Here is a 115,343-nt window from a genome sequence, read left to right as displayed (position 1 = left end):
TTTCTAAGCAGCAGAATTGGAAAATTGCCCAAGAATATCTAGAAGCTCACTACTCGACGCATACCAATGCTGAGTTGGTCGTATGCCAATGCAGTTACCCCTATTTTTCGTTACTCACTAGTTATATCAGCAACAGTGGTCAGCCCGTTACTTCGTGGCAATCGCTCACTTGTCTAGTTGAAGGTAAAGGGCAAGATATCCAAACCTGCCCCAACTGTAATGCATCCTTAGTTCGAGTTGATGAATCGGAGGATGATGATGATGATTTTGATTTTGATGATGAAGTTAGCCGACCAATAGCTTGCATCGGTTGCGCTAATTATCATGGAGTTGAGTATGGGGACAACGTGCTAGTCTGCGGAATACACCCGAATGGATGGGATAGCGAGAATTGCCCAGATTATCATCCGTGATATTTAAAATGGTAAAAAATTGACCCGCTCTCTAGTATGCTCTTCTCAAAAAAACACTACCCAGATCAGGTTAGGCATTGTCATTGCCGCTATTAACTGCTATATCAAAATGCAATACGTCTTCGCGCTTGCCCAGCTTTGTATAAAGTTTAATGGCTGGATCGTCACCAATATCCGCCTGGACGAAAATGACATAAGCTCCACATGCTGCTGCTACTTCTTTCAGCTTTTGAATTAATGCCGTTGCGATTCCCTGCCGTCGGTGTGCGGCAGCAACAGCTAGATCGTAGATGTAAATCTCGCTGCGCTCCTGCTCGAATTTTTTAAGCTCGTAGGCAGTAAGACCACCAACGACCTCACCTTGTTTCAATGCAGCGATCGCAATGAAGTAGTCACTATCAAGCAGTTGCCGCAGGTAGTCTGCACTAGGGGGATTTCTATATGTCTCCACCTGATCGAACGCCTCACCAAAGGTCGCTAATAGAGCTTCCATTAATGCAACGTCCTCCGGCACAATCTGTTGAATGCTTAAGTTCATTGGTATTTCCTAAGCTATATTCCTGCTGAACGGCTAAATCCTGCTCGTTCATACAATATCAGACGAAAGGGCTAAACCCAAAAATCATACGCTTTTCTAACTAGGGCGTGGTCTACAGCGAAAATAAATTAATCGATGTCAAGCGTTCGCTGAAGAGATTGTGGATATCGGCAACCTCTGCCGTAGGAATCGCACTTATACTAATATTTTCTCAATTTCTTTTAGGATCTCAGCTAAAAAAGGAGCATCTGATTTAACGATATTATCTTCACCACCATCATGTTTATGATGAGGAAAGGTAGTCAGATTTAATTTTCGGTGATGTTCAGTATTGTCATAGCGGAAAATTAGATTATTCTCTGAGTTCATATATTGATAACTATACATTTTTCTATCTGGGGATATTTCAACATAAATAAATTCCCTTAGATGCAGCAACGAATTATCTTTAAATTCGAGCTTGGCTCTGAGAAAACCTTCATATATTCCTCTTTTTTCAGTTTCCAAATTAAATATCTTAACTATTTCTGAGGATTCGATTAAAATCCGAATTTGCTGAAAATAATCTTCAATCAACAAAATCAATCTCCTCTATCGACTCTTTTGTTTGTTGTAAATGTACCAACATTCGAGCTTCTCCAATCCACTCATCATAGTCAAAATTATGGGATAATTCATCATTATTAAACTGAGTGAGAAATTCCTCAGTCGATAATTGATATTTGGTTTCAAAATCCTGAATCCGTTCTTCTGTTCTTTTGATTCCTGCTGTCACACTCTGTAATCTTTCTGACAAAGCACTTTGAATAATGCGTCTGAGGGAATCTGGATCTTTTGACCGGAGTTTGAGTTCAGCCATTATTTTTTCTCTCTTGCTACTGTTAAAATCACAAAATATTCCTTGAATGAGCAGTTGTTATTGTATATGGAAATAGAAAATAATCTGTGAGCAATAGTACTTTTTTGATTTCAAAAGTTAAGCTATCACTTAAAACAGTTATCAGTTATCAGTTAAAACCCAAGGATTTTACGACTTTACTGATAACTGATAATTATTCAGTGTTAAAAACCATCGCTCATCCAAAACAAATTTTTCAATAGAAGCCTTGTACTATCATTTCTTAGCTGCTTGCACACGCCCTTTTGTCCCTTGTGTTACCTTCGATTTTTCTTCCTTGCTGGAATTAACCATTTTCATCAAGTGCTGATTTAGATAACTCTGCGCCGAGATATACAAACTTTCCCAAATCTCTTGATTGCGGCTGATTTTTGTACCGACTGTATTTCCGGCTGTTTTCTCCGACACCAAGTATTTACGGAAGTAGTTATTCCACAAGTGTTGCAGGAAATCTTCAGCGAATTCGTTAAACGGCAGAATCCATTTATAGTCTTTGTCCAGAAATACCCGATATGATGCAATTATTGGTAATGCCAAGTCAGTTGGCGCACCAAACCCGAATGAATACTTGCTGTCCGGCAACAACGTCGTTTTACGTATATCAATTGATGCTAGGTCGTTAGCACCCTTTCTTCTGGGGTTGCTGATATAGTCTTGGATTATTTCGTAGAGTCTTTGCTCTATCCACAAAGCATGAGTCAACAGAGGCAGTAAAGCGGTTAATCTTTCCCTTTCTGCGTCTGTGATGTTACTTGGAAGACTCATCCCTGCTGGGTGTTTGGTTCGTTTATTGCCGTCGGGGTTGTATTTATTTCTGTCGAGGCAGTAAAGGAGCTTGAGCAAATGGGTTACATTACACTGGGCATTTCTGGGAGCGCCGCTTTGGTTTTGGTAATAAGCGATGCGGAATTTTCTATCTTCTTTCTGTTCTAACTGAGCTAAATACTGCTTGATAAATTTGTAATCACCTCTGGCGTTGACTTTGGAGCGAGAATCTACTGGCGTTGTAGTGTTGGAGGCTAGGGCTATATCTTTAGCTGATTCTTCAGTCAGCCCGATGTGAATCGTAACTTTTACTCTGGCTTCGGTTAGGTCGTATTTGTAATTTTTAGCTTGCTCAAAAGCTAAAACCGTATGCCCTCCGTTGATAATCCCATCGCTACCGCCCTCGTTTGCTTCTAAAATTTCTAGCTCCAGTTCAGTTTTGTTCTTGACAGGTTTAGCAATATTAGCTGACAGAACGATTCCACTGTGGCGAGAGAAGAATTTTTCGGGTTCGGTTGTCAGTGAGTCGAAGACTTGTCTGTAGGTCGCGCTTTTGCGGTTCGGTTCGCGGATGTTCGGTTCTAGGGGGAGGTCTATCGGGAAGCTGTCTACATGGGCGGTGGCAATGATGCAGTTTGGGTTCGCTTGAAAATAGTTATCTATTTTTAGATTCCAAGTCTTGGGCATAGTTGATTTGCAATGTCAGGGGAATTTCCATGTTAACTAAAACCCGTATCTAATATCCCGTTTCTCGCTAATGCCAAGTACAGAATTATGTTGCGTCGTCTTGTTCTCTAAAGATTTACTTTATAAATAGTCTCTAATGATGCTTCCTTTATTGAAACGATGGAAGAACTCTATTAGCAAGTGAAAACCAAAAATCAGAACTTGATTTAAATTCTTATATACTAAGTACAGCAAGAGTACAGCAAGATGGCGATCGCTCCTTCCGTGCAAATCCTTGTAACTCTCTCCTGTTTAGAAAGCAGTTATGCTGGAGGCTCAGTTGGCAGAAGGGAACCCACGTTTAAAAACGTGGGATTGAAGTAAGGAGCATCAGTGTCTCGTGGCACTTGCCGCCGACGCTATCGACACAAATTTTTTTATACTAGTGGACAATAACCCACAACTAAAGTTTTTATTAATACTTCTTTCATTCTGCTTTCTGCCCTCTGCCTTTCTTTGTAAGCTTTCATGATTCGTGGATAAGTCTATTTGACGTATTTCCACCTAATCACCCGTATTGGATGATTAGGCAGAAAGTTTCCTTTTAAACAGTTGTTGTGCAGCAGTATTCAGCATTCTTGATGCGTAGTGGTAAGAAGACATGATTAAAAAGACAAAATCAAAGCAGGAAGTGCTTGAACTAGCCCACAAGCATAACTTGACTATCCGAGAAGACTCACTGCAATTTAATGAATCGGGTCTTGATTTTCAGGTTGTGTTAGCAAGGGACACTGATGGAAAACGCTGGATTTTGCGTCTTCCTCGGCGGGAGGATGTTCTACCGTCGGTAGATAAGGAAAAACGCACGCTGGAACTGATTGCCCCTCTTCTGAATGTGGAAGTGCCACAATGGACTATTTGCACAGATGAACTCATTGTTTACCGGGCATTAAACGGTGTGCCAACAGGCACAATTGACTCTCAAGCAAAAGCTTATGTGTGGGAAATTGATCCAGCAAATCCACCCGACCAGTTTCATAAATCGCTAGCTAAGGGGATTGCCTCTCTTCATCAAGTTAGCATTGAGGAAGCACGCGCAATTGGTCTTCCCATTGAAACCGCTGAAGAAGTGCGTGCGGCGATGAAACAGAAGATGGATGCAGTGAAGAATGAGTTTGGTGTTGGTGAAGAGTTGTGGAACCGTTGGCAATCTTGGCTCCAAAAGGATGAGGTTTGGACGAAAGAAACAGTGTTAACTCATGGTGATTTACACGCTGGGCATATTTTGATTGATGCCCAAGTACAGGTAACTGGCTTCATTGACTGGACTGAGGCAGCCGTCACTGACCCAGCCCGTGATTTTGTCGCCCATTACCGCACTTTTGGTGAAGACGCTTTGAATAAGCTGATATCAGCATACGCCTCATCGGGTGGACGTATTTGGTCGAAGATGGCAGAACAAGTGATTGAACTGGCTGCTTCTTATCCCATAGCCATCGCAGAATTTGCGCTCAAGTCAGGCTTAGATGAATATAAACAGATGGCTAGACAATCACTTGGCGTAGGCTAAATCAATATTTTTAGGTAATCACCGTTACTTTTGAACAAAATGAATGTTTATGGCGGTTAGATTACCAAGCATCAAAATAGAACACTGAAACGGCTTTCTTCGCTGGTAAGCCTGTAGACTATGTATTGTTGGCATTTCCAGTATTAAATAGGGAAAATGTGACAATTTGAGCGCCTGCGTGGAATCGGAGGAAACAATATGTCTAATCTAAATATTGCAAAAGGTAGTTGCCTGTGTGGAGCAGTAAGCCTTTCTACAACTAGCATGAGTAAAAATGTGGGAGCGTGTCATTGTGGTATGTGCCGCAATTGGGGCGGAGGGCCTCTGTTAGTTGTTGATTGTGAAAGTGATGTTAACTTCTCTGGTGAAGAAAATATTGGGGTTTATCAATCGTCACAGTGGGCAGAACGTGGATTCTGTAAGCAATGTGGGAGCCATCTCTTTTATAAATTGAAACAAAATAACCAGTATTTCATCCCCGTTGGACTATTCCAGAACTGTGAAGGTCTTGTTTTAGATCATCAGGTATTCATTGATGAAAAACCCAAATATTACTGTTTTGCCAATGAAACTAAGAACCTGACAGGGGCCGAGGTCTTTGCACAGTTTGCACCTCCTGAATGACCTTTTTTGAATTCAAAATTCAAAATTAAAAATGCAAAATGAAGAAGAAATAAAATTTTGGAATTGATTAATTCATTAATTCTGAGTACAAGCCCCCGCGACAATGTTTGATTTGGCGGTTAACAAGAGAGTGGTGAGTTCAGAGCTAACAATAATTGTCTTTAATTTTGAATTAATAATTTTGAATTTTGAATTGTTTTGACTCCTAAACATTAGAGTTACTTTTTACCAGTTTGAGTTAGGTTGGGCGAATGAGCGCACTGCTTCATTCACATGCCATCGCTCAAAACCCTGAGACAACAAATCATCCTAGCCGACTTTCATCACTCTTATAGTTCATCGCTCTGGGTTTCCTCTTGCCTATAGGGACTACTTTCGATTGCTTGGGAGGTTGAGGTGGACGACATTTTTCACAGTAGAGCGGTCGGACACCAAAGGTTTCTCGTTGTGTGGGCTGTTCGCACTGCTTACATGCGAAGTTGAAAACGCGAGTGTGAATTTCCCGTTTGTGCGCTCTGACGGTGTACTCTCGGACTTGGATTTCTTTGCTTGCCATTGCCTATTGCAATTAGTGACTTTTTGGATCTTAGCCTTTGCTAAGAAGATTTCAATGCTCTGGGTAAACATAATCACCCGTTTTGTGAATGGGAATTTTCATGGCTACGCCAAGACAAAAGTGAGAGTTGCAACGACCAAACCCAACTGCAACGCCTCACTACATTGAAAAATCACAAACCTTTGGAGTTAATCATGGATATCCAAGCTACTCTCACTCTGACGATCCAAGCAGTCGTTATCAGCTTTGTTGTGCTGATGGTTTTCGATTTCATAGATGGTTTGTGGGTTGTACCCTTGCCGCCAATCGAATGGGAGCCATCGGTTATTGAACAGCCCACAGTTTCCGCAACAGCATCACAACCTACTCCAAGGGCGATCGCATTTGAGAAGATTCCTGACCCTTGGACTCTAGAACCACAATCCCCTCACCATTCTGTTCTCACACCAGCAGTTATAATCCCTTTCCCCAGACTCCGACTACTCCCACCTGCCAAAGTGCAACCGATCAAACCCAAGCGGACTAAAGCAAAATCGTCCACGTCTAAGAAATCCGCCTCAACTAGTACTAAGCGCCAGTCCACCAAGCCACGCAAGATAACTGGAAAGTACCAAAAAAATATAGTTAACCCGTCCTTAGCTCAAACGGCTACGCCAAAGCGAAAGTGATGTATTCATATAATAGATATGGTCAGCCTTATAGCCACGCAAGGAACTCTGTTTGACCTAGAAACAGTTCTGGATTATGGGCAATCAATCCTCAACGTTGCTCAAGAACTCACCAAATCACTGATTGAGCAACGGACTATCTCCACCAGGACAATCCAAGCCCAGATGAATCGCTACTTTCTAGGCACTGCTGCGTCCGGTGCGTGGCAGTGGAAAGACGCTTACGAAGCTATTGAAGTGGCGCAAATATTATATCTGCGTCAAAAAGGTTACAAGCTTTTATTAGAGTCGCCGCTAACAGTATTATTGGAATTGGAGAAGTTAGTAGCCCTCTGCCCAACGCAAACACGGCGCAGTGAAGAGTCGGTACAGCTTCAGCAATTCTCCACCCCTCTGCCGCTTGCTTATCTGGTAGCAAAAGCAGGATTTATACAAGCTACTGATTTGATTTTGGAGCCAAGTGCCGGAACTGGTTTGTTAGCACAAATGGCTAAACTGCACAGTGCAAGTCTGATGCTCAACGAGCTTGCACCCGATAGAAGTAAGATTCTGCGGCGATTATTCCCTGGTACACCATTATTCTCAGTAAACGCGGAACAAATTAACGACTATCTGATTGGCAAGACTCAGCCCTCAGTTGTGCTGATGAATCCGCCTTTCTCCGCATCTCCCAAAATTAACAGTCGCAATCCCGACGCAACAAAGAGGCATATCAACTCGGCATTGCAAAGACTGGCTGACGGTGGACGGCTGGTAACAATCACAGCCAACTGGTTCTCTCCGGCTAACCCAAGCTGGCGTGAGACTTTTGTTAGGTGGCACTCGGAAGCACGAGTTTTAATGTCAGTCGGGGTTAACGGCAAGGTTTACTCAAAACATGGGACAACTATCGACACTCGGATTACAGTGATCGACAAAGTTCCGGCTGATAATCAAAGGCAAATCCCCTGTATTCCCGAAACCTTGGACTTGCCCGAACTGCTGGCGTTGATTGAGCAGTTGCCACAGCGATCTTCGTGGGAACGCTCAGATATCAAAGCTACTGCGGCGAAGGCAATTGTTGTTCAATTGCCAAAACGCTCTGTGGTAGCTCAAGCAGAAACACTTTCTTCAATTCCAGATGTAGTTATTCTGGAATACGAAGTCGTCGAATGGTCTGCTACAGAAGGACTCAAAGATACTTTATATGAAACCTATCGCCCACAACGAATCAGAATTAAAGATGCTTTACCTCATCCCTCGCTGCTTTGCGAAAGTGCAGCCCTAGCGCTTGTCTCGCCACCACCACCCACTTACAAACCGCATCTCCCGCGAAACATTGTCTCACAAGGATTGTTATCTGAAGCACAACTTGAAAGCGTTATTTACGCAGGTCAGGCGCACGGTGAATTTCTTTCTGGGTCTTATATTGTGGATGATTCATGGGATAATGTGACTGTAGCGGCAACTGGCGAAGAAAATGCCGTAAAATTTCGGCGTGGCTGGTTTCTTGGCGATGGGACGGGAGCGGGTAAGGGTAGACAATGTGCAGGAATCATCCTCGACAACTGGTGTCAGGAACGAAGAAAAGCAATCTGGGTATCAAAGAGTTCTGCCCTAATTGAGGATGCCCGTAGAGACTGGTGTGCGCTCGAAGGTAGTGAAAAAGACATTATCGACCTGAGCAACATCAAACTTGGCGACCCCATCCCTTTCACCCAAGGCATTCTGTTCTGCACCTACTCGACTCTGCGCTCTCAAAAGAACGGCAAAAGTCGGCTTAAGCAAATCGTTGAGTGGGCAGGCAAGGACTTTGAGGGAGCGATCGCTTTCGACGAGTGCCACAGCATGGGCAATGCAATGGCACAAGAGGGCAAACTTGGTATGGTTGCAGCATCCCAGCAAGGTATTGTTGGGCTGCGGTTGCAAAACGCACTGCCATCAGCACGGGTTATCTATGTTTCTGCAACTGGTGCAACTAAAGTCTCAAATCTCTCATACGCCAATCGTCTGGGACTTTGGCAGACGGGCGACTTTCCGTTTACCTCCCGTGAGGATTTTGTGGAATCCATTGAGGGCGGTGGTATTGCAGCGATGGAAGTGGTCGCCAGGGATCTCAAGGCTTTGGGGCTGTATCTGGCGCGGAGCCTTTCATTCGAGGGAGTTGAGTATCAAACTCTCTACATTGATTTAACGCCGAGGCAGGAACGGAGCTATAACAGCTATTCCGATGCTTTTCAAGTTATTCACCATAATTTAGACAAAGCCCTGGAAGCTTGTAATATCTCTGGTGACAAAACTTACAACCGTGCTGCAAAGATGTCTGCTAAGTCGCAGTTTGAAAGCCATAAACAGAGATTCTTCAATCATCTGCTGACCGGGATGAAATGCCCAGTCCTAATCAAAGCGATTGAGCAGGATTTAGTCCAAGGTCTTGCTGTTGTCATTCAAATAGTTTCGACTAATGAAGAACTTTTGAAACGACGACTTGATGAAGTTACGGCTTCCGAATGGAAGGATCTCAATCTTGACTTGACCCCACGGGAATACGTTATGGATTACCTGATGAGTGCTTTCCCCATTCATCTGCATTCCATTCATTCTGGCGAGGATGGAGAAGAAAGATCCGAGCCAGTCTTTGACGCTGATGGCTCTCCAGTTATTTCTATTGAAGCTGTAGCCTTGAGAGATGCGTTAGTCGATAAGTTAGCAAGCCTTGATCCCATCCCCGGCGCATTAGAACAATTGCTGTGGCATTTTGGTCACAAGCAAGTGGCTGAAGTAACTGGTCGCAGTAAGCGAGTTCTCAAAGATGAATCTGGACGTTTGTTTGTTGATTCACGCGGTGCTGGCGCGAATATTGCTGAAACTGCTGCGTTTATGCAGGGTGACAAACAAATTCTCATCTTCAGTGACGCTGGTGGCACAGGCAGAAGTTATCATGCCGATCTAAATGCTGCGAATCGTCGGCGGCGATCGCATTATTTGTTGGAAGCTGGATGGAGGGCAGACAATGCAATTCAAGGGCTTGGGCGATCGCATCGCACAAACCAAGCATCAGCACCCGTGTTCAGACCTGTAACCACTAACGTCATCGGTGAACGCCGCTTTATCTCAACCATTGCCCGAAGGCTGGATAGCTTGGGCGCTCTTACTCGTGGTCAACGGCAAACAGGTGGCAATGGGATATTTGAAGCTAAGGATAATCTGGAGTCAAATTATGCAGAACACGCCCTGTATGAGTTATTCAGGCAAATATACCAAGGTCGATTTTATGAAGTGCCTTTAGGAAAGTTCGAGCAAATGACTGGACTTAGCTTAACCTCTCACGAAGGCGGGATGAAAATCGACTTGCCTCCCTTGCGGCAATTCCTCAATCGCCTGTTGGCTTTACGCATCGATATGCAAAACATCATTTTCGAGCGTTTTGAGTTATTGCTAAGTCAGCAGATTGAAGCAGCGATCGCAGCAGGGGTCTACGAGATGGGTGTAGAGACACTCCGGGCTGAGAAATTCACCATCGAAGGCCAAGAACCAGTATATACTCACCCTGGTACTGGTAGTATAACGAATTACCTCAAGGTAGAGCGACTCCAGAAAAACAACATCAAAACTGCTGACGAGATGATTGAGCTTGTCAGTATGCACCAGGGAAAACTCATGATAAATGAGAAGTCTAGAAATGCGGCAGTGGCAATCCCAACTCACAGCACGTTCGACTCTGACGGTGGCGTTATTTCGAGGATGTTGCTCATTCGCCCACAGAAAGAAACCCGTGTGCCAGTCAAAGATTTTGAATCGTCCACTTGGCGGCAGGTTTCGGCTGATACCTTTGTTGCGGCATGGTCTACTGAAGTAGACACACTGCCCAAGTTCACCACCGATTACCTGCATTTAGTGACTGGTATTTTATTGCCTATCTGGAAAATACTACCACAGCAGAATAGTCGAGTATTCCGACTACAAACCAGCGATGGACAAAAGATTCTCGGTCGTGTGGTCAATGCTAATGATATTCAAACCGTGCGCGAACAACTTGGACTCAGGAACCAGCTGCTTTCTCCAGAAGAACTTGTGAAGCTGGTACTCAACGAGAGATATACACAGCAGTTGCCGGGTGGTGTAACCTTGCGAGGTTCTTTCATTGCTAATGAACCTCGCATAGAACTAGTTAATGCTGTCTCACTGGCAGAGCGACTTTTAGCTGTGGGATGCTTCACCGAGATCATCAACTGGCAAAAGCGGGTATTCATTCCGGTTTCAGACAAAGCCCCAGCTATTCTAGCGGCTGTGATTGAAATCTTGGGATAAGTCAAAAGCTGATGTATTTAGTAGATACATCAGCTTATTTTTCGCTCAAACAAGAGGGTGATGGTTTCACATTTTGTACCAAAAAAGGGGCAGATATAGCGTAGCTGACACCAGGGGCAAAATAGTACAAATTTACCTAAAACCGAGGTTTGTAGTATGCCAATGACAAAGCTAAAGCCCTTATTCTTTTGTTACAGCTTTCACTTGGATAATTTATCTAAAAACAATAGCTAAAAAGCTTATACACTAATGCTTTCCGCCTATCTTCCCCCTAGTGTCAGCTACGTCAAACTTTTCGGTCTACTGAAATTTGTACAACTTATTTTTACATGATGGGTTAATCAAATAAATACTCTTGCATGTCGTTTTGTCGATGGCGGAGAATGCTTATAGCTTTGACCTGGATTTGACGAATCCTTTCTCGGCTAAGGTTTAGCTGTTGGCCAATCTGAGCGAGATTGAAATGCTGATCATTCTCTAGCCCAAAGCTTAAAGTCAACACTTGACGCTGTATAGGTGTCAATGGTTCTAAGAATTTAGCTACGTCTTGCGATAGAAGTTCTTGGGTGAGCAGTTTTTCTGGCGAAGCGCCAACGTCTGCTAAAATTTCGCCCAATTCTGTCTCTTTCTCGTCTCCGACTTGTTTATTCAAAGAGATGGCTGTGCGAGAAGCACTGAGATATTCTCGAAGCTTACCTGGGCTGATGTTTAATGATGCAGCCACTTCTTCAGCACTAGCATGACGACCAAGTTTTTGAAAGCTTTCTCGCTGCACTTTTTTAATTTTATTAAGTATTTCAGTCAGGTGAACAGGCAATCTAATAGTGCGCGATTGTTCTGCTATTGCTCTGGTTATAGCTTGACTAATCCACCAGTAGGCGTAGGTTGATAGCTTATAGCCCCGGTTGGGATCAAACTTTTCTATACCCCGTTGTAAACCGATCGCTCCTTCTTGGATCAAATCTAGAAATTCCAAATTGCGGTTCTGGTATTTCTTGGCAACAGATACTACCAATCGCAGGTTAGCTGTTACCATTTTTTGTTTGGCTTTTTGTCCAAGGTGTAGTGCTGCTCGGACTTGTGCTTCGGTTTTTTCGACAGCATTAGCTAATTGAGTCAAAGTTGGTTCACGGTCTAGCTGTTGGGTGAGTTCATTTTTAGATTGCTCAATGGCAATCATTTCTTGTACCTGTCTACCATAAGCAATTTCTTCCTCTGGCTTTAATAAAGGATACTGACCAATTTCCTGCAAATAGATGCGAACCATATCGGAACTCAGGCTGGACATACAAACTCAACACTTTTTTAAACCAAGGAATTTAAAAGTATAAATCAAATAGCTCAATAAAGTTTTCTATTTTTAATAATCAAAATTCATCACCAATGCAGTCCTGGGTGAAGTAACCTCTGCTGTAACCGTGTGTACCTTTGTTGGTCATCAGTAGAGCGCACTGCTAGAGATATCGCTTTTTTTGCGCCAACTACGATCGCTAACTTCTTGGCACGAGTTATACCAGTGTAAAACAGGTTTCGGGTTAACATCATATAGTGCTGCATATAGATTGGCAGAACTATCACCGGATATTCTGAGCCTTGGCTTTTATAAATAGAAATGCTCCAGGCAAGGGCAATTTCATTCAGGTCAGCGTAATCGTAAACCACAGTCCGCTCACCATACAGTACTGTAACTTCCTGCTCGACAGTATCAATGGTGAGGATTATTCCCAAGTCGCCGTTGAAAACTTCGCGGTTGTAGTCGTTGGTTAGCTGGATGATGCGATCGCCCTCGCGTAATAAATTTCCACCTCTGTTAATCTCCACCTTGTTGGGGCTGAGTGGATTAATCAACTGCTGCAACACGGTATTAAGATTGCGAGTCCCTACCAAGCCCCGCGACATTGGACAAAGTACTTGCACATCAGTAGCAGGATTAAAACCCAGCCGTGGAATCAAATCGGTAATCAACTCGCAGATTGCCTGTACACCATGTTCGGGCTGATGTCCGCCGCCGTGCCAAATACAGTCGGACACAGGATTGTCGGAGATTGGCTCGATTGTGAGATAAATTCCTCGATTAATCTGGTGGGCGGCGGTGATAATTGCGCTCTGTTGAGCTTGGCGAAATACCTGGGTTAACCGCACTACTGGCACACGACCAGAATTAATCAAATCAGCAAGTATTTGACCTGGGCCCACAGATGGTAGCTGGTCAATGTCACCCACCAACAACAGTAGAGCGCCAGCTAATACTGCTTTAACCAAGGAGTGAGCCAGAAACAAATCAAGCATCGAAGCTTCGTCAGCGATAATTGCCGTGTGGGGTAAAGGATTTTCGCTATCGCGCTTGAAACCCCTTGAGCGGGGGTCAAATTCTAACAAGCGATGTATGGTTTTGGCTTCTAGCCCAGTCATTTCACCCAAACGTTGAGCAGCCCGTCCAGTGGGTGCAGCAAGAGCAATAGATTTACCCATTGCTTTCCATAGACTAACTATTGTATGGGTAGTGAAAGTTTTCCCCACGCCAGGGCCACCAGTGAGGATCATGATTTTGGAGTAGGCTGCTGTCTCTACAGCTTGGCGTTGCTGTTCTGAAAGCTGAATTTTCCGGCTAACAGTAAAGCGGTCAATCCAATCACGCACGCGCTCAATGTCAGTATCAACAGGCTTTTCTAAGCGTTGGCGTATCAGTTGAGCTAAATTCTGTTCCGTATGGAAGTAAGTTGGCTTGTAGCAAAGTAGTGTTTTCTGTTCATCCCGCTCTCTAATCAGGTCATCTGCGAGAGCCATATCTTTAATAATCATCGCAACCGCTTCTTCTGTGGGCTGATGAGATTCGGTTGTCACCAGTTTGATTACCGACTCAATTAGTTCGCTTTGTGGCAGGTAACAGTGGCCATCTTCGGCAGCTTCACTTAGGCAATGGATAATCCCCGCACGGTAACGAAATTCTGAGTCTGGTACAATTCCTATATTTATCGCAATCTTGTCAGCAGTCAGAAAGCCAATACCGTAGATGTCGGCTGCTAACCGGTACGGATTTTTGGTAACAGTGGCAATTGCCTCATCTTTATACTGCTTATAAATTTTGACTGCATAAGTGGTAGAAACGCCATGTCCTTAGAGAAACACCATCACTTCTTTAATAGCTTTCTGAGTTGACCAAGCGTTTTTGATGAGAGTGATCCGCTTTTTGGCAATACCCTGGACTTCAATCAGTCGTTCAATCTGGTTTTCGATGATGTCCAGGGTTTCAAGTCCAAAGTGAGCTACGATGCGCTTGGCTGTGACTGGCCCAACACCTTTAATTAGTCCACTACCGAGATATTTCTCAATTCCGGTGAGAGTGGCTGGTTTGGTTTCTTGGTAATTGATGACTTGGAACTGTGGCCCAAACTGAGGATGGTCACGCCAAAAACCCGTAAGCTGTAGAGTTTGACCAGGTTGAATATTAGCAAAGCTGCCAACAATTGTTGTGAGTTCGGTGCTACGGGGACGGGTCAGCCTTGCCACAGTGTAACCCGATTCAGCAGAGTAAAAAGTTAGGCGTTCTACGACTCCGGTGATTGTCTCGTGTTGAGGAAAGGCGCTTACTTGTTGAGGGGAAAGATTAGGGGGAGTGGACATTGCTTATGATCAGATGCCGCACATCATTATAATACTGGGAGTGGAGCTATCGTAGTACATAAATACTATATAGCATCCCCAACATTAGTGTCATCGACAACTCACCCTAATTTCCCTTCATCACTCCTACCTATATGTCATAGCTCTAGGTTTCCTTTTCTTAAATGAGATTACTGAATATTTGGGTGCTTGAAGAGGGCAGTAGCTTTCGCAGTAAAGCAATCCTGCTTATATCTATTATCAACGAGGTGAGCAAAAACGTTTAGAACAAAGTAGATGACACCTTGAATTGGTAACTCACTTTGTCAGGGATAACTATATTACAAAAACTGCTTACTACATCAGAGTTTTAATCTCATCGAGCTTTTCTTGAAGGACTTGGCGTAGTTTAATAAGTCGTGTCTGTTCCAATATTTTTAAATTTATTGACTGGATATCCTTAATAGTTTTGTCCATCTGTTTGTTCTGCTTGGCTTTAGAATTAGAAGTACTATACTGCTCTAGAGTTTGCTTAACTAGTGTTTTAGTTTGGCTCAATGATAGTTTTTCTTCGATGACTCGATTAGTTACCTGAGTACGAATCATCAAAGCTTTAGATTCATCAATCTTCATCTGTTCAGAGGATAATTTATTGAGTTCTCTTACTTTGCTGGTTTCTAACCCTTCAGAGCGAATGACATTTTTGAGGTCTTCCGGCACTTTAAGAAGAGGAAAGATATTGTTATTAATCGATACCGGATTGAGTTGTAGTCCTAACAAAACTGAGACAATCTCATGTTCCTCATGTTCCTTGAAATCAGATGTTTCTAGCCATTCTTGCTGTGTCATCAAATCAGAATCTTTAATCAGTGCGAGATATTGAAGCTTCTTGCTGCGGATTAGTCGGTTAATGAAAGCATTCAAAAACTTTGGAATCTCGTCTTCTCGTCCGCTCAGATCGGGATACTTATAAATAATTAATCGAATAAGAGCAGTTGCTAAGTCAAGGTCATGAAGTTTTTGGGAGTGAATACTACTTACTAGTTGACCCTCAAAAACTACGACTTCATCTGAAGTTTCTTCTTTAGGTAGAAAGACAGCTTTCAGTTTTGTCATTCCAGCAAATGGAGCTGACCTCCATCTGAGTTCTCCATCAAATATTTTGTAGCGTCCATCAAGTTGTGGAATAAGCACTATTGGGTTTTGCTGACCTTGCCGACGCAGACTTTCTGCTCGTTCTTGGATTACTAATTGAGGAAACGTTTGTCTCGGTTGAGCCGGATCGGGATCTATAAGATTTACTGCAATTTCATGTATCCCTCCTTGAGTAGCCAGTTGATTAGTGAGTTGCTCAATTTGTTCCTCTAATGTAGTTTTTTCTTCTGAACTAAATACATTTGTTCGCAACTGTATAATTTCTACTTCGAGTTTCTCTATCTGACTTTTAAGTTGGTGAATTTGCTGAGACTGACCTGCTTGGCCAAACAGTTGACTAATTTCTACAGGTTTTTTACTTGGCATTACAGTTCCTCTGTCATCAATTTAATTAAGCTAGTTACAATAGGTTTAAAGTCTTCACTAGCATCATAACCAGGTCGATATAAATTTAAGGGTAATCCAGAGCCGCTAGCTTTAAGGTAGTAATTAGATTCTCGAATGTAGGGAAAGCATCGGATTCCCATCTGTTTAATTAGAAAGGGAAGAGTTCTCTCAGGCTCAATATCAGTTCTGAGGTTGCCTTTTTTGTCTAAACCTAAAATATCTCGATGTGCCCCAACGCCATATAAATCTACTCGTGTAGGTACAAACCCTAATATTTCAGGTTGAGGTTTCAATCTCAAATCGTCTACTTTACTATAGAACCAATCTAAAAAACCTGCGAAAGCTCCTGTATCTTTATATTCTGGTTTGATAGGAACAAGCACATGTGTAGAAGCTGCTAGTGCAATCAGACCCATAGGCTCTAAGGAAGCAGGAGTATCAAAAATAATCAAATCGCTATTTAAGGGAAAATCTTCTAATCTATCTTTCAGTGTGTAGTGACGGCGATTATAGTTATATATTTCTGCAATGCTTTCTTCGAGAAATTTTCCTCCTTGAATAGCCGTCACCGTGGGAAGATGTTCTGTCCAAAGTGGAACAAGTGGGTAGTCACCTGTAAATGTTTTTTTGAAGACAGCAGCTAGAGACTGCTCCATTGATGCTGGTGCAAGCCTTGCAAAAATACATAGTGAGCCGTTTTGATCGAGTTCTATTAGGGTAACTTTGTAGCCTTTGGCACCTACAGCATATGCTAAATGGGTTGCTACCGTGGTTTTACCTGACCCGCCTGCATTACTAGCAATTGTTAGCCGGATCTGCTTTTTAACTGTTTTCTTTTTCATTACAATGTCTTTTAAAACTCAAATCTTTATAGTGGCAACTTGAGACATAATATACGGGTCGGTTATGAAACTAACATTAGTTTCATAACCTTGTATATGGCTAAGGTTAATTTCTTCTGCTCTAAGATTCGCTAATTACTACTGTTCTAGCACCTACCAGTAGCCCACCAATAACATCTTTGAGGTGTAACTGTGGGAAGATATCAGAAAAAAAGGAACATAGCATTGGACTAGCCAATTACAAAGGTTAAACTTTTCCACTCCCATTTGTAGATCAGTTGCCCCTTATTGAGTCAAATCCAGCAGTTATAGGTTATTCCAGCAATATTTTTTAGCTACTCCAACCTTCCCTTCTTTACGCACTGCACCCCTGCGAATGTCTCGGATGATGCAGGTTTAATTGAGATATTAACTCTCAACATCGCTTATTTCCAGTCAGAACCCGTCGCTACTCCCAAAATCACGATCCTGCTAGACCACGCTTATCACCCTGAACATCTTATAGAGGCATTGAAGTATAAATCAAACAGCCAACCATCTAATTTAATTTCTGCTACGTTGATAAAAAAGATTTCAAAAAATCCTATTGGGGGTTACATGGGGGCTATATATACCCCAACAGTATTTCGGGACTTTAATGGTATTTTGACTCCTATATAGGGCACATATAGGTGCTAAATGGGGTACATTTAACTATCTAAGATTTTGTACCCCACTTAGCCCCCAACGGGTTATGATAAGCTCTTGAGTCTGGATCAAAAAGGGGTAGTTCTTTTATTCTTCTCTCCCCTGCTCCCCCAAATTACCTGAACAGATAATTTTCAAAAATTAAAGTGTATTACTTGGAGCCTATGTCAAACATTCACACCTTACAAAAAATTTTTCCTGCGGGTTTCGATAACGGTTATGGAAGTCTCAAACTTTTAGTCGAAGGCTTTGAAGTAGTTCGTGTCCCCAGCTATATTTCTACAGCAGAAATGGAAGATGTACCAGGGCGCGTAGTTTTTAACGGTACTGCTTATACAGTGGGAGAATCAGCTTACCGTACAGGAAATTATTTTGACCGCAACACAGACAATAATGAAAACAAAGTCAACAACGCATTATTGACTTTATTGGGTGCATTGGCACATCTCCCACACCGTAAGGCTTGGCACTTAAAGTTAGTTGTCAGTTTACATGATGTCGGTCTGGCTGAAGAATTACAAAAAGTACTCAATGGAGAATATCAGCCAATACTTGCTGGCAAGCAATCAGACGTGAAAGTAGAAGTGCTAAAAGTTGTACTAGAGGGTATGGGTGCATTATTTGGGCATCCACTACCCAAAAAATTAACCATTTTAGACTTTGGTAATGGTACGACTTTGTATTCTCGTTACAACCGGGGTCAGCGAGAAGTTCACACTGCTTACCCCATCGGTGTAGAAGTTCTCATCGATGATATCTCCCAAAAAATGAAACATTTGAATGGCGGAAAAATCGGAGATCCTTCCATTATCCGATTTTGTTTAGAAATGGGGCATACCCGATACAGCCGTGACATCGATATCAAAGATGTTTACAGTACTTGTTTGAAAGATTGGTATGAAAAATACTTAAAGAAAGCGGTGAATCTGACATTTGATGCCAAACACCAGGGGGATGAAATCTGGGCGATTGGTGGAGGCTGCCTTTTACCAGGGTTCAAGAAGCTTTTAGAGAAAAACGGTTTCAAAATTTTGGACAATCCGGTGGAAGCTAATGTCTTTGGGCTTCTAGAAATGGCGAAAACCATTAGCAGCAAAAATCTAACGGGCACATCTCTTAAGTGAATATAACTATGGCAGATAAAAAAGACTTAGCACCGGAAAAAGTTCGCCTTAAAGATAATTACCGAGAGCGCATATTTGCAGAATCGCAAAAACTAGATAAAAGTTACCTGGACACGCTTTACTTTATAGTTGATTGCTCTTTTGTTTTCATCAAGGCTGGATTACCTGCACAACTTTTACCTAACTCACCTTTTAATACTGAATCAAACCAACTTACGTCTTGGACTCAAACTCCATTTGCAGACGAGAAAGAAGAGGATTCTGATGGAGAAACATTCAGCCTTGACTTTGATTTGTAGCCAACATGTAGGATTTATGTCTGATTTCTGAACAAGCGATCGCACGATAGCGTCATCGCTTTCTTTTGCATAAAGAAGATAATTCTAGCACCTCTGTTTGCTAAAGTAATTCTAAGGCGCGTGAATTTTCTAACAATCCAGAGGCATTATAACTATGAGAATACTTCATGGCACCTGGATACCAAACGAGGAAACTGACTTTATTCAGTCAGGGTCTTTTTACTTGTGGGTAGAAACTCAATTATCTCAAAAAAGTTACACCAATACTCAACAAATTCATCCTGGACATTTGGTTAAATCCGAATTAATCGCCTTTTTAGTACAGGAATTGGGAATTAAAGAAGACAATACTGAATTTGTCCAACGCATAGCTCCTAAATACTTTGCCTTACCAACCACCAACAATCAGCCCCTACCCTCACCAGAATTAACCAAGTATTTAGAAATTGAGTTGACTGATAGCTATGAAGAATTCCAATATTGGCAGATTGATTGTTATGAAACGGTAGTGTCTACCAAAAATGGAACCGCACTTAATATTATTAAACTACTTAAAGATATCCATTTTTTAGCAATATATAATGTGGAGAAGTTTCAAATTGGCTCAGATTTATTATTTTGGTATCATTACACTCAAAGTTTTAAACAAGTAATTCTCAAAGACCAATTTATTCCCGCCCTAAAATATCGACAGTTATCATCGGAAAATCCGAAGAAAAAAGGCAAAAGCAAGACTGATAAAGCAGCATTTGAAATTTATGCCACCTGGGAAATTATTTCGGAACAATATGAAGCAAATATTCTTAAATATATTGACTATATGCCACTAATATGTGTGGCAGGTAAAGCAACAGTTAGTTATCCTATTGAGTTTTTTGATCGAGAAACACTATTGCGTCACTTTTCCGAATATGTACTTGACGATTTAGTGACTCACACCCCATCTACAGCCGCTTTTGACAAACAAATTGCTGATTCTCTAATTGAGTCTTGCTTTTCTCCTCGTCAGCATAACCCACTAACAACAAATACTGCCCTCGAGGAATATCAGCAATGGTTGGTGTGGAAAACCAAAATTACTCGTACTCAATCTGATTCACCTTTTCATCTGTGCTTCCAGTTACATTCTCCTTCATCGTCACAAATAGACAATTGGCAAATTCAATTTCTAGTAGCGAGTAAACAAGATCCATCCTTGAAGTTAGCGTTAGCAGACTACTGGACAATGAATCAATTTACTAAAACTGGTGTACATAAAGATTTTGGTAAAGATTTTGAAACAAATTTACTGCTGAATCTGGGGTATGCAGCCAGGATGTATCCCAAACTATGGCTTGGGTTGGAAACAGCGAGTCCAATCGCAATGCAACTTACTTTAGATGAAGCATTTGACTTCCTTACTGAAAGTGCTTGGGTTTTAGAAGACTCAGGATTCAAAGTAATTGTACCTGCTTGGTATACTCCCACAGGTCGTCGCCGCGCCAAAATTCGCCTCAAAGCATCGGGTAGCAAACTTGCTGCAACGAAAGGGGAAACAAAAAGCTATTTTGGCTTAGACTCACTAGTGGAGTATCAATATGAGTTAGCGATTGGGAAGCAAACTGTCACACCTATTGAATGGGAACAACTGATTAATGCTAAAACTCCCCTAGTGCATTTTCGCGGTCAATGGATGGAATTAGACCGAGATAAAATGCAGCAGTTACTCGAATTTTGGCAGTCCCACGGTAACGAACAACCCCAGATGACCTTACTGGAGTTTCTACAACGCAGTGCTGAATTGGGGTCAGAATGGGAAATTGAACATGATGAAGCTTTGTCAGAGATGATAGCAAAGCTACAAGATAAAAGTCGCCTAGAACCAATTTCTGAACTTGATAATCTGCAAGGCACCCTCCGAGAATATCAAAAGCGTGGTGTTTCCTGGCTACAATATCTGGAAAATTTGGGATTAAATGGCTGTTTGGCAGACGATATGGGTTTAGGTAAATCCGTGCAGGTGATTGCCCGATTAGTGCAAGAGAAGGAGTTACATTCAGCTCTGAAAATAGGAGAAAAAATTACTTCTTTATCTGCCCTGCCCACACTTTTAATTGCTCCGACTTCTGTTGTTGGCAACTGGCAGAAGGAAATTGCCAAATTTGCACCTCATTTAAAAACTATGGTGCATCATGGTAGCACTAGGCTGCAAAATCTAGCTGATTTCAAAGCTGCTTGTAAACAAAACGATGTGATAATTAGCTCCTTTACTTTAGTCCGCAAAGATGAAAAGTTATTGAGCGGCATCGAGTGGCAACGAATAATCATAGATGAGGCACAAAATATTAAAAATCCGAAAGCTGCCCAAACTAAAGCTATTTTAAAACTAAGAGCTAAACATCGGCTGGCATTAACAGGCACTCCTGTAGAAAACCGCTTACTGGATTTATGGTCAATTTTTAATTTTCTCAATCCTGGTTACTTGGGTAAAGAAGCCCAGTTTCGGAAAATCTTCGAGATTCCGATTCAAAAAGACAATGACCGCGTGAAATCTGCTACCTTGAAAAAACTGGTAGAACCTCTAATTCTGCGAAGGTTAAAAACTGACCAATCTATTATTAATGACTTGCCAGATAAAGTGGAACAAAAACTCTACACCAACCTGACCAAAGAGCAAGCATCGCTTTATGAAGTGGTGGTACTAGATGTAGAAAAACAATTGCAATCAGCAGAGGGAATTCAGCGCAAAGGATTGATTCTTTCAACTCTGATGAAATTGAAGCAGATTTGTAATCATCCAGCCCAATTTCTGCAAGATGGGAGTGATTTTTCACCACTACGTTCCCACAAACTCAGTCGGTTAGCAGAGATGGTTGAGGAGGCAGTTGATGAAGGAGAAAGTTTACTCATTTTTAGTCAATTTACGGAAGTGGGTGAGAAGATTGAAAAACATCTCAAACACAGTCTGCATTGCAATACTTACTATTTGCATGGTGGTACTAGTCGCCCACGTCGAGAACAAATGATTACCGAATTTCAAGACCCAAATACAGAACCATCGGTTTTTATCCTTTCCTTGAAAGCAGGGGGTGTAGGTATCACCCTCACGAAAGCCAACCATGTCTTTCACTTTGACCGTTGGTGGAACCCAGCAGTTGAAGACCAAGCAACTGACCGTGCTTTCCGTATTGGTCAGAAAAAGAATGTCTTTGTGCATAAATTTGTTGCTATTGGAACTCTAGAAGAGAGAATTGACCAAATGATTGAAGATAAGAAAAAACTTTCTAATGCTGTTGTTGGTAGCGATGAATCTTGGCTCACCGAATTAGATAATGAAGCCTTTAAGCGGTTGATTTCATTGAACAAGAGTGCAATTTTGGAGTAGATATTATGGCTAAATTTAGTCGAACTTGGTGGGGAGATCGCTTTATTCAAGCACTAGAAGCTTTTACAGATGATAACCGACTCAAAAGAGGACGGTCTTATGCTAGCGGTGGTAAAGTCAAAAGCTTTGAGATTGACTTAAATAACATTACTGCCAAAGTCCGAGGCTCAGTTAATCCCTATTTTGGAGTCTACAAAGAACCAACTTATAATATAGAGATTCAGATTACACCTATTGCTAAAACCCGTTGGAATGAAGCTATCCAAAAGCTTTCTTCTAAAGCCAGCATCATTTCTCGATTGCTGCTAAATGAAGTCCCGGAAAATATTGAAGATACTTTCTCTCATTTGGGACTACATTTATTGCCCCATAGTAGTAAGGATTTCAAAACTAAATGCTCTTGCCCTGATTATGCCAATCCCTGTAAGCACATTGCTGGAGTTTACTATTTAGTAGCTTCTCAATTAGATAATAATCCCTGGTTGTTATTTGAATTACGGGGATTATCGAAAGCAGAACTTCAAGCCAAACTAGCTGATTCTCCTTTGGGAAAAGCTCTCTCTGAGGAATTAAATACTAAAGAAATTCCTTTAGAACTTTCTAATTCGCTGTACACTCAGCTAGAAAAACAATCTCTTAACCAAATGCCAAATGCCAGAGAATTTTGGTTAGGTACAAAACGATTACCACAAACTATTGAAGTGGCGACTCCAGGTAGTATCTGTGCAATTTTGATTAATAAACAAGGGGATTTTCCTGATTTCTGGCACAATGATGCTTCCTTTATTGAAACAATGGAAGAACTGTATCAGCGAGTCAAAACCAAAAATCATCAGTTCTGATTTCAGGGCTGTTGAAGAAGAATTCAGCTATTCTGAATTAAGACGCTCTCTACGAAACGCTAAAAGCGTAGCTTGCAACTCTTACAGAGTACGTAGACTCGCTTTCCGCTTCGCTTACAGTCGGGGATTCAGATCCGCAACTTTCTTGTTGACCAGTTAACTCAGAAAAATTATGCAAAAAATTCATATTTATGCACAGCAGGGAGATATTGCAGGAGTCGCACGTAAAATAGCCAATGGGGTTGATATTGAGCGCCTAGACGAGTATTCCCAGCAAACACCATTAATGTGTGCGGTTAGTAGCCCCAATGCAGGTATTGATATGATTCGCCTCCTCTTGGAACATGGCGCGAATGTGAATGCTGTTCAACAAGAATCTCAAAATACCGTACTTGGGTTGGCTGTGCAGTCAGGAAATCTAGATAAAATCCAATTGATTCTGGATGCTGGAGCAGATATTAACTATCAAAGCCCAAATGGATATGATGTCTTAATCAATGCTATGTATAGTCGAGATATCTTGCAAGATCAAAACTTAATATCAACTTTGAATTTACTCATTTCTAGAGGTGCTGCTGTCAATGGCATCAGTAGCTATGGTGAGTCTGCAATCAAAGTAGCTGCTCATCTTGGGAGATTTGATGCTGTCAAATTATTATTGAACGCGGGTGCTAACCCAGAGCAACTGGGATGGACTCAATTAATGCACGCTATAGTTTTTGGGAGCTTAGAGCAAGTATTGTTATTGCTAGAGCAAGGAGCAGATCGAGATGTGCGTGATTGTTGGCATAGAACCCCTTGGTTATTGAGTATTCAGGTGGGTGAACTACCTAAAGCCAAATTACTCCTAGCTGCAAGAGCAAATCACAACGATGTGGGAAACTGCGGAAAAACACCCTTAATGTTTGCAATAGAAAATAATAGGCCCGAAGTCCTACAGTGGCTAATTGCAGAGGGATTTGATATTGAAGCCACTGATGACTTTAGTAACACTGCGTTAATAATCGCAGCAGAGCATGGTGCTACTGATTGCGTCAAAATTTTACTAGAAGCTGGCGCAAACCCTAGCAGAATCAATCATTGCGATGAAAAAGCCATCAAGATAGCTACAAACAAGGAAATTGTTAGAATGTTAATTGCAGTTGGCGAAGATGTGAGCGATATTAACGATGATATGCGGCGATCGCTGATCGGCATTGCTAACAGCAAATTCTCATTATCACAACTATCGCCAAAAGAGTATTTTGCTGGCAAACATCCGCGCTTTGGTAAAGCTAATCCAGAATTGATGAAAATCCCTTTTTGGCAGGCGATGGTTTGTGAGGGTTGTTCTGCTTATACAGCCAAAAATCTTTTTAACGATAGAGAGAATTGGCAAGAAAAAGCATGGTGCTATAATCGATTTGGCAGAACAATTACAGAATTACCAGATGGCAGAATTGTTGAAATTGCTGGTGAGCATGAAGACTACTACGATCCTGATTTTTGTATATATAACGATGTTGTAGTTTATCAAGGTGATGGTAATTTTCAGATTTTCGGTTATCCCAAAGATATTTTTCCGCCAACTGATTTTCATTCCGCTACATTAGTTGGAAAATACATATATATTATTGGTAATTTAGGATATGCCGATGCAAGAATCTATAATGAAATTCCAGTTTATAGATTAGATTGGCATACCTTTAAAATAGAAAAATTATCAACAACTGGTAATAAACCAGGATGGATTAGTCATCACAAAGCTTACTACAAAGAACAAGATAAAATTTATATTACTGGCGGTAAATTGTGTGTAATGGGTAATGAAAAATCAGAAGATTATATAGAGAACTCGGATGATTACGTTTTAGATTTAGTTAACTTAACTTGGAGTCGCGCTACTATTTAAATATGAATCTATCTCTGACTACTGGAATTCTTTTAATTTGGTGATATAAAGGTTTCCAGAGAAGGAATTATCATTGCCTCAAACCTTCCAGATGTTGGGTAGGTATTTGCTATCATCTAAGACTTTCACACTTTCCTACATTCTTAACGCTTTTAAAGTCCCAATTGATTAGCTCTTTGTTCACTAGCTCGATCAACTCGCTGCCACAGTTCACGGTCTTCTCGATAAATAGCCAACGCTGCAATCGCATCTTTTGCATCAATGTCTTTTCCTTGAGCCACTAGTGAAATTAGGAAATCTATTGCTTTATCTTGTCGCAACATCCCAATTGCTAGTAATAATGTGCGCCGAAGTTCTACATTCCTTGTTTGCTCCCAGCAATTTCTGAGATGATCGAATGCTTCCTCTAATCGTGATTCACCCAACGTCAATGCTGCTAACTCACAGATTTGCTCCTTCGGATCAAAAAGAAAACCAGCAACTATTGCAAGTGAATCAGCCGGAGCCAGTTGTAACAAACCACTGAAGCACTCTGAAATCACCTGTGGTGCTCGATCGCCTATGCGGGTTTTCAAACGAAGTAAAGGTACACCTTGGGGATTTCCTGTGTAGGCGATCGCTTTTGCAGCAGCAACTCTTGCTTCTGGTTTGGGATCAGCTAGTAAATCGGCTAATTCATTCATTACATCTGAGTAGTTCATTCTCACCAGACCTAAAGCACATATACCCCGAAGATGGGCAGCAGTATCTTCAACTCCTCCCCATACTGGCTCCATCTGAATATGTCGAATCCCTTGCAGAAAAAGGTTTTCATCGCTGTATTCTAAGTGATACAGTGCTTGTGCTACCTCTTTCTTGGCAAGACAATTTTGGTCTACTTGTGCGGGTTTGACCATCATTCGAGCAAAAGCTTCTACAAGATCGTCAACTAACTCAGTAATAGTGGATTCGCCGACTATCTTGGCTGCTTGAGCAACAGCTATAGAATATTTACTCTTAAGGCCTTGACGTAAAATTATGATCCCTTCTTCACTTGTCGGATGCCGTCGAATTCAGGCAAGAATAGATAAAGTTTCTTCTAGCTTTTGTGATTTTGGCATATACCATCCTACAACTAGGCGCTCTGTTTTGAATTAGAATTTGCCAAAGCGCATTCCTCACTTTTTAACTACGAATTATTAATAAATATTACTGCCCTAAATAACCACAAAGCTCTTGATAGTTCGCTTGTACTATAATACCATTAACCATTTCATTTTTTAACAAAGTTTGAGGGTTTAACTTCCCTGCTTCTATCAAGCAGCTCGTTTTGATGCTTAAGCTAAATCCCCGTTACTTTCACATAATTGCAAATTGTTTTAATGTCCTTGTGAATGGATGATTCAATGAGAGGGCAAATGCTTAGGTCTTAGCTGATAAACTAATGGATTATTCAATTGCGATTACAACTCTCAAGCATTCAGATCCTATCTTGGCAAGGCTAATAGAAATTATTGGAGATTGCAAACTCTATCAAGTACAACAAACTGGAGACTTGCTCTTTTCCCTATCTCGGTCAATTCTTTACCAGCAAATTTCCGGCAAGGCTGCTGGGAGCATTCATAGCAAATTTTTGCAATTTTATCCTCATAGCCCTTTCCCAACAGCTTTAGATATCCTCAACACCCCAGATGACGTTTTGCGAAAAGCAGGTATTTCACGACCCAAAGTTTTGTATTTGAAAGACCTTGCCCAAAAAGTTCTAGATGGATTGCCTACACTAAATCAATTGCAGGCAATGGAAGATGAATCAATTATCGAAGCTTTAACGCCAATAAAAGGCGTTGGGCGTTGGACGGTGCAGATGCTGCTTATGTTTCGTTTACATCGGCTTGATATTCTACCTGTTGATGACTTAGGTATTCGTGCAGGGATTCGTAGAGTTTATAATTTAGCAGAGCTTCCTAATAAAAAGACTGTAGAAGATTTAGGACAAATGTGGAAACCCTATCGTTCTATTGCCTGTTGGTATCTGTGGCAAGGTTTAGAGATAAAAAATAACTAAAATAGCAACAATAATCCACTGTTCCACAGATTTCCTCGCTCAACGTCCCTACTAAGCATAAAATTAAATTGTCAAGGGTTAAGAATTATGGGGTTGTACTCGCGAGTTATCTTTCCACGTCTTCTCGACTGGAGTTTGTCAGTTCCAAACTTAGCTAAATATCGTCAGGAGTTGTTAGCTGATGTAACAGGAGAAGTTCTGGAAATTGGTTTTGGAACTGGATTAAATTTGCCTTACTATCCTTGTGGAATTCGCAAAATCACTACAGTTGACGTGAATCCTGGAATGAATGCTTTGGCAAGAAAGCGCATCAGTGACTCTGGCATTACAGTTGAACAACTCCTGCTATCAAGTGAAAATCTCCCGATGTCAGACAATACATTTGATAGTGTAGTCAGCACTTGGACTTTGTGCAGTATTGCAAATGTACAGCAAGCACTCCAAGAGGTTTATCGAGTACTAAAACCGGGTGGTAGGTTCTTTTTCGTGGAACATGGGTTGAGTGATAAGCCTAGCGTACAGGTTTGGCAGCATCGCCTCACACCAATTCAAAAAGTCGTAGCCGATGGATGTCACCTGAATCGAGATATTCAAAAATTGATAGAACAGCATTTTGACCATGTAGAGCTAAAGCAGTTCACACCTGAAAATTTTTCAGATTTGATAGCTCATCTCTACTTTGGATGTGCAACTAAGAAAGCATTGTAAATTTTTAACAGTTAGGCAATATCTAATAATTAGTTATGAAAGCCATTAATGCAATCCTATTATTTCTGTAACTTCGCGCCAGATTTTCCATCAACACTGTACTCCAATAGCCCACATCAGCAGGGCTTTCGCCAATAAGAGAGAGAATCGATTGCTCTTAGACGATGGACTAAGTTTCGCTTTTAGAGCGAACGTACAGTAACGAGGCTACGATACAGGAGTATCGCTCTAGTTGTAGCTCCGTAAGATTAGAATTACTAGATAAATAAATTGACAACTTTGAGATGGGGCAAACCTAATCGAGTCACTGTATCTGTTATGAGAAAAATTTCCGTTGCAAAGGTTGGAATTATTGCTGCCACAAGCTTTTTATTAGGCGCATGCGCCCAAGCTGCCGATAGCAAAGATCAAAGCCAATTTGAGCAAATCGTCAGCGAAGTGATTCGACCCATTATGGAGGAGAACAATGTTCCGGGGATGGCTGTGGCGGTCACGGTTCAGGGAAAGCGATATTTCTTTAATTACGGTGTCGCCTCAAAGGAGAGCGCACAAAAAGTCACCCAGGATACGATTTTCGAGATCGGCTCGGTCAGCAAAACATTCACCGCAACCCTCGCGTCCTACGCGCAAGTAAGTGGAACTCTATCCCTGTTGGATAACGCAAGCAAATATCTGCCTGCACTCGCCGACAGCAGTTTCAACAAAATCAGCCTTCTTAATCTTGGCACCTATACGGCGGGTGGTTTACCCCTACAGTTCCCGGATAATGTCAATAATCAACAGGAGATGATTGCCTATTATAAAGGCTGGCGACCGAGCTATGCGGTTGGTAACCATCGGCTTTATTCAAACCCGAGTATCGGCTTGTTTGGCTATCTGACCGCCAGAAGCATGGGCAAGCCTTTCGATGAGCTAATGGAAAAGAAGCTTCTCCCGAAGCTTGGCTTGACGCGTACTTATCTTCGGGTTCCGCAAAACCAGATGGATAAATACGCTTATGGCTACTCGAAAGATAACAAGCCGATCCGAGTCACTCCTGGTGTTTTAGATTCGGAAGCCTATGGCTTGAAGACAACTGCTTCCGACATGATCCAGTTCATTGAGGCAAATATGAACGGCATGGAGTTGGACGAAACTCTCCAACGCGCGATTGCCGGAACTCATATCGGATACTTCAAGGTCGGCGACATGACGCAGGGACTGGGATGGGAGATGTATACCTATCCAATAAATCTCGACCGACTGCTTGCGGGGAACTCGTCGCAAATGAGCCTCAAGGTCAACGAGGTGACCAGACTTGCTTTGCCGATGTCACCCCAGCAGAATGTGTTGATCAACAAAACCGGTTCGACGAATGGGTTCGGTGCCTATGTTGCCTTTGTTCCCGTCAAGGGCATCGGTATCGTGATGATGGGGAACAAAAACTATCCCATCCCGGCTCGTGTGAAGGCTGCCTACCAGATATTGATGGCGCTGGAGGCTTTTGGGTACAAGGTGTAGTAAATGTTTAATGCGGAAAAGAATTGTGCTTTCTTAATATTGTGACAACAGAGCTAGCAATATGAAGCCATTGTGGAGAACTCCCATAATCTTAACTGCGTAGTTTACCGCCGCAGGCATCGCTGGAGCTACCATAATCGCTATCTTGATTTTCCAAAGAACTAACCAGCCATCTATCGCACTTACCGAAGAATGGACAGCTACACAAGTGATAGATGCAGACAGCATCACAGTCCGCCAAACTGATGGCAGCCAAATCGAAGTTGAGCTTTGTGGAATTGATGCCCCAGAAATGAAACAAGGTGAAGTGTCAGCACAACCATTGAGCAATGAAGCAAAACAGAAACGAACTCTTGCTAATTGCTGCCGATAAGCAACTGTTGATTATTCCAGTGGCAAAAGACAGCGATGGGCGCACTGTTGCTGAAGTCATGGTTCGCGGACAGGGTGAGGCTGAGATTAGTTTTCAGGAAGAATTACTCAAGAGTGGTTTGGCTAAAACGCGGCTTGGTGGGGTAGAATGCCCGAATCAAATAGCTTTCGAGAATGCTCAGGGATTAGCGAAAGCTTCTAAAACTGGAGTGTGGAGTCAGGTCAAATAAAATCAGCTTTCAAATTTCAAATTGAGTGCTAAGAAGATTTTTTCACATCAGCTAATATAAGAGCGAGCGCAACTTCTAAAAAATGGCGATCGCGAATGGCTATTAAAACTCCATTAATGAGTATTTGAGACTTGTGAACTCACCTATTGCAGATAAAAAATCCTGGATAAATGCCAACTCTATCGAGATTGCAATTTATCCAGGGTTGTAAAGTATCTATTTATGTCTTGTAAAAACGTAAGCTTAGTATTCCCAAAAATTTTCACATTATTCTTCCCGTATTTTACTTAAACTAACAGAGCGATCGCCTAACAAGCATTAATAATCAAAAAATAAGAAAAAGTGCGCTCGCATCTTTAATGGCTGAGACTGCGGGCTATGCTGATGGATCTCATGGCTGGGGTTGAGAGCAAAATTGATCGGAGTTTCAGCTTGCTAGAGGAAAAGTTGCTGCTAACATCCATCCAAAGAATAAGGCATTACCAATGGCATAGCTCCAATATTCGTTAAGTAAGCTAGAAGTAAATGAAAAAATAGCCACGAGTATAGGGAACAAGGGCAGCAAAAGATAAATAAACCCAAGATTTGGTAGCAAGTAAAGTACTAAAATAAAACCTCCGATTAAAGCTGTACTTTGTCCTAGCCACCACAAAATACGTTTTTCAAACAAGATATTTTGTTGGGCTATACCTGATGCTAAAAACCAAGGAAAACTAATAAGTGCAAGTATAGGAAACAATTGCAAACGTATCCCAGTTAGCCACCACTGTAACCACACTACTTGAGCCATCGCTCCGAAACCAATCCATAACACTATGAATAGAACAATGCCTATTCCTAAACCTCTAACTGTAGGTCGTTGCATTCGTGACATAATCACAAGCCAAGTTAATCCTGCTGCACCAAACCAAATACTTACTGCTGTGCCTACTAAAACTCCACCTAAGTTATCAATATCACCGAGTCGATTACCTACTAAAAGCGTACCACTTGCGATAAAAGGCGCTATGAACAAACCTGCCCAGCTTTTTAGCTGTTCTACCTTACTAGGGAGGAAAGAAGTACTTAAAACCGGAGCAATTGCTCCTAGTATTACTAACCACGCTAATAAGTGTAAAACGTACCAAATCATTCGATAATCAACATAGTTGCTTTGACCCTGGATTCCAAAAGTAGCATCAAGCCAATTTCTAGCTGCTTGGTGGCTTTGATTACGGAACAAAATTGTAATATGTTCTGCATTAGGAATAATTACTAGTTCTCTTCCCTTGCCCGGAAATAAATTTTTATTTTCTCCACCTGCGGTTTTAAGTAACCGCTTTGCATTGGCAATAAATCTGCCTTCCCAGCTTCCTGCTTGCAATTGCAGATTAGGGGGAGCTTTTGGTGTAACTGAAGCACTTGTAGGAGAAATAGCTACGGTTGCCGCATAACGATTGACATTATTGATAGCAGCAGACATTACTGCACCGCTACCCATTGAGTGACCTAAAGTAGCTAAACGCAATTTATCTACCTCTGGTTGTTTTACAAGTGCTTCATAAGCAACATCAAGATTTTGCTGAAGTGAATTTTTTCCCAACGGTTTAGTATTAGCTGCATGACTATCAAAGTCCCACACCATTACTGCGTAACCTGCATCTGCTAACGTGTAGGCGTACCCAAGCATTAACTGCTTAGAACCTGCATACCCATGTGCTATTAAAACGCCCGGTACCTTTTTCGCATTCTTTGGGACTACGTATAATAGTGGCACACCATTAGAGACCATTTGCTTTACTGTAAGAGGCGCTTGTACCGTTATTACCCTCCACCAAGAAATAGCAATTACTAATAGTGCCAAAATGAACGTCAGTAAACGCTTATTATTCATAGGCTTCTAGTTCATAGAATTCTGGCAAATTATTTTATGTATGTAATACCAATTCTATGTGAAGCTGCATAGAATTAATATTACTCGGATAAGTTTGCTTAATTGGTAATAGACGCGCCCTATTGAGTTAATTATTTTCTATTTCTTCAGCAGTTCGACAAATTAATTACCAAGCCTGTTTTACGTGTATTTTATCTGTAGTTGCTTGTCCAATTGACATTCTTAAAGTTAATTTTTGCTCTAACTTGGTGGAAGTAAGATAGATTTTACCTAAAGAGTTGATAATGTTAATGATTTTTTCGTTAATTGCATCACCTAATTTATGGCGAAAACATACCAAATTTAATGGGGGATTCACAACTAGCTCAAAACGAGGATGAGATTTTACACATTCAGCAAATTCTTGTGCTAAGGCAATATGCTTACGAATATAATACTGTAAGCCTTCTAGACCATAGTGCCGAATTACAAACTACAGTTTGAGACTTCTAAATCTACGTCCTAAAGAAATCTGCCAATCTCGATAGTCAATAACTTTACCAGACGTGCTAGCTTGATTTTTGAGAAATTCAGGCATGATAGATAGTGCATGAATTAGTTTAGCTCGATCTTTGACATAAAAACAGGTACAATCAAAATTAGTTAGCATCCATTTATGAGGATTAAAACAATAGCTGTCTGCTAGTTCTAATCCTTGATGAATCCACTGATATTCAGGACATATAGCTGCTGTACCACTCATTGCGCCATCAACATGGAGCCAAATGTTATGTACTTGAGCGAGCGCACCTATTTCTGTTAATGGATCTATGGCATGAGATGAGGTTGTCCCCACAGTAGCAGCAATATAAAAAGGGATTAACCCAGATTTAATATCTGCAATAATTTGCTGTTGTAGTAATTTTGGACACATTCTATAATGAGCATCAACTTCAATTAAATGGAAATTTTCTCGCTTGATTCCCGCTACTCTGGCAGCTTTCTCAATTGACGAGTGTGCTTGAGTAGAAGTGTAGACAACCAGTTGATTAATATCTGCTTTTAACTGTTCTTTAGCTGCTATCAAAGCTACTAAAGAAGCACTACTGGCTGAGTCTTGAATTACTCCTCCTCCTGTGGTTGAAGATTTAAACTGCGAAGGAAGTGACAACATATCTATTAACCAGTCTAGAACATGAGTTTCTAACTCAGTACAAGCTGGAGAAGTTGCCCATAACATTCCTTGAACTCCAAGTCCTGCACTGACTAATTCTCCTAAAATTGATGGTGCAGAAATACCTGTAGGAAAGAAAGCAAAAAAGTTTGGAGACTGCCAATTAGTCAATCCTGGGACGATGATTTTATCTAAATCTTGTAAAATATCTGCAAAAGACTCTCCTTTTACTGGGGCTGTTTCTGGTAATTTAGCTCTAATGTCTCCAGGTTCTAATTGGGATAAAACAGGCATTTGCTCTACTGTTTCTAAATAATTAGCTATCCAATCAATAGTTTGATATCCCCAATGACGAAATTCATCTGATGACATGTGGTATTTTTTATTGTTTTCCATATTGTTCTACCTTTTAAAATTTGTTATTTGACACAATATATTTTATATCTTATCTGAAGCTTTAATATGTACCAAAGCTAATGTCTCATATCGTATAATGCTGTCTTAATCTCCGAAATTAAGGCTAGTCATACCTATTACAAAAGAAAAATTTTTAGAAGAATCCAGAAGCCAGAATGGGCTAAACGCCCCGCTATCCATGTACAGGAATCAAAACAAGAAAATGGTGGATTCAGACCCGCCACTAATTATAGACCGCTAAATTTTTTATGTTTAGGAGGTATTAAACCCATTTATTCAAACGCCAGTCATACAGAATTCAGGATGGATTCTGACCATGCCAGTTTTCAAATATTCTTTTGGAGTAATGCAATCCACAACCTCAGAATGATATTTCTCTCATTGAATTAAGCCATGTTTACTTTGGGACTTATTAGCAAACATTTAGTGCATTTAGCTGTTAAAAGTTTGCCCCTACTCGACCGATTAATCCTACTGTTGTCGCTCGTGGCAATAAGATTCCTTAACAAGTAAAGGAAACACCAAGTATGTCATCTCAAGCTGAAGAATTTACTATTGGTGTCGAAGAGGAGTATCAAATTATCAATCCGACGACGTGGGAACTGAGGAGAGCGTGTGGAACACGTTCTCCCAAAAGCCCAGAAAGCCCTTGGCTTGAAGGTACAGCCAGAAGCCCAGCGATCGCAGATAGAAATTGGTACGCCCATCTGTAGAACACTTGCAGATGTGCGCTTGGAGCTTGTTCGTTTGCGTCGTGAAGTGATAACGGCGGCGGCCACGGATGGTAATCAAATTGCCGCCGCCGGTACACACCCGTTTTCACACTGGGATCAACAGCAGCTCACACCCAAAGAACGTTATCAAACGTTGATGGAAGATTATCAACAACTTACCCGTGAGCTAGTCATCTTTGGCTGTCATGTACATGTGGGAATTAGCGATCGCTGTAGAGCTATCAGCGTCATGAACCGTTCCCGTGTGTGGCTGTCCCCGCTTTTAGCATTGGCAGCATCTTCACCTTTCTGGCTAGGTAAGGATACAGGTTATGCAAGCTATCGTACCGAGATTTGGGGACGATGGCCCCTATCTGGAGTACCACTGATTTTCGAGTCTTTAGCCGACTACGAAGCACTTGTACAAGTTTTAGTCGAGACAAAAAGTCTCGCGGAGGCGACAAAGATTTATTGGGATGTGCGTTTGTCTGAGCGCTTCCCGACAATCGAGTTTCGAGTAACAGATGTCTGTCAGACGGTAGACGAAGCGGTAATGGTAGCAGGGCTTGTACGTGCCTTGGCGCGAACTTGCTACCAACAAGCCATGAGTGATAAACCGTTTCCCGCAGCCCGTCACGAACTTGTACGTGTTGCTCACTGGCGTGCCGCACGTTATGGATTAGATGAGGATTTAATCGACTTTACCACGACGAGAGCCGTCCCAGCACGGGAGTTGGTTGAGAACTTTCTCACTTTCGTGCGTCCATCGCTTGAGGAATACGGAGAATGGGATGAAGTTTCCTCTCTTGTACAGCAAACAATGCAGTTCGGGAATGGCGCAACACGGCAGCGTGACGTTTACAAGCGAACCGGGCACTTGGAAGATGTCGTTGATTTAATTGTCCAAGACACAGCAAAAGGGATAGCGTCAGTATAGGAGAGAGGACTTTATCCTAGTTCACATTATTGCTGATTTTGAAAGATTTTTCATCTTAGGGATTGACACTGATATGTGTGTGTTGAAAATAGCGATGAATTTTTTCGATATTGGCATTGAACCCATCGTATTAACTGATTGCTGCGCTAGTACAGCAGGTTTACAAGCACATCTGGCAGGTTTGGCGGTACTCAGTCGGAATTTGGGGCTTTTCGTCTGCGTGAGGCAGGTTTCTCTAAGGGTTTCCTAGCTGCACCACTAGACAAAAATAGAGAAAATAAATTCTCAGAAATTGTACGTTTTTAATTTAATGTTCGGTATAAAACAGGATCGTCTTTTTTGCTGCTTGCAAAACGCGATCGCGTAACTCTAATGGCTCAATTACCTCCATTTGTGCGCCAAACCCCAGCACATAAGCACAAGCCGCTTCTTCTATATCAAATGTCAGCCATACGGAAGTCCAGCCATCGACATCGGGCGAGTCAATCTTTTCTATTCGGGCAAAGTATCCGGCATAGCGTAACCGAGGCATAACCTTTGGAGCAACACGCACCGTTACGCCATAGTAAGGCAAATTGGCTTTGAACTCAACCATCGATTGTTGCCAATAGTCGGCTAAGTTGAATTCAACCGGACGAATACAGGCGTAATCTGTAAGTATGGCATTCCGCACTCGTGAAATCCGGTAGGAGCGTACCCCTGAATCTACCGAGGCAACGAAATACCAGACACTGCCTTTAGCAACCAGTCCGAGTGGATTGACCAATCGTTCCACACACTTACCATCACTGCGTTCATAGCTCAGATGTACTTGCCGCTCTTGCCAAATAGCTGTTTGCAAGATTGGAAATGCCGACATTTCGTCGTCCCACCGATGCCAGCCTGTTGGATCGACATGAATCCGCTGACTAACCATTTCTGCTTGCTGACGATTTGCGGCAGGCATTGCTGCCAAAAGTTTGAGCAGAGCGGCTTCAAATGCTTGACTCCAGCCTAAATCGGCTAGCAAGTGTGCGGGCTTTGGCAAAAACAGCGCCTGAATCTCTGCCAAGTTAAGCCCTGTCAGCGTAGTTTGATAGCTGTCGAGTAAACTCCAACCACCCCCTTTACCGCGTTCTGCCATCACCGGAACTCCGGCACTGCTGAGGGCATCCATGTCACGATGAATGGTGCGCTCAGATACCTCCAATCGTTCTGCTAAATCCCGCGCCGTTAGTTGGCGATAAACCTGCAATAACATCAGGATGGAGAGGAGGCGATCGGCACGCATAACTATCCCAAGACCAATCGAAACTACTTTTTACTTTACTGCCTAAATATGACAAGGGATGTCAGGAAGTTCAGCTTATGCTGCATAAAGATGGTTTGAAGTCATCGATTTCTTTAAGCTACCTTGCAGGATTTAAGGAGGTCAATTATGCAACTATTGAAGAATAAAATTGCGCTTGTAGTTGGGGCAACACGCGGTGCAGGTCGTGGCATTGCTGTGGAACTTGGTGCAGCAGGGGCAACCGTTTATGTCACCGGACGCACTACTCTTACTGTGCGTTCGGAATACAACCGCCCTGAAACGATCCAAGAAACGGCAAAATTGGTAAACCAGGCAGGTGGAAAAGGAATCGCGGTTGTAGTCGATCATTTAGACCCAAAACAAGTGCAGGCGCTTGTTGCTCGTGTTGAGCAGGAGCAGGGTCGTCTGGATGTTCTGGTCAACGATATTGGTGCAGAATATCTGGTGGAGTTCAACAAACCCGTATGGGAGCTTTCTTTGGAGCGAGGATTACGGATGCTGAGACTGGCGATCGACACCCACCTGATCGCTAGCCACTTCGCATTACCCTTGTTGATCCAGAAACCCGGTGGATTGGTAGTCGAAATTACCGATGGGACTGCCGAATACAACAGCAAAAACTATCGGCTGTCGCTGTTCTATGACCTTGCTAAAACCTCGGTAATTCGCATGGCGTGGGGATTGGCGCAAGAACTTAAACCGCATCAATGTACTGCCGTAGCGCTGACTCCGGGCTGGTTGCGCTCGGAACTCATGCTCGATCATTTTGGAGTGAGTGAAGCCAACTGGCAGGACGCAACGGCAAAAGAACCGCACTTCATCATTTCTGAAACGCCCTACTATGTCGGGCGTGCAGTTGCTTATCTCGTTGGCGATCCACAAGTAGTGCGCTGGAATGGCCAATCGCTTTCCAGTGGGCAACTAGCACAGGTTTATGGCTTTACTGATCTTGATGGCTCTCAACCCGATGCGTGGCGCTACATTCATGAAGTGCAGGAGGCGGGTAAACCTGCTGATGCGACCGGATATAGGTAATGCTCAAGTCACAAAACATCGCATTTTCAACCTCGCTTTATTGCGCTTGGCTCCATGTAAATAATTTCCCAAATATGACGGTTTAACTCAGCAAACCCATGTCCGTACATAAAACTGTGGTCTTGTGGTTCATTCTAGGTTGCTCCACCGGCAGCAAGTGCAGGGAGCAACCATGCATCAACTTTTTCTCTGCTCGATGAAGATAAACATACAAACCTCATTCATCCCTAGTAAGAGAGACTCAAGCTTTCGCCAAAAACTCATCTAGGCAGTCAAAAGTCGAGTTCCACCCTTCGATCACACCCATCTGTTCATGCTTACGCCGATCCTCAATAGACTCATGCATAATCTGGAGCGTGAGTTTGGTATTGCTATCTAAATCCTCGAAAATGGCTGTTACAACCATTCCCTTTGGTAAATCAGCATTTACGACTTTTTCAAAGCCTTCATCAAATTCATCACTGGTAACAATCCTCTCAAAGGGTACAATTTCGCGAAAAACACCTTTGGCCGGGTACTCCCTGCCGTCTGGGCCAGTCATCACGTAGCGCCATTTCCCGCCTGGACGCAGATCCATCTCAATCACACGGGTTGTGAAACCTTTGGGCCCCCACCACTGCGCTATGTGTTTCGGATCGGTCCATGCCTGGAACACAAGGGAGCGCGGCGCCTTCAAGATGCGGACGATCGCGATCTCACGTTGAGATTGAGCATCAGTGTCATCCTCAATGTTGCTCATTTTGTTTCTCCTGAGTTTGTAATTCGTGCAGGTAATCATCAAGCCGATCAAGCCTCTGTTCCCACAATTGACGATATTGCTCAATCCAATCCGCCGCTTCTTTGAGCGGCTGTGCTTGAATCTGGCATGGTCGCCATTGAGCTTCGCGACCCCGCACAATCAGTCCGGCACGCTCTAGTACCTTTATATGTTTGGAGATTGCAGGAAGACTCATCTTAAAAGGCTTGGCTAACTCACTTACCGATGCCTCACCTTTGGCGAGGTGAGCCAGAATTGCACGTCGTGTAGGATCGGCTAGGGCAGCAAAGGTAAGGCTCAGTTGTTCGTTAGACATTTTTATTTAACCTAATGGTTAATTAACTACTAGGTTAAATGTACTATTGAATCATGTCAAGCCCCCACTTAAGGGAAATCCAAAAAATAAAATGCCCATTTGGGCAATATATACAGGACAACATCTTGGAGTACGGTATCGTAACGGGAGCAACACCTAATGCCGCAGTTGTTCTGTTTGGCGCATTACACAAAAGACTAGGGCTTTCAAAATCTAGCTAAGTATTACTGCTGCAATTGATGACACAGACACCCATAAGTTGACAGCGCATTAAATGTTACCTGATGGGGCAGTTATAGCACTCAAGACTGGTACATCCCGCAAGGTGGACGGGGTGACGGCAGCAACAACTGTCACTATCTTTCCCAACTTCTTAGAGCTGATTCGTAAAGAAAATCTTAAGGATACTCAACTCATTGCTAGGTCTGAGTTTCAGCGAATAAGTGCTGTATTGACTTAAATTACTGAAACCCTTATTAGACAAGTACTTTACTTTAGTTTACAAATTAGCTCTTAAGCTAGAGTTAAAAAACTTTAATATTTGTAATATTTAAAATTAAAAGTTATCTTGCTTTGGTTGTCAAATCACTCCAGCGAAAGAACAACAGAGATTGTAGAAGAGGTTAGATGTAATTTGATAACCATCTTTTAAACCTTAGTTTATGCAGCATAATTTTTTGATCTCAGCCGAGGAAAAGGAAAAAATATTTCATACAGAATTAGTCAAATACGGTGTGGAGTATGAACAAGCTCGAAAAGCAGCACAAATTTTAGCTTGCAGTCAAGCAGATGAGCTTTTATCACAACAAGACAGACAAACAGTTACACAAGCATGTAACAAATGGTCAGCACAGCGTAAACGCTACAAACGAATCATTACATCTGTTGTAGATGAAAGAAGGTATTAAGCAGATACCGTATAGAAATTTCAATTAATCACATACACAAACCAACGACTTATTATTCGCTGATTCAACATTTCTGCAAGCATTCTTAATACAAGGTAGAACATCAGATGGAATCCACGCAAGACAAATGGGCATTAGTCACAGGTGGGAACCGAGGGATTGGGTTTGCCATCGCTCAAGGTCTACTAGCAAAAGGTTACTCGATAATTATCACTTCGCGTTCGCTTGATAACGCTCTCCTTGCGGTCCAGAAGCTTCAATCAAAGGTAATTCCTGTCGAATTGGATGTCACTGATGATCGCTCTATCGATGAAGCAGTAAAAACCCTGCACCAGAAAATTGCTCGGTTAGACGTTTTGATCAATAATGCTGGCGTCTATCCAGACAATCATGTAAATATTCTTACCATTGACCGTGAGTTACTTGATTCCACAATGAATGCCAACACCTTTGGCGCAATTCGGATGGTGCAGGCATTTTTACCCCTATTGGAAAAATCCCCCGATGCCAGAGTTGTCAACGTTTCAAGCGGATATGGAGCATTAGAAGGCTTGTCTTACGATGTTCCAAGTTACTGCCTATCAAAGCTGGCATTAAATGGTGCAACAATTATGCTGGCACAAGCTCTACAATCTTTTGGAATTGTTGTCAATTCCATTTGTCCGGGGTGGGTTAAAACAGATATGGGTGGGTCATCAGCACCGCGCACGCCAGCAGAAGGAGCCGACACTGCAATTTGGCTCGCTACTGATGCTCCACGCAATATAAACGGTAAATTTTTGCGAGATCGTAAAGTAATTTCTTTTTAGATGTTAATTGTCATTATAATTTTTTACCTTGAAAAAGCATACATCTTTTATGGCTATGGCGACAATTGACTCTCTAGAAAGCCAATTAAATGCATCATTTTCCACTGCCCAAACTGGTTCTCTGAATCAAGATATTGCGGTGCATAAATGTTATCACATTCATTGTGTTCAGTCCATACAATAATACTCGCTCGTAATTGTGGAAAAACATCTGTTGTTAGCCACAGACAATGCCTGAGCCTGGACGCAAAAAAGCCTGCGTGTTCACCAGTACGACTTGCTATGACAAAACGCTAACTTCCCAATCCCAAATTAAAACTGTATCTGAAATTCACATAAGTGATTTCTTGGTGAAGTTTTTGATTATACGTAAATACCTTAAAAAACTTATGTTTATAATAGTATGACCGCAAGGCAAGTATGAATCGAGTTAATAATTGTTATTTATCAACCATTGCTAGAGTGCAATGTCCGTTTAATTTATCAACTTTTAAAAATCCGAACAAGTTATGAATAAAAAATGGGCTATCAAACGAATCACGATAAATCTCGCATCAACTGAGAGTGAAAAGCTTGAACGCTATTGTGCAATCACAGGCAGACCAGCAACTGATGTCATTCGAGAGTTGATTCGCTCTCTTGAAGTAACTCATCTTCAAGAGAGCAAACATCCTGCACCCATGAAGCCTAGCTCTGTTACTCATGAACCACAGCCAGTTGGTATAGGTTAGAGATAGAGCAATGTTTTTGAGATTCTAAATTAAGTTTTGATTTTTGGCTTTGACTCGTTGAAAAGCCTATAAATACGTATTTTTATTGAAGGAGGCAGGAGGCAGAAGGTCAACAACAGAGGATTCTGGCAATAACAGTAATTGTAGACTGCTAAATCGTAGATTTAGCGGGGATCTTAAACCCAAGTTACCAAGGCAAAAAGGCAAAATTCAAAACTTATTCTTTCCTCCAGCAAGAACTGCCCTCTGCCTTTTGCCTTGCCGGAGGCAGATAAACCTATTTTTGGAAATCTATTTGTTGTGTTTGAGATTTAGCTAATATTTTATCAATTTGAGTATTAGCATCCTCAAAAGTTTGCAATATCTGTGGAGTTAGTTTATTAGTCTGCACTCTCCCTGATTGCAAGTTGAAAATTACCTCTCCATTTTTCTGCGAAATAGTTAAATCCCTCTGCTGGGTATTGAAAGCCAAGTCATAATTTTTCCCTTGGACTTTAGTACCATTTTCATCAGATTTACCCCAGGTCATGCCAATCCTTTGAGCAATTTGAGTCAGCCGACTGATGGCAACAAGCTCAAATGTATCTTGATTCATTACTGTCAACGCTTGGGCTGATAATTGCTCACCAGCTTTAAACCCATAAGCCACTTCTACAATGCGTTTTTTGTAATTCTCCGACTTCCCTAACTTATCTGCGGCATTGTACCAATTTCTCAAATCATCAATAGTAACTGATTGAGGTTGGATTTCTTGGTTGGGTGCGGCTCTATTTTGTGGTTCAGGAAACTGGACTATAAAACCCTCCACATAATCCCCCAAGGGTTCAAAATGTAGTCCCCAGACCTGCCCTTTGCCTGTGAACAGTTCTGGTAATGCCTTGGGTGAGTGCTTTTCCATATCAGCCCACTGCTGTTGATAAACGGGGTCAGCAATCATATCAGGTGTGATTTGATACTGCTTACCGACTCGAAAGGCGACTTGCTTATCAATGCCTGTCGCCAGAGCAATATCCCCTTCCTTAAACCCATACTGTTTGTATGGTTGATAAGCTCTGGTGGTATGAGTTCGACCATATCCTCTCATCGCATCAATACAAGTGTTTACAGGTAGTGGGTTCGGCTCACCATGCATCATTAAAGGGTAGTTCATCGGAATCGGTTTGCCTTTGATGTCAGAAAGGGCGACATTTTGAATATCTTGGTTTGGGTGGAATTGAGCGCTTTGTTGAGGCAAAGACAATGCAGATTGAGATAGAGGTTTTAGAAATTGTGGTCGTGTGGCGAGGGAGCTAACTTTTTGCTGATACTCAAGAGTAGACTCAATAATTGCCCCAAATTTCTTGGTCATGTTCTCCAAAGTTTTGGGGAGAATTGAACTACTGACTAAGTTAAATACCGCTAGACCTTTTTGAGTTTCCCTGATAACATCTTCTATTGGTACTTGCTGCCATTCAACTTTTTGAGCAGTTAACCATTTTGTCACAGTCTCAGTTTTCTGGTTGTCAACAGCCAAGCCCATGACTCCAAGTTTTTTGTTTGATTCTGTCGAAAATAAAAAAGTAGGACGCTCTTTAATATTATGTAGAGTTTTCGCACTACTCTCAATCATCTCTTGTTGTTCAGAATTAACTGATTGAGTCCCAAAAGCCTGAAATTCCTTCGTCCATTTCTGGGGATATTCAACGGTATTAGGGTCAATTTGAGCGCAAATAACAGAAAAATTACTTTGAATAATAGCGGGCGCAGGTGTAAGTTGTCCAGTTTTGAGTAGTCCAAGCTGTCTGAGCGCGTCTTTGTCTTTTTTGAAGTGCAATACTCCCAGTGGTTCAGCATTCAAAAATACGGCATCTCTAGTTTTAGAAGCTGAGGTTTCGATAGTCAGTTTTCGGTAATCTTGATCATTGAATGTCTGACCAAAAAAATCATAAAAGTTAATTTTATTAATTTTCAGGAGATTCCCATTAGGAGACTCACCTAGCACAAAAGCTTGATCTCCAGTTTCGGAGATAGAAGTAAGTTTTAACTTTAGAGGATTACCATTTTTAAGATAATTAACTTCTTTCAACTGTTGGACAGAATCGCTGTCTAACTCACCCAAAGTTTTGCCATCAAGTTTGATTTTTACTGTTTTGTCAGCCATCGGCACAGTGCCAAATTCTAAGTTGACCGATTCGGCATTAAAAACAAGTCCTGCATAAGAGAAGTTCTTGAGTTCACGAATAGTAATTTCAATCGGCTCGTTTCCTGGCAGTCCAATAGTTGCTGATGCTGTGGCAGGTTCTACCCCAACCATACAAGAGAGCGCTTTCGTTCCAATGGGAAGCTGTGCAGTTCTGGTTTCGAGCATGGCGAATTCCTTATATTCGCCGTCACTATCCTGGACAAACATTAGCCTGGAAACATGGCGTTCATGCCCCGGTGGGTGGTGGCTGGCTCTAATTTCTATCGGGTGCAAATCATCCTTGTTCCAGTCTCGACCCAAAAATTGATTCGCTTCATTATTCAGTGTGACTAACTTCGGTTCAGTAAATTGCAATTTATCTAAGCGAGAGATAATCTCATTGGGGAAAGCAGCGAAGGCGAAATTAGAAACTTTTTTAGCGATCGCTTGGGGGTTTGCGTTTTCTTTTCTTGCAACTTCAAGTTCATCCTGGCGAGATGCACAGATGTTCCAAGCGGCGGCGGATAGAGCAAGTTTTTCTGACTCTGGGATCTTCGCATAAAATGCGAGAGCCGCCTCTTGTGCCTTGTCGAAAAGTAATTTAGTTTGGCTTCTAGTAAGTTCTGGTTTTAGTTCTAGGAGTTTAGCTCCCTGCATGGTCGTCCCCGCCTTGAGATTGTAGTCAGTCACAGATTGTTGGCTAACTGTCCCCAGGTTGCGGTAAGCGGGTTTTCCATCTTTCCCAACCTCGCCATCTATCTGTGCAACTGCTAGTAATTTGTGGGGGCGTTCTTTAGTTCGCCATTTCTCTGGTATTTCGTTTAGGCGAATGTTCAACGTTTGGGCTTTCCAAATCAGAGGATGTTCGTAATGGGTGAGATTGGTAATTTCGAGTTGGCAAGACTGTGGAGTTTGGATGATTGCTGATGGCCCTTTCTCGGTTTCTCGCCGCCTTGAGGCACGAACCGCAGCGTTGAACTTCAGATCAAACTCGTGCTTGGCGGCGATCGCTGCAAATTTTTGCTGTGGTGTAAATTCTACTCCTTGAAACAAGTCTTTAAACTGGACAATGGGACGCGATTCTAACTGTGATTCTTGGAAATATTTATTAGTTTGGCTAATCAATAATTCTACTGGTGAGTAGCCCTTTGGTGTTATCCCCTTGTTTAAATAAACTGAACGCGACTTTTTATCTTTAATATAATTAACATCACGATACAAGTAGCGGCTGTTTTCCCTGATTTTATCCATCTCAGGTTTTTTAGCACTTTTGAATAAATCAACCGCTATTTGGTTTTGATAACATCCCTCACCAATCATTTCCCGGTACATCAGGCGGTTAACATCCATCGCCTGCTGAATAATTTCTGGCGTTCTGTTAGGATTCTCTGCTAGAGCTACAACAGATTGCATGAAAGGCTTGTACTCTGCTCTAATTGGTTTGGCCTTCTCGCTATATTCCTGTTCAAATAAACTTTGGTAATGGCTAGATACTTGCTCTAAATATTCTAATTTTTGTTCTAAAGTACCATAAGTGTTTAGTACCTCAATTTCCGATTCTAATGCCTCCAGTGCTGTCACTTGATTGTTGATTATGCCCACGCTGATGCTATCACTCATGTGAATAGCAATTTTTTCAAAAGGGGGCTGGGTTCCATCGCTGGGATCATAAAATGACTGTTTTTTGAGCTTAACCGTGGGCGAATAGGCGTTTTGGGGAAGATTTCTTCGCTCTGCCTCTGCTGTTAAATTAGGATATAAGCTAGCTCTTGCCACACCAATGCAGTCACCATCGTAGTCTCGTGCTTGGCGTTCTGATTCTGTTTCTGCTGGGTCTATTTCTTCAACATCAATCCCTTGCGTTTCTAACTGTGCAATCCTTTGCTGTATGCGCTTGTGGTCTTCGTCATTGACTACAATTATACCTTTGAGGTCTTTACCATCTGGCCCGAGTCGATCTTTAACGTGCTTGTTAGCAGACACACACAATCCGTTAGAATTCAGAAAAGGAGAACGGAAGTTAAGAATTTTCTCTTCATTCTTTTCCCATGAAACACAGATTTCACCATTTTTTAAATCTTTGGATGGGATAATCATCCCTCTGTCAAAAGTAAGCGTTTTCCCTAAAGCGATATCTCGCCATTGGCTCTGTACAAACCGACTCAATTCCTGTTTAACTTTTTCCGTTTCTAATAACTGCTGATGACCCAACAAGTCAGCTTTGATGAGCTTGTACATGAACAAGTCATCTTTAGTACTCTCGTCATCTAATTCCTCATCTGCATCTAAGTCATTATTTGTCCCTAAGTTTTTAACATCTGCTTCAAGGCTAGTAAGTTCTCCTATTTTTAATTTACTTTGGTTCAATGATTCTTTGCGTTTTTCGTATTTTTCACAATAGTCAGCAGCAACAATTCTAGGGTCATCTTGAATAGAGGCTAGTTTCTCAGCTTGTAGCTCTAATTTTTCGGCAAAATCTTTAATTCCTTGGGGGAAAGATGCCAATAGTTGAGAAATAGACATCTGACCATGCTGAGATTGTCCTTTTTCAGCCAACCAAATATTTTGCTGATATAATCCTGGCTTAATTTGAGGTTTAGTCGCCCCTGCTGGTCTATCCTTATCTGTTCCCTTAAAACTACTTATGGGAAGAATTATATCGATTTTGGGTTCATTGTTCGGGTCTACATATTTTATATCATCTAGTTTGTATGGTCGGAGTGTTCCTTTGCCAAAACGATATTTAGCGGCATCTTCCCCAGCTCCATCCACCCAACCAAATCGATGCTGAATTACACGATAGCTTTTATCTGCTTGGAATTCTCTTAAGGTTACTTTGTCATAAAGTTGTGTTGAAATCTGCCCATAACAGTCACCAACTAATTTATATGCCAAATCATTTGATAATATTCCTCCATTCTCACCTCTGTTATCAGTAGAATCATCTACTACCAGAATGTTTAGCTTTTCGTGAATTGCATTTTTACAAGCCCCAAGGAAGATGGAACCATAAGCCCCACGGTCTTTACTATCTGGACAAATTTTTTGAATCGTTTCTAAACATTCCTTTTCTCCATAAAGTAAGCGAGTTTTTGAAGATAATAGTAAGATATGTCCATCTGGATGATTTTTTAAGTCTTCCTCTGTACTGTATTCATCCGAATGTCCAAAGGATAATTTTTTATCAGGAAAGTAAAATTCTAGTAAAGTATTACTGAGCTTTTCAGTTAAAATAGTTTGGCGATCATCTGTATAAATCCATTGATTGAGCCTGGGATCAAAATGCTTTAGTTCCAGAGTCATGATTTTAATAAAATGATTAAATTTGATTAATTTTTGGGGAGGTTTTTATGTCAAGAATAAAACGTTGGATAAATATGCATAAGGAAGAATTCAATGCAGATGGAACTTTAAAAGATGAAGCTCGACAAAAAATGTTATCTCTTGGTGAACATCCAGGAGCAATTGATAGTTATGCTCGTAGGTTAAAAGCAACATACGACGAATGGAAGCACCTGGATGAGACTGATCCAGAACCGTGGCCAATCTACACAGCTTACGATTTCTTCACTGAACAAGAAAAAAAGGAATTTAACCCTGATGGTTCTCTCAAACCTGAATATTTAGAATACGCTCGAAAAATTGGGATCAGTGAAGGTGCGCTGGAACAGCTTGAGTGGCGTAAGAAAAACGAAGTCGAGAATTATAATGCTGTGTCTGCCGATCATGCAGAACAAGGTATTAACTTTGGTGAAGAACGGATGAAAGAAAGGATTGAAGACAGCAGAACCTACGTTCAGCGCCGCCGCCAAATGGAACAGGACTTGCGGAGCTTTGAGCCGGAAGATAGCTTGCCTTTTGATAAAAACACCTCCTATTAAAGTAGGTGAGGTTACGCCATAACTCCGTTTTATCCATCAAATACAGTGATTTTATCTGAATATATGAAAAAAAGCGATCGCCAACGACAGACACGAAAGTAAATATTCATAAACTGCCTTTTTAGTTCGGTCAGTAATTGCAGTGCGGTCGAGAAATATACCGCACTGTAACTGTGTTTATCTATGATGTTTTTTACTGTGTGGTGGGGTGGTTTTTAATAATTGTTTGCCAAGATATAATTCCGACAAAGAATTACTAGATATTATTGATGAAGTAGCTATTTTATACATGGCAAAACAGCAGGAAATAGCGACTAGAGAGATTAAGGTAGCCTGACCAATTATTTGCCAGGAGTTGAAAGTCATTTTAGAATGAACTCGCCTAAAGAAAACAGACTCCAACTTCTGGTGAGTCGTGCAATTTTTCAAATACTCCAAAACTTGCAGACATTCAGATATGTCCTCGCCTTTGTGTACTTTTTGGCACAGCAGAATTTCTAAGCGTTCAATGCGACGTTCTGGAGTAGACAAATTAATATCGTCCCAATCATCCCAAAGTTTGATTTGTTGTTGTTCGGACATAATATAATTCAGATGTTGTAATTAGAGAAATTTCTCAATGCTTACTTACTAAATTAGTGACGGTGGTGATGAGGTTTATTTTTAGAGCGTTCGTACTCTATCAATAATTGCTTTGCTTGTTCAGGGAGAATCACCTGTTTTTTGTCAATCCGCAATTGGTAACAGTAGCTTTTCTTATCAGGACAAGGGATAGTATTGGGGGTATTAATTCCAATCATCACAGAACCAAGAGCAACTGCGGAAATGGTAATCGAATAAGTAACAATCCCAGAGCGACCGGAACCGACCCAGCCACCAAACCAAAAAAGAAATCCTTTGATTTGTTCAAAACCTTCTTGTCGAAGTTTTATCCATGCTTGGGACTTCTTCAACTTTTCAACAGCTTTAGTATTGGATACTTTTTCAATTTGGATATCAATGGTAGACTTGACACTGTTTATTTCTTGTTCTAATCGGTACTCGTTCCATTCTCGGACACGTTGGGCGATAGCATCGGCGTGGGCGAAGAAAGCGGAAAATCCCTCATCGGATAGTGATTCGCCATTAGAGTTTTCAATGGGGACTTTCCCTCAATGCGCTCCAATATACGTTGTTCTAATCCAGAATAGAAATTCTTAATATCCTGTTTGTTTTCCGAAAGTGCGCGGAGTACATTCTTAAGATACATTTGGTTGACTAGCCCTGGAATATTTTGAGCGCGTTTTCGGGTAATACTATCCACTAAATTGACCAATTCCTCTTCAGAAACAGATGCTTCTTCACCAAAAAACTCAGCAATTAACTGGCTCTCATCTTGGGGTTGGACTATACCAAAGTGAGTAGCTACATCAAAATATGTTTTATTTTGCTCCTTAATTAGGTCGCAAGCTTCGAGAAAGCGCTCACACTCCAACTGACGATATTCCTTCTGATTTGGAGATAGTCCACAAGCGCTGATAATCTCAATTGCTTCAGTTAGTTCTAGCTCAATGCCGTACTCTGATTTGATGTGAGTTAACATCTCTAGGATGTTCATTGGTGGAAATTCAGTTTTATCAGCACGTTTTTTCGATTGTCGTTGGAAGTGTGCTGCCGCTTGCTTATAGGTTTTACCCTGTTGAATTGACGCTCGGATCACATCAAAACGGGACTGAATTTCTTCATCACTGTAATCAGCTTGGTCAATAGGTAAATTACTTGCTGTCAACGTGGCATCAACGTCTTCTACAGAGAGTGAATATGTTTGTTGTAGCAGTTCTTTGGTATAAGGCATAAATTTATTCCTAGTTAAAGGCATTTTCTAGTAAACAATCATCATCTTCGTGAGTAGGTGAAGATCCTAAATGTGTATCAACTTTGTCGGTAGGGGTTGCAACGATTAGATGATTTTCCAGTTCTTGCTCCAAGTTAAAAGTTTGAGCTAAATAAATAATTTGTTGTTGCAGTTGGTAAATTGAAATTCTTGCCTTTGATTTTAAATCTGATTCTGAGAACCCTCCTAACCACCGACAAGCTATCGGGTGCCAAAAGGCAGCGATTGCCCAGATAATCATGTTTTGTCTCGGAAATTCAAGAGTTTTATTTTTGGGACTCAGATATTTTAAGAGGGGAAGATAAGGAGATGAAGTACTGAACTGAAAACGAAAATCAACTTGTTCAGGCATGATTTACGACCTGTTGAGAATTTTTACAAAGATAGGAGAAAAAACCGTAGTTATCAGTTAAGCGAAAGGATAAATCTGATTTAGGTCTGTCAGATAAAAATTCTTGCTGTACTAAATATTCCAAGGCATCACAGGAAATTTTTTCAGGACGTGGAAATAATCGATTCAATTCACTCTTGAAATAGTGGGCAGTTCCACCAGCAAAGATAATCTCATCAATATCTGATGGAATATAACGATGCAAATAACTTGAAAGCACTCCCCAATATTCTTCACGAGCAATATTGATTGCTGATTTAATTGATTGAATTTCTAATTCTTGTAGCAAAGTATCTTCGACTCGAACTAAAGGTAATAAGGCTTTGAGATTTATTTTGGAACCAGCAGCACTAATCGCAGCCGCAAGAGTCAGAGATTTCTGTCCAGCTACCCGACGCTGTACTGATGATACTAACTTCTGAAACCCTAAATCTTCTGTAACTCCATTTGTCATCGCACCCTTATCCATAATCAAAATAGAGGCATTGCGATAGCCAATCATCACTACCGCTATTTTGCGTGAACGCAAGTTATGAGTAGTTGTACGTCCTCGTGAGAGTAATCCAAATCCTTCAGGGCGGCAAACAAACTCCACTAGCTTGAAAGAGCGTTTTTCACCTCTCCATTTAAAGTTGAGCAGAGCGCCTGTAATCGATATCTCAAATAATTTACGATCCGAGTATTCTCCGTAAGGAAACAAGATGCCCAGACGAATACTTGCACCGTTGGCTAACGACTTCTTTTGGGCGATCGCACCTACAACAGCCAAGGTTTTATAAATCGCTAGCTCAAATTTTGGCTGCTCTAACTTCAAATCTGCAAAAAACCTCTGACAAATTAATCCTACACCCCAGCATTGCTGATTGTATTCAATCCAAGCTGAATTCTCTGGAGAAGATACACCAATCGCATCCTCCTCATAACTTAAAAGGCTTTGTTTCGGGATTAATGCTGTGTAGGGTTCCATCAAAAGCAACTCCGGCTTACTTGAATCTAGAGTAAAAAAAACTCTACTCAACGATGCTCCCGGATCGAATGAGATTATTAAATCTGCCATCTACTTTCAACAAAAATTACTCAACCATTTCATCAAATCATAAGTCGTTAATAGCGCAATTATGGCAAATTTATGGAATTTGATAAAAACAGGCTCAAACTCATATAAATCCGGCACAACTCTGGCACAATTCTAGCATAAATCTGAAATCTTAAATAGTATTTATCAACAATTTAATTTTATTGATAATCAAGTACTTTTTTCTCAAAAAAATGGCACAACTCTGGCACAACTTTGGCGTAATCCCTCTAAATACAACCGTTTCCGAAATATATACTATTACAATGATATTATTCTTTCGACAAAGCAATAATAGCAAAACCTTACGCACAGTACGCCAAATTTGGCAGAAAGTTTTAGACGATAATTTGCTATATTTAAGTGCATGAGAGTTGGTGAATAAAAAATTTGTTGCAGTCAAAGTCTCATCAAAAATTTGTAACTCGGCATCAAACCAAAGTGAGTTTGATGACGGTGATCAGCAATGACTTCAATATTTTTTGGGAGTTGTCCAATAGGAGTCGAGTTAAGTTATGTAAATCTCATCGCAGAGGTGAGCGATGCTAACATCTGCTAACGTGTCATCAGAAATGGCAGTGAACTACTTCATCAAGAACTACTATCACCAAGGCAAGTCTCGCTGGAGTGGTAAGGGTGCTGAGAAATTGGGTTTATCAGGGGCAGTTGAAAATCAGCAAGCTTTTAAAAATGTAATCTCTGGGCGATCGCCCGATGGTCGTGAGCAGCTTAATGCTAAGGTACTGAAGCCCAATGAACGCAGGGCAGCGTTAGACTGTACATTCTCTGCGCCTAAGAGTGTGAGCCTAATGGCGTTGGTAGGTGGAGATGAGAGATTAATTGCCGCGCATCATCAGGCATTAAAAAAAGTATTAACGTTGATGGAACAACGTTATGCCATAACGAGAGTGACACAAGGAGATTCTCGCCACAGGGTAAACACAGCTAACTTGGTGGTTGCAGAGTTCGACCACATTGAGAGCCGTTCTTTAGATCCACATCTGCATACCCACTGCTTAGTCATGAACACAACTGAGGCTTCAGGCAAGTGGATGAGTTTGGTCAATAGTGAGATATTCGCCAACAAGAAATTCCTGGGCATGGCATACCAAAGTTATCTGGCAACAGAAGTGCAGAAACTAGGGTATGAAGTCGAGCCACGTCAACATGGACAATTTGAGATCAAAGGGTTCAAGGAACAGGATTTGGAGGCGTTCTCAAAACGGCGACAGCAAATCATTGCGACGGCGGGTGCATCAACTACATGGGCAGAACGCGAAAAAGTCTGGGATACTACTCGGCAGCGCAAGCAAAAGGTAACAGAATCGGAACTCAAGTCACTGTGGCATGAAGAAGCTGCGGCGCTAGGCATTAGTTTTGTTCAACCTTCTGAGCCAAATAGTTTTGTACAAGATTCTTTTTCACAACAAACTCTAGAAGATGCTCTAGATAATGCAATCGCACATTGTAGTGAGAGGAATGTAGCCTTCAAGCAGGAGGATTTAGAGAAATTCATTCTAAGAGAAAGACTTTTTACTGATGTGACTGCAATTGAGCCATTGATCAAGCAACATCAAGAGTTAATTGCTCTGCCTGGAATGCAGCTGCAATACACAACATGGGCGGCAGTAAAGCGAGAACTAGCAACGATTGAATTGATGCAGTCGGGACAAAGTAAAGTAAACCCTATCTGCTCAAAGGAAGTAATTGAAAGGCAGTTAGAGAAAACCTCACTAAACCTTGGGCAGAGGCAAGCAGTTAGTCTAGCTGCAACCACAACAGACCAATTCATTGCCTGGCAAGGGGTAGCCGGGGCGGGTAAGACTTTTGCCCTCAAAGAATTAAACGCGATCGCACTCTTCCAAGGCTATACAGTCAAAGCTTTTGCCCCTTCATCAATGGCAGCAAAGGTACTGAGTGAGGAACTGGACATACATTCTGAGACTGTAGCCAGCTTATTGGTAGGAGAACCAGCTAAAGTTGTAGAAGCAAACCAGATTTGGATTGTAGATGAGGCAGGTTTACTTAGTGCCAAAGATGCTCATGCCCTCTTAGAAAGAGCTACACTTCTTGGAGCAAGACTATTACTAGTTGGCGATACCAAGCAATTATCAGCTGTAGAAGCGGGAAACCCGTTCAAATCTCTGCAACAAGCTGGCATTCAGACCGCGCACTTAACACAGTCGAACAGGCAGCGAAACCCAGAGTTAAAGATCGCAGTAGACCTTTTGGCAGACGGGAGAGTAGAAGCGGGATTTAAGCAGTTAGAGACAATTGGGAGTATTTTAGAGGTATCACCTGATACGAAGTTAGAGACAATTGCTGCTGACTATATAGCATTAGCGAAAGAACAACGAGCACGAACGCTAGTACTCGCTGGCACAAATGTTGAAAAATTAGCACTTACCCAGGCAATTCGAGGCAAGTTAAAAGAGGAAGGAAGTTTAGGGGCGACTGCAAACATCAGCCAGTTACAAGCAAAAAATCTCACTTTAGTTCAGATGCGCTACACCCATAACTTTGAACTGGGTGATGTGGTGATGCCGACGCGCAACTATAAGCGCCGGGGTTTAGAGAAAGGTCAAATCTATGAAGTCGTCAACAAGGATCTTGACCGACTAACATTAAGAACCTCTGCGGGGACACATTTAGAAGTAGATACCAATTTTGACAAAGCGGTTTACCAGTGTGATGAAATTGAGATTGCTGTAGGCGATCGCTTGCAATGGAAGAAAAATGACCGCCAATTACAAAGGCGCAATGGTCAAGAATTTGTAGTCACGGCGATTGAGGGAGACTCTGCCCAAATTGAGTACAAAGACACCAAAATTACTGAGACTATCAACCTCAAACAGGCGCAAAACTTAGACTATGCGCTTGTCAGCACAATCTACAGCAGCCAAGGGAAAACTACTGATTTAGCGTTGATTGCAGCAGATTACACAATTGGACAAGAAAGTTTTTATGTGGCAATTAGCCGAGCTAGGCATAACGTCAAGCTGTATACCAAAGATAAATTAGAATTACTAGAACTGGCGCAAGAGTCTAAAGCCAAAGATAACGCCTTAGAATTGCTGATGAATTCCTTAAAAGTGGAACTACAGCAAAAATCACAATCAGAAGCGATAACTGCCTCGGTCAGTCCAAGAGCTAATCAGCCAGTAGTAAAACTTGAAGTAGCAATAGCAGAGCCTGTACTGAAAGCTCAACCGCCAGTCACAGAACAAGTCTCCTTACCAGTTAGTCGGCCAGTTCCATTAGTTACAACGAGTTTAGAAACTGTAGCCAAACCCACTCTCAAAGAGAAACATAGAGATGATAGAAAGTCTCCTGTTTTTGAAAAACCAGTATTAAAGACTGCTGCCCCAACAGAAGCATTTTGGATACCTCAAAAATCAGAAGAAGTACCCAATTTTATTGAGCCAAAGCACTGGCAAGAGTTTGAAAATAGCGCCATTCACCCGGACATTGCGGCAAAAAACTTTGAAAGTCTTCAGTTCAACTATGCAGGTGGTGAGCATGAGGCTTGGGAAAGACTCATGGTTAGTGAAAAACTTAATCGTACAAATACCGGGAGGTTAACGGAGGGATTAATTAGAGCATATTCTCATCTTGATGCTGGCGGTTGGTGGTGTGATGCTGGAGTTGATGCGCGTTCATTTGCTGATTTAACACCAGGTGATAAACCTGCGATTAAAAGATGGGGATGTTACAAGCCGAACACACCTAGACCCAAAAAAGATGAGTCTGGGCAAATAATTGAAGGGAAATTCATTAAATATGAGCATCCCCCAAAAGTTGAATTAAGTATCTTCTTGCTAGATGTCCCTGACGATATTGCCGAACGCATTTACTCCAAACACAAGGTGAACCCCAGTGATAGCGATCGCCAATCAGGATTTTGGTACTGTGTCTGGAAACATAATATCCCCTGTGCTCTAGCAGAAGGCGCGAAAAAAGCAGCTAGTCTGTTGAGTCAGGGTCATGCTGCCATTGGTCTACCTGGGATTTCGGCGGGATACCGAACTCCCAAAGATGAGTTTGGCAAGAAAATTGGCAAGTCTTACCTGCATGAAGAGTTAGCAGTTTTCGCCACACCTTCTCGAGAAATCAAATTCTGCTTTGACTATGAAACCAAGCCCGAAACAAAACTCCATATCGAACGAGATATTTCCGTAACTGGAAGATTGTTACAAAAATCAGGAGCCAAAGTCAAAGTTGTCAGGTTGCCAGGGCCTTCTAAAGGTGTTGATGATTTCATAGTCGCAACTGGGCCACTAGCTTACGAGAAATTGAGTCATGAAGCAAAGCGTTTAAGAGACTGGCAACAGCAGAATCAACGCTTCTTGAGTGCGGCTTTTCCACCACTGCCTCATCTGACACCAGAACAACGTTCTATACAACTTGAGGGAACAGGCAACAGGGAACGGGCAACAGGGAATGACAAATTGGATCTCTTACCAACACACAGGGAAGAGGAAATAGAAAAAACTGTTGCCTGTTCCCCATTGCCTGTTCCCTATCTTTTACAAAATAAACCACAGGTACAAACCCATGACTTTAACCAACGACAACAACCCAACACGGGCTAACAGAACAAATTTCTCAATCTCATCAACAACTTGTCATTGCTAAAAGTACATTCAATGAGTTTGAAACAGCATTGACGGCTGAGTTACAATCTCATGCAGAAAATAAAGCTATTCTGTCAATCTCTGATTATGTTGAGCAATCAGCTATCGAGTCTGCTTTAAACCAAGCAGTATTAGAATTGACAGAACAACTTTCTCAATACAAAGAGCAACTCGTTGCTGCTAAAAGTACATTTAATAACTTGGAAACAGCATTGACGGCTGAGTTACAATCTCATGCAGAGAAAAAAGCTATTTTGTCAATTTTTGATTATATTGAGCAATCAAGTATTGAATCTGCTTTAGCCCAAACAGTATTAGGATTAACAGAGCAATTTTCTCGATCTCATCAGCAGTTAGTTAAAGATCAAACTGCATTTAATGACTTTGAGGAAGTATTGACGGCTGAGTTGCAATCCCATGCAGAAAAGAGGGCTATTTTATCAATCTCTGATTATATTGAGCAATCAGTTATCGAGTCTGCTTTAAACCAAGCAGTATTAGGATTGACAGAGCAACTTTCTCAATCTCATCAACAACTTGTTATTGCTAAAAGTACATTCAATGACTTTGAAACAGCCTTGACTCAAGAGTTAAAACCTCATGCAGAAAAAGGAGCTATTTTATCAATCTCTGATTATGTTGAGCAATCAGCTATCGAGTCTGCTTTAACCCAAACAGTATTAGGGCTAACAGAACAAATTTCTCAATCTCATCAACAACTTGTTATTGCTAAAAGTACATTCAATGAGTTTGAAACAGCATTGACGGCTGAGTTGCAATCTCATGCAGAAAATAAAGCTATTCTGTCAATCTCTGATTATGTTGAGCAATCAGCTATCGAGTCTGCTTTAACCCAAGCAGTATTAAAATTGACAGAACAACTTTCTCAATCTCATCAGCAGTTAGTTGAAGATCAAACTGCATTTAATGACTTGGAAACAGCCTTGACGGCTGAGTTGCAATCTCATGTAGAGAAGAGAGCTATTTTGTCCACCTCTAACTCTGTTGAGCAATCAACTACTGAGTCAACCTTAGCTAAAACATTACTAGCAGAATTAAAGTTGCATCTCAAACAGATAATTCAGGGTTTAGATATTGAAAAATTGGCAGAAGTAGTTATGGAAGTAGGAAAATATGTCAAAGGTGAAAAGGTAACAGGAGCAAAGGTCAGCGAGTTATTTACGAGTTTTACAACTGATGCCAAAGCTTTGAATTTTGAGCAGAAAATGAACATCGTTAGGCAACTGATTAAAGATGACAAACCATCGATTATGAAAAGATTGGGAATCAACTCGCCATCGCCAGATGACAACGAGGAGCATCTAAGGTTCCGGCGCTAACTTATCAGTTATCAGTGAATAGTGAATAGTGAACAACTAACCCATCAATGAATTGATGGGAATATCAGATATCTGATACCTGATAATTGATAATTGATAATTGATAATTGATAACTGTTCACTGATAACTGTTCACTGACTTAACTGGTATTGTTATCCCTATTATCTTCAACTGCTCACCTAAAACAAAATTTACCAGTTTCTGACCGCTCACTAAGATTATTTTGTCGGAGCGACGAATCAACTGTTTTGATAACTGTCCAGTTATGCCAGTATGCACGAAGAATCCACCACTAGCTCTTTCACTTTCAATACAGGACAGGAAATCTTTGATGTGTTCTGGGCTAATGTAATCAGCGTAACGCTTAACCTGGATTACATAAAGCTTTCCCAAAATCAACACGCGACCATCTATCCCGCCGTCACCGGTGTACCGAAAGTTGCGTTGAATTTGCCAGCCCTGTTTTTTGCAGCAAGTGAGTACCAATTCCTCAAAAACGTAGGGTGATATCCTACGCAGTGTGGCGATTACTACTGGCAATTTGGCTATAGGAATTATGCTACGAAGCTCAAGTAATACTTGACTAGCGTACTCAATATTATTCAAGTGTTTCTTAAGATTTTTAGATAATCTAACCCTTGGTGTTCGCGCTGGGCTTGGTAGTAATTGCTTCTTAAAATTTTTAGCTAAGAAAGCCTTTTGCGTTGGTGCTGGGCTTCGTCGTACAAAATTTTGAGGTGAAATGTCAGACGATTTCGTACTCTTAGGTGGTAATGGCGATTGCTTAAAACCTTGGGAGCGATACTTTGGCTTTAGCATTGAAGGTGGAAATAACACAAACAGCCAAGCTAGAAAAATTATTCCACCCACTGCAAACAACAAACCAATGGTTAGGATTAGTATCATTTTTACGCTCCCTCTGCTTTATCTGTGCATACTTCTAAATTGTGATTCTTGTTGAGAATCCTGCTGAATTTGATGATGCATATCAACAGCAGATTGAACCTTATCAAGTGCCTGTAACTGTTTCTCACTTACGTTAGGTGATAAAACTCCATCAGCGAATACAGCCTCACCGTTTTTAGCACGGACAATTACATTATCGCCAAGACGTTCAAAATCAAAATTTGTACTTTTAAAACTCTTAGAACCATCAGGGTTATCTTTGCCCAAAATGTTAAGCAGGGCTTTAACACTTTGCTCGATAGCTTGGCCCTTGGCATCCTCAACAGCAGCCCGCAGTTCAGTTCGAGTATTGTCAATGGCTGACTTAACACCCATAAGGCTTTCATCAACCGTGTTTTTAACACCGTCTACCTGTGTACGCAACTCTTGAGTTAAGTTATCAACTTGTTGATTGATTTCATTCCTGACGCTATCTGTGTTTTCTCTGACTTCATCTAGTCGGTTAGTAACTTGTTGCTCTATGTGAGCTTTCATCTGTGCAATTTCTTTCCTTAGCTTCGTGACTTCAGGGGTCAGAGCATCCTTAAGACGCTCAAATGCATTTCTAGCTGTTTTCTTTACCTGACGTTCAACTGAACCAACCCAGTTTTGAAGAACCGTATTTTGAACTTGTGGCAAAAATCCTTCATTTGCCTGGGACAATGCTTTTTGGGTATTCTCAATTAACTGTTGCTGCTTCTCCAAGGATTTACTCATTTCGGCAACTTGAGCAGCTAGTTGTGACAAAGATTCAGGTGAATTCTGGTTTGATTTAATGCTATCAACAAGTTTTTGCTGTTCACTAAGTTTCTTCTGCAACACTTGCACTTGCTTTTGTAAAGATTCTACGCTGTAGGTTCGTTGTTGCGGTGCTTTCTTCTGTTTTGCAATTGCCGGATCAACTAGTCCTAAACTGTCGAGCAATACTTCTCCATTCTTACTATGAAAGACTTTCTCGTTATCAATCTTGATTAGGATAGTACCGTTAAAGCTTTGAGGATCAGAGAGCGATTTATTTAAAATCTCCGTATTTTGAGAATCTAAATAATTAACAGATGGTTGTTCTCCTCTGTCAGCTTCGTAAACCTTTTTACCTGATATGTATACTGATAAATGCTCCTTTGGGCGTGGACGAAGTGAATTACTTTGTTCTGGAGTATTGTTTTTCTCTTTATCCTTGTTATTTTTCTGCTTAAAAATGTATTCAAGTATGTCTAGATAATCACGTTTAACTTCCTTAGCATCTCCATCATTAATCATCATTTTTACCCGTTATTATTGTTTGAAGTAATTCGGTTATATTAGTATTGATTTTTGGAAGAATAGCACCGCCAATATGATTAATTATCTCTCTGCCTTCAATTTCAATGTAAGCAAAGTCTCCATCAACTACTACGGTTACAGACGAGGGATTGGCTTCGGTTGGGCAAGGTATATAACCAACTAAAACATTATCTGTGATAGAAATTACGGCATCTTCAATCTCAGCAGTATAAACTTCGATAGTCCGAGGGATATATCCTTCAGGAAAAGGTTTTTCGTCCCAACTATCAGAAATATTTACTAGTTCTGAAGGATATCTATCGGCTAAGGCTGCTATATCAGAAGGAAGCCTTAAAATTCTTTTTCTGTCTGTTTCTGAGATGCGGTAAGAATTATCTGCCATAGTTTCTCTCCCTGATTTATTTAATAGTAACTTGAGTGAACTATCTGATTTTAAATCAAACTAGCATATTCTGATAACTGCTCTTGGTTTTCTATTAAAGGCAATAATTCCAAAGCAGCTTGCCGACGAATTTTCATTTCTTGATCTGCTGGAGGTTTCAAAATTGATTTAGATGCCGATGACTTTTGAAACTTGTACCAAGCTCCCACACTCGTTGCCTCTGAGTCAATTTCATGTTGAGGAATATGAATATTTTGTAATATTGGTATACTTATCTGTCCACGAGAACGAAACCCTGGACTAATAATTACGGCTTTTCCTTCTGGTAATGTATTAAATTGATTAATATCAAATAACTTGCGAGTACTGTTTTGGTCGGAGTTGGAAATACTTGCACCACCCTTTCCGCCTGATGAGCGGGAACGCTGTTTATACTTAATCTCTTCATCACCTAAAAACTTACTAAAACGTTCTGCCGCTACATCATCTTGGGGATTAAAGAATGCTTTGGTAGCGCATCCCCCAAATATGGCATTCGTTGTATTTTCTCCATAAGCCTCAATCAGCATTGAGAGATTTTGTAAACCTAATATTGAAATTAGCCCATCTTCCCGATTTTGGTTTAACCAATCCACCAGGGCTGGTAAATATAATGTCGGTAATTCATCAATCCCAAGCACCAGAGGACAAGTGCGTTTATAGGCGACATTTCTGCTTATTATTAAATGCAGGATGGAGACAAGCAGCGGTGCAATTACATCACGCTTTTCTTTGTTCATCCCAAATATCACCATCTGTCGCCCTTTCAAGTCCAGTGGAATATTGGTTTTTCCGCAGAAAGCTGCCAATGCTGCCGGAACCATGAATCGGCTGAACAATCCACTAGCTGTACCCACGATGCTAGCCGCTGTTTCTGGGCTACCAGCAACAGATACAAACTGTGCGAAAGCTTCCCTAACCATGAAATTAAGATTTTCTGCTTGTTCCATGCGCTTAACTAGCTTTGGCAATCCCAATAGGGCTTGGCACATCATGATATCTGGGTATTGTGTTCCCTTCGCCAACATGAAAACAGCTTGTACTAGCTGATCTCCGGCATTCGTGAAGAAGCTGTTTCCTGAATCTTTTTCACCTAGTTGAAAGTTGCGGTTGAGAGTGATCGCAAGCTGCCGCGCCATTTCCGAGTCTTCATTATTGCGAAGAAAGTCTATTGGATTAGCAACTGCCGATTCTGCAAAACCTGGGGCTAAGACGGTGACTTGATAACCACGTAAGAGTGCATATCCTGCTAGTACTGGCGCTTGTCCTTTAGATGGAGAATAAGCTGATTCTTGCTCTGCGTACTTGAAATCGTAAAGTGCTAAGGGGAACCCCTGATCTATTGCTGAACGCAGCAGAGGGTTGGTTGAGTCGATGGGGGATATTATTCCCCGCACCTCTCAGTTAGATCCGTGCGTACCCATTTCTGTGTACACGGCTCCCGATGTTCTCAGCTTTTGCTTTTGCTCATGTGCTTGTAATCGTGGCAACTCTCGTGAATCGCTTCAAGATTATTTTTCTTCCAGTTGGCGTGATTTCCGTCGATGTGGTGTAGGTGAATCCGTTCCTCATCGATGAGTTTCAAACCGCAGGAAGCACATCTATAGTTTTGCTTCTTGAGAGCTTTAGAGGTTTCGCCGTCATAGAGTTTACTGTTACGTTCGCTCCAATAGGCTGTATCTCCGTCATAGGGGGATTTTGTACCCTTAACCATGACGTGTTTATTTTCGGAGTAAGGAACCTTTGGGAATGCCTTCTTTATGAGATTTTCGCTCGAATAGCGATTCTGCTTTGTTTCCTTGTTAAATACCGCGTATGCTCTGTGATTTAAGAACCAAAGCGAGTGCTTTGAGCCAGTCATATCACAGAACTTGTGGTAGTTTTTCCAGCCTCTAACTATCGGGGCTAGTTTTTCTGCCTTCACGATAGAACCATAATTCGAGTTGTTGACGATGTGTTTTACTTTCTTACTGAACGCTTTAAAGTTATCCACTGAGGGAGTACTTCTAAACTTTCCGTTTTTCTGGACTTTAAAGTTCCATCCGAGGAAATCAAACCCATCTGTCGCGGCGGTAACTTTGGTTTTCTTTTGGCTAACATTCATTCCGCGAATACGGAGAAATTCGGAGATTCTTTCAAGTATTTCAGTCGCGTCATCTTGGGAACGTAGTATAATAACCATGTCATCCGCATAGCGTATTGATGGTTCGCTGATATCGTTTTGGGGTGTTTTCTCAGTTACTTTGAGTTGAGTTTTATTTTTACCACCCGACTGTCTATGATATCTGTGGATACTTTCAATCCCGTTAAGTGCGATATTAGCTAGTAATGGACTAACTACTCCCCCTTGCGGGGTTCCTTGTTTAGGGAATTGTGGGTTAACTCCTGCCTTGAGGCATCGGAAAATTCCGAGTTTTAAGCCTTTGGGGGCAATGAGTTCATCCATAATTGTTGAGTGATTAATCCTGTCGAAGCATTTTTCGATATCGAGTTCTATTACTCGTTTTTCTGTTCCATTCTTACCTGAGTTTAGGTTAGTGAAGATGTACTTTTGTGCATCATGGGCGGAGCGCCCAGTTCTAAATCCGTAACTCCTGGCGTGGAAAGTTGCTTCGTGTGCGGCTTCCAGGGCATATTTCGCTAGGCATTGCCAAGCTCTATCCGCTATGGTAGGTATCTTAAGCATTCTGATAGTACTGTCCTTTTTAGGGATGGGTATTTCTCGTAAGCCTTGATGTTTCCAATCTCCGCTATTAACTCTTAACCATTCTTCTAAATTGAAGCGTTCGCTAAAAGTTAGGGATTTTTTACCATCGATACCAGCCGTCTTTTTACCAGCGTTTAGCTGAGATACTTGTCTTATTGCAAGAAATCGAGCCGAGGTTGATTTTAGAATGAGCTTTTGGAGTGACCTAGCTTTCCGCTTGTCTCCAACTTGAACAGCTTTGTACACTCGCTTTTGAAGGCGGAATAGATTTCGGCGGAATTTCTTCCACGGTAGAGCTTTCCAAGATTCACTAGTTTTGTAACTGTGCCTAATCATTTTCTCTTCTCTAGTTCATGTATTCTGAACACCTCAGACCAATTACGGTCTGTCCTACCCGACTTATGAGAGTTCCGTATCCCGTCTTACCTACCTGGGGTTCGACTTCCCCAAGACTCACAAATCGTTTTTATTCGTTCCCTCGGTGAGATTGATTGTTCCGTTAGATGTAGCCAATTCAACTGCTAGATTCCCTGGACTCTTGCCGATACTACGATTTTGTTCGGCGGGGTTAGCTCTAGCGAAGTCAGGGGTTTTATGTTACGCCCTGCTCAAAACTAAGTTGCTTTTCTAGGCTCTGTTTCATCATGGGAACTCCCTATTAGAGCCAGTGTCAGCCCGTAACGGCTGTCTGATTGCTCCCTGTTCCCAGCTTCACTCTACAAGAAACGAGCTTGTTCGGTGTGGGCAGGTAAGGAGTCAATTCTGAGTCTGAATGGTAGGACTTACACCTACATCAAGCCGAGAGTTCAACCTGTAATGACAGTTATCTGCTGTCAGGTTGGACTAGTTATGTACGGACTTACACCGTGATTCACTAGTCAACGAATCGCACAATCATTGAAAATGACTTTCCACAACCAGGCCCACCACAAACGAAAATCCCCCGTTGCGCATCTGGTAAGTACAGTGTTTTAGAATCTGAAGGAATTTTTGTTTTTCTGATTCCACCCACAACTTCACTGCTTGTATTCTTGGGAGTGCTAACGTACAGCGACACACGATTATGTTTACGTTTATTGATTTGTTTACAAGCAAGTTTACGAGCTGCTGTCTTCTCTGCTGCTCCACCCCATCTTGCAGTCGCCAATTTAGCAATACCTGCTTTTGCATCAATATATTTAGCCACTACAATTACTGCACCACAGGCGAGTAATCCAAGTCCTGCCGGAGAAATTAGCACTGACTCAATACCTGATGGCAGCAATTGATTTGGGTTAACTGATTGAGAATTTGTTGGTGTCATTGACCAGTCCCCACAATTACTAAATTATTCTCCTTCACCCCAATCCACGGCACTGGGCCAATAAAGTAGGGCGTACAGGTCTTGGGCATAAAGGGGGGACGGGCACAGATTCTAAAGAATAAACCAAAGTCTGCTGTACCTGTTGACTCATTAACTCCGGTCAATGCAACCTTGAAGCCACTGCCATAAACCAATCGTCCTGTTGGTTCAAGACCTCCGTTTACCGCAGCCAAGAAACCGTAACCACCTTTGACCTGCTGCGATGAACCAGATGCCCAACGCTTTCCATATAACGCACCTTTTGAACCTGCAAAATCTCCTAATTCCAGATAAGAGCATTCTTTACCTGATGAACAGGCTACTGGTGTGGTGGTATCACCGCGCTTCACACTTCCAGAGATAAAGTAGTTTGCTCCCACTCTTGCCTCTCCATGTTCTGATGAACCAAAAACTGTTGATGCCACACCAACCACACTAAGATCCGAATCAATCGGCTGGGGCATTTTGCTAAAAGGAACTTGATTGAGTCCTGGTACTTGAGAAATATAACTCTGCTGCCACGATTTGAACTTATTCAATGGAGTTTTTGTTAATTCTGGTACAGATTCAATTGCATACTTGCTTAAATCAAGCTTACCCAAAGCCAAATTTGCCGCTTGAGGATTCGACCGTAAAATTTGAGAAATTCTTTGCCTACTCTGTACCCCATTTCTAGACAATAATGCAGCTATTGGTGGGACTTGCTTAACACTGAGATTTCCTAAATTAGGAATAGCTTTGACTAATGATGCTGGAGTCTGCCATTGCATTAATCCAAAATCTTTCAATGTGAGTTCTTTGGTCGGTACTACGAGCGCACTTATCGATTTTAGGCTAAAATTAGACATTTTGAATGCATCATCTGCATCCCCTAGCATGACAACAGAATCTACCTTTTGACCTGCTGACCATGAGCGTGAAGGATCGTATCCAAATACTGAGAGCAGATTCTCTGGAATGCTTAAATATCCTGCCTGTTGTAAAGGTGGGAGATTCCCCCAAGTGATACGTGACCAATCAGGAGCTTGGGTTTTATATTTACCTTGCGAATAGGTGATGGTAGGAGTATCAGCAGAAGATGGAGCAGATAAGGTAAATGGAATTAAAGCTGTAGCTATTAACAAATATTTGAGAAATTTCATCTAACTTACCTTCCAATTAACTATTACTTTTGCCCTTTTCTATATGATTCATGCCTATACTTGTTCATTATCTCTGTCCCCACTCGATTAACTGATTAAAAATTTCTTCTGAAATACCAGAGTGGGAGATAGCTATTTCTCTACTCTTACCAAGTCGGAGCAATTTAATTGCATCTTGAACTTTATTCCATGTCGCATCTCCAGGCTTGATCTGACCATTGCGCCCAGCGTTCGCTAATCCGTAAACAAGGGCATTAGCATCATTTCTTGCTTGGGAAGTACCAGGGGATATTGTAGAGTTTATAGTTTTTACAGGTGTAACAGCAGCCACTCTTTCTTGCGGTGGCGCTGTAGTTGTCACAGGCATTTTGTTTTCTCTAACTGTTGGCACGATTTGCGGTTTAGTTCTGATTACCGGCAGTGGTCTCAGAACGTCCGGCTTAATCACCAAACTGGTATATGATGGTTGCCCTGTTGCAGGAATTAATTTAAACTGATATTGTTTCTGCCCATCCGAACCACTAGTAATCACGGTAATTTGGGTACTGCCATCAATGCTATTGGTGATATTGGGGAAACTTATTGGTTTGATTTGACGTAGAAAAATAACTGTTGCATTGGCTTGACCACAGTTAGAAGTCGAATCATTTGACGAAGAATTATCAGTTTTTTGGCATAAGCTTCCATTTGAAGTAAAAGAGATACGAGTGGGATCTCCAATCCAGACTTGTTTAATCGTTTCACCAGTCGGAATGAAGTTAATTGTTAAGCCATATCCACGCCAAACTTTCAACTCAATTCCTGCCGAATTAATCCCTTGGGCTTCTCTTTGATAAACTATTCTAGCTCCACTACCAGCTAAAACTTGAATCGGACTCAGAACTAATAAATTGAGAAGGCAGAAGGCAGGAGGCAGAAGGCAGAAGGGAAACCCCATAAATAAATTTAGGGGATTCAATAGGGACGTAGTATTTCTTCTCCCAAGGGGAGACGCAAAACGCGATGCGCTGCGCCACTCGTTATACATCTTTTTTTTTACTGGGCAATAACCCAGAACTAAAGTTTTTTATTTCTATACCCCACACCCTACACCCCACACCCTTTTCTTTGTAAGTGCAAGCTACTTTTCATAGAGAAATCGTTTGATTTACGAATATTTGAACAGTTGTCTGGGCTGGCACTACAAACACTTTGCTATCTGACTGTAAAGATTGTATTTGTTGAGTATTTGATGACTGGATTGATTGTAGTACTTGGCTAAAACTTCCTTGAGCAAACCCAGCTAATAAATTTTTATTGTCATTACTCACGGTACTAGTCGAAAATCCAGATGAACTTATAGTAGTTTGGCTGTTGGGATTATTTTCTACTTCAGCAGCTTTCGATACCCCCGCGATTAATGCTGTCATGAAATCGCTACCCAAACTACTGCCTTGACGTGATTGCCCCCTGAGAGTTTCTCCATTCTTATTGAGAATAATAATGGAATTCTCCGGTATAGTCTTTTCTAATGTCTGACCATCAACATTAATTAAAGCTGCGATGGCAGACATTTGAATATATTCGCCACTATTTGAGCCATTCGGCACAACAACCAGATAAGAATCTACGGGTAAAACCTCACTGCCATCTGATGCTTTTAATACTGAGGTTAGTCTAATCAGATATTTCTGAACTTGATTTGCATTGCCAGCACTTATCGCAATTGGGGTTTCTATTTTGCCCTGTATCCGAGTTCCTACTATCACACGTCTAGCATTATAATCAATGTTTTGTGACTCATTACTTGAAGTTTTTACTGTCACATTAGGTCTACCAGTGCCACCTGATAGCCCTTGGATACTAATTGGTTCTTCAGCCGTAGTATCAGTATTATTAGCGCTGAAACTACCGACATTAGAAACAGTTAACCATTGTTGCATTGGATCTAGGTTTGGTTTATTGCTTGATGATGAAACTAAAGCTATGGATTGAGGTTGCGGTCTAGGCGAAAGGGTGGAGAAAGACTTTGTTGCTAGAGGTTCTCTAGATATAGTGGGATTCGGAGGAATAACTATTGGTTGGGATGGACTAATAGAGGCGTACTGTCGTTGGGTTGGTGGTGAAACTATTGGTGGAGAACTAGTTGATGCAGTTACAGGACTACTTTTTACAATGGTGTTTTCTTCCTTAACTGGGGCTTTGCTTCTTGAAGTATTACGAAGACTTTCTAATTCCGGTTTTTGGGAAGTAATCGCTAGTGCCGTCTTAATCTTGCCAGGATTTTCTGATTGTGATTCTAAATCTTGAGCGTTGCCAGATACCTCTTGCTTTTTCGCTTCCGGTTTGACTGTGGTGGAATTGCTTAAAGCATCCATAGAAGTATTAATCATCCCACCTGCCACTGCAATCAGTAGAAAAATTCCACTCCCGATTACCCCAGCTTTGAGTAAGGGATGCTGAGAAATGACGCGAGTGGTTACAATCTCTTCTGGTTGTGGGCGCGTTTGAGGTTCATTTGCTTCTTCTCTATCTGAGAACTCAATTTCAAAAGTTACGCCATTCATCGCCGCAAAACTTTTTTTATCCTGGGGGACTTTGGGAGTTGCCAAAACTGATTCCTCTAACGCATTTATTGCGTCATTTTCTTCAATAGATAGTACATCTGTGACTGCCATTTGATTACTTCCCGATTTCTAAATCTTGGATCTTATAAATTTCTAATTCCGCTTTGCGAACGCTATATGCAATTCGTTGAATGTCGGATGAGTTAGACGGAGGACTTGGTGTATCAATTGCTCTAACAAATACGGTTTTATTAAATGCGATCGCTTGACCAACTTGATTGCTGCCCTGGAAGACTACGAGGTTGGCTACCATATCAATTGACCAGTGACCCGGTGCCAATTTCTGGGGTTCCGAGAAATACCGCACGGCCAAAACTGATTGCGTCGTGCCGTTGAAAACGTCAACTGGTGTCAGATTGCCTAATTCCTCTAAGAAATTACCTCGAAAATCTTCAGATAATGCAAATCCTGTAACCCATACATTCGTCGTGATTTTTTTCTCCCCCACTTGTACACCAGCATCTAGTACCGCTTTTTTAGTTGGGTCGGAGTTGGAGTCATCAGACTTTGGAATTCCAGTCCAGCTTAGTAGCCCCGTCATTGTCTGTCCCACAAAATAGGTAATCGCTTGTGGCGATCGTTCGTCATTGGCAATGGGGGAGACTCGTATCGAAGACCCATCATTTAGTTCAACTAGAGTCGGTGTTTTGTCATTTGCAACTCTTCCGAGCCGAGCAAAATTAATTATTTGAATTAAAAGTAGAACAATAAGTAAAACTGCGTTACCCATCAGAAATATGGGAGTTAAGTTTATTTGTTTTTTCTCCAGTAGTTGCATATATTAAAGTCCTTCTCTACTCTCCCGTGTGCGAACTAGGTAAATGTTTGGATCTTCTCAATACCTTTAACAAATTTCGTAGGTTTAATTCTGACTTCCGACTTCCGACTTCTTCAATTATTCCTTGGCATCACCACAAACTTGGCTGCACTGGTAAAACCAGAAAATAGAGCCATTCCTCCACCCGTTCCAATTGCTACTGCAAGTATGGGTGAAAATATTGCCTCTATTAACTGTAGAAGTAGTGGATTGTTTGACGGAGAATTAACTATAGAACTAGCAGCTACACCAACAATAATTGAGTAAGACATAAGGATTAATGTTAATGCTAACCACCCCGAAAGCCAAGCAAAAATCGGCTTGGCTCCGATTGGCAGCATAGACAATACTAAGAATATCGGTGCTACATAAGCTGTCAAAAGAAAAGAAAACTGAACGAGAAACTGAAAAGCTGCCGATAGACCACTAAAAATTATATAAGATAGTCCCTGAACAATTGTATTGACTGCTCCTCCAGCGACATCTAAAGGGTTCCAATTATTTTGCCCTTGAATCCTTTTCTTTTGTTTATACTCTTGTGATTGAGCGTCAATTTCTTGAGCTACCTTATTTTTACAATCTTTCTTAGGAGTAATTTGATTGCCATTTTTATCTATTTCTACATCAGTTAGTTTTTCACATTCTGCCATTGCCGTCTTCGCAGCGAGAATAAAAGTTTGATCTGTATTAACACTCCGAATCGCTTCTTTGAGGGTTATACCATTTCTCGTAACAGTCAATACACTAGAGTTTAATTTATTTGAAACATTTCTTAATGCTAGAGAAGTTGTAGCTAGCATTGCTCCATTATTGTTGAGCATCAGAATTACTATCATTGGGAAAGCCATCTCTTTGACAACTCCACTCGAAAAGCCCTCTGACATTATTTGCTCATACCATTGCAACGACCAAAAACTTACTAAAACTACTGCCGCTAGCATCGAGATATTAACAATAGCTACATAAACTGGGTTTTGACCACTCGCAAATAGTTTCCAGTCATTATCAAATGCTGAAACAAAAATTTCCGAACCGTTGATTGCACCTTGGATAATAGTCTCCGCATCAGTCGGCAGGTTTTTATCTGTCTGATTAACAGTCGTTTCAGCAATAATAAAAGGAATTAAATTAGTTAGATAAAAATACATTACTGTCTCTCCCAAAAAGCGTCGTTATAAGCGCCAGCTTCTAACAATTGCATGGCCACTGCTCTACTTTGTGCATCTTCTTTGCGAGATTGTGACGAAATATTTTTCGAGATGTCAACCAAATTTATATTAGCTGCTGCCAAGGCTCGTGTTTGTTTTTGAGTCTCTCCATGTATTGCTTTGGAAATGACAACATTCTGTAGATTTTGAGTTGCCATTTTTTTGAGAATATCTTGAGTTACGATGTCTGACTGTGCATTGTCAGCGTTAGTTGAAGAAATACTTAATGCATTATTAGTCAAATCAGCCTCTTGTGCCTGTACTCGTTGTCCATCAACTCCTAAAGTTGATTGAGATTGACCTAGAGTATATTGACGATGCCATGACAACTCTGCATTCTCAGCTTGAGTATTAGAATTGGGCTGAGTTATATCTGGATTTTGTGAGCGAATAACTTCTTTGATTTTTTCCCCTGATTCTAGGGGGTCTGGAATTCCCAAAGACCCAATTGTAGAATCAACTGCCTGATTTAATTGTCGAGTTATTTCACCCTTGATTTCTCCATAACTTTGCCCTAAAGCTTGGTTCAACTCAGTTTCATAGCTTGATATTCGGCTTTTTAGGCTCATATAAACTTGCTGAAATTGAGTCAAAAAGGGTAACTCTAATCCCCAAGCTTGATTACAACTATCGCCAATCAATATCGTCGTAAAGAGAGAACTAACGCCAAGATAAATTACCATCGGGCGTAAAATCATGCTTTTGTGTGATTTCATATAGATCCTCGAAAGATACAGGAAAAGGTTTTGGTGAGCAGGGACTAGTAACAAGAGCTTCAAAATCGTTCAAAGGCTCGGCAGTCACAATTGCATCAACATTTGTTTCTCCTCCTGGTGGTTTGGAATAACTTTCAAAGTAAGTACTTTTATAATGTGGAGTATTACTTGGAATCAAAGGATGCTTTTTAGTTCTAATTAATACATAAGATTTCTTTTGCAACTGTGTGTTAATCCCTGGCTGCTGAATTTTATCTTTAGGAATAGCATGACGACCATTTCCTGAATTGAAAGCTGAATAGAGAGTTCGACTTTTGAAAATCAAGTCATCAGCATCTTTTAAAGATTTTTCACAAAGGACTTTTTGATTAGCCAATAATTTTTGATATTGCTCATCTTGATACTTCCACATTTGAAAACTTAAGCTGGTGACTCCTATACCTAAAATTACCAAGAGAATTTTTTGTTGAATTGCAAAAGCAATTAGACTTTTCATAATGACTGTCCCTGTTTGATGCACTCCACATAATACTTAGAAAACTCCGACACCCATTCAAACTTGTTCGGATATTGAGCTTGAAAGCGATTGCGCTTTGCCTGTTCCTCTCTGCTGTTGGCAACTAGCGCCAGCATGACGTAGGAGGGATAATAACGACAACGAATGTACGTGCGGTTGTAATCCAGCAACCATGTTGTGTACATTTGCTGAAGATTAGGCCGAAATAGCTCATTCTTCTCAATAATCGAGTGCGGAATCGAAAGGATATCAGTAAAGCTTTTCGCCGCCCCGGAAACCAACCGCCCAATCAATCTTGTGGGTATATTTTGTAGAATCTGTTCTCCCGCCTCAGATTTGGCAATGGAAATTACATCCTGGGCAGCAAGGATTATTCGACTGCCGGATTTGCGAGCGGTGGCGCATTTCCGCCCAACTAGCCGAGATAGTGCAGTGAAACGTAGTAACACACTTGACTCATCCATGAAGAATACACTCTTTGGTGAGGAAAGTGATTGCCGAGAAGCTGCCATATATGCACTCATCCCGAAAACTTCTGCATCTTTATCTGATTGCAGGTTGGTTAGTGCAAAAGTAATTAACTTAGAATCAGTTTGGAAGGTGGAAGGCTTGCAAATCGCATCCCCAATGGCGCTTGCTTTCCAGTATTTCAAACGCAAACGAATGTAATTAAGCGCTTTCTCAACATTCTCATCTTCATAACCCAAATTAATATATTCTGTTGAGAAAAATTGCTCCATATCTACTAGAGTTGGGGTATTATCCCACTCTGGCGTTCCAATTTGGCTGATTCGTGCTAATTCAAAACGACGTTGGATGTCTGGATGTTCATAAAACGCTTTTGTGCCTAGTGGAATCAGCGACTCGATTGTTTGTGCCAAAAAGCCATCAAATTTTTGTGAACCCAAAACCAACTGCAAGATAATCAGATTCACATCATTTCTATGAAGCTTTATTCTTTCTTCTCTTCCCTCTACATCCCACTCTGGAATTGCTGACAAATCTATTGGCTGGACAAGATTATTTGATTCTTTGGCGATATTAAAGTAAAACCCGTTGTGGTATGGGGTGAAATCTCCAAATGTCCCCGTTCCATCATCATTGGGTAAGTCAATAATCAAAACTGACATTCCCATTGCCAAGCATTCTGCGATCATTGTGGCAACTAAAACAGATTTTCCTGAGCCTGTCGTTCCTAGAATCATCATATTCTTGGTTATCGACAAGTCTAGATGTACTGGCGAATGACCTTGTTCTGCAATTAATTCAAAACCCTGATTATCAGCCTTGGCAATTTGCACTGTACTAGCTAACCCTAATACTTCACTCGCAAAAAATGTTAATCGGCGATTATAAGGGCGTGATAATAACTGTTCCATTTTGGCTCCCAATGTTTGTAGCCAAATCAGCCAAGCATATTGCGTTTCTCGAATTAGCTCTGCTGGTTGGTTAATGTACCCAGAAATCAATCTACAAGTATCGTCAATTTCTTCAGGTGTATCCCGATAAATTAACACTACTAATCCTAATGTTTCTGGTGTGTCCCCTGTGTACAATTGCTTTTGGGCTGTTACACTCCACTCAACATTTATTTGTGAGGCAACATCAATTGTTTTCTTTTGAGCGCTGATTTCTGCATTTCGCGCTCTCCGGGTAATCATTTGTTGCGCCAATCGGGTTAGTTTCTGGTCGGCGGGACTGATTTCGGTAATCACTTCCACATCGTAAATTGGCTCTCGTGCAAATATATTCCACAGAAATCGGATTTGTGCTTCTGTTGATGCAAATACTTCTGGTTTTTGCGACAAAACCATCACGCCGACATATTTTTTACCGCCCTCAACATCAGGCAGACATACCCACTTTCGATCTGCGAAAGGTATACCATTATTCATCAATACTGATGTCGCATGAGCTTGATCTATATATGATTTATTTGTTGCTGGGGTTTCGTTAAATTCCTCCCTTAGTCCCAATGAATCAAATACTAAAGTATGCGGGATTTTTACAATCTTTGCTCCCACAGACTTACTTAACTCTTTCCATAGTTGCTCTGCACTTTTTGGCTTTGGGGCGAAACCCATCTCTGTCAATATCTGTAGATGTCTTTGTGAAACATCTATCGCTTTTTCTAATATCCTTTTTAAGTTCTTTTTCGTAACTTCCGTCGCCCCTGTTGCTGTAAATCGTCTTGTCAGAAAATCTGCCAGCTTCACCAATGCTCGGTCTATCGGGTCGCCGCCCTCTGTTCCCCCTGGTACTATAGTGAAAGTCGTATAGACGCTCAGAGTTATGTTTTTTCTCTGACGCAAACGTGTCAATTCCTGAATTCTCCCTAACTGCCCCCAGTCCAGAAATTCGCTCTCATCTGATACAGGATTTTGCAATCGCTTGTATAAATACTCTTTGGCATCACTATCATCACAGAATGAACTCCATCTAAATGTGAACTTTTCACCTTGGGGTATCTCCTTGCACCCATTCTCAAAAGCTTTGGCTATTGCTTCTACTTCTTCACTTGAATTAAATAATGGATGAATTCCTGTGCAACTATATCCAAATACTAGTTGTAATGTATTATTCGTGTCGCTGAAAAGTTTTTTACTAAGTAAGTAAGCACCAATACTATAGCCACCCCTTTTGAGTTTTACAAAAGTTGTCAAATCTAGCCAGTCCTCAAATGGACTTACTTTCGTGTTGGTTTGAGAACGACTAATCTTCATCATTTCCACGGACTACGAATTTTCTTAGCTCCAATCTTTTGTTTTTGTTGCGGTGTTAAGTATCTCGTATACCCTCTCGACCATACAGGCACAATTGGATAAATCTTTGACCAAAATAAATGAGGTTTTTTCCCTGATAAAGCTAATGCTGTTGCACTTAACCAGCAACCTATCAATATACTCCAAGCTAGATTTAATCCCAATGCAAAAGCTAAAAAGAAACCTACACCGAATAATGGAATCACTACAGCAAACTGAAATCCTGTAAAGATTCCAATCGGTGCGCTCTTTCCTAACGATTGATTCACTTGTTTGATTTCTCTATGACTCATCATTAGTTATTAAAATTAAACAAATGAGCAGAAATTGGCACCCCTTTCTGCTCGAAGCTTCCAGAAGTTGTTGTGTTTTAGTTGCAAGCTGCTGTCACATTTGCAAACAGAATGTTTTGAGCAATGAATAACACCAGAGTTATAAAAAATATCCCTACTGGTTGCTGAACCATTTGCGTTACTTCTTGCCCATCACCTAATGCATTGGCAACCTTCACTCCTGATGACACGAAATAAATGAATAACATCACTGTTATCGCTGCGTTTATCACTCCTGGTAAGCCATTTATTAATGCATTTCCTTGAGCCGATGCTCCACCAAACATACACGTCATTGCTATTTGTGCTGGGTTAAACAAACCAAATGCTTGTGCTGGTCTTGTTTGGCTAGCAACAATCAAAGTTGTACCAACCGTATATATCTGATATTGGTATCTCAAACCTACTTTACCAATCAGCTTGGCAATCACCTGATTCTTAGTTTTAGCTCTTTGGCGTGAACCACGTTCCTTTGTATTACTTACCAAAACAATCCCTCCTTTATTTGTCATAAATAGTCAGATAAGTCTAATTGTGTTACCTCGAAACTTAAGAGAAGAATACATTCGTCAGAATCAAGAGTATGCCGATTCAGTGGAAACTCTGGGCGCAGGCTGACTCCGTGTTGCAACACTAAAGCAGAATTTATTTGAGATAAATATTCACCATATTTATTTTCTTTCTACTGGTAGTAACTGGATTATACTATCACATCAAATAAAGCTGGAGGCAAACTTAACAAGCTTTTTTATGAACTTTTCTTACAGGAATGTAAGACAAAATTCAAATATTATCGTCTTACTTTATTCAGTTATTCCTTGATAAGCTTACTCAACAATTAATTTCTCTCTCTCTAATCAGCCTTTTGATTGTGGTTGATAAACTTGTACCCCAATCAGAGGCGATTTTCTCTAACCTTTCACGTTCAAACTCATCTAGATAAACTGGTAAAGAAGCTTTTTTCTTTTTAGAATTCTTCATAGATAACTTATCTCTTACTTTTGACATATTATGCTAATTTCTCTATTTTTTAAGCTAAATATTCTGACTTCTATAATGTTTTTATGATATTATTACAATATTACTTTATTCTCAGGTTATGCGATTACACCCATACTTGTAGGAGCATATTATAAGGGGAGTCAAATTATGCGTTCCAAGTCAAATAAACATAATTCTGCCAGTGTTACACTTCGCGTAGAACCAAAATATGTGAGTGATTTAAAGCTCTATTCACAGGTGGTTGGAAGAAATCAATCTGAGATTCTGCGGGAATTACTTATATCTGCCCTCAACTCCATCCCAGAACATCAAAGAAGAGCTATGGAAATTATTGCTCAGGGCAGAACCTCTAACTGATTGCCAATTCTCACTTGTAGCTCTACTACAACCCTCCTAAGAAAGTGAGGGTTTTATTATTAGTAAGCAAATTTTTTTCAAACTACTAACAGGAGCATAATCTCTGCAAATCCCTGATACTTCATTAACCACACACCAAAAATACTTGTCAATATATATTGAAAAAACATTGGGAGGAAAAAGAGATAAATCTGCTCCCTAACTCGAGCGACGGCAATCCTAACTGATGTACTGAATTAAACCCGTGCCTAACTTCTGAACAGCGATCGCCTGGGCGTGGGCGCTTGAGCCATCGCATCCAAAGACTACTGCTTAACTTACACTTTTAAAATCTATGGCTATTCCAGCAGCACAGTTAAAGATCGGCCAATCAGTAAGGTATTTGATTGGGACTCGAAGTGGTATGAGTGCAGCAATAACCGATATCAGCAAATCATCTCTTAGTCTCAAAAATACTTATATTGTTACTTTGACCTTTGATGATGATTCACTACCAAATCACTTAAAAACACAGCAACTCACTGTTTACGACGAATTGCTTGAAGGTTGTGAAATAATCACATTTTAAAAAATTAAAATTGGCAACAGCAGAGCGCACATTCACTGCGACAAGTTGAAATTAACCAAAATACTAACTTACCGGATGATAAAATCCCGTCTGATAGTTAAATTCCCACCCAATACCGGATCTATCTTTGCCCTTACACCATGCTACAAAAAGCGGTGGGGGGAGTTTAATTCGCTCCTTGCTTACAGTTTCCTCACTTACACCAAGTCTCTTGGCTAAACCTTCTTCAGTTAACGGTTGCATTCTAGGAGTATGCGTTTTGAAGGATGAATTATTGTAGTACGATTTCTGTCCCCGCTTTTGTTGGTTGTTGAGATAGTCTTGAATTTTAATGATCGCCTCAGCCAGCTGTGTCATTCGGGCACACATCCCCTCAATTTTTTCTTCTAAATCGGCGAGGTTATGGATTGCTGTGGTTTGGTTCCTATTAGATTCACTTGATAACTGTGACTCAAGCTTATCAAGTCGTGAGCAAATAGCTAACATCGTTTCATTGGTCGAATTTGAGTAACTATTATTACCAGCAAGTAAGTACTCCTCAACACTTGCCTTAATCTTAAAGTCGAGGCGTTTATCTAAATTATCGCCACCAATTGTATCAAGGTTATCTATATCATCTAGGTAAAATTCGATAAATTGGGTAAGCGTGGCTGTTGCCGTCGTCTCTTTCGACTTACAACGGGCGATAAACTGCTCCCACATTTTTTGGTCACAGTTGAAAGATGCCAGCTTTTTTTTACGCCCTGTATTGCTCATATCTACGTTTCATCTAGGTAAACCTTAACTGTCCACGCTCATTTAATCGCGTAATTTATCATGATAATTACCTTGATGCTACCATCGTCAGCACATTCCTCAACGAAGAGGGAAAGGGGAATGTCCAAACGGTAAAAGAAGCTTTGCTCCCGTTCTTTCCTCCATACGGTATAAAACCCCTGTTTTTAAATTACTGGTTCTCTTTGCCCCTTCCCCCTCATTAGAGGATTGCCTTATCCAATTTTTCATCACCTTAAAACTGTTTTGTTCTGATCGCTGATAGGATTATTAACCATCGGGGGTAGTGCAAGGGGTGAAAATTGACCGTCACGGGAAGGCAAAGGTATTGTCGCCGGAAGAAATCGGGCGTCTGTTTACCGATGGGTTGACTACAGTTAGAGACAGAACACTCGGTGCCGTGATGCTGTACACTGCCTGTCGTGTCTCCGAATGCGTCACCCTCAAAATTCAGGATGTTTATGACAGCAGAAGCAAAGTCAGACCAGAGTTGAATATTCGCAAAGGCAGTACGAAGGGGAAGCTGTCCACTCGTACAATTCCTGTGCTGGATGATCTGCGGCATCACCTGGAATTGTATAAACCCAAAGTTTCTCGTGATAGTTATCTCTTTCCTGGACGCTGGGGCCGTGGTCATTTGCATGAGGATTATGCAGCACTAATTTTTCGGAGAGGGTGCAAACTAGTAGAGATTGAAGGCGCAAGTACTCACAGCTGCCGGAGAACTGCACTGACGTTGATGAGCAATGCAGGAATTCCACTGAGAGTGATTCAGCAAATCAGCGGACATCGAAATTTGGAGCAACTGCAAGAGTATCTCGACGTAGAAGCGTCGCAAGTTCGGGGTGCGATCGCGGCATTGTCGATGCTGACACCGGTGGTAAAAGATAGTAGCAAAAGCGATAGCGCTGCTGATAACAATACTAAGTTGATGACGGATTTCTAGATCGGAAAATATAGGAAAGACGATCTAGACAGGAGTTATGCCAGATAAAGACTATAAGGATTTTCCCAAAAAGTCATTTACAATTCCATCGGCAACACCTCAAGCGATAGCCAATGATAAAAATGAGGCACAGATTGCTCTTTATTTACGTAACTCAGTCGCGGCGTAGGCTTTATCCCTCCATCGGCAACACCTCTTCATTCAGCAAGGCATAAAATTCCGGTACTGCTGCCTCGACAAGTCGCAGTTCATTTGCCGCGATCGCTTCAAGTTCCAGCACGGTATCCCAGCGCAAATCCTCAACCCATCGCTTAAGGATGCCCTTAATCGCGTCCACCCCCTGCTTAATGCCAGAGCGTAGCATTTCCACACAATGAAGTAGAGTAATGCGATCGGTCGGAGGCGACTCAAATTCGGTAGTATCCTCCCCTTGGCAATGGGAGTTCCCTATAGCATCAAGGGGGGGTGTGGATACCAATTCGCAATTGTCAATTCGCAATTCGCAATTTCTTGAAGTTAATTGCGAACTTGTACTGAGCGTAGCCGAAGTAGTGCGAACTGCGAACTGCGTTAGCGAAGCGGGGCGTAGCCCATTGCTCATTGGAGCTTTTTGCTCCCGTTGATGATGGCGATGAGCAATTACATGCATTGCAAATTCTAATTCCTCTTTAGATAAAGAAAAAAGTTTCACCTGTTGCCCCCGTTTACCTTGCTTGCGGAAAGTCAGTTTTAGCCCCAGCTGCTCTAGCATTGTGGCCAGCAACCAAATAGGTTTACAGTCACTGGGAATAGTAAACCCAAGAATTGCTTTGACGTGAACAGCACAATGTATAGCGATCTCCCTCATCTTGAGCAAAGTGGGGTCATCGGCAGTAAATTCATCACCCTTCATTAAACGTTTAAGAATCTGATGCAGCCCCAGATTAAACCGCGCCAACCACCGTGCGGAGTAATTACCCCAGTCGATGCACAAAGGTAGATTGTCCCGTTCGGTGCGGTCTTTTTGGGTGACAATTGTTGGTGGCGTAGGATAAGTTTGCCCAGTTTTGGGGTCAGTAAACGATTCTTCGGGTGGGGCTAAAATGGCCTCAAGTCCGGCTAGGGCTCTAATTAAGCGGCCACCTTTATCCATTTCTACGAGTGATTCGGTTACTTCGATGCCGTAAGAATCAGAAATGCGGAACTTTTCACATTCAAAAATTTCATTAGGGTCAAGGTAATCTTTGCTCTGACGGGCACGGTACTCGCTCAAAGTAATATTCTTGGCCTTGGCAACAGCCGAATTGTGGGCACTATCTAAAGCTTGTGCTGCTGCTTTAAGACTTTCAAGAGATTGAGGATCTGAATCACTGCCCACATATATAAAGGTATTGCCCATTTCGGTGAGGAGCGATCGCAAATCATCACGCAGATTATTAAGAGAATAGTGGCGGTTAGCCATAATTTGGCAGTAAGCCTCAAGCGCCCAATCTTTCTCTGCTCCGCGTTTGCCTGTTTGACGGTCAATCCGCAACAGAAAAGCGGTCATTTCATTGGTTTGGAGCAAGCGCTCTTTAATCTTGGATGCGTTTGTATCTTGGTAGCCAAAGGGAGGACGCGGGGCCACCCAAATATGAAACGGGACTTTTGGACGATAACGGTAAAGCTGTTGGGCACATTCGGTAGCAGTTTGGGAAACGCCGTGAAACACACCGAACACTAAATCAAAATGATACTCAGAAATATCAACCCCAGTACCGAGACTGGGAGAGGTGAACAAGGCATCAAAGTTTTTGACGGCGTTGGTGATATCTTTGATGAAAGCGACATTCTCATCACTGCCAGAATTGTCAGAGTGAACCGACCAAATGCGGTATGAAGTCCTACGGGCTGGGCAAGGGGTAAGGGGTAAGGGGGAAAGGACGGAGGAGGAATCTGTTAATTCTTCCTTTTCCCGGTTACTGAGCGCAGTCGTTGGCGTAGCCTCTCCAAGAGTTGTATCCCCTTTAACATGCACCCTGCCAAGTTCACTTAGCGAACTACTAGATTCTTCGTACTTGATAGTAAAGGATTTGTCGAGTTTTTTGATAAAACGCTTACTGTCACTTGCAACCATGACTTTCTCACCAAGCATTAACGCTGCCGAGATTTGGGCGACTAGAGCGCTTGAATTATCCCCCTCGTACCAATAAATTGTGCGTGAACCGTTTCGCCATTCGTTTTTAATGATGTAAGGTACTTCACCTTTTGGTCGCATTGCAAGAAAGAAGTTTACCGTTAAATCATCCATGTGTGCATCGGCAATCACCACTAACGGCGCGTTGTATACTATATATTCCAGTACCTCCAAGATGGCGGCGCGATGTTGTTTGCAAGTATTACTGTGTAGTAGGTGGGTGAGGTATTGGCAGGCTTCATCTATAAATATGCAGCCGTAGGTGAGAGACTGGGTATTCAGCTTATGCAAACTGTCAATAGTAATACTAAGGGCTTGGGCCTGGGCTAAACCTGTGTAACCCAAGTCGGAGTACATGGCAGTTTTGAGTCGTTCGGCAAGATTTTTCAGCAAGTTAACCCGATGCCCATTGTTGAGGAACCGCGCGTCGGGGTTTTGGTCACGCCACCAGCGCATAAGTTCAGTTTTACCAGTACCCATGTCGCTCCAGAGTACGACTAGTCCTGATTTTGGAAAATTGAAGCTAGGGGATTTCTTCGATTTGTCTGAATCAACTCCGCCAGAATCTATAGACTTCTCCTTTCTGAAATGTCCTTTAACCGAAGGTGTAAACAATTGTTCTTGTGCAATATCATAAAGCTCAGGGACGGATGAGCATTTTTCTTCAAGGTCAGGAATGCACAAAGCCTCAGAAAGATACTTAACATTAACAGTGACATCTGGTTTGTATTTGCTAAGTCCCCATTTCTTAGCCCGATATGAGCGCTGGTAATCAGGAAGTGATTTAGCATCGTCTATAATTGCAGTCAGCAGAGCATTGGCATCTTCACCCCTGGCTACCACGAAATCATCTACACCTTTTTCTGGCCCCGGCAACAGCGCAACTTCACATTCAGAACCTGCCGATTCGATTGCTTTTGCAGTGCGAACAGTGGCTTGAAACACCGACCACCTGGTTTTAGAAGAAGTTTCGTAGTCGAATAAAATAATGAACCTGCGTCCCGCCTGAGCCATTGGTACTAAGTCAGGATGCAACCGTTCATCAAAATCCTGTTTGCCCACGCGCCCGTTCCAAATTCCCGGAAGTGCGATCGCTACAAACCCTAAACTAAGCAAGCAAGCGGCTTTCTTCTCACCCTCGCATAAGATAATCGGAATCTCTGGATGTTGCTTTACCCACTCCCAAAATATTAGTGGATTGAGTTGATCCAGCAAGCGCAGCGCTAAAAGCGAATGATAGCGCTTAATTAGATAGCGTTTTGCAACTTTGTCCCAAATGGGGTTAGCGACATCAAAGTAGGTAACACGGTTGGGGGTTTTGGGGGGTGACTCGTACTTAACTGGCTTGCCTTTTTGCCAATCAATGCGCGGGAAGTTGGGCTTGATCCTTCCCCACTCCATCGGTTGCCAGTTTTTAAACGGGTCAAGTGACTGAATCCAGGTTCCACCCAGTAATAGGTGCTGATACATTTTGATGTATCCATCTGTTACCCGACCCGCATTCTTGCGTGGGATTTTATCAGATATGAACAGGAAATCATAAACTGATTCTCCCTCAACGTGAAAGAAGTTGCGCTTAATCAACGCCGGATGAATGGCGCTACCAGCTAACAACTCATGGTATTCCGCAGCCGTGAGATTGTTTAGATATTCAGTTGGAGAGGCTGCGCCTGGGTCAAGGGTAACGGGCAAAGGGGAAGGGGAGGAAGAATTTGTTAACTCTTCCCCATCCCTTTTCCCTTTTCCCTTTTCCCTTTCCCCCGTTTTCTTCGGGGTATGGTTCATCGGTTCTCTCCAAGGAATTTTTTGGAGAGAACTCTTTCAAGCTGCGAAACCCTTACTCTAGCCTGGATATTCCGAAAATTTCCCTTCGTCACAGCACAAAATTGCCATGCGAAAGCTGCACTCGACCCCATGCGCTCTACTACTGCGCTCTTGGGGCGTTCTCTGTTTGTCATGATATTTTCCCCTGATAACTCGGTTGACAAGTTCAGAGGGGGTTGGATCAGTTATCAGTTATCTAATCTTGGACTCTACTCCCAACTGATAACTGGTAACTATTATTCGCGCTACCACTGCTTTTAACTACAAAATTCGGGATATTTCTTAACCAAACTTAACTTTACCTAAAATTTATGAATTTCGACAGCAAAAACACACCGCAGGGAATGGACTTTCCAGGCGGCAGACCCTATAATGGATCTGGTAGCGCGGTAAAAACTCTCGGACAATTTAGTAGTCGCACCAGTGGCCAAACTTTAGCGACAACTTCTTTTGTTCCTTCGAGATCAAACCCGCTCTAGATCAATATGAAATTTGCAATACGTAGAAAGCGCGACTCCTTAGTGGCGCTTTCTGCATTAAACAGTCGTACTGTTGTATCTTCACCTCCATGCCTCCTTTCAATTAGCTTGATTTTACAGAAGTTCTGGTCGTCTTACTCGGTCGAGGTAAGAGCTTTCATTCAAATGTATTCGCAGAAGATATTTGGTTTAAGTTAAGATACCTAAACACAAGCTTTTCAAAACAAACCCATTGAATTAATCAGTGATCAAAAATACCCGCAGGCGGTGTTCCTTGGTTGACGTTGGTCAACTTCTTTCACACTTTTATGCTCAAGCTAGACCGGATAATGTACTAGAGATGCGTTAAATCTCCCTATTAAGATGTAGCATTTAAATCAATATAGCCCAGAAAGGTAATTTGAGAACCTAGCTTCAGTTAATAATTGTGAATTTTGTAGATGTTTTAAGTACTATGGAGTAAAATATAACTTTATATATACCTACTTACGTAAGGAAAAGTCGGCATGAATTCAAGCCAAGTTTTAGACGTAAAAAGAGTATTAGCTGTATTAGAAGAACAAGTGTTTCAATCTACGGGAAGGTATTTAACAGAAGTAGAAAAAGTTCTTATTAAGGGAGTTTGGGATAGTAAAGATTATAAAGAGATGGCAAGTGATTCGGGGTATAACGCATACTATTTGCAGCAGAAAGTAGCTCCACCACTATGGAGTATGCTTTCAGTAATTATTGGTGATGGAGTGAAAGTAACAAAAATATCTTTGAAATCTATTTTGCTTAAGCTAGCAAAGAGCGATTATCGGAAGGAAGAGGCATCCAGATTGGATAACGATAGTTTCGTTGGCAATATTAGAATTTATGGGGAACTACCTAAAATAAAATCTTTTTATGGACGAAAGGATGAAATTAACTATTTTAAGAAACAAATTACTCTATTTAAAGAACGCTGTATAGTTTTTACTGGAGTTGGAGGAATAGGAAAAACTTTATTAGCCTCTAGATTGGTTGAAGAAATAACTTTTGATTCTTTAAGTAGTATATATGAATGTATAATCTGGAAAACAATTAATCATTCTTTGTCAATTGATGAGTTAGTCATTGATTTAAATAAAATTTTTCAAGTAGACATAGAAGCAAGTGAAAACTCTTTTATAGATAGCATATCTTTACTATCAAAACAGCTTCACTTACATCGTTGTCTACTAGTAATTGATGGATTTGAAAAGCTATTGTTAGCCGATGATTTTGGAAAAAGATTACAATATGAAAAATTCCTTTTAAAACTTACAGAAGGGAAGCATGAAAGCTGCATTATTATAACAAGTCAGTTGCCTTTAAAAGAATTTGCTTCTGTGACTACAAAACTACCTATTCGGTCTTTCAAATTAGAAGGTTTAGATGTAAACGCAGGAATGCAAATATTACAAGAAAAAGGTTTAACTGGACAGGAATGTAAGCGATTAGTTGAAAATTATTCTGGGAATCCATCAAGTTTAGAAGCGTTGGCTGATAGAATTAATCGTTTTTTTGAGGGGAATGTGAAAACATTTTTTAGATATCAAACTACTATGATTGATCCTCAACTTGAAACAATGCTACATCAGCAATTTGGACAAGTTGGACTTTTAAGTAATCTTCAAAGGCAAATAATGATTTATTTGGCAGAAGAAATGTCAGAAAACTCGACTTATATTCAATTCTCTAAACTCATTGATAATTTAAAAGAGCGAGTAGATTTCAAGTTGTCAGTTTTTGAACTAATAACAGCAATAGAAGTTTTAGAACAACGCTCGTTAATTGAAATTGCTGGTAAATCAAACAAACGAGAAGCTAGTTATAGTTTACAAGCATCTATTAAGAAGTATATTTTAGTTGATCCATTGGGATTAGTGCATAAAATACCAGATACAATACAAACAAGGGAAGTTACCTTGTGGGCTACTGCATAAATCCTCTTTGTACCCAACGTTATAATCCTGATAGCGCTGAAAATTGTTTAGCATGTGGAAATCCATTGATAATAAACGGGCGTATTCGTTTGCTACGCCCATTGCGTTCTTTGGAGCAAAATCCATATACTTACACAGATGTCTTTGAAATTGAGGATATTGGCACAGAAGAACATCCTCAGCCTCAAATAAGAGTAATGAAAGTATTAAGATGGATTGATGATTCTAAGTTAGTTGAGCTACTTAAAAGAGAATCACTCATATTACAAATCTTAGACCATCCTGGAATTCCCAAGTCTAATAGGGAAGATTATTTCACATTTAGGCTGAATGATAATCTTCTAGAACTACATTGTCTAGTTATGCATAAGTTTGAAGGAGAGAATTTAACTCAGTGGGTACAATCTTATGGACGAATTAGCCAAGAAATGGCTTATGAATGGTTATTACAGTTGATGGAGATTCTTGATTTAGTTCATCGGTCTGGTTTCTTCCACAGAGATATCAAACCAGAAAACATTGTTCATCAACCCGACGGGAATTTAGCACTTGTTGATTTTGGTGGAGCAAGACAGCTTAGTAGAACCTACTTTGCCAAAGTCAGTACCAGTGGAGGAACTACTACAGGATTCGGTAATGGTTACGGAATAACTGCTGTTAGGACAGCTTGTTACTCTCCCTTAGAGCAAATTCATGGACAAGCCGTACCACAGTCAGACTTTTACGCTTTAGGTAGAACTTTTGTTTACTTAGTCACAGGTATTTCTTTGATTGAAATCAAAATGGACGAGCAGACAGGAAGACTAATTTGGAGAGATAAAGCACTTCACATAGATAAATTTCTGGCTGATTTACTTGATGATATGATGGCTCCTTTTGTTGGGCAGCGCCCACAAAGTACTCAAATAATAATACAGCGTTTGGAGCGCTTACCTAATCAATCAAAGTTTAATCGAGTAATTAAATCAAAGCCGTTTCAACTGAGTGTGTTTGTATTAGGTTTACTAAGTATTGTTGGTTTGATATATGCATCCCTACCTCTAGTAGCAAAATATTATTTAGATTCCGGTAAAAAAGCTTATAAAGAAAATCAAATTGACCAAGCTGAGAACGATTTTCAAAAAGCAGTATATTTGAATACTAGCTTAAAATACACAGTAGCAGATTATTTTTTAAATCAAGGTAAAGAAGCTTATAAAGAAAATAGGATTGCTGATGCTGAAAAAGACTTTCAAAGAGCAATAAAGTATGAACATAATTTAAATAATTCAGTCTCAATTTTTTACTTTGAGAAGGGTTTACAGCATCAAAATAACCCTAAGATTGCTAGAAAAAATTACGAGCTAGCTATAAAGTACAACCCGAAAGACGATACTGCGTATAATAATTTAGCAATTGCGTGTCAGCAGTTATCTGACTATAATTGTGTTAACAAAACTTACGAAATAATTTTTAAGTTAAAACCTAATAAATGGGAATCACATTACGGATTAGGTGATTTTTATGATGGACAGGGAGAATATGATTTAGCAGAAAAGCAATATGAAATTGCTATTAAAAGTAGCGATCAAGCTATATTTGCTGTTGCGGCTTTAGCAAGATTGAAAAATAAAAAAGGGGATCATAGAGCAGCAGCTACTTTAGCTTTAAAAGGTTTGCAGAAGACTAACAATCGGGAATTACAAGCATCGCTGTATAAAGATTTAGGATGGGCAAGGTTAATGGAAAATAAGTTAACTGAAGCCGAAAGATATCTAGAAAAAGCAACAAAGTTAGATAGCGAAAGAACAGATGCATATTGTTTGCTATCTCAAATAGAAGAATCATTAGGTCAACTTAATTACGCCAGAGCTTATATAGATGCTTGTATCTTGACTAAATCTAGCCTACCAGAAGTGTTTCGCTGGAGACAAGAACTGCTAGATCGGATACTTGATAAATGATAAGATGCTCAAACAAATTATGTTTGTAAAACAATGAAAAAGCTGATGTTTTTTGGGGGAATGTGCTGTTTAACTTCTCTAATACTAATTCATCTACCATTGCTAGCAAATGTACCGCTCATAAGAGTAAGAAGAAATCAGGTTCATTGTGATCCACAAATGGGAAGGATAATAAGTAAGGGTCACAAGCACTTGTCAGCAGGGAGCTTAATTTGTAAGGGAGATACGATAGAAGTTGTGAATGGTGATTATGTAGAATTTTTATGCTTTAGTTCTGGAAACATTTTAAATTTATCTAGTGGAACTATTCCTCTTGATAAATGTGCAGAACCTGACGAAGCCTTATCCACTTGCAATCCAACCAATACTAATGCGTGTCACATACGAAAAGGTGGCACAGAAGGGAGCGATGAGCCAACAATCATTTCTCCTTATAGCACATCAACATTGAATTCCCGTCCAGAAATAACTTGGACTGCTGTTAAGGGTGCTACTTCTTACAAAGTCAAAGTAAAAAGTTACGAGTTTGGATGGGAAAAAGTTGTAAATCAAACTCGGCTTGCCTACCCAAGTGATGAAAAAGAATTTCAACCGGGTACTCCATATACAATAGATGTCTTTGCATATATTGATGGTCAAGCTTTTAGCTATGATGAAACGTTTGTGGACGTATTGTCTGTAGCAAAGCAAGAACAAATTGCACAAAAGATTAAACGCATCAAAGACTTAGGGCTACCTCCAGATGAAACTATTCTTGACGTAGATGCTATTTATACGGCAGAAAATCTTTTAAATGAAACAATTGAGATGTTAAAAATGGCAACAGCAACTAATAGCCAAAATCCGACTCTTTACAGAGTACTGGGCGATCGCTATCTGAAGGCCAAGTTGCCAAAGGAGGCGAAATCCGAATACATCAAGGCATCTGAGTTAGCGAAAAGCAGCAATAATTCCAAAGAGTTCCAAAAAGCCCAATTAGGGCTACAAGTAGTGGAATTTTACAACCAGCTTCCAACCAGGAGGAACCCACCCCAATAATAAGCCTTCTTATATTTAGGATTTGACAGTAAACTTAATTGCGCCTGACGTAGTGCTTCTGCTTTTGGCAAGCCATTGTTCAAACCTTTATAAAATTCTTGCATAAGCAAAGCGGTAGAATCGGCATCCACGCGCCACAAAGTAGCAACAGTACTACGCGCTCCTGCGGTAGCAGCCATTCCTGCAATACCCATTGCTGACTGCTTGTTGCCTTTAGCTGTTTCGCAGGCGCTGAGAACAAGTAACTCAATTGCATCTTGACTATTTTCAGTTTTACCTCTGATTAAGCTGTCAAAGTCCCTAATATTAATTAGCTTGTCATAGGCTACTAGTACTGTTTTGAGTGGGTCAGAACTAAATTGACCGTGGGTAGTAATATGTACAATAGGAAAATTATTTTGAGTTAGTTCTTCTTTAAACCTTTTAAGGGTAAACTTCTTGTCTAACAAGGCAACTGACGATTTAGTTTGTTTTTCTACATTTTCTATTTCTTGTTTAGATGGGAGCAAATTCTCCATATTTTTAGGTGCATTTGGATCTATAGAACTGGGGCTTAGTTTTGATAGTCCAGCTATTAAAGCTATCATCTGGTTTTCATGTAAGACTCTAGGTTGTCTAATTCTGGAACCTAAAGTTTCTGCAATACTGTAACGCTCTATTAAATAATGTTTTCCATCATATAACAATGCCATTGGTATGCTTTGGAAAGATTTATCTAAAGTGAATACGAGTGTTCCTGATGGGGGTAGATATGTTTTTATTGGTGCAATTAGCTTTTCATAAATTCCTTGAGAAGAAGTAGTAATACTACTTTCGCCTACTTCAGAAAAATTTTCATTTTGTAAAGCTTCTAAAAGATGATCTATCTGGAATCGAACTAGTTTAGATTCAATAGAATGGTGGTGAAGTGAGCCATCTGTTGACTGAGCAATTACTTCTATAGTATCCCCTAAATCAATAATGTGAATTACTGTTGGGGCGCTCTTGAGGTTCTGAAGCTGATTCAAAGCAACAAGGTCAAGCTTGCCACATCTGAGAAAGTTTTCTAAGCGTGCTATCTGCAATCCTTCATTTATCTCTATTACTCTTTTTAAATCAGGATTAGGTGATGTTAAGAGTAATCGCATATAATTACGATATGTCGGCTCCATTTCTGACTGAAAAGAGAACTGCAAATCTCCGTTAGTTGACAAAAGACTATCACGCACTTCAGTCATGTTTGTGATCGCAGCATTATAGTTCTGAATCGCTAACTCAGTTTTTCCCTGCTTTTGGTAAATTAGTCCTAACTGCTGCTGCCATTCGTAAGCAATATCCAAAGCCCGAATTGATTGAGCGAATCTTAAAGCCTTCGTAAAATATGCCTGTTTTTGTTCTGTTTGAGTTGATACTTTACCCAAAGTACCAAAACTATAGGATAACCATCGGATACTATTAATAGTTTCAGCCATTTTCAATGCTAATTTAGCATATCGAATCGCTACTGATTTCAATTGTTCATCTGGTATCTGGCTGAGGTTATTAGCAAAATTCAACCGAGCATGAATAGATGGCTCAGGTGATAACTCCAAAAAGGCAGAAGAATTGCCATCTATTTGATTTACCAATACTCTAATTTGTTGATTAACTTTCTGATGGAGGTTCACTTGATTTGGTTGATGACTGAGCCATTTTTCCCAACTGATCAGTAAAGTTAAGTGATTCAACTGAGCTTGCAGTTTAGCTGATTTTGAGATATTTGGGATGTTTTCTAGTGTTTGGTAATACCAGAGTGATTTTTGCGCTTTTTGTGGAATAATGTTAGCAATCTGCTCTCGAAAAAGTGGTTCCTCTATCCAAGAATATTTATCTTGTAATTGCTGATAAATTGTCTGTTCAATATTACCTAGAGACAGATAAATCCCACTAATCTTTGATGAAGATACAAGTTTTGCTAGCGTTAACGTTTCTTGTAGAACTGTTTCAGATTCATTTAACTTTCCCAAAATCCGCAAGACTTCTCCGAGATTCTGTAATCCAAGTAAGTTAACCGATGTTGCTTCCTGCTTACCAATTAATGTCGTGAGTTGCTCTTTTTGAGTAAGAGCAGGTTGCTGCAAAGTCGTGTCGCAAATACCTAAAATTGTATTAAAGTTTAAAGCTTCTAAAAGTGTATTGCAAGCTTGTTTATGTAATCCTAATGCTTGGAAAGCAAGGTTTTGATTAATCAGGCTTTCCGTAATTCCCTCTTGGTCGTTTAGTTGGCGATATATTTTGGTAGATTCCTGCCAAGTTTTTAAAGCTTCATTCGCCTGATCTAGAGCTAATTGTTCGTGACCTGATGAAGTCAGGGATGCCGCTTGATTTTTGAGAAATTCTTTTTCTTTTTTTACAGTCTGGGCAGGGGAAGAGGATTGAATTAAAATTAAAGACAGCCCTAGAATGCCTGAGAAAAGATATTTAAAGCAACATTGAAGTGAGATCATTTTTATATCTTTTTACCACTGAAATTCTGAAAAACAAGAACTTGCAGACAGTGAAGCATTATCCCAGGTTGGATTTGCTTGGTCTGTTGTCAAAACTAAATTTCCTTGAGAATCCCGAATCAAAACGTTGGCTTCTATGATTTGTGTAACTTGGTTACTTCTTAATGATTTTGGATTATGTGAATTATTCAAAGCTGGAACTGGAACAGAGTTACTTTGCTCAACATTGTTAGACATCAGGTTATTAGGCTTAGATTGGAGATTGCGAGTACTACTAACTCGAAAACTATTTACTTCTGTGCCTGCTCGTGCCTGACAAACTGGGGTGATTTCAGGAGTTATTGGAATTACTTCTGCTTTTAGTTGACTAGGGGTAATGTTAGTATCAGCGATGTTATATTGAACAGTACCGTTAATTCCGTACTTGGAACTAGCTGTTATTAAGCTATTAAGGGAAAGGAATAGTCCCTTAGCATTAATTGTGATATTCCCACCACGACCCTCAAAGGCATTTGCGGTGATGCTGCTATTTTTTATTGCAACTAGGATATCTGTGTTGATAGTGATGTTGCCGCCGTCGCCATTACCCCCAGCAGTCGCAGTAATGATACTGTCACGTAATTGTAAGTCACCAGAGTGTAAGAAAATGTCGCCTCCTTCGCCCTTGGTGCCGCCTTCTGTGCCAGCTGTGATAGTACCTCTGTCTAGATTGATACTGTCTGCGTTGATTCGGAGGGTTCCTGCATTTCCTTGTCCTGGCTGAAAGTTGAGATTTTTTGGAATTTTTTCACCACCAATATTTACTCTCCCACCATCAGTGACAGTTAATCGTTCTGCTTCGATTGTCAGATTTCCGGCCTTTCCAGTTCCTCCAGTTCGAGCTGATATTCTGCTAGGAGAATTACCAGTTAATGACTTTCCGGTTACTTGCACTTCTTTGTCAGCAGTGATAGATACGTTGCCTCCCGAACCCTGCCCAAATGTGCCTGATGATATCACTCCTCCAGAGCGTAGACTTAACCGCGCAGTTTCAATCTTGATGTTACCGCCAGAACCGGTAGATCCTCGTTGGGCCAAACTTGTTATGGAACTGCCTGCATTCGCTGTTGGTTTTCGCAGCACTTCTACTGAATCATGAGCTAAGACCTCTATGGAACCAGCATTTCCGAAGCCATACGTACCAGCAGCGATCCCTGCTCCATCCCGGACATTTAACCGCCCAGTTTCAATATTGATGTTGCCACCAGATCCGGTAGCTCTTGGGTAAACTAGGCTCGATATACCAGTGTTGAAAAACGAATCAACTTCTGTTAATCCTACAAGGTTCACTGAATCTGAAGCATTAATTTTCAATGTTCCTCCCGTTCCTGCTCCTAATGTGCTGGACTCAATCTGAGAACCACCGTCTAGCATTAGCTTCATGGCTTGTATTTGTATATTGCCACCACCATTTCCACTGGCATCAACTGCTGCTGCTCCAGACAACTGGATCTCTCCAAAGGCTGAGATGCTTGAATATCCCAACGTCCAGCCTTTATCTGTAGGAATCAGGTTGACCAAACCCGCTCCAGCCACGCTGCCTAATTCAATCTGTCCCCCTGTTGTTTTAAGCGTTCCACGTGAGAGTACTATATCACCACCCACCAAAGCTAAGGTTTGATTTGGCTGCACGCGCAAACCAGAACTAGTATCTATGAGGTCTGAAGTTTTTCTTATACCTTGGCCGTCTCCAAAGACGCGAATATTTCCAGGATTTGTCCCAAATCCTAATCCCACAGGCACGCTCACTGTCAACAACGGTTCTGCACCACTAAGGGGTTTAGCATCGAAGGAGATGCCATCAGCAAATTTAATATTACTAGCAGTAGTGCCGAAAAACGAGCCGCCAATGTTCAGTGAAGCATTCGGCCCAAAAATAATCCCATTGGGATTAATAAGAAATACGTTGGCTATGCCGTTAGCTCGAATTAAACCATCAATATTAGATATTGAGCTACCCGTCACTCTTGTCAAAATGTTTTGGATATCTGGGGCATTTTTGAAGTAGACTGCGCTTCCTGTGGGTACAGAAAACTGTCCAAAGCTATGGAACAAATTGCTTCCGACTTGGGTTCCTCCCGTTATCGCACTGGTATTATTACTCTCTCGTGTGACGCTGGAGTTGACTCTTAGGGTTACATCGGGAACAATTTGTGCCGCAATTGGCTCCCAAGGCAATAGACAAAACAAGGTGCTGCCCTTAATAAGCCAGGATAAAGCTTTTGTCATAAATCATGGTAAAAGTTTCTCGGTTGGTCTCTGAATTATTTTTAGTACAGACTTGCACCCTACACCCGAATGATTACCAATTATACAGATTAATAGTAGCGGTAGCGTCTTGTCAAATTGGATTGGAGACAGAGGCTTTTTCTCTAGTGGTAAAACTGTTAATATTTTCTAAAATCCGAGCGAAAGCGATCGGGAGCAAAATACGTTTGTGGATTTATCAGTGATGAACAGAAAACGTAGTGAGTCCTTTAATGAAGTTGCAGAAATCTATGATGCAGCACGCCCTAGCTATCCATCTCAACTGATTGAAGATGTAATTGAGATGGCTAATCTTCCAGATTCAGCTTCAATTTTAGATATTGGAACAGGGACAGGTAAGGGAACTGTTCCATTTGCTGAAAAGGGCTATACTATCTGCTGTTTAGAGCCAGGTGAAAGACTGATTGCAATAGCATCTCAAAATATGCGTTTATATCCAAAGGTGACATTTGAGACAGTGACTTTAGAGGATTGGAACTTACGCCCAAAAGCCTTTGATTTAGCAATATCTGCTCAAGCCTTTCATTGGGTAAATCGTGAAAAAGGGTATCCAAAAGTTGCACAAGCTTTAAAAGAAAAAGGTTATATTGCGTTTTTTTGGAATTTCTCTATTTTACCCGATACTTTAATATTTCAGGCGCTAAAAGAAACGTTTACAAAATATGTATCTACAACAATATCTAATGCTAAACCATCCTCAGTTGAATCACTAATAAAAAAAAGACAAAACTGGATATTAAATAGTTTTTGTTTCAAAAACCTAGTGATAAAACAATATCCTTGGTCTATTGATTATGATGCAGAGCGATATCTAGGTCTTCTGAAAACTCAAACTGCTTATCAAGAATTTACTGAAACTGAAAAGCAGGATTTTTCTGATGCTATTATACAGATATTAAATGTTCATGGGGGATATGTTACTAAACCCTATTTATCAGTTCTTTTCTTTGCTCAAAAAATTTAAATAAGCCCTTTCATTCTAAATAAAACTAAATATCGACTGTGGATTACAACTCATCTCAAACCCGATACGGAAAAACTACGGGTTTTAACCTAGATGAGATTTATATAGTCATCCAAAATGCAATACTCGCTGTCAAATAATCAATCATTAGCCGTTGTTTTACCCGTGTGTTAAGAGGGTATTTTCTAGAATAAGCTGAAATTGAATTCAGTTGTCAGAAGTCAGAAGTCAGAATTGAATTCAGGCTCCTGACTTATAAAGTATTTCTTGTTAATCGTGGTATTAGACTGATTTTCGTCAAAGTATTCTTTCATCGGTGCAAAATATAAAAAGTAATGAAAAACCTCATCCTTTAAACAGGTTGGGGGCATAAATAAAAACTCTATATTCCATGATGACACAATTCAATATTTGTTCGACTGCTGTCAGTTTGGAGGTGCGGCAATGAACAAACCACCATCTAGACGCAAGAAAGTTATCCCTGCGGTATCTGGCGAACCAAAACCAGCAAGCGACTCTGCAAAAAAAGATCCTTCTTCGCACGAAAATCCAGCTTCAGCAACGATTACGGTTACTGCTGTTGAAATAAGAGAGTTGACCGAGGAAGAGCAAAGCGAACGCCTGCATTTAGAGCGCCGTGTGGAACGTGCATTTTTGTCAGCGGGTCAGGCGCTGATGGAGTTGCGGGATCGCAGATTGTACCGTTCCACGCACCAGACTTTTGAGGAGTATTGCCGCGATCGCTTCAATTATAGTCGTGATGCAGCGTACTTAAAGATTTCGGCTACTGTGGTTTATGAGAATCTTCAAAAGTTTTTGCCGACCATTGGTCGGCAAATTCCAATGCCGACCAACGAACGACAATTGCGGTTTTTGGCGAAAGCAGAGTTGGAACCGGCTGTGCAAGCGGATGTATGGCAACAGGCAGTAGAGCAAGCTGGGAATAAGATTCCATCTGGTCGCATAGTGAAAGATATTGTAGATAGGATACGTGAAAGCACGAAAGTACCCAATCCTTACCATATTGGTGAAATTTGCATTCTTCTGCCCAGAGATAATCCAGACTTGAGGGGTAAAGCGGGTTATTGGGGAGTGGTAACTCATGTTGGCGAATATAGTTATACAGTCCAGACATGGGACGGCGACTACACTGTAAAAATCGAACACCTGAAGTTACTGGAATTGCTTGATGAAGATTGCCAATTCATGCAGCAGTTATGTGTGAGATTACGGCAGTTGCATCAAGTGGCCAGCCGTGACTCTTCTGTGGATTGGCTGTTGCAGGGGTTGGGAAAACAAGCCAAACCTTATCTGTCATCCTTGCAGGCAAAGCTGCTGGCGGCTGTTGAAAGGGAGTACAAAATCGAGTGGAAGCAACAAAAATGATGGTGCAGCGAGGAAACAATAATTTAATGCAACGAAGTTTACTTATCGAGTTTAGTTTCAAATATTTCTCGCCACAATTCAAATTCTGGACAATTACACCAAAGGGTAACGAACCCATCAAAAAGTTTAATTCCTGAATTTTGAACTCCCCTTGGGAGAACTTGGATCAAGATAGGAATATCCAAATCACATTTCCAATTTTCTATTTCTTTTTGAATTTGGGCAATAGTGTCTTGATGGAATCCTCGGTCGTTGTTAGAACATTGAACAAGTAAACATCCACTATCAGAATCTTTGACTCGCTTGAGCGAGAAATTAATCTGCGTCCACATTGATTGGACTTCATTGAAAATATTAGGCAAGCCATAGTGATTGCCTAATATTGCCTTTCGGCGTTTCGATTCACCCATAAGTCCCCCTCAGCAATACAAATTTTGACAAGGATGACGAAGAAGATAAGAAATCTCCTGACGACGAGTAAGCTCAATAGCGCTCAGACTAACCCTCTGGGGGTTATTAATTACTAATACTATTGTAACAATAAATCAAGGGTTTCAAATATTTTGCAGTTGCAAGGATTGAGGAAGCAAAGCAAACCAAACCAAACCTTATCTGTCATCCTTGCAGGCTTTGCTGCTGGCAGCTGTTGAGAGAGAGTACAACCTTGTGTGGAGACAGCCAAAGTAAACTTGATCGTTAATGCAATAATTCAAAAATTACCTTATTGCATGAAAGCGGTAACGCGAATGCGAACTGCGTCTGGTAGAGTTGCCATGCCGGCATGGCCTATCGCTTCAATGAAAGAATAGAACTCAATACTTGTTGCAATTGATGAGGTTAAATTTAAAAAGCCCCGATAAAAGTTCAGGGCTTTGCTTTATATGCGGTTTATTAAATGCCAGCCGAAAATTAAAATTTGTGCCAGCGCCTTTCTATAGAATTAATCATCCCTGAATAGCTTGATTAAAGATAGCGGAGAACTACCCATTTTACCTGTTTTACCTGGGTAGTCATTTAATAAAGTCAAAAGATTTGGATATATTTTTACTCTGCAATGGCTGGCGTACCCGCCATGAACTGGTAGCGTTCGTCGAACGCGAGTGCGTCTCGTAGAGAAGACGTGCCGAAGGCATTGCCTGTCGAACGCGAGTGCGTCTCTGAAAGAGAAGAGAAGGTATCGCTTGCAGGTAAAATTCCTCTGCGGTATGGTATTTGGTTAAAGCAGGGCAGAGATGAGTAGAGAATGAGGAGTGTCCTTTTATAGCCGCCATAACTGGACAGTTGTTGTTCTATATATCTCAATACGGTTCAGTTAAGCAAATTTATCGTATTTACTCAGGTCAACACTATTCCCAAACCTCGCAAATTGGCGAAGGTATTGACAAAGGCTTTAATTGTTTTCGGAGATGTCTATGAGACAGCCAGCGAATCACAGCTTTTTGGAGCATCGTCTAGAATGTTCAATTCAACTGTGTTAACAGAATTGGGAATCTCTGATTTGCTCAGTAGAGCGTTCCAGTCAGATGAATAGGTGCGACGTTTTTTAACCAGCTGAGTCACAGTATCATAAAACACCACACTCTTAATGTCATCAGTCCCTGTGTAAGTATTGTTATGAACAATATAAGCGGGTTCCGGAACTCTGGGGAGTGGGCCTGGAAGAACTCGTTGAATCTGTCCAGTTACCTCAGGGTTTCTGGACGGCTTTTGAAAATCACACAAAATCGAGAAATACCAACTATATTGTTTGCCAACTTCCAGGGCTTTTTCTTTGCTTGGCAGTGTCAATCCGGCAATGATACCTGGATTTTTAGAAACCTGAGATTTTTCTGAAGCCTGAGGAACTTCGGCATAAATAGGGGCTTGAACAAGATGCCTGTTTTCATCTAACAGCACAAATTTTGCTGATTTTATTGAAGAGTCGTAAGGAGGAAGATAAAACCAAAATGTTGGATAACCCTCAACCGTTTCTCCCACTTTTTCTGTAGATATGGGGTCTGATTTCAGCTTTGTATCAGGCGCAAGGGCAATTAAAGATGCAAGCTCTTCGGCAGCGCAGGGTCCCCGCCTGACCCCGCCTTTACTCATGAAACTACTCTTCTTGCTGTAGGAACAGAAAATAATAAAGAAACAATCTGCCGCCTGTACCGGTGGAACCCACATTGCGAAACTGCTAAGAAAAAAAGTGAGGGTATAAATAACAATACTAATCCAGGAGAGTAATTTAGTAAGAATCATAATGGTCTGTTGTTAATTAGTAAGGTTACAGAAAACATTTGCAAGGCTGCTCACACTCATTCAGCCTGGACTTTTAGCAACATTTATCTTTCTTCTAGAACCGCCTTGTCGAAGTCTAAATGTCTTGAAAGCTACAACTCCAGCCGTGCCGACTAGAGCGAAAATATTTGGTACAAGAGGTATCCAGCCACTTTGATAGGCAAAGATGACATAGCAGATGCCTACCAAGCTTGTGAGAGAGGCTGCACCCATCACCCATTGCATAGGTTGTCGAAATCGCCAAACAATTAGCCCACCCACTGGAGACCAGACACCGATCCAAAGCACGTCAGCCCAAACAGGCCACCACCAAATTAATGGGCGTTTATCTAATACTGCGCTGACAATCTGGCTGACCATTTGCGCCTGAACGATCAGTCCGGCTAATGGGCCGTAAGGCGTAGGTACATAGTCTGCACTAACCTCGCTATCAGCACCAATGATGACAATCCTATCCTTAACCTTTTGCTCAGAATTTTTGTCATCTAAGCGCAGAAAGTCTTCAAGACTGATTTTTTCACCGAAATTCTTAGGAGTTCCCTCAGAAGAGCGATAATTGAGTAATAGCTGGGCTGTATTAGGTTCAGATAGATTCCCTTGATATCCTCCAGCAAGACCTTTGAGTCGTTTTATATAAGTCTTGCCAAATTGTAAATCACTAGCATATTTTCCTTGCAATGTCGTCAAAGGTTGGTATGGTTTAGCTTTTTCTTCTACCTCCAAATAGCGAAGGGCGATCGCAAAGTTAAAAGAATGTTCGGTAGGACAAAATTTCTCCTCTATGACTGGATTGAGTAAAGGTTGACGGCGCGTAACATCACTGTCTATAAAATTGCTAAAGCCCACGCGCTCTGAAATTTTGTCTCTTATTTCTACAGGATATCTTTGACCAATCTGGTTATTAGTGCCTTCCGGTGATGTACATATACCAACTAAATACTTGTTCTCCCCCAAGAGAACAGCTAATTCCTTTGTTCTAGCGGGGAAATCCCGCAACAAATCTAACCCGATAACGCGGGGTTGATTCTTCTGCAACTTCTTCAAGAGCCTTTCGAGAGATGGATCTTTCAGAACACTGCTTTGTCCTTCCTCCTTACGGTTGCCTTGTTCCCGAATATCATTATCATTGACTGCAATAATCAAGAATCGTTTATCCTGCCCTTCGCTGGGTTTAAGCCGCATCATTTGATCGTAAGCAGCCAATTCTAGAGGCTGCATAATTCCCAGAATACGTACCACTGCAACTACTGCTGCCATTGCAAAACTTGTTTTTAGTACAGTAGGAAGCTTCAGTTGACGGCGGGGTAACTCTTGACTGGCTTGAATAAACGCTTTTTCATCCTGGCTGAAGGCATCGGGAGCCTCCTGTAGATAGGCTATAGCTGTTTGCAATAGCCCACCGCGCAACAATTCCCCGTCATCCTGACTTTCTTGCCATCGTTTAATCGTGGATCGGAGCTGCTGTTGAAGTTTGAGGCGAGGTCTGCTTTCGGTTAACCAGCTCTGTAACAGTGGCCAGTGGAGGATGAGGGCTTCATGGGCAACCTCTACTTCATCGCCCTTTGCGATCACTAATCGGGCATTGGCTAATTTTGCCACCAGGTTTCTGGTTTGATTCAGGTTACTACTTTCTGTTACCAGTTGATTGCGTGTAGCTCGCCTGCGTGTATCCTTAGGTTGATCCTCCCGATTCGACGGGTCAAAATCCTCATCGACACGGGTTAACTGCTCGAAGACGTGCCTGACTTGTTGTTGTTCATTCGGTGTCAGGTTCTTGTAGAACTCGTTAGCAGTGGTGGCGATCGCCTGCTGCACTCCCCCAATCGCATTGTATTCGTCGTAGCACAACCATCGTCCCCGCCGCCGCTTCCATAGCTCCTGCAAAGCATATTGCAGCAACGGCATCGCACCAGGTTCACCCTCGACATCAGCTAAAATAGCATTACTCAAGCCCGTTTCAAACTCCAGCAGCACCTCGTCTGCCTGCATTTTCATCGCTTTACCCAATTCAGCTGATTCCATCGGGCCAATCAATTTTTGCCGCTGTTCGATCCGCTGACTTAATTTGCGGAAACGAGTACACTCACCCAAAAAATCTGTCCGTAGGGTAATAATGACTTTTTGCTGTTGAGCCAGATCCAATAAGCGATCGATGAAAGAATTTCGCTTGTCTTCATCGGTACAGAGGGTAAACAGTTCCTCAAATTGATCGACCACGAACACGGCAGATTCCTCACCTACTACACTGGATCGGCTGGCTTCTAGCTGATCCAGGGGTTCGCTGGTTGGCGTCAGATAGGCTAACTTTAAGGCTGGCTCTTGCTGCTGGAGTTGCGGAATTAACCCGGCTAACACGGCTGAAGATTTACCACTACCTGAAGGGCCTAACACAGCTAAGAAATTGTCTTTAACTAGTTCCTTTTGGAGCGATTTAATCAGCTCATCCCGGCCAAAGAAAAACTTGTGATATTCTACTCCAGCAAAGGAGGATAAGCCTGGAAAAGGACATTCAGCCTTGTATGCAGGGGGTTCTTTACCTAGGGCAGCTAAGGCATCAAAGCTAATTTCCAGCACCTGCTCGCAGAGATAGTTGAGTTCCTTTAGTGCCTGCTTACGTTTATCCAGACCACTGCTAGATTCGGCTCCCCGAAAAGTTTTCAGAGTTTCCTTCTGTAGATTGAAACTCTCTTTCAGCTTTGTGGCTTGGGGAGCACGAGCGTCAATTAGCTTTTGAAACTCTGCGATGGCAAACTCGATCTCTGCATCGGTCAGTTCTCGACCTTCCAAGCGATCGCTGAACAAGGGCCGTTCCCCCAGGCGGCTGAACAAGGCTGGAACCACAATATCACGGCGACTTCCCAGACCGGCTGTTGCCTCCTGTAGTGCCAAATCTACTTCACCTGACTCTCTCAGCCGCTGATAAAAACGCTGTCCTAGGGCCAAGGCGGTTTCAATACTGACCTTACGGGTCATCGCAACCACAGCAGGCATAGCTAAGTCTCGCACCAATCGCTGGGCTAATCCTCCTAAGGCTCGTTCTGCTCTAGGATCAGCACTCTCGCAAGTAGAGAGAAAGGTCAAGTGAGGGAGTCCATTTTTCCCGCCGATTTGACCTAGCCGTTTCAGTAAATCTTTCCCATATACTAGCTCTACTTGATTTTTGTCAGTTGCCCAGTAGAGACCAGTATCACCCTCGCCATCTGTCATCAGTCTGCCGTGGCAGACAATATGGAGCAGGGTGTAAGGTTGTTGAGCGTTGGTTAATTGTTCACAGAGTTGGTCAAGTGTGGGCGCACCGATTGCCCCATCAACCTTATTAGCCAGCACATCGCAAGGAATTTCTCCCAACGCCGATCTCACAGCTGCTACAGTTGTCTCGATATTGAAAGGGGCTAATTTGAATTGCTCTGAATTTTCTGGTGAAGCCACCAGTATCAGCGCCCGCAGATCGCGCCGCGCGATGGGGGGAAAGCGGCGATCCAGACTCGTTGGAATATATTGGGAAAAGGGCAATCTTTGATCAAGGGCTAAGTGATTCCAAGCACCAGACTGAATGGGGACGCAGAGCCTTTCCCAATGCAGGGTTCTCAACGGATCTTTTTTGTCTACTTCAATTGAGAGCAAAACTCTGAGACAATCTGGAGTCTTACTACGAGATGTGATTAAGGCATCCCGGACTTCTTCTTTAAACAGCCGCTTGCCCAAGAGTGTGCCATATTCTTCTGCTTCGTCTTGTAGCTCAATTAACTGATTAAACTCATCCACACTGAACCGAAAAGTGCCTTCTGCGTGGATGGTTAGCCCATCTACAGATCTAAATTTGGTAACAACAGGCCAGGCATCTTCAAACTTTCTCTGGATGGCAATCTCAAATGTGCTCATGAGTCAACCTTCCTTAATTGAGTCATTATCCGATTGATAAATTGCCATGCCACGGGAAGTACCAAGATCAGCCCACCTGGCACACTGACAAGGACAGACAATTTGAGCGCGGTTTGAACTGCGATGTGGAAAATTTGCAATAAAGCATCTCTGGAAGCCAAAGCTAGAGACAATGTGCGTTGATGTAGGCTGACCTGTGTGGCACTCAATCCCGTTTGCCAGATGCTAGCAACATTTGTTAACCAACCAACCGAAGTTTGCGCCAGGGTTTGACCTTCCACTTGGGTTTCTATCCAGGCATAATGGGCGACTACCTGCAACAATCGTTCTATGAAGGGTTGGAACTGCTCAAATGTCCGATGTGGAAACGCAGCAATCTCTTCCCCAATTCCAAAACTGGTGGGCATATCTGGTTTTTGAATCGCTTGCAGAGATGCCAACAGTTCACGTTCTGGCTGTGGTTGTGCCTCGTCAACTGAGACCAGATCGAAAGCTAGATCAGGCTCAGAAGCGATAGTGTGAATTAGCCGATGCACCCGATCAATCGCTGTTACTAGTGCTTTCTGGGATTGGCTGAGTATCTCTTCGCTATGGGTTAGGTGTAAGGTTGCCTTGCTTAGATCCGAGGGAAAATTGGCTCGCCATAAAGGGGCATTTATAACCGTCTCGGAATTCAATGTAAAATTAACGGCTGCATCTGTTGTTCCAGGATTAGTTGCCCACAAGCCGATCACATCTGGGATGGTTTCTGCTAGGGTTGGATCAAAGAGTTCAAAAATAGGTGATTGTCGGCTCCAATTCACAATTACACCACCTTAAACACTTTCAGCAGGTCAGTTACGGTGGAAACCGTTATCTTGAGTAGTTCTGTTCGATGGGTTCGAGCTTGGCTAACAGCTTCTTGGTGGATTTTCCCCAGAGTTTCATCCAGCTTGCCCTCCTTTTCTTGTAAGCAGACAAAGGTATCTCCATTGAGATTAATGCGGGTCAGTGCTTGGAGTTTTGCTGTTCCCTCAAATTGTTTAGACGATGGGTTGTAATGTACACCACTGAGATCATCGCTAGTGTAGGTGGACACCTCCAAGCTGGAAGTTTCATCGATCGCCTTCTGTAAGGATTTACTCAGTTGGTCAGAGAACTGTTGCAGTGCATCCATCAATCGCTGCTGGGTTTGCTTCAAGGCAGGGGCATCAAATAAGCCGTAATCTTGTACTGTAGACTCGGTTATCGTTACCTTTTCGATCATGCTCACAGACTCCTTTGCTAAAGCTTCTGGGGATAGTGCTGCCGGTAGGAACACTGGTTCAATGGTGGGACGTTCAAAAGCGTTAAAGGGTTGATTTCCCACCACCAAGCGCACTGCGGGATCGCCAATGACGGCATAGCTGCGGGCATCATTATTAGCTGTCCACATCCCTGCCAAGCTCAAAGCATCGGTATCCTTACCAAACTTAATCTCTTCCAGCTCGGCACTCAGATCGGAGGAAAGCTCGGCATAGCGCTCGTTAAAATATTCTACCGCCGACCCCACCGGATGTCCTTCGAGTAAGCGCTTTAATGTACTTTGGAAAACGCTCAATTGTCGGCGCGATTGTTCAGAACTGCGAATGTCTGGCCAGGAAAAAGAGTAACCCCAGGCTCGTTCCACATGGCCAATCACCGCCAGTGCGCCGCCTTGGGGATGACTGAGTAATCGTTGGGGCAGCCGGGCAACAAACGCTTGGGGAGCGATCGCCGATCGTCCGGTACTGTTTCCTCCAGCTAGGTTGCTTCGATGGGCAAAGTCATCCAGTTTGGGCGTGCCTGCCCCGTAACAAGCGAAGTGAAAGGCAATTAAACCGAGCAATCGCGCTTCGTCACCGACATCACTTGCACTGAAGTAGAAGTCTTCTGGAATTGCACTGCGCCACTGGGAACCTGGCCAATCCTGACAAAGCAATGCGCCCTGATGCGGGGCTTGGCGAATATCTCCGTTAGGAAACCCCATCCCATGACTGGCGGTAAACAGTAATCCTGGGGTAGCATTCCCGCCTAGTAATTCACCTAAGCGGGCTTTAGTAGCTTCTTCTCTCAGTATTGACTGCACTTCCCAGCCTGGTTGCTCTTGAGCGATCCATTCGGCTAGGGGTTGAACCAGATGAGCAGCACTCAGTTGTGTGGCTTTATCTTCGTGATTGCAGACACCGAAGAAACTGGCGCGACGCGGCAGTGAAAAGTAACCCGTTTCCGCTTTTACGACACTACGAGCATACTGGGCATACTCCTGGGGTTTGTCGAAGCAAATTCGACCTACGGCATATTGTACATCAAGTTGATACTGAAAGCGATAGGGAATGGTTTCGGGATCGCCCACGATCAGTAGATAATAGGGCATTTTGTCCGGATCGGCCGGCCCTGGTCCGACGCCATACCGGGCTAAAAACTGATTTTTTGATTCACCGGGACGATAGAGGTATTCCTGGTAGTATTTCTCGTTATTCTGGGTTGCTTGCGTTTGCCGATGCTCTAATAATTCCCGTAGCGCTTCCTTAATGGCTGGATTCGGCCCTTTTGCCTCTGGGTCAAAGGCAAAGATTACCCCCCAGCCGGTTTCTGCCAAATTTTTGGGATCAACGCCCTCAATCGGGGCAAAGTCTGGTTCCAAACCTTTAACATGACGATCTTTACGCTGGAGTTCTCTCAAGTGTGCTGGGTCAAATTCTTCACCCTGAGCAATTTGAGCGACCTGCTCAGGACTCAGCGCTGGGAGGAGATACTCACCAGTAGCACCATCGATACCATTGAAATAGAGATGTTCTTCGAGCATTCGCGTCCTCCATTAGTCATTTTAGATGGGGCTAAACATCAGCTAGAGCCAGTTTCCAATGAGCAGGAAGGGTGCCCAGTAACGGGGGTGCGTATAGGGGCCATCCTGTGCTTGTAATAATGCCAGTTGGGCTTGACGCAGGGCTTCCGCGCGGCTTGTCTGGGTTTTAGTGATGGCCTTGTAGAAGTTTTTGATAAACGTTTGACTGGATTCGTCATCCAAGCTCCAGAGAGAAGCGATCGCACTCCGCGCACCAGCTTTAACAGCCGTTCCGGCAATCCCCAGGGTGGCGCGATCGTCACCGGAAGCGGTTTCACAAGCACTCAAGATCAGCAGTTCAATGGCATCGGCTCGGTTGAGTTCTCGAGTGCGGAACATTGCATCAAAATCTTTTAACCGGACTTTGCCATCGGAAAGAAAGCTGCTGTCTTTGGTTGAGTTGCTACTTGCGGTTAAGATGAAGGTGTCCTCAGGGTTGGAGCTAAACTGTCCGTGGGTCGCGAGGTGAACAATTTGAAAGGGAGAATCATTGAATTTTTGGTTGAACAAATTGCGGGTAAATTTTTCATCCTGAATCAGAGTCGCTGTGACTCCCGTCGCGTTTTTGATCGCATCCAGCTCTTCCTTTACGTAGCTCAATTTGGCAAACTTAAACTTGTCCTCACGTTGATTCGGAGGATCGGTAAGGCTAGCTGCCAATACTTTTAAGCCGTCCTTCGGGAGTGGGTGAGGGTTACTCAAATCCAATCCCAAAGCAACCGAAACCGCATATTTCTCAATCAGATAATGCTCTCCGTCATAAAGCGCAGTCATCGGGATATTACGGAATGGCCCATCCAGAACAAAGACAATCGTTTTAATCTGTGCGCTTTCTAACTGTTTCTGGGCAGGCTCAATGAGCCATTTGTAAATCTTCTGCCCGTTCTCTTTGATGGTATCAAAGGTATAAGACTCTTGCAAATCGCGCTGAAATTGGGCGATCGTAGCCTTAGCGGTTGCTTCAGGTAAATCGGTTCGATAGTGAAACAGGTTTTTACCGGGTAGCCTGACGATCACCTCAATGCGATCGCGAAAAATGATCGGAGAGAGGGTCGCGGTATGTGAATCGGGCTCATCTGTAATCTTGTCAATCTGTTGCAAGCTTGCTTCGGCACAGGGTTGCTGAAGGAAGTTTTGCAATTCGGTCACTTGCAGCGATCGCATAACCTCACGTGCTTTTTGCAGATTCGCATCATCTGCCTCTTTTGTCTCTTGGAGTTCTTTTGCTCCCGCAATTTTAGGTTGCAGCAGTAAATCGGCAAATTCCCGATAGGCTCGTTCTACCGGATGTTCTTCAAATGAGAATTTTATATCTGTGTTATCGAATGCCAAATCTGTTCTGAGCAATTGCAGGGTGTTGTAGGCTTCGTTGTAGTTCTTAATTGCCTGCTCTGGATTGTTTGTCCGTTCGAGACGACCTAATTGCCAAAACCAGCGATAGGCAATTTCGGGAGCATTAATCGTTTTGGCCAGGTTCAGCGCTTTAGTGGTGAGGCTCAACGCCTGGTTTGTCAGCTTGAGAGCATCATTGCTCTGCTGCTGTTGGGCATAGGCTTGACCCAAATAACCTAACGCATAGGATTCCCCTGTCCGATCGCGTAGTGTTCGGGCTTGTTTGACTGCAACTTCTAGAAGTTGAGCGGCTTGATTGCTGGCTTTGCTGTCTTTGAGTTTTGATGGCATCTGGTCTAGCCGCAGCAGATTGTATGCTAGTTGAATTTGTGCATAAAGGCCTATCCGACTAAGCGGCAGGCGATCGAGTTGCCCTTGAATTTGGGCTGCGATCGCCAAAACTTGCTGCGTTTGTTGGGTATTATCGGCATTAATCGGTTCATCATCAGACTGAGTAGCCAACAGCAGACTTTGTTGATTGGATAGGGCCTGAATTTTGCTAATTGGGGAGTCAGTATCTTGAGCCGCCCGCCGATAATATTCCAACGCCTGGCTTCGGTATGCTAGCACTTCCGGCTGAGGACATGGATTGGGTTGTAGCCGTTTTTGCTGTTGATAAATGGCGCGGTAGGTATTGCCTAGACTAATCTGGGCTTTGGTGATATCAACAGGAGACTGCAATTTTTGAGCCAGTTTTAACCCTTCCTCTAACACGGCTGCGGAGTTTTGAGATTGCTGCGACGTTTGGGGCTTTGCCGATTGATCTGCCTGTAAGCGCCCGATTAATCCCAAACTTTCGCCATAGTTGAGCAGAATGGCGAGCTGGAGGGGTTCCTCTGCTGATGGCAGTTTTTCATACAGTGACCCCAGCAGATTATTCGCTCGTTTGTAGAGACCGAGGGTTACTAATGCTTGGGACTGGTTGATTTGACTACGGAGGACACCGACTCGATCGCCTGCCTGTTGAAAAGCATTAGCGGCGAGTTGCCAGCTAGCGAAGGCATCTGATGCCTGCCCTTGGTCTAGTTGCAAGCTTCCCTGAATGGTTTGGGCTTCTGCCAAAATATGTAGCCGTTCGCCTGTCGCTCCTTGGATAGGTTGTTTCAGCAGTTGCAGACTTTGAGCGATCGCCGGATTGGCTTTGTCCCATATTCCTAGTTGCTGGTATGCCTGAGCCAGGTAGCTCAAGGTCATGGCTTGATGTAGGCGATCGCCCTCGGCGGCAAAGGCATCTGCTGCTTGTTGCCAAAGGGTGACTGCCTGTTCCAGTTGCCCTTTCTGGTAATTGGTTTTACCTTGCTGCACTAGGTCAAGGGCGGAGCTGGTTGACTGACTGGCTTGAGCGGGGAGATTACTTTGCGTTGATAAAGCGAGATCCCTGCTCCCCTGAAATAGAGGGGGAGCGAAATCAGGTGGATTGCGATCGGATAGAATTTGCTGTGCATTACTAGGAATGGAAATGAGGTTCAAAACCAGAATCAATAGAGTTGTACCTATTCCTAAACCCAAGAATCGTAATAAACGTTTCATCTGCCGTAAAAGCGGTAATTGCATGGTTAATTCCTTTTTAGGGCTTCAGGAGGCTGGAATTGGCTGGACAGGTGATGGGGTTCTGCTGGAGGTTTGATACAGTCGGGTTTGTGGATTGGGCAACTAGGCGAATCTTGCCATTAGGGGCAACAATCCATCCTTGGGCTTCGATGATGGGGTGGGGTGAGGTGCGGGGGGTGGTAGTAGCAGAGGTAGCAGGGCTGTTGGCGAGATTATTTGTGACTGTGGGGCTGCCTAGTTCGGTGAGGACGCGGGAACTGCGGAAGACATCTTCTGGACTGGCGGGGATGCCACTACGACCTGTAACTATAAATTTATTTTCATTCAAGGTAAACCGTTTACCAGTGGCACAACCCTGAGCGATGAGTTTTGAAGTGTCGGTTGGTACTAGGTTGAGTTCTCCCAGTCCCTGAGTGACATCTAGATCGAGTTCGTTAACACTGACGACACCATTCGATGTGGGATCGGTTTGCGAGATGGCAGTAATGTCATTTGTAAACAAATTATTGGGTGATAGTTGAGTAGGATCATTAGTCTCCAAACGCCGCGCTAAGTCATCTCGACTAAGGATATCAATCCAATACAAGTTGGTTGCATTAATTTCCACCACTCCACCACTACCACCGAAAGCATTTGCAAAAATATCATTATTTTCTCGTGGGGCAGAAACGATAAATGTGCTGTCAATTTTGATGTCTCCACCATTGCCACCACCAGATCCCTCTGTACCTGAACTGGTAGAAATCCTACTGCCGCGACGTAGCAGCACAATACCGGGATCAATTGTGATGTTGCCCCCATTACCGTTTCTGCTAGTAGCAGTCACAAAAGAATTGTCAAGAGTGATGCGATCGCGGGCATTAATGAAGATACTCCCTGCCTCAATTTTCTTATCTGTATTAATATTTGTGGAATCAACAGACTCATTGGTTGTAATTTTAGAGTTATTCAGCAGCTTAAAAGAACTTAACGAGCCTTGGATAACCGATTTTCTATCAATATTTAGCGTAAAAAAACTTAACGAGTCCTCTTGGGTAGTAATTGATTCTCGATTAAGATTCAATTCGGTTCCAATCAAAATTTGTCCCTTATTACCTTGGCTAGAGACTTCGCTGTTATCTTGAATCAAAACCTGATCGCGGGCATTAATGAAGATACCCCCTGCCCCAATTTGAGGATCTATATTAGGCTTTTTTGTAGGATCAGGAGAGTCATTAGTTGTAATTTTAGAGTTATTCAGCAGCTTAAAAGAACTTAACGAGCTTTCTTGGAATCGAATTGATTCTCCATCATCAACATTGAGTTCAGTTCCAATAAAAATCCCTCCCAAATTACCTTTGCTGGAGACTTCGCTTCCATTTTCGATCAAAACTTGATCGCGCGCATTAATAAAGATACCCCCTGCCTCGATGTCAGGATTTTTATTAAGCGTGGAATCAGGAGAGTCATTGGTTGTAACTTTAGAGTTATTCAGGGTAAAAGAACGTAGCGAACCTTGGGTAATTGAACTATCATTCAATTCGGTTCCAATGAAAATTATTCCATTATTACCCTTGCTGGAGACTTCGCTGTTATCTTGGATTAAGACTTGATCGCGGGCATTAATGAAGATATTCCCTGCCTGAATTTGAGGAGCTATATTAGGCTTTGTAGGATCAGGAGAGTCATTGGTTATAATTTTAGAGTTATTCAGCAGTTTAAAAGAATTTAGTGAACCTTGGGTAATTGCACTATCATTCAATTCGGTTCCAATTAAAATTATTCCTTGATTACCCTGACTGGAGACTTCGCTTACATTTTCAATCAAAACCTGATCGCGGGCATTAATGAAGATACCCCCTGCATTACCATTACCCGAATTAGTTGTTGTAATTTCAGAGCTATTCAGTGTAAAAGAACTTAACGAGCCTCCGGTAGTTGATTCATCAGAATTCACATTGGCTCCAATAAAAATCCCTCCAGAATTACCCTGGCTAGAGACTTCGCTTTTACCTTGGATCAAGACTTGATCGCGGGCATTAATGAAGATACCCCCTGCATTACCACTACCCAAATTACTTGTTGTAATTTTAGAGTTGTTATTCAGCGTAAAAGAACGTAGCGAACCTTGGGTAATTGAACTATCAAAATTCAATTCTGTTCCAATTAAAATAGCACCAGCATTACCGATTACTCCTTTTCCTACATTACTAAGGGCAAAACCCTTGTCAAAGGTGACAGAATTGTCAGCAACAATCGTTATTCCTCCAGCATTACCCCGTCCAGCAGGAAGACCTAAATTTTCATCTTCTCCACGAACCAGGGTTTGCAGTTGAGCGCCACCTTTTACCGTTAGTGTTCCGGTTTTGATGCCTATAATACCAGCATCACCAGTTACGCCTTTTTCAATAGTGCTAAAGGCAGAACCACCGTCAAAGGTAACAGCATTATCAGCAACAATCTTTATTAACCCGGCATTACCCTTTCCACGAACTATAGTTTGCAGTTCCGATCTACTCTTTACATCCAGTGTTCCGGTACTAATGTTAATAGCACCAGGGATCTTCGACACCCCTCCTGCTTCTGTTGAACTGAGGATTAGGCTTCCCCTTTCGAGAGTTACAGTAGTACCCTTATCAGTAGTTGAAAAGGGCAAAATACTTATGCTTCCGGGATTGCCAATACCAGCACTGTTGGAACTAAGCACAGCCTTATTTAGAGAAACAGAGCCAGCACCAGCACTGTTAGTGAGGTTAATAGTAATGTCTCCAGCTTTCCCTGATGCTCCATTTAACCCAGTTGTGCCAGTTTGCATTTCAGTGGAAATTGCTGCATCCGTCATCAAAAGCGAATTAGTGGTGATATTAACATCACCACCGTTCCCCTTTGTGGGAACGGTATCTCCCGTTGGGGGACTTTGCACAACACTTTGTATGGCACGACGATTTAAATTGTCATTAGTTAATTTTATTGATTGTGCTGTGATATTAATTGCACCTGCATTTCCATTGTTGGTAGTACTGTTATCTATAAAACCGCCATTACTAACCTCAAGGGCACCAGTTTCAATATTAATGGTTCTAGCATTTCCAGTTCCAAAAGTTTTAGCAGCGATTCCTGCATCACCGCCATTTTTATTTCCTAGATCATTTTTACCAGTTATTTTTAATGATCCACCAGAAATAGTAATCTTGATATTTCCTCCTGTGCCTAAATCACTTGCTCTGCTAGGTGCTCCCGCTCCATTACCTACTGTGCTAAAGATTCCAGTGATTCCCCCTTTTCCATCTGTCGGACCCTCGATTGTCATGTTTTTGGCAGTAACAATAATGTCTCCAGCTATTGTGTTTTCACTGGTAGACTGTTGGAGGAAGGTATTAACTTGTCCTCCATTTTTTAGAGATAGTAAAGAATCTGCGCTGATCGTAATGTCACCACCTTTTTTTCCATTGGGTGCTAACAGATAAACCACAGATTGAGAGTTTTCAGAATTATTCCTATCAATAGAAATATTGTCTGCTTTAAGAGTTAAATTGTTGGGAGTTGTAGTAGAAACTTGAGCTTTAACATCAATATTATTAGTCGCTTGCAACGTAAGGGAGCTATTAGCTAGGAGAGTGGCAATTACATCTGCCCCAATCGTCTGATCGCCAGGGTCTTCCGTAAAACTCCATATCCCATCCGCAGCATTGGGTGGATTAGGGCCAGTACCAGGAACTATCGTGATATTAGTTGGGTCGAGCAGCAATGTTCCAGTTTTACCAACAATTGCTGAAGTATCCACAAATCCCTGAAAGCTGAGATTTTTTGCTCCGCTAACCTCTACAAATCCACCATCCCCAGCCTGAGTTCCTCCATTGGCACGAATATTTCCATAAAAGCGAGTTGTGCCATCAGCCCAGACAATTACCTTGCCACCATTCCCATCAGTTTTGGCATTTGCATTAATGGCTGCATTGGGACTGACATAAGTTTGAGCCGCATTCGGAACCGTCCCCTGTCCTTTATAGTCGCCACCAATCAACACCGTTCCCCCTGCTGTAGGGCTAGACACATCCACAAGGGCATTCTCTAACAGGGCAACGCGATCGCCCAATACCTGCACTGTTCCTGCCGGTGCTGTCAGCGTCCCCGTACTCGTCGTAGTCCCACCCAATAGCGTCAGGTTCTGCCCCTGTGTCACTGCTAAATTACCGGCATTCGTAATCGTTGATCCCGATGGTCTCGCCCCAAACTGCACCCCTGGCACTAAATTCACTGCCAACAACGACGGAGCCTGGGGATTTATCGCGCTATACTCACTACCATCAGGAAACTGAAAACTACCCGCCGTTGTCCCCACAAAGGAACCGCCAATATTCAGACTGGCATTGGGGCCAAACACAATCCCATTCGGGTTGAGCAGATACAGATTAGCAATGCCATTCGCTCTAATCAAGCCATCAATATTCGACATTGACGAGCCAGTAACCCGCGTCAGGATATTTTGAATCTGAGCGGCATTGTTAAAATAGGCTTCCCCACCCGTGAGGATAGAAAACTCGCGGAAACTGTGAAACAGGTTTGCCCCCCTCACCGTACCGCCATTAATTACCGTGCAGCCAGCACAGCTTCCTGGTGACACCTGCGAGTTTACCGGTAGCGTGTTGTCAGGCACAATCTGCGCCTGCACTGGACTAAGGCTGGTCAGAAATGCGATGGACAAAACCCCGCTGTAGGCGATCGCATTGCTGACTGCAAACCAGGTTTTAAGTGTATTTTTTAACATTAACTTTGTTTTTTAATCTGAGATTTTGCAAGACTTTACAGGCTTTGTTTTTTTGAAATAATGCAATTACTGAAATACTTAGTAACCATTCGCAGAGGTCGATCGTTCGTTGAAATGCTAAAGCTGTTGTTTAGCAAGCATTGGAACTGATTTATTATATCTGCTAATAGTACCTACAAAATGTCTACAAAAAAAGTTACAAAACAGTATAGCACCGTTGACTATTTAAAATTAATCGAAGAAAATCTAATCTAGACTGTTTATTGTACTGTTTGCGTGTGATTTCATATCGAATATTTTTCCTTGCACTGTAAACTGTTACGATAATTATTTATTACGTTACTAGTATTTATTCTTCTAAAAAAAATATTCATCGTGTACTAGACAGAATAAATATTGGTGAGAAGCTAAATATCTAGCAATATTTATTAACCCAGCTTTTATCGTATTAATGCTTACAAGTGTGATAAAAATTTACCAGAAAATTTTTCGTAAAGCGCAATTTTTCTGTTTATCTCCCTAGATTTCACTATTTTATGAAATTGGGTTTCGTAAGTATTGCTACAGCACTCCTAAATCAGTATATGTTCCCCATGTTAAATAAATCCCATCTACCCTGGTTCTGTTTGAGTCTGGCAGTGATCGGTAATCTATTTGTAAAACCACTCAACGCCCAAACTATCAATTCTGCTCAAGCTCCCACCCCTACCCTGCCACTCCCACAGGATGTTATCCCCCTTCCCTCTCCAACGCCTCCGACGCTGCCACCTGCGCCCACCTCACCCCAACCGCCCTCTTCAGCCCCAATCCTTCAACCCAGCATCCCAGTTACTCCACCTTCAGCACCTATACCGGGGGATGTTCCCACCACAATTACGGTCAAGCAATTTGAGGTCATCGGCAGTACGGTATTCACACAGCAAGATTTTGACAAGATCACCAAATATTACATCAACCGTCCCATCTCTTTAGCAGAACTGTTTGAGATGCGATCCGAGATTACTAAACTCTATTTAAAAAATGACTACATCACTTCTGGAGCCTATATTCCGCCCCAAGATTTAGAAGGTGGAGTGGTCAAAATTCAAATTAGTGAAGGGGGAGTGGAAGAAATCAAAGTTACGGGAACTCGGCATCTCAATCCAAAGTATGTCCGCAGTCGTGTTGCACTAGCCACAACTAAACCCCTGAATCAAAAGCGTTTGGTAGAAGCCCTCAACCTTCTGCGACTCAAAGATGATCAGTTGATTAAGAATATTTCAGCCGAACTATCTACGGGGACGCAGCCAGGTGAAAGTTTCCTGGAGATCCAAGTGACCGAAGCTCCCAGATGGGAGGCTCAAATCACCCTCGATAACGGACGTACACCCAGTGTGGGAACCTTTCGTCGCCAACTGCAACTGACCAATTTTGACCTCCTGGGCTTGGGCGACAGCCTATTCATGTCCTATACCAATACTGATGGTAGTAATTCTCTCGATACCAGCTATACCATTCCCTTTAATCCCCGTAATGGCACGATTACATTAAGCGGCGGTTTTGCCTTCAGCCATGTAATCGAGAAACCATTTGATATCCTCGATATCGACTCCAATTCCAATTACATTGAACTAACGGTGCGTCAACCGATTATTCGAACCACTACTCAAGAGTTTGCTCTCGGATTGACAGGCAGCTATCGCGAGAGTGGAGCAACACTACTCGGAGGCGATATCCCATTCCCATCAGCAGGAGCCGATGCTGAGGGAACGACCGACATTACATCTCTGCGATTTTTTCAAGATTACACAATCCAAAACAGTCAACAAGTGCTGGCTTTTCGTTCTCAGTTCAGTTTTGGATTGGGCACTTTAGACACTTTGAATGCTACGCCTAATACTCCTACTCCTGAAGGCAACTTTTTCGTCTGGAGAGGGCAGGCACAATATGTCAGGTTGTTGGCTGAAGATACATTGCTGCTGATGCGAGGAGATATCCAACTGGCAAACAAAGTCCTGGTTCCCTTAGAACAATTTGGACTGGGAGGACAGGAAAGCGTCCGGGGTTATCGCCAAGACCTATCACTTACAGATAGTGGCATCTTTCTGTCTGCTGAAGTTAGAATTCCCATCTTTAGAATTCGTGATTCTAAGATGGTCTTACAACTAACCCCCTTTGTAGACTTTGGTTATGGCTTCAACCAGGAAGGTGCCGTCAATCCTTCTTCAAATGATTTAGTTTCGGTTGGTTCAGGGTTGCTGTTAAACATGAGCGATCGCCTCACGGCTCGATTTGATTGGGGTATACCCCTAATTAGCGTCTCTGGAGATAAACAAACGTTGCAAGAGCAGGGGTTCTATTTTTCCGTGGTCTACAGACAGCCATTCTAATGAAACTTGTGTAGGAATAACTTTCTTTCAAGAAACACATTCGGTGGAGTGAGAAATAGGAATAAGTTTTAAACCAAGAGCCTGAGCTTTTTGCTGGAGATGTTCAATACGGTTCGGTTAAGGCAAAAACCAGATAGACTGAGGGTTATCACCCAAATCTACTGAGATTGAATGGAATGGCACTAAGAAAAGCTCTAAGCTATGCGGGATAGGCACTACAGATTTTAAAGCTATTGAACAGTGAAGGTTCAGAGATGGGATAGGCGATTGATCGAATGGCACTAAGAAAAGCGTAAATCCCTGGTATTACTGGCTTTTGGGTGCGGGGTGTAGGGAATTACGAAGATGTTGAACTTTTTGACGCATTCGCATTCAATTTTCTGGAACATCACACCTACCCCCAACACCCTGCCCCGACGACGTTTCACCTTTTTTTTGTGCCATTCCCTCAAGGATGTTGCTGGTCATTGTTTCTGAGTTTTTCACCCAGACATTATGGTTGTGATAAAAATCACCACGCTGTTCTAGTGTAAACCCACCCAGCAATAATCCCAACCATACTTCTACCATCGGCATTTGCAACACACGTTGCAGTTTAACTAAAGAAATCTCATCTTTGACATTTATCAGGTAGTTAGCGATCGCACTTTGCCATTTTTCCACATCCTCATCTGATGCCAAATTGCGGACATCTTCTAAAGTTGTCACCTCATCGAGCATTGCCAAAACATTCCCTTTTTCAACAGGTGCTGCTACAGAATCACCCAACTCAGTAGGAGATGAAAATTGGTGTGGACCGTGTGGTCTAAAGGTTTGTGGTGTTTGCGGTTCGATCAAATCATCTAAATCTAGGTGCATTGTTGTCCGCACTAGACCAGCAAAGAGATCGGTGCTAACAACAGGCCCCAAAAGACTATTGCGGTCGCGGGTATCTTGCAACAGCACTTCGGCACGAGACTTGAGAATATCTGCAATTTGACTGAAGGCAAGCGCTGCGGTTAATAACTGTGCCTCCAGGGGTAATTTTTCTAACTCGGCATCCAAACAATCCCACATAGCATCAAGGGAAGAAGTTGGTGGAGATTCAGACAACTCATCTAATACATCCCAGATGGTTAATTGACGATATGTGGTCATCTTTAAGATTGTGGATGCAAGGGGCAAGGCCGCACTGGGCAGTAACTTGAGGTAATTTCAAACATATCCTTATATTGATATAGTGAAACACTATATTGTCTGGCAAAAGCCTGCAACACCTGATCTGTATAGGCGCGGATCTTGCCAGCCGTTAGCCCAAAACAGTGAATTGGTTCCAGGCGACAAATAGGCTTTTGCCCCAGCCAGAGTTCTGCGCCCAAGGCGTGCAATGGCTTATCCCCTGGTTCTTTATATAGATACAACACAGCAAAATATGTTGCTGGCGGTTCGACGGTGATGGCATCTAGTTGCGCGGAATTATCATCGGTTCGACGACGGTAGAAGGAGCGGCGATTATGGCAAACTTCAGGATTCCAGCATCCATCCCCATTTGTCCCATGCAGCACCTTGGCTTTAGCTGTTGGTATTTTGGAACATAATTGACACTTGGGATCGAGTGGCTTTGGCATACCTTACTCCACTTCCTCTCCGATTGCGCGATAGTAAGCAGCGATCGCAGCTTCTTGTTCGCTGCGAAGGGTATAGCGCCGAAACGCTTTCTCGCTTTGATGTCCTGTTAGTTTTCGTGCATGGCTGGGGTCAACTCCCAATAGCAATAAGTCAGTGGCATAGGTGTGGCGAAAGGAGTGAGGATGTAAATCCTCAATGTGAGCTATTTCACCAATTTTTTCTACAGCAAAGTAAATGCCGTGATAACTTAAGCGTTCACCTTTGTACGAAGCATGGTGTGAAATCATCAGTGGACTAAGGCTGGACAACACCTCTCCTTGCTGTGAGCGCGTAAGCAAATACTGTGCCAAAACTTCCCGACTCTCTTTTCGCAGTGGCACTAAGCGTGGTTCATTGGTTTTGGTGTCCGGTAAAAACAGCAGCTTGCCATCAAATGACCCAACATTTAACTCCACAACTTCTCCAGCCCGGAGTCCATGACTGAGAATGTGAACGAGTGCTGTATCTCGTTGCTTTGTTTCTCCCAACAATTCCAACGCTGACCAAACCTGTTCCATTTCTTCAGGGGTCAAACTTTGCGCTGGTGGCAGTGGCACTTTTTCTAGTTTTATCCCCAGTGTAGGATTAGTAGCAATAATTTCAGGATACGTGTAACACATCCATTTGAAAAAGCTTTTGAGAGCCGCAATTCCGGCATTGATGCTGCTTTTTGAAAGGGGATTACCTGCATCAGTCCGTATTTCATCACGGAGATATTCTTTATATAGCGCAAGATGACGTGGGCGTAGCTCATGATAGTGCAGTTCACTCCAAGCCAAAAACCTTTTGAGTTCGCGTTCGTAGAGTTTGCGGCTGTTGAGTGCGAGATTGTTGCTGCGTAGAAACTCTAGCACCTTTACCCACCGGATATCGGTTGGTGGTCTTCTAGTTTCTCCTGGCTGTGTGAAATGTAGAGCTTCACGATCAAGGGGAATAAGTTTGATCTCAGGTAAAGAATCTGCGCTGTAGTTCATTCAGTTATATGTAAATTATTTAATAAGTATTAAATATAATTTTCTGTTTATCTACTCATCTGGTGGTGAGGTAGTCATGACTTCTACAACGGTATGATCATGACCGAAGCGTGCCTGCTCCCATGTAGAATAACGCTGCATTCTCCCGTGATGAGGCCCACCTAAAACCATTGTTTCAAAAAGCAACGGGGGATCTCCAAAAGTGAGATCGAATCCCGAAAAACTAGTTGAGACTTTGGCATCCCCAACTATAGTTTCGGCGACTAGATGTTGTCCGGAATCTTGTACTGAGTAACCCTTATCTTTTATCCGACATAAACTACGATTGTGCGATTCGTTGCTTAGTGAATCACGGTGCAAGTCCGTACATA

The 115,343-nt window shown here is 41.9% G+C and carries 87 protein-coding genes and 2 pseudogenes (1 of these 89 running past the window's edge); 35 read left to right on the top strand and 54 right to left on the bottom strand.

Annotated features, from left to right (window positions below; translation table 11 throughout):
• On the top strand, nucleotides 1–413 hold the 3' portion of the coding sequence (locus RMY64_RS15180; protein WP_322700501.1) for a hypothetical protein. It extends 262 nt beyond the left edge of the window; only the last 413 of its 675 coding nucleotides appear in the window; its start codon lies beyond the left edge, outside the window; it ends in the stop codon at nucleotides 411–413.
• 70 nt (nucleotides 414–483) lie between these two features.
• Here the strand turns inward: RMY64_RS15180 and RMY64_RS15175 are convergent, their stop codons facing one another.
• The 4 genes from RMY64_RS15175 to RMY64_RS15160 all read right to left on the bottom strand — a co-directional run bounded on the left by RMY64_RS15175 (nucleotide 484) and on the right by RMY64_RS15160 (nucleotide 3,301).
• On the bottom strand, nucleotides 484–951 hold the full coding sequence (locus tag RMY64_RS15175; protein ID WP_322700473.1) for an AAC(3)-I family aminoglycoside N-acetyltransferase: 468 nt from the start codon (nucleotides 949–951) through the stop codon (nucleotides 484–486).
• A gap of 195 nt (nucleotides 952–1,146) precedes the next feature.
• Complete coding sequence (locus tag RMY64_RS15170; RefSeq protein ID WP_322700472.1) at nucleotides 1,147–1,530, bottom strand: toxin-antitoxin system TumE family protein; 384 nt, start codon at nucleotides 1,528–1,530, stop codon at nucleotides 1,147–1,149.
• Nucleotides 1,520–1,810 (bottom strand): hypothetical protein, encoded by a 291-nt coding sequence (locus RMY64_RS15165; protein WP_322700471.1) that lies wholly within the window; start codon nucleotides 1,808–1,810, stop codon nucleotides 1,520–1,522. Before RMY64_RS15165 ends, RMY64_RS15170 begins: the two co-directional genes overlap by 11 nt.
• Nucleotides 1,811–2,065: 255 nt before the next feature.
• Entirely contained in the window at nucleotides 2,066–3,301 is a 1,236-nt protein-coding gene (locus RMY64_RS15160) for an AIPR family protein (protein ID WP_322700470.1), read from the bottom strand.
• A gap of 640 nt (nucleotides 3,302–3,941) precedes the next feature.
• Between RMY64_RS15160 and RMY64_RS15155 the strand changes: the two genes are divergently transcribed.
• Nucleotides 3,942–4,850, top strand: a complete 909-nt coding sequence (locus tag RMY64_RS15155) for a macrolide 2'-phosphotransferase (RefSeq protein ID WP_322700469.1) — start codon at nucleotides 3,942–3,944, stop codon at nucleotides 4,848–4,850.
• A gap of 198 nt (nucleotides 4,851–5,048) precedes the next feature.
• Nucleotides 5,049–5,474 carry a GFA family protein gene (locus tag RMY64_RS15150; protein WP_322698866.1) on the top strand — a complete coding sequence of 142 codons (426 nt, stop codon included), beginning with the start codon at nucleotides 5,049–5,051 and terminating at the stop codon, nucleotides 5,472–5,474.
• A 304-nt stretch (nucleotides 5,475–5,778) separates the two neighbouring features.
• Here the strand turns inward: RMY64_RS15150 and RMY64_RS15145 are convergent, their stop codons facing one another.
• Nucleotides 5,779–6,030 carry a hypothetical protein gene (locus RMY64_RS15145; protein ID WP_322698865.1) on the bottom strand — a complete coding sequence of 84 codons (252 nt, stop codon included), beginning with the start codon at nucleotides 6,028–6,030 and terminating at the stop codon, nucleotides 5,779–5,781.
• A 194-nt stretch (nucleotides 6,031–6,224) separates the two neighbouring features.
• On the opposite strand from RMY64_RS15145, the gene RMY64_RS15140 reads away from it, so the two are divergent.
• Nucleotides 6,225–6,698, top strand: coding sequence for a hypothetical protein (locus RMY64_RS15140; protein ID WP_322700468.1), 474 nt, complete (start codon nucleotides 6,225–6,227; stop codon nucleotides 6,696–6,698).
• Between the two features lie 18 nt (nucleotides 6,699–6,716).
• A complete protein-coding gene (locus RMY64_RS15135; RefSeq protein ID WP_322700467.1) occupies nucleotides 6,717–10,988 on the top strand; it encodes a strawberry notch-like NTP hydrolase domain-containing protein in 4,272 nt (1,423 codons plus the stop codon).
• Nucleotides 10,989–11,325: 337 nt separating this feature from the next.
• On the opposite strand, the gene RMY64_RS15130 is transcribed toward RMY64_RS15135, so the two are convergent.
• From RMY64_RS15130 to RMY64_RS15115, 4 genes and pseudogenes are all read right to left on the bottom strand, one after another.
• Nucleotides 11,326–12,276, bottom strand: coding sequence for an RpoD/SigA family RNA polymerase sigma factor (locus tag RMY64_RS15130; protein ID WP_322700466.1), 951 nt, complete (start codon nucleotides 12,274–12,276; stop codon nucleotides 11,326–11,328).
• Between the two features lie 89 nt (nucleotides 12,277–12,365).
• Nucleotides 12,366–14,612: pseudogene (locus RMY64_RS15125) on the bottom strand (ATP-dependent RecD-like DNA helicase).
• A 336-nt stretch (nucleotides 14,613–14,948) separates the two neighbouring features.
• Nucleotides 14,949–16,112 (bottom strand): ParB/RepB/Spo0J family partition protein, encoded by a 1,164-nt coding sequence (locus tag RMY64_RS15120; RefSeq protein ID WP_322700465.1) that lies wholly within the window; start codon nucleotides 16,110–16,112, stop codon nucleotides 14,949–14,951.
• Nucleotides 16,112–16,975, bottom strand: coding sequence for a ParA family protein (locus tag RMY64_RS15115; protein ID WP_179070150.1), 864 nt, complete (start codon nucleotides 16,973–16,975; stop codon nucleotides 16,112–16,114). The genes RMY64_RS15120 and RMY64_RS15115 overlap by 1 nt, the downstream gene beginning before the upstream one ends.
• 851 nt (nucleotides 16,976–17,826) lie before the next feature.
• Between RMY64_RS15115 and RMY64_RS15110 the strand changes: the two genes are divergently transcribed.
• The 5 genes from RMY64_RS15110 (at nucleotide 17,827) to RMY64_RS15090 (ending at nucleotide 25,182) form a co-directional block, all read left to right on the top strand.
• Nucleotides 17,827–18,786 (top strand): ParM/StbA family protein, encoded by a 960-nt coding sequence (locus RMY64_RS15110; RefSeq protein WP_322700464.1) that lies wholly within the window; start codon nucleotides 17,827–17,829, stop codon nucleotides 18,784–18,786.
• Between the two features lie 8 nt (nucleotides 18,787–18,794).
• Nucleotides 18,795–19,085: a hypothetical protein gene (locus RMY64_RS15105; RefSeq protein WP_322700463.1), complete on the top strand. Its 291-nt coding sequence runs from the start codon at nucleotides 18,795–18,797 to the stop codon at nucleotides 19,083–19,085.
• A gap of 154 nt (nucleotides 19,086–19,239) precedes the next feature.
• A complete protein-coding gene (locus RMY64_RS15100) occupies nucleotides 19,240–22,449 on the top strand; it encodes a DEAD/DEAH box helicase (protein ID WP_322700462.1) in 3,210 nt (1,069 codons plus the stop codon).
• A 5-nt stretch (nucleotides 22,450–22,454) separates the two neighbouring features.
• Complete coding sequence (locus tag RMY64_RS15095; protein ID WP_322700461.1) at nucleotides 22,455–23,291, top strand: SWIM zinc finger family protein; 837 nt, start codon at nucleotides 22,455–22,457, stop codon at nucleotides 23,289–23,291.
• Nucleotides 23,292–23,463: 172 nt separating this feature from the next.
• Nucleotides 23,464–25,182, top strand: a complete 1,719-nt coding sequence (locus RMY64_RS15090) for an ankyrin repeat domain-containing protein (RefSeq protein WP_322700460.1) — start codon at nucleotides 23,464–23,466, stop codon at nucleotides 25,180–25,182.
• Between the two features lie 152 nt (nucleotides 25,183–25,334).
• Here RMY64_RS15090 and RMY64_RS15085 read toward each other — a convergent pair whose 3' ends face one another.
• Nucleotides 25,335–26,081: a hypothetical protein gene (locus tag RMY64_RS15085; protein WP_322700459.1), complete on the bottom strand. Its 747-nt coding sequence runs from the start codon at nucleotides 26,079–26,081 to the stop codon at nucleotides 25,335–25,337.
• A 524-nt stretch (nucleotides 26,082–26,605) separates the two neighbouring features.
• Here RMY64_RS15085 and RMY64_RS15080 point away from each other — a divergent pair.
• From RMY64_RS15080 to RMY64_RS15060, 5 genes are all read left to right on the top strand, one after another.
• Complete coding sequence (locus tag RMY64_RS15080) at nucleotides 26,606–27,226, top strand: DNA-3-methyladenine glycosylase (protein ID WP_322700458.1); 621 nt, start codon at nucleotides 26,606–26,608, stop codon at nucleotides 27,224–27,226.
• A gap of 87 nt (nucleotides 27,227–27,313) precedes the next feature.
• On the top strand, nucleotides 27,314–27,934 hold the full coding sequence (locus RMY64_RS15075; RefSeq protein WP_322700457.1) for a class I SAM-dependent methyltransferase: 621 nt from the start codon (nucleotides 27,314–27,316) through the stop codon (nucleotides 27,932–27,934).
• Between the two features lie 318 nt (nucleotides 27,935–28,252).
• On the top strand, nucleotides 28,253–29,434 hold the full coding sequence (gene ampC / locus RMY64_RS15070; protein WP_322700456.1) for a class C beta-lactamase: 1,182 nt from the start codon (nucleotides 28,253–28,255) through the stop codon (nucleotides 29,432–29,434).
• Nucleotides 29,435–29,579: 145 nt separating this feature from the next.
• Nucleotides 29,580–29,807 carry a hypothetical protein gene (locus RMY64_RS15065; RefSeq protein WP_322700455.1) on the top strand — a complete coding sequence of 76 codons (228 nt, stop codon included), beginning with the start codon at nucleotides 29,580–29,582 and terminating at the stop codon, nucleotides 29,805–29,807.
• Complete coding sequence (locus tag RMY64_RS15060) at nucleotides 29,764–30,036, top strand: thermonuclease family protein (RefSeq protein ID WP_322700454.1); 273 nt, start codon at nucleotides 29,764–29,766, stop codon at nucleotides 30,034–30,036. The genes RMY64_RS15065 and RMY64_RS15060 overlap by 44 nt, the downstream gene beginning before the upstream one ends.
• 427 nt (nucleotides 30,037–30,463) lie before the next feature.
• Here the strand turns inward: RMY64_RS15060 and RMY64_RS15055 are convergent, their stop codons facing one another.
• Both RMY64_RS15055 and RMY64_RS15050 read right to left on the bottom strand, forming a co-directional pair.
• The gene (locus RMY64_RS15055) at nucleotides 30,464–31,909 is read right to left on the bottom strand and encodes an alpha/beta hydrolase family protein (protein WP_322700453.1); all 1,446 of its coding nucleotides are present in this window, start codon (nucleotides 31,907–31,909) and stop codon (nucleotides 30,464–30,466) included.
• A 166-nt stretch (nucleotides 31,910–32,075) separates the two neighbouring features.
• Nucleotides 32,076–33,356, bottom strand: a pseudogene (locus RMY64_RS15050) (pyridoxal-dependent decarboxylase).
• 738 nt (nucleotides 33,357–34,094) lie between these two features.
• Here RMY64_RS15050 and RMY64_RS15045 point away from each other — a divergent pair.
• Both RMY64_RS15045 and RMY64_RS15040 read left to right on the top strand, forming a co-directional pair.
• Complete coding sequence (locus RMY64_RS15045) at nucleotides 34,095–35,129, top strand: carboxylate-amine ligase (RefSeq protein WP_322700452.1); 1,035 nt, start codon at nucleotides 34,095–34,097, stop codon at nucleotides 35,127–35,129.
• A gap of 13 nt (nucleotides 35,130–35,142) precedes the next feature.
• Nucleotides 35,143–35,379, top strand: a complete 237-nt coding sequence (locus RMY64_RS15040; protein WP_322700499.1) for an isochorismatase family protein — start codon at nucleotides 35,143–35,145, stop codon at nucleotides 35,377–35,379.
• A 57-nt stretch (nucleotides 35,380–35,436) separates the two neighbouring features.
• Here the strand turns inward: RMY64_RS15040 and RMY64_RS15035 are convergent, their stop codons facing one another.
• The gene (locus RMY64_RS15035; protein WP_322700451.1) at nucleotides 35,437–36,399 is read right to left on the bottom strand and encodes a YafY family protein; all 963 of its coding nucleotides are present in this window, start codon (nucleotides 36,397–36,399) and stop codon (nucleotides 35,437–35,439) included.
• A 147-nt stretch (nucleotides 36,400–36,546) separates the two neighbouring features.
• Between RMY64_RS15035 and RMY64_RS15030 the strand changes: the two genes are divergently transcribed.
• On the top strand, nucleotides 36,547–37,455 hold the full coding sequence (locus tag RMY64_RS15030; RefSeq protein ID WP_322700450.1) for an SDR family oxidoreductase: 909 nt from the start codon (nucleotides 36,547–36,549) through the stop codon (nucleotides 37,453–37,455).
• Between the two features lie 241 nt (nucleotides 37,456–37,696).
• Here the strand turns inward: RMY64_RS15030 and RMY64_RS15025 are convergent, their stop codons facing one another.
• Both RMY64_RS15025 and RMY64_RS15020 read right to left on the bottom strand, forming a co-directional pair.
• The gene (locus tag RMY64_RS15025; RefSeq protein WP_322700449.1) at nucleotides 37,697–38,194 is read right to left on the bottom strand and encodes an SRPBCC domain-containing protein; all 498 of its coding nucleotides are present in this window, start codon (nucleotides 38,192–38,194) and stop codon (nucleotides 37,697–37,699) included.
• Nucleotides 38,181–38,528, bottom strand: coding sequence for a metalloregulator ArsR/SmtB family transcription factor (locus RMY64_RS15020; RefSeq protein ID WP_322700448.1), 348 nt, complete (start codon nucleotides 38,526–38,528; stop codon nucleotides 38,181–38,183). The genes RMY64_RS15025 and RMY64_RS15020 overlap by 14 nt, the downstream gene beginning before the upstream one ends.
• A 274-nt stretch (nucleotides 38,529–38,802) precedes the next feature.
• Here RMY64_RS15020 and RMY64_RS15015 point away from each other — a divergent pair, with 274 nt between their 5' ends.
• The 3 genes from RMY64_RS15015 (at nucleotide 38,803) to RMY64_RS15005 (ending at nucleotide 40,245) form a co-directional block, all read left to right on the top strand.
• Nucleotides 38,803–38,988, top strand: a complete 186-nt coding sequence (locus RMY64_RS15015; RefSeq protein WP_322700447.1) for a hypothetical protein — start codon at nucleotides 38,803–38,805, stop codon at nucleotides 38,986–38,988.
• 217 nt (nucleotides 38,989–39,205) lie between these two features.
• Complete coding sequence (locus tag RMY64_RS15010; RefSeq protein ID WP_322700446.1) at nucleotides 39,206–39,436, top strand: hypothetical protein; 231 nt, start codon at nucleotides 39,206–39,208, stop codon at nucleotides 39,434–39,436.
• A gap of 107 nt (nucleotides 39,437–39,543) precedes the next feature.
• On the top strand, nucleotides 39,544–40,245 hold the full coding sequence (locus tag RMY64_RS15005) for an SDR family NAD(P)-dependent oxidoreductase (RefSeq protein ID WP_322700445.1): 702 nt from the start codon (nucleotides 39,544–39,546) through the stop codon (nucleotides 40,243–40,245).
• A 53-nt stretch (nucleotides 40,246–40,298) separates the two neighbouring features.
• Here the strand turns inward: RMY64_RS15005 and RMY64_RS15000 are convergent, their stop codons facing one another.
• Nucleotides 40,299–40,472, bottom strand: coding sequence for a hypothetical protein (locus RMY64_RS15000; protein WP_322700498.1), 174 nt, complete (start codon nucleotides 40,470–40,472; stop codon nucleotides 40,299–40,301).
• A 282-nt stretch (nucleotides 40,473–40,754) separates the two neighbouring features.
• Between RMY64_RS15000 and RMY64_RS14995 the strand changes: the two genes are divergently transcribed.
• Complete coding sequence (locus tag RMY64_RS14995; RefSeq protein ID WP_322700444.1) at nucleotides 40,755–40,976, top strand: CopG family transcriptional regulator; 222 nt, start codon at nucleotides 40,755–40,757, stop codon at nucleotides 40,974–40,976.
• Between the two features lie 277 nt (nucleotides 40,977–41,253).
• On the opposite strand, the gene RMY64_RS14990 is transcribed toward RMY64_RS14995, so the two are convergent.
• Nucleotides 41,254–46,440 carry a hypothetical protein gene (locus tag RMY64_RS14990; RefSeq protein WP_322700443.1) on the bottom strand — a complete coding sequence of 1,729 codons (5,187 nt, stop codon included), beginning with the start codon at nucleotides 46,438–46,440 and terminating at the stop codon, nucleotides 41,254–41,256.
• A gap of 47 nt (nucleotides 46,441–46,487) precedes the next feature.
• Here RMY64_RS14990 and RMY64_RS14985 point away from each other — a divergent pair, with 47 nt between their 5' ends.
• Nucleotides 46,488–47,018 (top strand): hypothetical protein, encoded by a 531-nt coding sequence (locus RMY64_RS14985; RefSeq protein WP_322700442.1) that lies wholly within the window; start codon nucleotides 46,488–46,490, stop codon nucleotides 47,016–47,018.
• Nucleotides 47,019–47,195: 177 nt separating this feature from the next.
• On the opposite strand, the gene RMY64_RS14980 is transcribed toward RMY64_RS14985, so the two are convergent.
• The 5 genes from RMY64_RS14980 to RMY64_RS14960 all read right to left on the bottom strand — a co-directional run bounded on the left by RMY64_RS14980 (nucleotide 47,196) and on the right by RMY64_RS14960 (nucleotide 50,249).
• On the bottom strand, nucleotides 47,196–47,600 hold the full coding sequence (locus RMY64_RS14980; protein WP_322700441.1) for a hypothetical protein: 405 nt from the start codon (nucleotides 47,598–47,600) through the stop codon (nucleotides 47,196–47,198).
• 53 nt (nucleotides 47,601–47,653) lie between these two features.
• Nucleotides 47,654–47,971: a hypothetical protein gene (locus RMY64_RS14975; protein WP_322700440.1), complete on the bottom strand. Its 318-nt coding sequence runs from the start codon at nucleotides 47,969–47,971 to the stop codon at nucleotides 47,654–47,656.
• 77 nt (nucleotides 47,972–48,048) lie between these two features.
• Entirely contained in the window at nucleotides 48,049–48,852 is an 804-nt protein-coding gene (locus RMY64_RS14970; protein ID WP_322700439.1) for a hypothetical protein, read from the bottom strand.
• A 10-nt stretch (nucleotides 48,853–48,862) separates the two neighbouring features.
• Complete coding sequence (locus RMY64_RS14965; protein ID WP_322700438.1) at nucleotides 48,863–49,243, bottom strand: hypothetical protein; 381 nt, start codon at nucleotides 49,241–49,243, stop codon at nucleotides 48,863–48,865.
• The gene (locus RMY64_RS14960; RefSeq protein ID WP_322700437.1) at nucleotides 49,236–50,249 is read right to left on the bottom strand and encodes a ParM/StbA family protein; all 1,014 of its coding nucleotides are present in this window, start codon (nucleotides 50,247–50,249) and stop codon (nucleotides 49,236–49,238) included. The genes RMY64_RS14965 and RMY64_RS14960 overlap by 8 nt, the downstream gene beginning before the upstream one ends.
• A gap of 650 nt (nucleotides 50,250–50,899) precedes the next feature.
• Here RMY64_RS14960 and mobF point away from each other — a divergent pair.
• Both mobF and RMY64_RS14950 read left to right on the top strand, forming a co-directional pair.
• Nucleotides 50,900–54,949, top strand: a complete 4,050-nt coding sequence (gene mobF / locus RMY64_RS14955) for a MobF family relaxase (protein WP_322700436.1) — start codon at nucleotides 50,900–50,902, stop codon at nucleotides 54,947–54,949.
• A 71-nt stretch (nucleotides 54,950–55,020) separates the two neighbouring features.
• A complete protein-coding gene (locus tag RMY64_RS14950) occupies nucleotides 55,021–56,331 on the top strand; it encodes a hypothetical protein (RefSeq protein WP_322700435.1) in 1,311 nt (436 codons plus the stop codon).
• 118 nt (nucleotides 56,332–56,449) lie between these two features.
• On the opposite strand, the gene RMY64_RS14945 is transcribed toward RMY64_RS14950, so the two are convergent.
• The 17 genes from RMY64_RS14945 to RMY64_RS14865 all read right to left on the bottom strand — a co-directional run bounded on the left by RMY64_RS14945 (nucleotide 56,450) and on the right by RMY64_RS14865 (nucleotide 74,139).
• On the bottom strand, nucleotides 56,450–57,238 hold the full coding sequence (locus RMY64_RS14945; protein ID WP_322700434.1) for a restriction endonuclease: 789 nt from the start codon (nucleotides 57,236–57,238) through the stop codon (nucleotides 56,450–56,452).
• Between the two features lie 18 nt (nucleotides 57,239–57,256).
• Nucleotides 57,257–58,540 carry a hypothetical protein gene (locus tag RMY64_RS14940; RefSeq protein WP_322700433.1) on the bottom strand — a complete coding sequence of 428 codons (1,284 nt, stop codon included), beginning with the start codon at nucleotides 58,538–58,540 and terminating at the stop codon, nucleotides 57,257–57,259.
• Nucleotides 58,530–58,943, bottom strand: a complete 414-nt coding sequence (locus RMY64_RS14935) for a hypothetical protein (RefSeq protein WP_322700432.1) — start codon at nucleotides 58,941–58,943, stop codon at nucleotides 58,530–58,532. Before RMY64_RS14935 ends, RMY64_RS14940 begins: the two co-directional genes overlap by 11 nt.
• A gap of 50 nt (nucleotides 58,944–58,993) precedes the next feature.
• Complete coding sequence (locus RMY64_RS14930) at nucleotides 58,994–60,379, bottom strand: type IV secretory system conjugative DNA transfer family protein (RefSeq protein WP_322700431.1); 1,386 nt, start codon at nucleotides 60,377–60,379, stop codon at nucleotides 58,994–58,996.
• Nucleotides 60,380–60,432: 53 nt separating this feature from the next.
• The gene (locus RMY64_RS14925) at nucleotides 60,433–62,025 is read right to left on the bottom strand and encodes a group II intron reverse transcriptase/maturase (RefSeq protein WP_322700430.1); all 1,593 of its coding nucleotides are present in this window, start codon (nucleotides 62,023–62,025) and stop codon (nucleotides 60,433–60,435) included.
• A 538-nt stretch (nucleotides 62,026–62,563) separates the two neighbouring features.
• On the bottom strand, nucleotides 62,564–62,992 hold the full coding sequence (locus RMY64_RS14920; RefSeq protein ID WP_322700429.1) for a hypothetical protein: 429 nt from the start codon (nucleotides 62,990–62,992) through the stop codon (nucleotides 62,564–62,566).
• Nucleotides 62,989–64,173: a hypothetical protein gene (locus RMY64_RS14915; protein ID WP_322700428.1), complete on the bottom strand. Its 1,185-nt coding sequence runs from the start codon at nucleotides 64,171–64,173 to the stop codon at nucleotides 62,989–62,991. Before RMY64_RS14915 ends, RMY64_RS14920 begins: the two co-directional genes overlap by 4 nt.
• Before the next feature lie 67 nt (nucleotides 64,174–64,240).
• Nucleotides 64,241–65,110, bottom strand: coding sequence for a hypothetical protein (locus RMY64_RS14910; RefSeq protein WP_322700427.1), 870 nt, complete (start codon nucleotides 65,108–65,110; stop codon nucleotides 64,241–64,243).
• A 190-nt stretch (nucleotides 65,111–65,300) separates the two neighbouring features.
• A complete protein-coding gene (locus RMY64_RS14905) occupies nucleotides 65,301–66,830 on the bottom strand; it encodes a hypothetical protein (RefSeq protein ID WP_322700426.1) in 1,530 nt (509 codons plus the stop codon).
• Nucleotides 66,831–66,834: 4 nt separating this feature from the next.
• Entirely contained in the window at nucleotides 66,835–67,557 is a 723-nt protein-coding gene (locus RMY64_RS14900; protein WP_322700425.1) for a hypothetical protein, read from the bottom strand.
• Nucleotides 67,558–67,670: 113 nt separating this feature from the next.
• Nucleotides 67,671–68,744, bottom strand: a complete 1,074-nt coding sequence (locus tag RMY64_RS14895; RefSeq protein WP_322700424.1) for a hypothetical protein — start codon at nucleotides 68,742–68,744, stop codon at nucleotides 67,671–67,673.
• Nucleotides 68,744–69,520: a hypothetical protein gene (locus RMY64_RS14890; RefSeq protein ID WP_322700423.1), complete on the bottom strand. Its 777-nt coding sequence runs from the start codon at nucleotides 69,518–69,520 to the stop codon at nucleotides 68,744–68,746. The genes RMY64_RS14895 and RMY64_RS14890 overlap by 1 nt, the downstream gene beginning before the upstream one ends.
• Nucleotides 69,465–70,016, bottom strand: coding sequence for a hypothetical protein (locus tag RMY64_RS14885; protein WP_322700422.1), 552 nt, complete (start codon nucleotides 70,014–70,016; stop codon nucleotides 69,465–69,467). Before RMY64_RS14885 ends, RMY64_RS14890 begins: the two co-directional genes overlap by 56 nt.
• Nucleotides 70,013–72,763 (bottom strand): helicase HerA domain-containing protein, encoded by a 2,751-nt coding sequence (locus RMY64_RS14880; RefSeq protein ID WP_322700421.1) that lies wholly within the window; start codon nucleotides 72,761–72,763, stop codon nucleotides 70,013–70,015. Before RMY64_RS14880 ends, RMY64_RS14885 begins: the two co-directional genes overlap by 4 nt.
• Nucleotides 72,760–73,095: a hypothetical protein gene (locus tag RMY64_RS14875; RefSeq protein ID WP_322700420.1), complete on the bottom strand. Its 336-nt coding sequence runs from the start codon at nucleotides 73,093–73,095 to the stop codon at nucleotides 72,760–72,762. The genes RMY64_RS14880 and RMY64_RS14875 overlap by 4 nt, the downstream gene beginning before the upstream one ends.
• Before the next feature lie 74 nt (nucleotides 73,096–73,169).
• The gene (locus RMY64_RS14870) at nucleotides 73,170–73,643 is read right to left on the bottom strand and encodes a hypothetical protein (protein WP_322700419.1); all 474 of its coding nucleotides are present in this window, start codon (nucleotides 73,641–73,643) and stop codon (nucleotides 73,170–73,172) included.
• Nucleotides 73,644–73,962: 319 nt separating this feature from the next.
• Nucleotides 73,963–74,139 carry a hypothetical protein gene (locus RMY64_RS14865; protein WP_322700418.1) on the bottom strand — a complete coding sequence of 59 codons (177 nt, stop codon included), beginning with the start codon at nucleotides 74,137–74,139 and terminating at the stop codon, nucleotides 73,963–73,965.
• Nucleotides 74,140–74,280: 141 nt separating this feature from the next.
• On the opposite strand from RMY64_RS14865, the gene RMY64_RS14860 reads away from it, so the two are divergent.
• Together RMY64_RS14860 and RMY64_RS14855 are read left to right on the top strand one after the other, a co-directional pair.
• On the top strand, nucleotides 74,281–74,490 hold the full coding sequence (locus RMY64_RS14860; protein ID WP_322700417.1) for a hypothetical protein: 210 nt from the start codon (nucleotides 74,281–74,283) through the stop codon (nucleotides 74,488–74,490).
• Between the two features lie 403 nt (nucleotides 74,491–74,893).
• Nucleotides 74,894–75,058, top strand: coding sequence for a hypothetical protein (locus RMY64_RS14855; RefSeq protein ID WP_322700416.1), 165 nt, complete (start codon nucleotides 74,894–74,896; stop codon nucleotides 75,056–75,058).
• A 63-nt stretch (nucleotides 75,059–75,121) separates the two neighbouring features.
• On the opposite strand, the gene RMY64_RS14850 is transcribed toward RMY64_RS14855, so the two are convergent.
• Nucleotides 75,122–75,814, bottom strand: a complete 693-nt coding sequence (locus tag RMY64_RS14850) for a hypothetical protein (RefSeq protein WP_322700415.1) — start codon at nucleotides 75,812–75,814, stop codon at nucleotides 75,122–75,124.
• A gap of 313 nt (nucleotides 75,815–76,127) precedes the next feature.
• Between RMY64_RS14850 and RMY64_RS14845 the strand changes: the two genes are divergently transcribed.
• Together RMY64_RS14845 and RMY64_RS14840 are read left to right on the top strand one after the other, a co-directional pair.
• Nucleotides 76,128–76,778, top strand: coding sequence for a site-specific integrase (locus RMY64_RS14845; protein WP_322700414.1), 651 nt, complete (start codon nucleotides 76,128–76,130; stop codon nucleotides 76,776–76,778).
• A 37-nt stretch (nucleotides 76,779–76,815) separates the two neighbouring features.
• A complete protein-coding gene (locus RMY64_RS14840; protein ID WP_277926955.1) occupies nucleotides 76,816–76,947 on the top strand; it encodes a hypothetical protein in 132 nt (43 codons plus the stop codon).
• Between the two features lie 3 nt (nucleotides 76,948–76,950).
• Here RMY64_RS14840 and RMY64_RS14835 read toward each other — a convergent pair whose 3' ends face one another.
• Nucleotides 76,951–80,718 (bottom strand): DUF3854 domain-containing protein, encoded by a 3,768-nt coding sequence (locus RMY64_RS14835; protein WP_322700413.1) that lies wholly within the window; start codon nucleotides 80,716–80,718, stop codon nucleotides 76,951–76,953.
• 1,024 nt (nucleotides 80,719–81,742) lie between these two features.
• Between RMY64_RS14835 and RMY64_RS14830 the strand changes: the two genes are divergently transcribed.
• From RMY64_RS14830 to RMY64_RS14820, 3 genes are all read left to right on the top strand, one after another.
• Nucleotides 81,743–83,185, top strand: a complete 1,443-nt coding sequence (locus tag RMY64_RS14830; protein ID WP_322700412.1) for an NB-ARC domain-containing protein — start codon at nucleotides 81,743–81,745, stop codon at nucleotides 83,183–83,185.
• Nucleotides 83,170–85,128, top strand: a complete 1,959-nt coding sequence (locus RMY64_RS14825) for a protein kinase domain-containing protein (RefSeq protein WP_322700411.1) — start codon at nucleotides 83,170–83,172, stop codon at nucleotides 85,126–85,128. Before RMY64_RS14830 ends, RMY64_RS14825 begins: the two co-directional genes overlap by 16 nt.
• 159 nt (nucleotides 85,129–85,287) lie before the next feature.
• A complete protein-coding gene (locus RMY64_RS14820) occupies nucleotides 85,288–86,166 on the top strand; it encodes a hypothetical protein (protein ID WP_322700410.1) in 879 nt (292 codons plus the stop codon).
• Here RMY64_RS14820 and RMY64_RS14815 read toward each other — a convergent pair.
• On the bottom strand, nucleotides 86,127–88,631 hold the full coding sequence (locus RMY64_RS14815) for a CHAT domain-containing protein (protein ID WP_322700409.1): 2,505 nt from the start codon (nucleotides 88,629–88,631) through the stop codon (nucleotides 86,127–86,129). The two genes, RMY64_RS14820 and RMY64_RS14815, sit on opposite strands and share 40 nt — an antisense overlap.
• Nucleotides 88,632–88,643: 12 nt before the next feature.
• Entirely contained in the window at nucleotides 88,644–90,899 is a 2,256-nt protein-coding gene (locus RMY64_RS14810) for a filamentous hemagglutinin N-terminal domain-containing protein (RefSeq protein ID WP_322700408.1), read from the bottom strand.
• Between the two features lie 208 nt (nucleotides 90,900–91,107).
• On the opposite strand from RMY64_RS14810, the gene RMY64_RS14805 reads away from it, so the two are divergent.
• On the top strand, nucleotides 91,108–91,902 hold the full coding sequence (locus tag RMY64_RS14805) for a methyltransferase domain-containing protein (protein WP_322700407.1): 795 nt from the start codon (nucleotides 91,108–91,110) through the stop codon (nucleotides 91,900–91,902).
• Between the two features lie 444 nt (nucleotides 91,903–92,346).
• Nucleotides 92,347–93,288, top strand: a complete 942-nt coding sequence (locus RMY64_RS14800; protein ID WP_322700406.1) for a hypothetical protein — start codon at nucleotides 92,347–92,349, stop codon at nucleotides 93,286–93,288.
• A gap of 38 nt (nucleotides 93,289–93,326) precedes the next feature.
• Here RMY64_RS14800 and RMY64_RS14795 read toward each other — a convergent pair whose 3' ends face one another.
• The 7 genes from RMY64_RS14795 to RMY64_RS14765 all read right to left on the bottom strand — a co-directional run bounded on the left by RMY64_RS14795 (nucleotide 93,327) and on the right by RMY64_RS14765 (nucleotide 109,982).
• The gene (locus tag RMY64_RS14795; RefSeq protein ID WP_322700405.1) at nucleotides 93,327–93,698 is read right to left on the bottom strand and encodes a hypothetical protein; all 372 of its coding nucleotides are present in this window, start codon (nucleotides 93,696–93,698) and stop codon (nucleotides 93,327–93,329) included.
• Nucleotides 93,699–94,698: 1,000 nt separating this feature from the next.
• Nucleotides 94,699–95,526, bottom strand: coding sequence for a DUF928 domain-containing protein (locus RMY64_RS14790; RefSeq protein WP_322700404.1), 828 nt, complete (start codon nucleotides 95,524–95,526; stop codon nucleotides 94,699–94,701).
• A 60-nt stretch (nucleotides 95,527–95,586) separates the two neighbouring features.
• Nucleotides 95,587–99,447: a CHASE2 domain-containing protein gene (locus RMY64_RS14785; RefSeq protein ID WP_322700403.1), complete on the bottom strand. Its 3,861-nt coding sequence runs from the start codon at nucleotides 99,445–99,447 to the stop codon at nucleotides 95,587–95,589.
• A complete protein-coding gene (locus RMY64_RS14780) occupies nucleotides 99,444–100,250 on the bottom strand; it encodes a hypothetical protein (protein WP_322700402.1) in 807 nt (268 codons plus the stop codon). The genes RMY64_RS14785 and RMY64_RS14780 overlap by 4 nt, the downstream gene beginning before the upstream one ends.
• A 2-nt stretch (nucleotides 100,251–100,252) precedes the next feature.
• Complete coding sequence (locus RMY64_RS14775; RefSeq protein WP_322700401.1) at nucleotides 100,253–102,253, bottom strand: hypothetical protein; 2,001 nt, start codon at nucleotides 102,251–102,253, stop codon at nucleotides 100,253–100,255.
• 42 nt (nucleotides 102,254–102,295) lie between these two features.
• A complete protein-coding gene (locus RMY64_RS14770; RefSeq protein WP_322700400.1) occupies nucleotides 102,296–105,238 on the bottom strand; it encodes a CHAT domain-containing protein in 2,943 nt (980 codons plus the stop codon).
• Nucleotides 105,239–105,251: 13 nt separating this feature from the next.
• Entirely contained in the window at nucleotides 105,252–109,982 is a 4,731-nt protein-coding gene (locus RMY64_RS14765) for a filamentous hemagglutinin N-terminal domain-containing protein (RefSeq protein WP_322700399.1), read from the bottom strand.
• A gap of 593 nt (nucleotides 109,983–110,575) precedes the next feature.
• Between RMY64_RS14765 and RMY64_RS14760 the strand changes: the two genes are divergently transcribed.
• Nucleotides 110,576–112,351, top strand: a complete 1,776-nt coding sequence (locus tag RMY64_RS14760; RefSeq protein WP_322700398.1) for a ShlB/FhaC/HecB family hemolysin secretion/activation protein — start codon at nucleotides 110,576–110,578, stop codon at nucleotides 112,349–112,351.
• Nucleotides 112,352–112,723: 372 nt separating this feature from the next.
• Here the strand turns inward: RMY64_RS14760 and RMY64_RS14755 are convergent, their stop codons facing one another.
• The 4 genes from RMY64_RS14755 to RMY64_RS14740 all read right to left on the bottom strand — a co-directional run.
• Nucleotides 112,724–113,488: a hypothetical protein gene (locus tag RMY64_RS14755; RefSeq protein WP_322700397.1), complete on the bottom strand. Its 765-nt coding sequence runs from the start codon at nucleotides 113,486–113,488 to the stop codon at nucleotides 112,724–112,726.
• A gap of 2 nt (nucleotides 113,489–113,490) precedes the next feature.
• The gene (locus RMY64_RS14750; RefSeq protein WP_322700396.1) at nucleotides 113,491–113,958 is read right to left on the bottom strand and encodes a hypothetical protein; all 468 of its coding nucleotides are present in this window, start codon (nucleotides 113,956–113,958) and stop codon (nucleotides 113,491–113,493) included.
• Between the two features lie 3 nt (nucleotides 113,959–113,961).
• Nucleotides 113,962–114,972: a tyrosine-type recombinase/integrase gene (locus tag RMY64_RS14745; protein ID WP_322700395.1), complete on the bottom strand. Its 1,011-nt coding sequence runs from the start codon at nucleotides 114,970–114,972 to the stop codon at nucleotides 113,962–113,964.
• A gap of 51 nt (nucleotides 114,973–115,023) precedes the next feature.
• Nucleotides 115,024–115,343, bottom strand: a 320-nt coding sequence (locus RMY64_RS14740; RefSeq protein ID WP_322700394.1) for a hypothetical protein, incomplete at its 5' end; no start/stop codon positions are given.

Origin of the sequence: Nostoc sp. DedQUE08 (genome assembly GCF_034530895.1) — a bacterium.
GTDB lineage: Bacteria > Cyanobacteriota > Cyanobacteriia > Cyanobacteriales > Nostocaceae > Nostoc.
Note: the sequence above shows the minus strand (reverse complement) of the source record. Positions and strands in the feature narration are given on the sequence as shown.

What these genes read in the sequence shown, in the direction of transcription:
- RMY64_RS15135 (WP_322700467.1), top strand. Translation starts at nt 6,717, where the DNA reads ATGGTCAGCCTTATAGCCACGCAAGGAACTCTGTTTGACCTAGAAACA.
- RMY64_RS15120 (WP_322700465.1), bottom strand. Translation starts at nt 16,112, where the DNA reads ATGCCAAGTAAAAAACCTGTAGAAATTAGTCAACTGTTTGGCCAAGCA.
- RMY64_RS15140 (WP_322700468.1), top strand. Translation starts at nt 6,225, where the DNA reads ATGGATATCCAAGCTACTCTCACTCTGACGATCCAAGCAGTCGTTATC.
- RMY64_RS15175 (WP_322700473.1), bottom strand. Translation starts at nt 951, where the DNA reads ATGAACTTAAGCATTCAACAGATTGTGCCGGAGGACGTTGCATTAATG.
- RMY64_RS14750 (WP_322700396.1), bottom strand. Translation starts at nt 113,958, where the DNA reads ATGCCAAAGCCACTCGATCCCAAGTGTCAATTATGTTCCAAAATACCA.
- RMY64_RS14875 (WP_322700420.1), bottom strand. Translation starts at nt 73,095, where the DNA reads ATGATGAGTCATAGAGAAATCAAACAAGTGAATCAATCGTTAGGAAAG.
- RMY64_RS14770 (WP_322700400.1), bottom strand. Translation starts at nt 105,238, where the DNA reads ATGCAATTACCGCTTTTACGGCAGATGAAACGTTTATTACGATTCTTG.
- RMY64_RS14965 (WP_322700438.1), bottom strand. Translation starts at nt 49,243, where the DNA reads ATGCCTGAACAAGTTGATTTTCGTTTTCAGTTCAGTACTTCATCTCCT.
- RMY64_RS14830 (WP_322700412.1), top strand. Translation starts at nt 81,743, where the DNA reads ATGAATTCAAGCCAAGTTTTAGACGTAAAAAGAGTATTAGCTGTATTA.
- RMY64_RS15095 (WP_322700461.1), top strand. Translation starts at nt 22,455, where the DNA reads ATGGCTAAATTTAGTCGAACTTGGTGGGGAGATCGCTTTATTCAAGCA.
- RMY64_RS14760 (WP_322700398.1), top strand. Translation starts at nt 110,576, where the DNA reads ATGTTAAATAAATCCCATCTACCCTGGTTCTGTTTGAGTCTGGCAGTG.
- RMY64_RS15100 (WP_322700462.1), top strand. Translation starts at nt 19,240, where the DNA reads ATGAGAATACTTCATGGCACCTGGATACCAAACGAGGAAACTGACTTT.
- RMY64_RS14935 (WP_322700432.1), bottom strand. Translation starts at nt 58,943, where the DNA reads ATGGCAGATAATTCTTACCGCATCTCAGAAACAGACAGAAAAAGAATT.
- RMY64_RS14755 (WP_322700397.1), bottom strand. Translation starts at nt 113,488, where the DNA reads ATGACCACATATCGTCAATTAACCATCTGGGATGTATTAGATGAGTTG.
- RMY64_RS14910 (WP_322700427.1), bottom strand. Translation starts at nt 65,110, where the DNA reads ATGGGGTTTCCCTTCTGCCTTCTGCCTCCTGCCTTCTGCCTTCTCAAT.
- RMY64_RS14985 (WP_322700442.1), top strand. Translation starts at nt 46,488, where the DNA reads ATGTCAAGAATAAAACGTTGGATAAATATGCATAAGGAAGAATTCAAT.
- RMY64_RS14990 (WP_322700443.1), bottom strand. Translation starts at nt 46,440, where the DNA reads ATGACTCTGGAACTAAAGCATTTTGATCCCAGGCTCAATCAATGGATT.
- RMY64_RS14980 (WP_322700441.1), bottom strand. Translation starts at nt 47,600, where the DNA reads ATGTCCGAACAACAACAAATCAAACTTTGGGATGATTGGGACGATATT.
- RMY64_RS14900 (WP_322700425.1), bottom strand. Translation starts at nt 67,557, where the DNA reads ATGCAACTACTGGAGAAAAAACAAATAAACTTAACTCCCATATTTCTG.
- RMY64_RS15165 (WP_322700471.1), bottom strand. Translation starts at nt 1,810, where the DNA reads ATGGCTGAACTCAAACTCCGGTCAAAAGATCCAGATTCCCTCAGACGC.
- RMY64_RS14945 (WP_322700434.1), bottom strand. Translation starts at nt 57,238, where the DNA reads ATGATACTAATCCTAACCATTGGTTTGTTGTTTGCAGTGGGTGGAATA.
- RMY64_RS14745 (WP_322700395.1), bottom strand. Translation starts at nt 114,972, where the DNA reads ATGAACTACAGCGCAGATTCTTTACCTGAGATCAAACTTATTCCCCTT.
- RMY64_RS15105 (WP_322700463.1), top strand. Translation starts at nt 18,795, where the DNA reads ATGGCAGATAAAAAAGACTTAGCACCGGAAAAAGTTCGCCTTAAAGAT.
- RMY64_RS14885 (WP_322700422.1), bottom strand. Translation starts at nt 70,016, where the DNA reads ATGAAAAGTCTAATTGCTTTTGCAATTCAACAAAAAATTCTCTTGGTA.
- RMY64_RS14820 (WP_322700410.1), top strand. Translation starts at nt 85,288, where the DNA reads ATGGGAAGGATAATAAGTAAGGGTCACAAGCACTTGTCAGCAGGGAGC.
- RMY64_RS14960 (WP_322700437.1), bottom strand. Translation starts at nt 50,249, where the DNA reads ATGGAACCCTACACAGCATTAATCCCGAAACAAAGCCTTTTAAGTTAT.
- RMY64_RS14835 (WP_322700413.1), bottom strand. Translation starts at nt 80,718, where the DNA reads ATGAACCATACCCCGAAGAAAACGGGGGAAAGGGAAAAGGGAAAAGGG.
- RMY64_RS14765 (WP_322700399.1), bottom strand. Translation starts at nt 109,982, where the DNA reads ATGTTAAAAAATACACTTAAAACCTGGTTTGCAGTCAGCAATGCGATC.
- RMY64_RS15035 (WP_322700451.1), bottom strand. Translation starts at nt 36,399, where the DNA reads ATGCGTGCCGATCGCCTCCTCTCCATCCTGATGTTATTGCAGGTTTAT.
- RMY64_RS14925 (WP_322700430.1), bottom strand. Translation starts at nt 62,025, where the DNA reads ATGATTAGGCACAGTTACAAAACTAGTGAATCTTGGAAAGCTCTACCG.
- RMY64_RS14800 (WP_322700406.1), top strand. Translation starts at nt 92,347, where the DNA reads ATGAACAAACCACCATCTAGACGCAAGAAAGTTATCCCTGCGGTATCT.
- RMY64_RS14865 (WP_322700418.1), bottom strand. Translation starts at nt 74,139, where the DNA reads ATGTCAAAAGTAAGAGATAAGTTATCTATGAAGAATTCTAAAAAGAAA.
- RMY64_RS14895 (WP_322700424.1), bottom strand. Translation starts at nt 68,744, where the DNA reads ATGTATTTTTATCTAACTAATTTAATTCCTTTTATTATTGCTGAAACG.
- RMY64_RS15055 (WP_322700453.1), bottom strand. Translation starts at nt 31,909, where the DNA reads ATGAATAATAAGCGTTTACTGACGTTCATTTTGGCACTATTAGTAATT.
- RMY64_RS15060 (WP_322700454.1), top strand. Translation starts at nt 29,764, where the DNA reads ATGAAGCAAAACAGAAACGAACTCTTGCTAATTGCTGCCGATAAGCAA.
- RMY64_RS15090 (WP_322700460.1), top strand. Translation starts at nt 23,464, where the DNA reads ATGCAAAAAATTCATATTTATGCACAGCAGGGAGATATTGCAGGAGTC.
- RMY64_RS15075 (WP_322700457.1), top strand. Translation starts at nt 27,314, where the DNA reads ATGGGGTTGTACTCGCGAGTTATCTTTCCACGTCTTCTCGACTGGAGT.
- RMY64_RS15130 (WP_322700466.1), bottom strand. Translation starts at nt 12,276, where the DNA reads ATGTCCAGCCTGAGTTCCGATATGGTTCGCATCTATTTGCAGGAAATT.
- RMY64_RS14850 (WP_322700415.1), bottom strand. Translation starts at nt 75,814, where the DNA reads ATGAGCAATACAGGGCGTAAAAAAAAGCTGGCATCTTTCAACTGTGAC.
- RMY64_RS15015 (WP_322700447.1), top strand. Translation starts at nt 38,803, where the DNA reads ATGTTACCTGATGGGGCAGTTATAGCACTCAAGACTGGTACATCCCGC.
- RMY64_RS14970 (WP_322700439.1), bottom strand. Translation starts at nt 48,852, where the DNA reads ATGCCTTATACCAAAGAACTGCTACAACAAACATATTCACTCTCTGTA.
- RMY64_RS15110 (WP_322700464.1), top strand. Translation starts at nt 17,827, where the DNA reads ATGTCAAACATTCACACCTTACAAAAAATTTTTCCTGCGGGTTTCGAT.
- RMY64_RS15080 (WP_322700458.1), top strand. Translation starts at nt 26,606, where the DNA reads ATGGATTATTCAATTGCGATTACAACTCTCAAGCATTCAGATCCTATC.
- RMY64_RS14920 (WP_322700429.1), bottom strand. Translation starts at nt 62,992, where the DNA reads ATGACACCAACAAATTCTCAATCAGTTAACCCAAATCAATTGCTGCCA.
- RMY64_RS15155 (WP_322700469.1), top strand. Translation starts at nt 3,942, where the DNA reads ATGATTAAAAAGACAAAATCAAAGCAGGAAGTGCTTGAACTAGCCCAC.
- RMY64_RS14880 (WP_322700421.1), bottom strand. Translation starts at nt 72,763, where the DNA reads ATGATGAAGATTAGTCGTTCTCAAACCAACACGAAAGTAAGTCCATTT.
- RMY64_RS15030 (WP_322700450.1), top strand. Translation starts at nt 36,547, where the DNA reads ATGCAACTATTGAAGAATAAAATTGCGCTTGTAGTTGGGGCAACACGC.
- RMY64_RS15020 (WP_322700448.1), bottom strand. Translation starts at nt 38,528, where the DNA reads ATGTCTAACGAACAACTGAGCCTTACCTTTGCTGCCCTAGCCGATCCT.
- RMY64_RS14840 (WP_277926955.1), top strand. Translation starts at nt 76,816, where the DNA reads ATGCCAGATAAAGACTATAAGGATTTTCCCAAAAAGTCATTTACAATT.
- RMY64_RS15025 (WP_322700449.1), bottom strand. Translation starts at nt 38,194, where the DNA reads ATGAGCAACATTGAGGATGACACTGATGCTCAATCTCAACGTGAGATC.
- RMY64_RS14775 (WP_322700401.1), bottom strand. Translation starts at nt 102,253, where the DNA reads ATGCTCGAAGAACATCTCTATTTCAATGGTATCGATGGTGCTACTGGT.
- RMY64_RS15160 (WP_322700470.1), bottom strand. Translation starts at nt 3,301, where the DNA reads ATGCCCAAGACTTGGAATCTAAAAATAGATAACTATTTTCAAGCGAAC.
- RMY64_RS14810 (WP_322700408.1), bottom strand. Translation starts at nt 90,899, where the DNA reads ATGACAAAAGCTTTATCCTGGCTTATTAAGGGCAGCACCTTGTTTTGT.
- RMY64_RS15005 (WP_322700445.1), top strand. Translation starts at nt 39,544, where the DNA reads ATGGAATCCACGCAAGACAAATGGGCATTAGTCACAGGTGGGAACCGA.
- RMY64_RS14855 (WP_322700416.1), top strand. Translation starts at nt 74,894, where the DNA reads ATGAGTGCAGCAATAACCGATATCAGCAAATCATCTCTTAGTCTCAAA.
- RMY64_RS14905 (WP_322700426.1), bottom strand. Translation starts at nt 66,830, where the DNA reads ATGGCAGTCACAGATGTACTATCTATTGAAGAAAATGACGCAATAAAT.
- RMY64_RS14790 (WP_322700404.1), bottom strand. Translation starts at nt 95,526, where the DNA reads ATGATTCTTACTAAATTACTCTCCTGGATTAGTATTGTTATTTATACC.
- RMY64_RS15145 (WP_322698865.1), bottom strand. Translation starts at nt 6,030, where the DNA reads ATGGCAAGCAAAGAAATCCAAGTCCGAGAGTACACCGTCAGAGCGCAC.
- RMY64_RS15085 (WP_322700459.1), bottom strand. Translation starts at nt 26,081, where the DNA reads ATGATGGTCAAACCCGCACAAGTAGACCAAAATTGTCTTGCCAAGAAA.
- RMY64_RS14795 (WP_322700405.1), bottom strand. Translation starts at nt 93,698, where the DNA reads ATGGGTGAATCGAAACGCCGAAAGGCAATATTAGGCAATCACTATGGC.
- mobF (WP_322700436.1), top strand. Translation starts at nt 50,900, where the DNA reads ATGCTAACATCTGCTAACGTGTCATCAGAAATGGCAGTGAACTACTTC.
- RMY64_RS14995 (WP_322700444.1), top strand. Translation starts at nt 40,755, where the DNA reads ATGAATAAAAAATGGGCTATCAAACGAATCACGATAAATCTCGCATCA.
- ampC (WP_322700456.1), top strand. Translation starts at nt 28,253, where the DNA reads ATGAGAAAAATTTCCGTTGCAAAGGTTGGAATTATTGCTGCCACAAGC.
- RMY64_RS14815 (WP_322700409.1), bottom strand. Translation starts at nt 88,631, where the DNA reads ATGATCTCACTTCAATGTTGCTTTAAATATCTTTTCTCAGGCATTCTA.
- RMY64_RS14940 (WP_322700433.1), bottom strand. Translation starts at nt 58,540, where the DNA reads ATGATGATTAATGATGGAGATGCTAAGGAAGTTAAACGTGATTATCTA.
- RMY64_RS14915 (WP_322700428.1), bottom strand. Translation starts at nt 64,173, where the DNA reads ATGAAATTTCTCAAATATTTGTTAATAGCTACAGCTTTAATTCCATTT.
- RMY64_RS14860 (WP_322700417.1), top strand. Translation starts at nt 74,281, where the DNA reads ATGCGTTCCAAGTCAAATAAACATAATTCTGCCAGTGTTACACTTCGC.
- RMY64_RS15150 (WP_322698866.1), top strand. Translation starts at nt 5,049, where the DNA reads ATGTCTAATCTAAATATTGCAAAAGGTAGTTGCCTGTGTGGAGCAGTA.
- RMY64_RS14870 (WP_322700419.1), bottom strand. Translation starts at nt 73,643, where the DNA reads ATGACAAATAAAGGAGGGATTGTTTTGGTAAGTAATACAAAGGAACGT.
- RMY64_RS15115 (WP_179070150.1), bottom strand. Translation starts at nt 16,975, where the DNA reads ATGAAAAAGAAAACAGTTAAAAAGCAGATCCGGCTAACAATTGCTAGT.
- RMY64_RS14890 (WP_322700423.1), bottom strand. Translation starts at nt 69,520, where the DNA reads ATGAAATCACACAAAAGCATGATTTTACGCCCGATGGTAATTTATCTT.
- RMY64_RS14785 (WP_322700403.1), bottom strand. Translation starts at nt 99,447, where the DNA reads ATGAGCACATTTGAGATTGCCATCCAGAGAAAGTTTGAAGATGCCTGG.